A 94,906-nucleotide genomic window follows, 5' to 3' on the forward strand; every position below is an offset into this window, starting at 1 on the left:
AACTGAACTGGTTACTCGACGGTTTTGACCTCTGGCGCAATCGCCCGCATCAGGTTTTGACGCCGCGATTCGTCGCCTGATTCGGTATAATCCGCGGCATGATTTCCATGCCCGAAGACCTTCCTGATGACCCGGTACTGCTCAAGCAGATGCTTGCGCAGTTGTTGATGGAGCGCACGGTCGATAAGGGTCAAATAGTTGATCTCCAAGAGCAGATCAAGCTACTGCGCGACCGCCTGTTTAGTCGCAAATCCGAGCAGACCGTTGAGCCCAACACGCCGCAACTCGCGTTGTTCAATGAGGCGGAAAGCGTGTCGATACCTCAGCTCGATGAAGACGAGGAAGTGGTTGCCCCGAGCCCGCGTCGCGGCAAACGCAAACCGCTGTCCGCTGACCTGCCGCGCATTGAAGTCATCCACGAACTGCCCGAACACGAGCTGACCTGTGCCTGCGGTTGCCGCAAACACGTGATCGGTGACGAAACCAGCGAGCAGCTGGATATCGTTCCGATGCAGATTCGCGTGATCAAACACATCCGTAAAGTTTACGGCTGCCGTGGTTGCGAAACCGCTCCGGTCATCGCTGACAAACCCGCTCAGTTGATCGAAAAGAGCATGGCCAGCCCGAGCGTCCTGGCGATGCTGCTGACGACCAAGTATGTCGATGGTTTACCGCTGCACCGTTTCGAAACAGTGCTGAGCCGACACGGTATCGAGATTCCGCGTCAGACCTTGGCGCGTTGGGTGATTCAGTGCGGCGAGCACCTGCAACCGCTGCTGAATCTGATGCGCGACCGGTTGCTGGAAAGCCCGGTCATCCATTGCGATGAAACGCACGTTCAGGTCCTTAAAGAACCGGATCGAGACCCGACCAGTCAATCCTGGATGTGGGTGCAAGCCAGTGGGCCACCGGATCGAAAAGTCGTGCTGTTCGACTACACCTCCAGCCGTGCGCAGGAAGTGCCGCTGCGCTTGTTGGAAAATTATCGCGGCTATGTGATGACGGACGATTACGCCGGCTATAACGCCTTGGCGTTACAGCCGGGTGTCGAACGATTGGCGTGCATGGCGCATGCGTGGCGCAAGTTCGTCGATGCTCAAAAAGTGCAGCCCAAGGGCAAGACAGGGCGTGCCGATATCGCGCTGACAATGATCAACAAGCTGTACGGCATCGAGCGTGAACTGAAGGACGTCAGTGACGAGCAGCGATTTATGGGCCGGCAGGAACAGAGCCTGCCGATCCTGGCGCAGTTGCAAAGCTGGTGGCACAAAACCCAGTCACAGGTGACGCCGCAAAGCGTGCTGGGCAAAGCTGTTAACTATCTGGCCAGCAATTGGAGCCGGCTGGAGCGTTACGTTGAGGCTGGCTTTTTACCTATCGATAACAACCCTGCGGAGCGCGCGATTAAACCGTTTGTTATCGGGCGCAAGGCCTGGTTGTTCAGCGACACGCCCAAGGGCGCCACCGCCAGCGCGCAGATCTACAGCCTGGTCGAGACCGCTAAGATTAACGGGCAGGAGCCCTATACGTGGCTGCGCCACGTACTAGAGCGGCTGCCGCATGCGCAGTCGGTGGCAGATTATGAAGCGCTGTTGCCGTGGAACTGCTCACCGGAAATGCCACACTAACCGTTAACCCCACCTTGCGGTAGGTGGGATTCATGGATCGCTTACGGCGCAGTCGCTGACTGCCGCCTGGTAGTTCAGGGTTAGCCATTGAGCTGCCGGAGCTGGTACCGAACTTGTTCTGCGTCGTAGGTAAAGTCCTCGCGCTCGAAGAATGTCTCTCGCCTGGGTTCGAGGTTCGGTTTGGCGGCACGTACGCGGTAATGGACGCTTCCTCACACGCTTGGAACTGCTGGCCATTCGAGTAGCCCATATCGGCTGTCACGGTCAGCGCTTCCTGCCCTAGTTCAGCCTTGGCGGCTTTCGCCTTTCAAGCTGCTAGCGGTCATCACCCTCTTGCGTCACCCTGCCAGGTGACGCCTTTCTGGGAGGCGATCAAGCAGGCCCCGCAAGAGGTGTTATCTCCGTCACGGGCAGGTGACTTGCCATTGGCCTTCATGCCGTTGCCTGTTGCTTGAATGGTGACAAGACCGTGTATCGGACATTCCAGGGTGTCACCGTGCCCGGCCACGGGAGTGCCGTTCACCGTAAAGCCGGTGGTTGCGGTTTGTACCGTGCCGCCATGGCTGCTGGTGTCGCCAAGAACGATAAATGGCTTGGTCATTTCGGCTCCTGTCGCTGAGTGTCAGGAGCAGGGCTGGAGCCGAGTTCGGATGGCGCTGGGGCTGCCTTTGGCTTGCGCGCAGGCCGTGGCTTTTGCGCTGGGGGGTCCACCTGTGGCAATGGCGGCCAGTCGGCGGCAGTGGAGAGCGGGGGAATAGGTTTTCCGGGCAGGCCTGCTTCGCGGATGATGCGCGGCCAGCGCGGTTCCCAGCACAGCAGCAGTGATATCCAATGCCCCACGGCATGCAGGGCTAGAGCAGGAGAGGCCAGCGCAACCCAGAAAGCGACCTGCCAACGGAGCCCGGCGCGCCAAAGTGGCCGGAAAAAGCTCAAGGAGGCCATGACTGACTGCCAGGGCCATGGCACCTTGCCGAGCAACTTCTTTGGTGCGGGCACTGACTGTGGGCCTTGCTCCATGTAGCGGCGGATGAATTCCCACAGGTTGACGATATCGCTGGTGCCGTCTGCGGTTTTGCCGACGAACATCAGGTGAAGATGGGGTAGGCCAGTGATGGCGGGGTCCCAGAGCAGAACGAGCTGGCGGCCGGCGTTGGTGGATTCGGCTTGCCCTACGACTGAGTCGTGGGTGACCTGCTCCCAGTCCAGGACGGTGATGCCGCCAGCGAACTTGGGGCGGTGCAGGTAGACCTGGCGGGTGACTCGGTTGAACCGGATCAGTAGTCGGCGCTGGACGAAGTTTTCAAGGTTGATGAAGATTCGTACATATCTTAGGGTTACGTAGTAACAGGTGGCGGCTAGAGAAGCTACGATTAGCCCTGCTACGTAATCATCGGTGGTGGCGGGTTTGTTTGACCAGAAGTACTTGCCTGTAAGCCACGATTCATTGAATAAAATAGTAGTGTTAGTGACTAAGTATAAGAAATATGTCGTCATTAGCGTGATGTAAGTGATAATGCCTCGTCGTGACTGCGAGCCTCCAGCGATGATGTCGATGTAGGTCTCATTGAACTCATGCAGTGAGCCGTCGGCGCAAGGGTAGTCACTAGCTCGGTCATGAATTCCAGGTAGGCTTTCCTCGTGCTTGTGTTTTCCTGCTCTGTGGGCGGATAGGTGCTTGTTGAGTTTTTTCTGCCAGTCTTGGCTTTCAAGTTTTGAGGTTTGTGTATGCCAAAGCATCCATTCAAGTAAATACATTTATATTTCCGTCTGTAGTGCCGCATAGAGGCGGCTCATTTCGGTTTCTTGATCTTTAAATGGTTTGAGTAAATCGCCAGTATTCCATTTTTTGAGACTGCTGTGCCAGCACCACTCCTCCATTTCACTGGGTGCTAGAAAGATTGTGGCGAGGCTAAGGCCCACTGTAATTATCGTGCCTATGCCAATTAATCGAAGAAGTACTGGTATGAGTCTGGAGCTTGCAAAGCTTTCTATCGCAAGCACGAAGCCAGATTGGCTGTTTGCACCAACGAGAAACCTTAGTAGTGGCCCGGAATAAGAAATTGATACTAGGGTGGTAAGTCCAGATATTCCTGTTGATACAATAAATCTTGAAAAATAAGCGAGGCCAAGAGTTTTGTTTTTATTTTGAGAGTACTTCACGCTTTCCTCTAAATCGAGTACCGCAAGCATGACCCCTCCCACAGTCGCCAACGACCCACTCACAAGCCGCAACCCCCCCAACGCAATAGCCGCCCCCCGCCCAACGACCCCGCTTGGCGCATACCGTGCCACTACTGACTGAATACTGATCGCCGCCAGTTCGACCCCAGCTGCACTGGTGATCAACAAGGCGGCTGTGTATTCCAGTCTCTCTTTTTCGCCGTCGTCCTTCTTGGAGGCCTTGATCGCGAGCACGACCCCTTCAATCATGGCCATGATGACGCCGCCACGGATCTGGTAGAACTGTCCGCCGCCGCCGTTCTGGAACTCGGCTACCAGTGAGTTGCGCACCCGACCAATATGCGAGTTCACCTGCCCGGCCACGCGGTTGCGGTTGGCTGTTTGCCCTGTCGCCGCCAGGTCTCTCATTCTTAGCGTGGTCGCGGCCCTTCCGAGGTTGGCATGGATGAAACCGAGCATGGGGCCCAATAGATGGCGGTCCACGGCATTGCCGGGCAGTAGCTTGAAGAGATATTGGTGAAAGGATGAGAACAGCGAGAGTGCAAACCTGAGCCGTCGAGGGTCGAACCAGCGGTAAGTGCCTGCCACGGCCGCAGCCTCGACGGCAGCATCGGCCTTGGCGAAAAGATCAGCGACCTTCTCGAACCAACTGCTTGTGGTGTCGAGAACGTTGACCAGGTTCTCTGCCGTCAATCCTTGCGCGCTCGGTGCCTTGGCAAACGCGATGCGGGCCTGTTCCTCGAGCTCGGTTTGGTTGCAGGTCATGGCACGCCACACCAGGTTTCGTTTGGCAATGCCAGTGTCTGTCCACCATGAAGAAAGTTGGGCCGCCCCGCTGCTGCAGCCATTCATGCCGATCACGCACAGCGCGATCTGGGCTGCGAATGCCTGCCCCCAGACTGGCTGCTTGCGGTCATAGAGGTCGAGCGCGTGCTCGAGTAGATCGTTGTCCAGCCAGGCGAGGTGATCCTCCTCGCGCCTGTCCATTTCTTCCTGTGCCTTGCGATCCAGTGCGGAAAAATCGGACTGGATCTTTGTTTTGGCCTTCCAGTCGAGCAAGTCTTCATATTTTTTGAAGGCCTGTGTTTTTTCCGATTCGGCCTGAGTGCGCACGCGTTCGGGATCGTAGCGCGCCTCGTGCTCCTCCATGTTCTCGAAACCGATGCCGAACCGTGCAGTGTTTCGCCTGTGCCCATACCTGGCAGACTCAAGCCTTGCAGCTGCCTTGTCGACGGCCTTCTCGACGTAACCGGCCTGCATGGCGGCTTTCACATCATCCAGCGCCTGCGCAACCACATACTTGCGCTCATTGGTCAGGCCCTGCGCATCGAGTGTTTTCAACCAAGGCAGATTCATTTCGATGGCGTCGTTGCGCCACGCGTTGAGCTCTTGCACGATACCTATGGGGTCGTGGAGCACCAGGGCGACACCCCCGCCGCCCATCAGGCTATCCAGGGCATTCTGGTAACTGGAGCCTATGAACTTGGGCGACTCCCCAGGTGACAGCGCACTGCGAAAAGGCGGAAAGGCTTGCCTCTCCAGCAGAGCCTTGGCGACAGGGTTACGAGTGGCCAGGAACTCCGCCACGGTGCTGTCGACATTCGAGGGGGTGATGGCGTCGTCGAAAAGCCCGCAGCTGTTGGCGAGCGTGCGCAGGTCGAATTTCTGCAAGCGGTCGCGGTAGCGCTTGAGGTCCCGATAGCGGTCAACCATGGCGGGGCTGAGCGGGTCCGGGGTGAACAGCAATCGGGCTTCATCCACGTCTTCCGGGTCGCCGATCTTCAGCGTCCATCCTGCCAGTGCGCGCAGGTTCTCTATCGGCACGCCTGGGTCATAGGGCCAGATGGGCTGCAGCAAGCCGGTGTCGTGGGCTCGGTAGGCGGATTCGCAGACGTAAGGTTTACCACTGCGCTTGAGGAACACATAGACAAAGCCTTCGCGGATGCTGCGTACGGCGTAGTGGCTATGGGCGAGCCTGGGCGTGAGTTTCTTGCCCAGATGAGGAGGTAGGGCGGGCGCCAGTTGCTCGACGATGGCCCGGTCGGTGCCAGACACCACGCCGTAGCGCAACGGCAGGATGGTGAGGGTACGCTGGCAGTCGACGCCAGGGCCGGGGGTGTTCTGGGTGCGAGTAAGGTTGGCGGTGTCGCGGCTTATGTCGAGCCATTCGGACAACGTTTTAATGCTAGTGGACATGACATTTCCCTTATCGTGATCGCTGCGCTGGTTGTTCCTGAAGTGCCAGATACAGCTCTCCTAAACGTCCTGCGCCGGACATGGCGCCTCGCATCGCGTGTTGCCAGTTGCGGTCCGCTTCAAGTGCCGATGGTTTTCGGGCTAGTGCGATGAAGACGTAATCGTGAAGGTCATCGTGCTGCGTCAGACCAGCATTGCGAGCTGTGCTAAGAAGCGCTTCGATTCTCGCCAGGCGAACACCTGGGCATCGGGTGTCGAATAGCGATGGCGAATGCTTTTGTATGGCCTGAAGCATCCGATGAGGCAGAGGATCAGCAATCAAGGCGTGCCAGAGCAGGTCGTCAATCAGCAACGTGGATGGCGCGGGGGCATTGCTCATCGCTTTGCCGGCTATGCGCCCCCAACGTTCTGTTTTGGCGTCCGCCCGAGGTACCCACCAAGAGGCAATGGGCGCCATGAATGCCTCCCGCCAGACCCTATTGGCGTGTTGGTACAGGGTTGGTAGTACGAAGGGATCGAAGTAGCGCAGAAGGAAGTCCTCTCCTTTCGGTCTGTGTGCCACGGTCGCCTGGGCAAGGTGTGTGGCGAGCTGTTCGCCCGGGACAGCACTGACAATCCAACCGATTGGCAAGTAGTCTTGGTCTGCACCGAAGGCTTCCAGTAAGGCCCGATGGCCGGCTGTGGTGGCTTCGTGAGCGGCTACAAGCAAAGCACTGTAGGGAAAGAGCGCTTCCCAGAGTGGGTCTTGTAGTAGGGAGTAGGTCCTCTGTTTAAAGCGCCTCTTTATGCGCTCTCGCTGACTTTCGTCGAGTGCTGCTTGGTCGCAGACTGCGAGGAGATAACGAGGAGCGCGACCTGCATTCAACTCGTTCATCAGGGACTGTTCGAGGTTCTTCATGCCTTCACCAATGCCTGATGTTCCGCTGCGGCTTTGAGCCAGCAACTGACGCAGACAGGGTCGCCGGTATAGGGGGATCCACCCACTGTAACCGCGAGTCCGCCTTGGTCATTCTTCAGGTCGATGGACCCCGCTACCAGATTGACAGCGGCACCGTTGAACTGGAGGCCGCCAGCATCCAGCGTTAGCGTCCCACCCGGGGTATTCCAGCTCATTGATTCAGCGTGGATCTCGTAATGTTTCGTGTGAAGCCGGATAGCTTCACCGGCTTGTACCTGGTGATACGCCTGGACGTTGAGCGTTGAATAGCCGCCGATCTCGATAGTGTGGTTGGCCGCGATCTTGTCGACTCGGGTGTTGCCTATCTCTTCGATGCGGTCTTGGGTGATGGAGATCTGATGGGTGCGTTTAACGACCAGTGTTTTGTCCCGCGCAATTGTGGAGAGGAGATCCTGGCCTACATCCAGGCGGTCGTCGCGGACGATGGTTTCATGTCGGTTGTGGCCTACCTCAAGTACTTCGTCATGCGAAACTTTCTCGCTGCGGTCGTTGCCGACGAAGGTGGTCTCGTTGTGCTTCACAACGTTGTTCTGGTCTTTTTCGGCATGAATGAACACCTCCTGGCGCCCCAGCTCATCCTCGAACCGCAACTCATTGAAACCGTCCCCCTTGTGGGTCTGGCTCTTGATGGTCATGCGCGTCTTGTGCTCGGGCAGGTCGTAGGGCGGCAGCTGGTTACCGCAGTAGGTGCGCCCGGTGATCATCGGCTGGTCGGGGTCGGCATTGACGTACTGGATGATCACGTCCTGGCCGATGCGCGGGATGGCCATCGCCCCCCAGCTGCCGCCGGCCCAGCCCTGGGCGACCCGCACCCAGCAGGAGCTGAACTCGTTGTCGCGGCTTTCCCGGTCCCACGGGAAGCTGACCTTGACCCGGCCCCATGGGTCGCAATAGATCTCTTCGTTTTCCGGGCCGACGACGGTTGCCATGTGCGGGCCGTCGATGCGTGGCTTGGGCGGGGAGGCGGGGCGCCATTCGGCCATGCCGGGCACCAGCAGCGCCTCCTGCGTGTAGTGGGTGCCTTGGTCGGCACCGGCGGCTTCTTCCTGCAGGCTGGTGAACTGGCTGCCGGTGTGGGTCACCGTGGCTACCCGCCAGTGAGTGTTGAGGTCGTCGCGGGGGTGCTCGGCCAGGGTGAAGCTCAGGCCGGGTTGCAGGCGCACGTCGTCGCCCTGTACCTCGGCGATGCGGGCGTCGTGGCGCAGGGCGGTGAGGCGGTTTTCCGTGAAGGGCTTGCCGACGATGTCGCGCTTGTAGCGGCCGGGGTAGTCGAAGCGTTCGTACTCGGTGGACTGGTGATCCACGTCGTAGGCGACGGCGGCGTGCTCCTGGCGGTACGCGGGGTTGGTGAAGGTGTAGTCGCGCTGCACCTGGCGGGCGGTGCGCACCTGCTCGCTGTAGCGAAACCGACGCAGGCACGGCCTGGGTTGGTCGCCGCCGCCGTTGGGGTGGTACAGCACGGTGTTGGGAGGCGTTGCCTGCTCATCCTCGAAGAAGCCTTCGTCCTCATCCTCGTGCTTGATGTCGCCGCGGCTCAGCAGCCCAAGCGACAGTAGCCGATCGGTGATGAGCAGCTTGTGCTGCTTGGCGCTGTGCTCGAAGCGATAGACGAAGCCTTCCTCGGCGGCGAGGCGGGCGATGAAGTCGAGGTCGGTCTCGCCGGCCTGGACGCAGAATTCGCGGACCTGGTGGTCGAAGCTGGTGCCCAGCTCGAACTGGGCGATGCCCTGGCGCTTGAGCATGAGTTCGAGGATCTGCGGCACGGTCTTGTGCTGGAAGATGCGCCAGTTCGAGCGCAAGGCGGCGCGGGCCAGTTGTGGTTCGACCAGGGCGCGGTAGCGGGTGCGGTGAAAGCCGCTGTCGCCCTGGCTGAAGGTGCTGATCAGGCCGTGGACGTAGCGCACCGGGCGTTGGCCGTGCCAGATCGTGAATAGGGCGGGCTGGTCGAGCAGCTTGCCGAAGTCGACGTCGTGCTCGTAGCTGATCAGTTCCAGGTTCAAAGCGAAGGGGGTGCTGATGGCTTCCTCGAGGGTGAACGACACCACTTCGAATTCGGCTTTGCCGACCAGGGGTTTGAAGCTGTAACGCAGGTCAGATTGGCTAGGCATGAGAAATCCTTGTCTGCCGTCTGATGGGATTGAAATGCCCGGGCAGGGCTAGCCTGCCCAGGCACTGCCGTTGTATCAGGCAATCGGCTTGCGCCAGTCGTCCGAGCCTTCGGTCCCCGCAGTGGTGTGGGTCCAGGTGATCTTGCGGTACGACATCGATACCTCGATCAACTGAGTGAAGTTCTCGTTCTCCTTGTCTTGGGCATGCGGCAGGACGGTGTTGATATCGACGATGGTCGCGTCCTCCAGCTTGGTGGTGAAGAAGTGCTCCTGCTTGCCTTCCACCGAGGTGCGGTACCAGTTGACTTCCACGGTCGGCAACATTTCACCGCTCGCCAGGGCCTGGTACATCAGTGGCGTGGCCTTGTTCAGCGAGCTGGTAAAAATGAAGGGTTTGTGGACCCGTTGGCCGGATGGCTGACCGCTCTGGGGGTCGGTGGGCACGGTCACCTGGTGCTTGATTTCCTGCACCAGGATCTCGTCTTCGTGGCCTTCGACAAACACGTTGCCGACCGAATCGGAGGTGAATGCGCCAGCGGTGATGTTGCCTTGGGTCTGGCCTTCGATCTTGATGTAAGCGGGTGTTGGCATTGCAGATTCTCCTGCGTCCATGTGGATAAAACATGCTCACCGTGGGGTGGCATGGCCATCGGGAACGATGGGCTTTCTAACGAGGCTTGCGCCTCGCTAATTCGTTGGGTTCGTTTGGAGGCGTGTGCTGGCTACTGCAGCAATACGCCGTTGAGCGAGCGCAGCACTTCGCTGGTAATCAGGTGCAGCCGATGGCTGTAAACGGCGTAGGTCACCGCCATTAGCGCCGTGCAGATCGCCAGAGGGCTCCACCACGGCCATTGCCGGTTCATGCGGTAGTTGCTGGGCGCTACATGGGTGAGTGGCTCGCAAGCCCGTTCTGGTATAGGGCCGCGCAGCTCTCGGATGACCCTATAGAGTTTGTCGATAAGCGACTGGAGAGCTTCGTCACCCCTGGGAGCGACGCCGTACTTGCCTTTCAGGCCAAGGCACAGGCACAGGTACATGAACTCCAATACATCCTTGTAGCGCTGTGGCTCCTGTAGCATTCGCGAGAGCACAGTGAAGAACTTCTCGCCCCCCCAGGTTTCGTGATGGAAGACACTGAGCAGAGGTTCTTGGCTCCAGCGGGAACTCTTGCCCCAGGGGCGGCTCATCACCGCCTCGTCCACGTGCAGGCAGAGGGCATACGAGTAGGCCAGTAGATGCGCGGGCTCGTAGGTGTGTTGGCGCAGTTCCTCCAGGATGGTGCTGACTTGGTTACGTACCTGCGTGTACACCTCTTCGATGTTGGGCAACTGATCCAGCGTTCGCAGGCGTATCACCAAGCCGAACAACGGCATGGCGGCATCCACCATCGGGTTGCTGTAGCCTCCGCGCAGTCGGAATTCCGGGTCGGCGTTGTAACCTAAAGCCCCTGCCTCGGTTTGCGAGTTCCTGGTAGTGACTTCGCTGAAAGCATCGTTTTTGCTTGCTAGGGCAAGCGAAGTCATTACGTCCATCTGGTCTGTCCCAGATGTAGCCCCTTTAGAGGTTGTCATTTCACTCACTCCTGATCGCCCAGAACTGCAACTCCAGACCTGGGAAGTCACCTGCGATATGGAAGCCGAACCCATTGCTGCCCTTCATGGCAGCCCAGGCTGCGTTTCGTTGGTCCAGTTCGAAGTAGCTGAAGCCCGCATGGAAGGGCAGCTCACGCGGCGCCACCGGCAAGGGCAGCAAAGGAATGCCAGGTAGTTGCAGCGGGACGAGGTCATCGAGCGCTGCCAGCGAAGTGACCTTGGCTTTCTGCAGGAACTGGTGGCGCAGGGTCTCCGGTGGCAGGTTGGCACGCACGGCCAGAATGAATGCCGCCTCGTCGATCAAACGACGGTCGTCCAACGTTGCTGTCATCACGCCGTACTGCAGCGATTCGAGGGGCAGGGATAGGGCACGTGGTTGCAGTACCGTGCTCAGGGCTCGGCGCAGCGTGTCCTCCAGCGGCTTGAACGAGGTCCACAACGCCGTGTGGTGATACGCGGGGTACTCTTGCGGAAGCCGGCTTTCATCCGTGAACGTCACCAGCTCGCCGCAAGCCTGGCTCATGGCAAGGTAGAGCTGTTCGGGGTGTGCGTGTGGCTGGCGGGCCAGATGCTGGAAGCAAGGCCACCAGCGATTCATGGCTTGCAGCAGGTTGAAGTCGCGGATATCGGCGACCCCGGACTGGGCTGATGAGCCGATACGTGCAGCCAGGTTGCGTGCGCGTTCGCGCAGTGTGTTGGTGATCTCATCGAGAAAGCGCTTGAGTGCTGGCACCGCTTGTACGCTCACACTGGTGGGGTAGAACCCCTCGTCCAGTCGCAGCGCGCCGTCGGGGCGTCGTTCCAGGATCCGGGCCAATGCGAGGTGTGTATAGGCGCTGCTGTCCTGCTCCTCACGGCGGAGCTGAAGATTAGGTAACGCCAGGTCGATCTGCACCAAGTCACCGTCGGCGGTGTGGGTGTCCTTGATTTCCAACGCTTGCGCGACGTAACGGAAGTTGGCGGCGTTGTCTGGCCAGCTCACCTCTCGGCCGCCGTCTGTGCGCAGTGGCAGGCAGAGGTAGATTTCGCTGTTCTTCGATACGTCACCACTGACTTCCAGGGGCGGGGGAGGCGGCAGGTCGCCTGGAATGTCGAACACCGTGCCGTCCGGCATGATGCCGCGTGCCCGCGTGATGGCGATCTTGCCGAGGCTCAAGTATTCGTCGTTCAGTTGCAATTCGCTGAAGCCGAAGAAGGCAGCATTAAGGCTGCTCAGGCGTTGGTGGAATGCCGCTTCACTGGCCCTTGCTGCCTGCTGGAAGTGCTGGGGTTTGACGAACAGGCCTTCGGGCCAAAGAACGGGGTTACGCGAGCTCATAGGCGCTCCAAGACTGAAAAAGGGACGGAAGGACAGTGCAAGGGAAGTGCATCAGTTCTCCTCCTTGAGCAGGATCTGCGCGTCATTGACCAGCACGGAAAGCACGATCTGGCGGCCCCGCGGCGCGATGCGAAGCACCTGCTGCCAAGTGGCGTTCTCTTGGCTGCTGTAGTCGGCAATCACCGCGATGAAACGGGTGTCCGCGTGTAGGGGTTCGAAAGGCACGAACTTGAATTGGCCGGGGGACAACAGGTAGTCGTCGTCGCGGATGTAGGTGCTGCGCAGGGCTTTCGCCGGGTTCTGGTCCAGTAGCTGATAGGCGCTGTTGCGCAGCAACGAATCGTCACGCAGTTGCAGGATCTTGATGGCGATGGGCGTGGCGATAGGCTCTGCCGCTACGGGTGCAGGGCCTGGCAGGTCCAGAACCACGGTCGGGTCTTCGTAGCTACCCAGTGTGCTTTCCTCCAGGGTGGAGCGCCCCAAAGCTTCGTCCTCATCGTCCAGCACCACCGCGGGAGGGGCTGGAAACTGCTCCTGCAAGTACGCCAGCAAACCTCCGACCTTTTCGGTCAGCGCGTAGGGGTCGTCGGCGCTGAGGCTCACTGCGTACGGGCTGGGCTCCAGTACATGCTCCTTCTCAACCGGCATATCAAGGCTGTTGGGATTGCCGTTGAGGGTGGCGCTGGCGTTCATGCTGAAAGCCACCTCGGTGGGTTGGTCCTTCAAGGCGCCGACGGGTACGGAGGGGTCCATGATCACCTGGCCCATCTTGCCCAGGAACGTGCAGCCAGGCGTTCCAATAAGCGCCGACAGTAAAGGCAGGGCGAGTAACGTGTGGCGCTTCATGACAGCTCTCCCATGAGGAGATGCTGTAGGGCGTTTTCCTCTTCAGGCTTGGTAGGGAGGCGCCTGTTGAGCGCGGCCAGCGGGTCATGACCTATCCCAGGTGCGAATGCTTCACAGATGTCCGTGGCAGCAGGTGTGTGAGGTGTGTCCATGAAGCTGGGCGCAGCACTCGCCAGCAGCGCGTCGAGCGCCCGCTGATGAGGTGTGAGCAGTGAGTCCAGCGAGTGCTCGCCCGTCCGATCCTGCTGGAAATGAACCTGCAAACGATAAGCACCGACACGCAGTTCATCACCTTCCTGAAGCCGTACCGGGGCATTCTCCCCAAGGGTCTGCGAGCTGTGATTGAGGTAGGTCTGGTTGCAGCGGTCGATGGCGCAGAAACTGCCTTCCATCCAACGTATTTCGCAGTGAACCGGTTGAATGCGCCGATCGCGGTCGAACATCAGCCAATTGGCACCGTGGCTGCCGATGGTGCCGCCATTGCGGTCGAATTGATGCCGCGTGAGGACACCGTGCTGGAGCTCTTCGAGGTTGACGATGTTCAAGGTCAAGGTGTTCATGCGCGCCCCCGGATACGTACGACTGGGCTGCCCAGGCCATGCTTGTCGTCGATGAAACTGGTCCAGCCCAGGTGAGCACCTTGGCTTCGATGAAGGCAGAAGGGAGAAAGGGCGTTCTGCTTCAGGCGCAGCTCCAGGTCGTAGGCCAGGGCATCACGCAAAAGGAAATCGATCAATGCACGCAAGCGGCTGAAATTGATGCCACTGGGAAGCAAGTCACGTAGCTGCGTCTGATCCAGGTCGCCGAGCAGGATGGTGAACTTGCTGCTGCGGGTTCGCGTGCGATCGCCGACCACGAATGTGCTGCCGAGGCAGCCGTTGACCTTGCCCAGGCGCATGGTCTGTTCGGCGTCCGTGGGTACCGAGCGTGTCTCGAACTCCCGGATCTGCACCTGCTTCAAGTCGAAGCAATGAGCGATGATTCCGGCCACCGTACCTGGCGCGCGGCTGCGGCTGGCAATAACGCCGGCGAAACTGAGCAGGCGACTCCACGGCAATGCGGTGTTGCCGCGCAGCTGCCTGTTGTTCAGGCCGATCAGTGCGAACACGTACTGCGAGAACTGGTCGCCAGCACCGGCCTGGAAACGGACGTAGTAGCGGTACTTGCGCCAGATGCGGTGCAGCAGACCGAGCAGGTAGTGGTTGAAAAAGTCGAAGAATGCGGGGCGGGCCCCCAGGCCCTGGGCGTGCTCGTACGCGAGCTGCTCCAGATAATAGGTCGGCAGCGGCGAGTCGGTTCCGTGCAGGCCCAGGAACGTGGTGCAGACGCGGTAGCGAAGTGGCTCGTCGGCGCTGGCCAATGTCGTGAGGCGTTCCGCCTTCAGCACGTCCGAGGAAGGAAAACTCAGCCGCGGATCGCTGGCAAGGCGTACACGCTGGCGTGTAGCTGCGTCCGGCCAACGGGGCTCCAAGTCGTCACCATGCAGGGCGTGCAACCTTTCCAGCAACTGGAAGAAGTTGTGCAGGTGCGCCTCTGCAAGCAGCGTGTCGGCTAGATCAGCGGTTGTCTGCCGGTCAGCAGTGGCCATGTGTAGTGCTCGTTGTTGGTGGTGTTTATCACTTCCAATCGATGGAAGGAATTGATACTGGCGTACAGGGCGAAGAACTGCGAAAGCACGCAGCCGAACAGGTAGAGGTCGCCCTCGCAGAGGAAGGCGTCCTGGTCGAGTTTCAATTGCGTGCGCAGGCCGCGGATGGGCAGCCCCTTGATCAACCAGTCCAGCGGTTCGGTGTGTGCGTCGCTGATCCCGTTCAGGCGTTTGCGTGTGGCGCGCGCTTGCTGAATGTCATGCAAGGCGGCGAAATCGTAGGCCCCGAGCACTGCCCTTAGCGGTTCAGCGGACAATAGCGACAGATAGTTGAGCGATAGGTTGGAGATCAGCGACCACTGCAATTGGCCGTCCAGCACTGGTCGATAGGCGCGGGTAGGGCGGCAGATGTTGCGGTAGGTGGCCAGCGGCGGGGTGACCTCGGTGATCACGCTGATGTCGCCGATACCCAGGGCTTGCGGTAGATCCCGATTGGTGCAGGTCAGATCGATTGAGGCGGTTTCCAGCGTACCGATATAGGCGCTTTCATCGGCACGGACGAAGCCTATGCGGTGAATGACACCATCGCCACGCAGGGACTCTTCGACCTTGCAGCGGTAGTACAGCGCCGTACGGCCTTGGACGTGTTCGATCTCATGGGCGAACGACTCGAAGGCGCGGAAGGTTCGTAGTTGCTCCCCAGGGCTGCCGTCTGACGTCGTGCGTGTGCTGATTACCTGGTCGACGCTGAATATTTCGTAGGCGTGTGGTTTGCGACCGCTGGGGAGCAAGGTGACCAAGCCGGCATGGCCGGACAGGTCGATGGGCTCGGCACCGTGCTTGAACAGGTTGACTGCGGGCGTGCAGAACAGACTGAAGTCGTTTTTCCCGACGCGTATGGAATCGGGCAGTTGGCGGCTGAAGTGGAACTCGATGTGGACGTTGTGGCTCTCTCGGTCCGGCCAGAGCCTGTCCAAGCCCATCAGGTTGAAGAAGTGGAAGCGTTGAGGAAAGACAAAGTACTCCTGTAGGATCCGGTAACCATCGAAGACGTTTTGCGGATAGGGCAGCAAGGCTTCGTCGGCGCTGAAGCCGGGAAACGCAATGCTGCTCGCCGGCAACCGGCGCACTTCGCCATCGATGACCACGCTGATATGCTTTAGGTACTGCGATAGCCAGAGGTAGAGCGTTTGAGCGCAGCGGTCCTCGCCGCTCAGGTGAAACTCCAGGCTCTCGCAGCCCAGAGAATTCAATGGACGCTGAACCAATGATGCGAGGGTCATGCACACGGTCGAGCTATCGAGTGTCTGGGTCGCAGTCACGTCGTCGATTGCGAAGGGGTGCAGCTTTACAGCGGTACAGGTGCGGTATTCGCAGGCGATACCCTCTACCGGTTTGGAAAACAGGCGCGAACCCTTGGGCACGGTGTGTGTCTGGCTAAGCGACTGCTTCAGCGGCGAGAACTGAATGATCGTGGTGCTGGGCAGAGGTCGAAGGTAGTTGGGCCAGAGCAGCTGCAGCATGGCGTGCGTCAGCTCTGGCAGGTCATCTTCGAGCTTGAGCCGTAGCTTGGCGGTGAGGAAGGCAAAACCTTCCAACAACCGCTCTACATCGGGGTCGCTGCTGTCCTTGCCGAGAAACTGCGCAAGTTGCGGATTGTCCTGTGCGAAATCACTACCTAACTCACGCAGGTAGCGAAGCTCTTCGCTGAAACGGTCCTTCAACGACATGGTTATCTCACTCGGGTATAGCGATTGTGGCCATTGACCAGCAGCTCGATCTCGAGCTGTTCGGTGTGGTTCTCGACCTGCACCTGGCAATCCAGGAGGAAGTGCAGCTCCAGCGGAGCGTTGGCATCCGGCACGGCCTTCAACGTGCACACCTGTATTCGTGGCTCGAACCGTTGAATGGTGCGGCGGATGTCGGCGCTGACTTGCTGGAGCAAGTCGCCGCTGCTCAGGTCGTGCCCGTTGAAGTCGCGCAGGCCCAGGTCAGGGCTGCTCTGCGAGCAACCCTGGCGCGTGTTGAGCAACGTTTCGAGGTGGCGTTTGATCACCTCGAAACGTTGCCCTGCCGCAGCATGACGAGAGCGCTCGCGCTGCGTTGTCAGGGGGGCTGTCAGGCGGTCGAAAAGGCTGCTCATTTAGTGTCGAGCCGACCTACCAGGGAGATCTCGAAGTTGGCACCCATGTACTTGAAGTGCGGGCGCACGGCGAGCGAGACCTGGTACCAGCCCGGATCACCGGCCACATCGGAGACCTCCACGGTCGCTGCACGTAATGGCCGACGACTGCGGACATCGGCCGAGGGGTTCTCTTGGTCGGCGACGTACTGCTTGATCCACTTATTGAGTTCGGACTCCAGGTCACGCCGCTCCTTCCAAGTGCCGATCTGCTCGCGCTGTAGCACTTTGATGTAGTGCGCCAGGCGGTTGACGATGAACAGGTAGGGCAGTTGGGTGCCGAGCTTGTAGTTGGTCTGCGCTTGCTGTCCTTCGGGTGTCTTGGGGAAGTTTTTCGGCTTCTGCACCGAGTTGGCGGAAAAGAAAGCGGCGTTGTCGCTGTCCTTGCGCATTGTGAGGGCGATGAAGCCTTCCTCGGCCAACTCGAACTCCTTGCGGTCGGAGATCAGCACCTCGGTCGGAATCTTGGCCTGCAGTTGCCCCAGCGATTCATACAGGTGCACCGGCAGGTCTTCGACGGCGCCACCAGACTGCGGGCCGATGATGTTCGGGCACCAGCGGTAGCGGGCGAAACTGTCGTTGATGCAGCTGGCCAGCAGGAACGCCGAGTTGCCCCACAGGTAGTTCTGGTGCTGACCGTCGACGTTCTCGTCGTAGGTGAAGCTTTCGACGGGTTGCTCCTGATGGTGATAGGCGGACCGGAGCATGAAGCGTGGCCCGACCAGTGCGGTGTGACGGGCATCCTCACTGTCACGGAAGGCGCGCCACTTGGCATGACGTGGACCGGCGAAGATGTCCTTGATCTCCTTCAGATTCGGCAGTTCTTCGAAACTGCTCAGGTTGAAGAACTCGGGTGCCGGTGCCGTGATAAACGGCGCATGCGACATGGCACCCACCGATGCCATATAACTGAGGAGCTTGATGTCGGGCGAGGACGGGCCGAAGTTGTAATTGCCGACCATGGCCGCGACCGGCTCACCACCAAATTGGCCATAACCTGCGGTGTAGACATGCTTGTAAAGCCCGCTGCAGGTGATATCCGCAGCATTTTCGAAGTCGTCGAGCAAGTCCTCTTTGCTGACATGCAGGACTTCGAGCTTGATGTTTTCACGGAAGTCCGTGCGGTCCACCAGAAGTTTCAGGCCGCGCCAGGCCGACTCCAGTTGCTGGAAGTCAGGTTGATGGAGAATGGCGTCCATTTGTTTGCCGAGGATGCGATCCACTTCGGCAATCATTTGGTCGACCCGATGTTTGTTGATCAGTTGATCTGGGTCATTGCTCTTGAGGATCTCCGAAATAAAGGCTGCCACCCCTTGCTTGGCAACTTGATAGCCTTCCTGACTGGGCACCAACATCGTTTCGGCCATGATCTGGTCAAGCAATGTGGCGTTGCCCACGCTCTCTGTCGTGACGTCGGCTGTGAGGGTCGTAGTGTTGCGGGTGGGCATGGGGACGCTCCGTTGTCTTAGTCTTCTTTAGGTGCGTCAAGCACCAGGTCCAGTTCCTGTGCGAGCTGCTTGCGTGCTTGCACGTCGTTGAGCAGGTGCTGCAGTTGCTTGCGGAAGGCGGGAACATTGCCCAGGGGGCCTTTCAGGGCCACCAGCGCCTCGCGGAGTTCCAGCAACTTGTGCAGCTCCGGGACTTGCCGCGCAATCTGGTCGGGACCGAAGTCGTTGATCGATTTGAATTGAAGGCTGATCGCCAGCTCAGCATCTGGCTCGTTGCTGAGCATGGAGGGGACCGCCATGCTCAGCGCGACATCGGCGTCTTGCAGCACGCTATTGAAGCTGTGCTTGTCAACGCGCATGACCTGTCGGTCTTCAAGGACACGGGTGTCATCCAGCCCGAAATCCCCCATCACCAGCATTTTGTGGGGCAGCTCTATTTCTGCCTGCTCATCCCCCGTGGCGGGCACGTACTTGATATTGATGCGTTCTTTGGGCGCAACGGAGCTTGTGCTTTTTGACATTGATTTGTAACTCCCTGTCGTGCGTGGTTGCCAGGTCAAGAGATAGCTCATCTTGAGTTTTTATGTTGTAGGAAATTTCCTAAGTTATGGCTTTATAAGTACTAAAAGTGTTGTTTTGGGTGGTGTTTAATCTTTTAAAACATGCGCGGGTAAGTGCTGGTTGGTCGAGCTTGAAAGTGTAAGAAAATATTTATTTGTATATCGTTGTTTGTGTGTACTAGGCTCTTGCTCGATTTATTTGTTGACTTTCGAGTGATGGGTTTCGATGCGTTGCTGTCGTGGAGATGCATTCGCCATTCACGGTGTATGTATTAATGGAAAAGGTGGATTTCCGGTGATTACCCGCTGTGTATATGGCGCTGGATTGTCGTTGCTGTTGTATTCAGGGCAGGTGTTGGCGAACCCCGCTCGGGATTGCCCTCAGGTCGTGTCGAACCTGGAGCGCCTGGCCTGTTTCGATCAGGCTGCAGGGACACCGGTGCACGTCCCGAGGCAGGCGTGGTCCGCGCCCGAACAGGAGGCGCCTAGCCTGTTGAGCGTGATGGTCAACGAAGCGCGTCGAGCTCCTGACGATTTGACCTTTACGCTCAGTGAGCAGGGCAACAGTGATGCCCAGGGGCAGAAGCGACTGGTGATTTCTGCCCCTGCGATAGCGGCAACTGAGCCGCGCCCGTTCCTTGCCATCAGTTGCATCGAGAACATCTCCCGGTTGCAGTTGCTTATCGGCGAACCCATCGACGTGGGACGAGTGACGGTGCAACTGCGCACGGAGCTCCAGTCAACGGCCGCGCTACCCTGGCAGGTCATGGAGAACGGCCAGGTGCTCGATGCCGGCCGTGGCTTGCCGGCCATCGAGAAGATCAAGGCACTGATCGGCGCGCATCGTATCCATGTCGTGAGTGACGACCCTGTGGTCGATGGTTTGACCTTCGATGCCCAGGGCTTGGACCCGCTGATCGAACAGGCGCGTGCAGCATGCCGTTGGTAGAGCGGGTCTCGGCAGAAGCAGTCGCCCGGTTGCTCGCGCCCATCGATCCGAACGCCCCGGCGGGATTGTTCGATCTCGAGGATGAAACCTACCAGGCGATCGACCAGGAGATGGTCAAGCTCGGAGGTCTGCAAGAGGCTTCCATCGATTGGCTGTACATCGAAGAAGCCTCTCGGCAGTACCTCAGTCGACAGTGCAAACAGCTGCGTATCGTTGGGCACTTGAGTGTTGCCTGGCTACGTGGCGGCAGTTGGGAGCACTGGTGCTTCACGCTGGAGCTCTTGGCCGGGATGATTGAGCGCTATTGGGAGACGGCGCACCCCAAACCAGGCCCCAAAGGCTACCTTGGCAAACGCAAATGGGTCGATGTGATGTTCAAGCGCCTCAGCGATGCGTTACCCAGACTGGACCGCTTCAGTCATACCCCCACCATCGCAGCTGCTGCGCAGCATGCGCTCTCGTGTCTGCAGCAGCAGGTAGAGCCGGCGAGGTTGGACCCGGCGTTGGTGGCTGAGCTGCAACGCCTGCTGCTCAAGCACTCGAAAGAAGCCATGGGGGGGGCGCAGACACCAGCCTGCGAAGCGGCCGTGCCCAAAGTAACCGCAGCGCCATTGGCCGAAGCGTTTCTCTCCAGCAAACCGGTAATGTCCCTGGGTAATGAGCGTGAGACACGACGAGCCGTCCTGAGCATGGCCGAGTTCATTAACCAGCAGGACCTCTATGACCCGACCGGCTATCAACTGCGGCGTTTCGGTATGTGGGCACACATTCAGGCTGCACCCGTGGCCAAGCAGGGGTACCGCACGGAGTTGATGGCCGTTCCGCTGGATATTGCGACAGGGTACGAAGAGGCAATTGCCAGCACCGCCATTGACCCTGCCTTGTTGCTGCGAGTGGAAAAAAGCGTTACGGCCTCGCCCTACTGGATTCGCGGCAGCTTCCTCGCCGCGAACATTGCCACGCGTTTGGCGATGGGGGAGGTTGCCGAAGCGATCCGTGGCGCAACCGCTCGGTTCGTGCAGCGCTTGCCGTCATTGCAGCAACTGTGTTTCAGCGATGGCTCGTCGTTCCTCGACGAGCAGTGCCTAGTCTGGCTCAAAGGGGGCGGGGCGCAACCGGCACAAGAGGCGCACACCCATGAGTTTCGCAGCCTGCGTGAGGGGCTGGCCAGCCAGTTGGAAACCGATGGCATCGAGTCGGTGCTGTTGACCCTACAGGGGTTGCATGCAGATTACCGCTCACCCCGTGAACGCTGTCACTCCACGGTTATCGCCGCCGACCTGCTTGCCACCCGTGGGGTGTCCTGGCTTGCACAGGACCTCTGCGCCAGTGTCGCCCAGACCATGCGCAAGACAACGGCTGATATGTGGGAGCCCGAGACATTTCAGAGGCTTCGGCAGTACGGAGCCACCTCGGTACTGACTGATCAGAACAAAGACTAGGAGCCTTCATGAGCCAATTCCTGAAACTATTGAAGCGCTGGGGTTGGCCCCTGGCGACGCGTATTGGAGGGGCGCTGCCGCTATTGCTTGGACTGGGAGCGTTGTTGCTACTGGCCGCCATCTGGTGGTTGGGCCCGCACTGGACCTGGCGCGAACAGCAGCCACTGGAGAGTGTGGCGTCCCGCGGTGTCGCCAGTCTGGCGCTGGTCATGGTGCCGCTGCTGTGCTGGTTGTGGGTGCTGCGTGCGCGCTTCCAGCGGCTGCAGGCTGAGCGGCGACAGGAAATCGCTGCCGACGCTGACCCATGTTTGCCGCTCATTCAAGCCCAGGAAAACGCGTTGAATAGTGGGCTTTCGCGCTATCTCGACAATGCCGGAGGGCGCAGAGCGCTCTATCAATTGCCTTGGTATCTGGTGCTGGGGGAGGAGGGCGCAGGCAAGAGCAGCTTCATCAACCACTCGAACCAAAGCTTTTCATTGACCCGTATTGCCAACAGCCAGACACGGGCGCGCCAGGTTGACGAGGGTGCTTACCCTGTGGAGTGGTGGATCAGTAACGACGCCGTCATCATCGACCCGCCGGGAGGCCTCATAAGCCAGGATGCTTCGGGCATTGGCACCTCCGACCAAGTTGGTGTTGCAGAGCCCGATGTTCCAGCCGGTATCCAGGCGAGGCTGTGGAAGCACTTGCTGGGTTGGCTGGTACGCAATCGCAGTCGCCGGGCGCTCAATGGCCTGCTGCTGGTTGTCGATCTACCCGCCTTGGTACATGCCACGCCTGATCAACGCATCGCGCTCGCCCATGTCCTGCGGACTCGGTTGTATGAAGTGAGCAGTCAGCTCGGTTCGCGCTTGCCGCTCTACGTGGTAATGAGCAAATTCGACCTGCTGGACGGGTTCGACCAATTCTTCGCGCGCCTTTCGACGTCTGAGCGCGAGCAGATGTTGGGCTTCACGTTCAAACTGGAATCCGTCGATACCTTCGATGCTTGGTTGGACGAGTTTGCCAGCCACTATGACCAACTGACTCGCGTCTTGTACGAGCAGATGCTGGAAGGCTTGAGCCTACCGAACCAACCTCGAGCGCGTGAGCGCTTGATCGCCCTGCATGCACAGTTGACGGGGTTACGCCCATTACTGATGGGCTTCCTGCGTGAAGCCTTGGCGAGCGACCGCTTCACTACGCCTGCCTTGGTGCGGGGTGTGTACTGGTCCTCGGTGCTCCAGCAGGGCGAAATGAGCAACGCCTTCATCCGCGAGGCGGCACAGCCGTATAAAACGCAGTTGCCCTTGAGGGAAGGTAAGCCACAAGGCCAGAGCCTGGTCTATTTCGCACAGCAGGTGTTTCAACGGGTCATTTATCAAGAGGCGGGGTTGGCCGGTGACAATGTCAGGGTGGCCCGTCATAAGCGTCAGCTGTTGTGGGTCAGTTCGGGTGTCGGCGTGCTGGCGTTGGCGGTCGCAGTCGCCACCTGGCAGCGCTACTTCGACATCAACGAAGCCAAGGCAGCGAGTGTGTTGGCCAAAAGTCGGGAGTACCGCCATCACGAAGTGGATCAGCGACTAGACCCGACTGGACGGAATCTGTTGGGCCCGTTGGACCAGATCCGTGAGGCGGTTTCCGTGTTCGGCGATTACCGCGGCGCATGGCCTTTGTTGGCCGACTTCGGCCTCTATCAAGGCCGTGCGATTGGGCCAAGGGTTGATGAGGCGTACCTGAGCCTGTTGTCTCGCCGTTTCCTGCCTGCACTGGCCAGTGGCGTCGTCGACGTGATGATCGCCTCCCCCGCCGGCAGTGAGCAGCAAATGGCCGCGCTTCGGGTTTACCGCATGCTTGAAGATCGCAATAACCGTCGCCCTGAATGGGTCGAGGAATGGCTGGCTCAGCAGTGGCAGCAGACCTTTCCCGGACAGGGGCAACTGCAACGTGACCTGATGCGGCACCTCAAGTACGCCTTGGCTTATGCTGATACCGACCTAGCGCAATTCCGCCAGCAAGTCAGTGAGGTCCAGGACATACTGCGTAAGGTGCCGATGCCTCAGCGGGTGTACGCGCGCCTCAAGCAGCAGGCTGATGAGCAACTGCATGCGGGGTTGGACATCAGGAATCAGGTTGGTCCTGCGTTTGACGTGGTCTATCGATCAACTAGCGGAGCGACTCAAGGAAATGCAAGCATCCTGCTGGCTCCGTTGGTCACGGCGAAAGGTTTCAAGGAGTATTTCGAACCCCGTAGCCAGCACCTCGCCAACATGGCAATGATCGACCAGTGGGCGTTGGGCGAGCGTGACCATCTGGACTACTCGGACGCTGACCGTGGAGCGCTGACCGAACGCGTTCGCACACTGTACAGCGCGGACTACATCGACAGCTGGCGACGAGCCTTGAATGCGTTCGCCGTCACCGACTTTCAAGACCTGAACCACGCTGTCGCGATCCTGGAGCAGCTGACTGGGCCGGCAGCCCCCTTGCACCGGCTGTTGGAGACTGTGCGCGATAACACGTCCATTTACCCCGCCTCGGCCACAGAGCAGGAGCTGGAGGCTGCCGCGATTGTGAAAGGGGTTGCCGGTACGCCCGAGCAGCAGCAGGCCGTGGGCATCCGCCGTGCGTTCGCGGGCTTGAATGGCATGCTGGACGCAAAAGGCGAGAAACCTAGCTATTACGATGAAACGCTTGCTGCGATTACTGCCGTGCACGATTACGCCAAGGCAGTACAGGACAGCCCGGATCGCGGCAAGGCCGCCCTGCAGGTGGTGCTTCAACGCTTTTCGATGACCAGCCCCGATCCGATAAGCACCCTGCAACGAGTTGCCACCGGGCTACCCGAGCCGGTCCGGCAGCAGGTCAAGAAAGTTGCCGACCAGACCGCGCAAGTGCTCAATGTCGAAGCGCTACGCGAGTTGGAGCGGCGTTGGGATGTCGAGGTATATGGCTTCTTTCAGCAGCGGCTGGCCGGGCGATATCCCTTCGTCGTTCGGGCGCCAGACGCTTCCCTGGATGACTTCGAGGCATTCTTCGGGCCCAAGGGGCGATTGCAGCAGTTCCACGATCAGTACCTGAAGATTTTTCTGAAGGACAACCTGGATGCCTTGCAGTCGGACCAGCAAGGAGGATCCCTGATTCGGCGTGAGGTGATCGAGCAACTGGCCACCGCAGACCGTATCCGCGAAACCTTTTTCGACCAGCGCGGCAATCTCAGCGTGCAGTTCAGCATCGAGCCGTTGGGCCTCAGTGCGAATCAGCGCACCAGCCTGCTGGACCTCGACGGCCAGTTGCTTTCCTATACCCATGGCCCTCGTCAGATCACCGGTGTGGTCTGGCCGAATACCTTGGGTCAACAGGTGCGTAGCAACCTGACCTTGCTCAGGCTCAATGGCAACAGCAGCAGCCTGGAGTACCGAGGCCCTTGGTCGATGTTCCGCCTGCTTAGCCGCGGTGCGCTGAATGGTCGGACGGCTACGAGCGTGGACCTGAGCTTCATGACAGGCGATGGCGTGATGCGTTACCGGCTGAACTCCGAAAAAGCCTTCAACCCCATCACCCAGCAACCCTTCAAGGGCTTCCGGCTGCCCCGCACTCTGCTGCAGCAGCCGGCCCCCCGCACGATGCAGGCCCGGCTACCGCTGGAGCGAACCCTGTAACGCGCCCTGGAGGCTGGAAAAAGAGGCCTGATCAGGCTGTGTGAAAACACGCTGACAGCCTTGGACCAAACGCCCCGATTCGTTCGGGGCGTTTGTCTTTACGCCGGAAAAGGCTCTTCGGCCCATCAGTCGCACCATTTTCTTGGCCCTCAAGATACCGGCCGTCCGCTTCAGGCCCAGACCACGAACCACTCACCCCAACGGGTGATTCACCGATGCACATACCCATGGCACCATCCGCCTAGTGGAGTCCCAGGAATACAAACGTGCAATTCGATCAACGCTCATCAGCCCATTACTTCGAGGCAATGGCGAAAGTCACCGCCGCCTTGGGCGCGCAGGGGTTCGCCACGGCGCTGTTCGATGCGCTCGCGCTCGTTGGCCCGGTCAAGGCCAGCACGGTATACCTGTACCCCCGCGAGGGTTTGCCGTCGGCCTGGTCGCAGTGCGACGGGCCAGGCCCCTGGCTGCCGGAAGGCAATGTGCGGCGCTACCTGTCGGGTTTCTACCTGCTGGACCCGTTCTACGAGGTCTGCATCGAAAACGTCCATTCGGGATGCTATGCGCTGGCGGATGTGGCGCCCGATCATTTCAAGCTCAGCGAGTACTACCTGGCGTTCTACCGCCACTCCCACCTCGAGGACGAGATCAACTACATCCTTCAGTTGGACGAGAGCTTGAGCCTGGCAGTGTCGCTGGCGTTCACCGATGAACTCGACGAAGCGGCGAAGTCGCGCTTCAAGTCGATCGGCCCTTGGGTTCTGGCGGTGCTGGCCAAGCACTTCGACGGTTATCAGGGCCGCGGCGGACGGGTCGAGAAGGTCTGGGAGCAGCGTGTGCATGCGGCCCTTAGTAATTTCGGGTCTTCGTTGCTGACCGAGCGCGAATGTCGGATCGCCCAGCTCATCCTGCGCGGTCATTCGACCAAGTCCCTGGCCGAGCGCCTCAAAGTCTCGGAAGACACCATCAAGTCGCACCGCAAGCACGTCTACGCCAAGCTTGACATCGGCACGCAGTCCGAGCTGTTTTCCCTGTTCATCGATGCTTTGGCCAATGCCCACGGGGTGCTGGAGCGTGATCCGCTGGAAAGCTACATGGGCAAGCCTCGCTAAGCGAAAACGCCGACGATTCATCGTCGGCGTTTTCATTCAGGGCAACCACGGCGCTGATCAATCCGCCATCTGCAACTCCGGCAGCTTCACCCGGAATGCGCGGGTAAGCCCGATCAGGAATGCCACGCCCAACCCCATCCAGCACAGGCCGATGGTGAAGGACATGCTCGACAGGCTGGTCCACAGCCACAGGGTGCTGAGGAACCCCAACCCGGGAATCAGGCCATAGCGCAGGCAGTTTGCCGTGCCTCGCAGCTTCTGGTCGGCCAGGTAGTGCTTGACCACCGCCAGGTTGACCGCCGAGAAGGCGAACAGGGCGCCGAAGCTGATCATGTTGGCGACGGTGTCCAGGCTGATGAACAGCGCACTCAACGAGACGATACCGACCACCACGATCGCGAATGCCGGCACGCGCTTCTTCGTCACCAACTGGCCAAAGGCGCGGGGCAGGGCGCCGTCGCGCCCCATGGCGAACAGCACGCGCGACACACTGGCCTGGGACGCCATGGCCGAGGCGAAGCAGCCTGCCACGTAGGTGGCGGTGAAGGCGCTGGCCAGCAACTGGCCGCCCGCGCTGTTCATCACTTCCACTGGGGCCGAGTCCGGGTTGGTGAAGCTGCTCCAGTCCGGGTGGACCAGTTGTGCGAAGTAGGAGACCACGAGAAACAGCAGGCCGCCGGTCAGCGATACCGCCATGATCGCCCGGGGGATGCGACGGGTCGGATCGGCGGTTTCCTCGGCCAGGGTCGACACGGCGTCGAAGCCCACGAACGACAGGCACAGCACGGCGGCACCGGCCATGATCGCCGAGGCACTGAAACCCTCGTGGTAGAACGGCGCGGTCAGCGATACCGGCTGCGCCTGAGCGGACAGGCTGTTGATCGACAACGCCACGAACACCACGATGAATACCAGTTGGGCGACCACCAGGATACCGTTGACGCGGGTCACCGACTCGATGCCGATCAGGTTGAGGAAGGTCACCGCGCCGATGGCGCCGAGCACCCACACCCAGGCGTGAAGGGTCGGAAAGTATTCGGACATGTAGATGCCGATCAACAGGTAGCTGAGCAGCGGAAGGAAGATGTAGTCGAGCAGCAGCGTCCAGCCGGCCATGAACCCGGCATGCGCGCCGAATGCCTTGCGGGTGTAGGTGTAGACGGAGCCGGAATACGGGTGTGCCTGGACCATGCGGCCATAGCTGTAGGCGGTGAAAAGCATGGCCACGAGGGTCAGCAGGTAGGCGCTCGGCAGGTGGCCCCTGGTGGTCTGGGCGACCAGCCCATAGGCGGAGAAGACCGCCAGCGGCACCATGTAGGCCAGGCCGAAGAGCACCAGTGCGGTCATGCCCATGGATTTGCGAAAGCGGGCACTGGAAATCGAATGTGCAGGGGAATGCGCAGCGGTTGTCGTTGTTGTATGCATGGCTGACTCCTGGTGTGGGATGCAGGACACCGCGGTATGCGAGTGGGCTCGATACCGTTGAGGGGGAAGGGTGGTTGGGCTGGGTGTTGGGCCTGGGGCCCTCGTTCAAGCGCTGTGGGTGTCGCGAGGAGGGGGACGGGTGCGGCGTGGGGCGATCGAGCGTGCGTTCATGGCGTTGTTCTCTTTATTGACCTGGCACGAAAGGAAGGCCGTGTTTCGGGGCCTTGGGCGAATGCTCCCATAGCCGGCCAGGCTTCGAAATCACCCCTTGGGGTGAGCCGAATACAGCGTTCGGGATATCACCCCAACGGGGGATTTCGGCTGCGTCGGCACTGCGTCAAGCTCCATGGGCGTCCTACATCAACAAGGAAAAACCACCCATGAACGCGCCTTTCGTACCCCAACGCCAGACCCGTGACTACCAGGCCTCCGATGCCGCGCATCATATCCATGCCTTCCTCGACCAGAAGGCGCTCAACGCCGAAGGCCCGCGAGTGATGGTCGGTGGTGAGCGGCTGCATCTGTGGGACAGCGAAGGCAAGCGTTACCTGGACGGTATGTCTGGCCTGTGGTGCACCCAGCTCGGCTACGGGCGCAAGGACCTCACGGCCGCTGCCGCCGCACAGATGGACCAGCTGGCCTACTACAACCTGTTCTTCCACACCACCCACCCGGCCGTGATCGAGTTGTCCGAGCTGTTGTTCAGCCTGCTGCCGGGTCACTACAGCCATGCGATCTACACCAACTCCGGCTCCGAGGCCAACGAAGTGCTGATCCGCACGGTGCGTCGCTACTGGCAGGTGGTCGGCCAGCCGTCGAAGAAGATCATGATCGGCCGCTGGAACGGCTACCACGGCTCTACCCTGGCGGCCACGGCGCTGGGTGGGATGAAGTTCATGCACGAGATGGGCGGGCTGATTCCGGATGTGGCGCACATCGACGAGCCCTACTGGTATGCCGCAGGGGGCGAGCTGAGCCCGGCCGAGTTCGGTCGCCGCTGCGCGCTGCAACTGGAAGAAAAGATCCTCGAGCTCGGCGCCGAGAACGTGGCCGGCTTCATCGCCGAGCCCTTCCAGGGCGCGGGTGGGATGATCTTCCCGCCGGAAAGCTACTGGCCGGAGATCCAGCGCATCTGCCGTCAGTACGATGTGCTGCTGTGCGCCGACGAGGTGATTGGTGGGTTCGGTCGTACCGGCGAATGGTTCGCCCATGAATACTTCGGTTTCGAGCCTGACACCCTGTCGATCGCCAAGGGCCTGACCTCCGGCTACGTGCCCATGGGCGGCCTGGTGTTGAGCAAGCGCATCGCCGAAGCGCTGGTCGAGCGCGGCGGGGTGTTCGCCCATGGCCTGACCTACTCCGGGCACCCGGTGGCGGCGGCGGTGGCCATTGCCAACCTCAAGGCGTTGTGTGATGAAGGCATCGTGCGCCAGGTCAAGGAGGATACGGGGCCGTACCTGCAGCGGATCCTGCGTGAAGTGTTCGCCAATCACCCGTTGATCGGTCAGGTGCAAGGCGCAGGGCTGGTGGCGGCGCTGCAGTTCGCCGAGGACAAGGCCAGCCGCAAGCGCTACGCCAACGAGAACGATCTGGCCTGGCAGTGCCGGACCTTCGGTTTCGAGGAGGGGGTGATCATTCGCTCGACCCTGGGGCGGATGATCATGGCGCCGGCGCTAGTGGCCAATCACAGCGAGCTGGACGAACTGGTGGAAAAGACCCGCAAGGCGGTCGATCGCACCGCCAAGGCCCTCGGCAAGCTTTGAGGCCGTCTGCGGCAGCTTTCCCAAACGACGACCGTCCAACGGCATCCAGGAGCAGAACGTGCACGATTCAACCTACTGGCAGCGCAAAGCCGCCAACCTGACCCTTCCCAGCCAAGCCATGATCGGCGGCCGCTTCGTGGCCGCCGCGAGCGGTGCGACCTTCGATGCGATCAACCCTGCCACCAACCAGCTGTTGGCGCGGATCGCCGCCTGCGCCGACGAGGACGTCGACCGCGCCGTAGCCAGCGCCCGGGAGGCCTTCGAGCACGGCCCCTGGACACGGATGGCGCCGACGCAGCGCAAGCGCGTGCTGCTGCGCCTGGCGGAGCTGATGATGGCTCACCGCGAGGAGTTGGCGCTGCTCGAGTCGCTGAACATGGGCAAGCCGGTGATCGATGCCTACAACATCGATGTGCCGGGCGCCGCCCACGTCTTCGCCTGGTATGGCGAGGCGCTCGACAAGCTCTACGACCAGGTCGCGCCCACCGCGCCGAATGCCGTGGCGACCATCACCCGTGAGGCGATCGGCGTGGTCGCCGCGGTGGTGCCGTGGAACTTCCCGCTGGACATGGCCGCGTGGAAGCTGGCGCCGGCGCTGGCGGCGGGCAACAGCGTGGTGCTCAAGCCGGCCGAACAGTCACCGCTTTCGGCCTTGCGCCTGGCCGAGCTCGCGCTGGAGGCCGGGGTCCCGCCCGGCGTGTTCAACGTCGTGCCGGGCCTGGGCGAGACCGCCGGCAAGGCCCTGGGCCTGCACCCCGACGTCGATTGCCTGGTGTTCACCGGCTCCACCCAAGTGGGCAAGTACTTCATGCAGTATTCGGCGCAGTCGAACCTGAAGCAGGTGTGGCTCGAATGCGGCGGGAAAAGCCCGAACCTGGTGTTCGACGACTGCCAGGATCTGGACCTGGCGGCGGAGAAAGCCGCCTTCGGCATCTTCTACAACCAGGGTGAGTTCTGTTCGGCCAACTCGCGGCTCTACGTGCATCGCTCGATCCATGATGATTTCGTCGAGCGTCTGATCGGCAAGGCCCGCGACTGGCAGCCGGGCGACCCGTTGAACCCGGCAGCCCGCGCCGGCGCGATTGTCGACGCCCAGCAGACCGCCCGGATCATGGCGGCTATCCACCAGGCACATGAAGAAGGGGCGTCCCTGGTGACCGGTGGGCGTCAACTGTCGTTCAACGGTTCCAGCAACTTCATCGAACCGACGATCTTCACCAACGTCGAACCGCAGTCGTCGCTGTCGCGTGAGGAAGTCTTCGGCCCTGTGCTCGCCGTGACGGCGTTCGACAGCGAAGAGGAGGCGATCGGCTTGGCGAACGACAGCGTCTACGGGCTGGCAGCATCGATCTGGAGCGATGACCTGAACCGCGTGCATCGGGTCGCCAGGCGACTCAAGGTGGGGAGCGTCTCGGTCAATACCGTCGATGCGCTCGATGTCGTAGCGCCGTTCGGAGGCTACAAGCAATCGGGTTTCGGTCGCGACCTGTCGCTGCATTCATTCGACAAGTACACCCAGTTGAAGACCACCTGGATCCAGCTGCGCTGACCCGCGCATCGCCAGCCGCGGGCCGAAGCCTGCGGCAAGCGTTCCTGAGTACTGCGCCGTTCAGCGCTGCAACACCAGAATCCGCGACAACAACTCGTCGCGATCCACATAACATCCCTGAAAATGCCGCGCGCCACTGGCCGGGTCGAACGCATCGCGGGCATGCAGCACCCGGCGGTTGTCGAAGCACCAGAGTTGGCCAGCCTCCAAGCGCTGGGTAAAGCGGAACCGCGCTTCGCGGGTCATCTGGATGAAGCGCCGGTACGCCAGGTAATACGCCGGCATCACCGCCGCCTCCAGCTGGAACGGTGCGCGCAAGAAGTTGGCCAGGCGAATCTCCTGCACCTCGCCATGACTGTCCAACGCGATCACCGGCGCGCGGCAGCGGTAGTCGCTGTGGCGGTCCTTGTTGCGGAATTCCACCGGGGTCTCGCACAGCAGTCGGTAGGCCTCGGGGGCCTCGGTGCGCAGCGCCTCGGCGATGGCGAAACCGTCGACGAAGGTGCTGGCGCCACCGGTGGCGTCGTTGACCAGGCAGTGCAGGAACTGCAACCCCGGTTGCAGCTCGCGGGTCGGCAGGTCGGTGTGCAGCGGCAGGTTGAAGGCGGTGTAGGCGTTGCTGTCGGCATCGGCCTTGGAGCGCACGTCGAACAGCACGCCGAAGTTGCTCTCGCGGATGAACGAGATGCGCCGGGCCAGGGCGAGGAGGGTGCCGGGCTCGGTGGGCACGCCCTGCAACTGGGTCAGCCCGGTGTCGCGTACGGCTAGCAGCCAATGCAGCAGCGCCGCGTCGTCGTGCATCACGGCGGTGTGCTCGAACACCGGCAGTGCCAGGTCGGCGACCCAGCGGTGCTTGCGTGGCCGGCTGGCTTCGCGCTCGGCCAGGGTTTGCGCGTCGTAGGCATGGGCGCGCAGCCAGCCGGGATCGTAGGCGCTGGCGTGGCCGTCGTCCCAGAGCACCCGCAGGCGGCCGTCGTCACCGATGGACGCGGCTTGGGGCTGGGTGTCCTCGGGCACATCGGCGACCTGGAACACCTGCTCGCGGGTGACCGTGTACACGCATTCGTCGCACGGGCAGTTGTCGCGCAGCCACAGGCTGTGGAACGGGCTGACCCGGCCATCGGCCCAGGTGACCGTCACCCCGCCCGCAAAGCGCTCGGCGCCGGCCAAGGGGCTGATGACCGGGAACCGGCGGTAGTCGGCGATCGCATTCATTTCGGTGCAACTCCTCTGCGGTGGGTGGGCGCCGAGCCAGGGATGGCCGGCGCCAGGATGATGCGGATGGCGCGCACGGTACCGGCAACCACCAGTACCAGGCCCAGGCACTCGAACAGGCTGGGCGGGCGGCCGACGAAGGCCAGGCCCATCAGGGTGGCGAAGACCGATTCCAGGGCGATCAGTTGCCCTGACAGCACCATGGGCAGGTGGCGGGTGGCGATGTTCCAGGCGCCGGCGCCGATCAGCGAGGAGGTCACGCCGATCAGCAGTGCCCAGCCGTACAGGTGCATGGCGTCGGCGCTGAGCCAGGGGGCCTGGGGCCAGCGCAGCAGGCCCTGGGCGGCGACGATGGGCGCGATGAGTACGGTGCCCAGGCCCGCGCCGACCATCATCAGGCAGGTCCAGGCCTGGGTGGCGCGGGCGTCCAGGTGCGCGATGGCCTGCTGGTTGATCAGGCTGAAGGCCAGCCATGAGAGGATCGCCAGCCCCGCGCAGGCCACGCCCAGCGCGGCGTTGCTGGGCGGTGCAGGGCTGGCGAACACGTCGAGGTTGATCAGCCCGAGCCCCAGGCCGAGCAGGCTCACCGGCAGGCCCAGTTGCGCCCAGCGCACCCGTGGGTCGCGGGCATTGCCTAGCAGCGCCTGCAGCACCGGCACACAGCCGATGAAGGCGGCGATCAGCGTCGGCCCGCCGAAGATCACGCTGCCGGCGATGCTGGCGCTGTAGGCCAGGTAGCCGATCACCCCAAGGGCCATGCCGGTCAGCCATTGGCGTGGCGCCAGGCCACGCAGTTGCTCACGGCACAGCAGCAGGCCGAACACGCCGAGGGCGCCAGTGAACAGGTAGCGCACCAGTAGCAGGTCGAGGATGCCGTAGGCGCCGGTGACGTAGGGGGTGATGAAGTTGCTTGCCCAGAAGAACGTGGCGATCACGGCGAAGAGCACGCCGCGGCGGGCGTCTGATGGTGCGGTGGCCATGGCGTCTCCTGGAAGGGGCGGGCGATGGCGTTCATGCTGCGATGGCGCGGGCTGTGCTACAAATGATCTTTCAGCTCGAATGGTTAACTGAAGATTATGAATAGGCTTGGCAAGTCGCTCCCGCCGCTGGCGTCCCTGCTGCCGTTCGAGGCGACCGCCCGGCTGGGCAGTGTCTCGCGTGCGGCGCAGGAGCTCCACATCACGCAGGCCGCGGTGAGCCGGCAGATCCGCGCGCTCGAGAGCGACCTCGGCGTGACGCTCTTCGAACGGCGCAACCGGGGCGTCCACCTGACCGAGTCGGGGCGCAGCCTGGCCTTTACCCTGGGTAATGCGTTGGGTGAGCTGGCCAGTGAAGCCGACCGGCTGCGTGGGGTGGCGGGCGTCAACCAGGTCGTGCTGCTGTGCCAGATGTGCGAGGCCTTCCATTGGCTGATGCCGCGCTTGTCGAGTTTTCACCAGCAGCACCCGGAAATCGAACTCAAGGTCACCACGCTGATGCGCCCGTTGGCGGAGTTCGAGGGCTACTTCGACGTGGCGATGCAGAGCAGCAACCGTGACCGTGGCGCGCACCCTTTGCTGTTCAGTGCCTCGGACGAGGTCTTCCCGGTGTGCGGCCCACAGTATTTGGCGCGCCATGCCGGCGAGGCGCTGGCGCTCGACCGGCTGGCGCATCACACCTTGCTGCACCACCAGACCGTGCCGCAGTACGAGCTGGAGTGGGACACCTGGCTGGCCGCCCATGGGCTGGCGCTGCCCCAGGGTGGCAAGGCGCTGACCTTCGACAGCTATTCGCTGATGTTGCAGGCGGCGGTGGCGGGGCATGGCCTGGCCATGGGCTGGCGGCGCACCGCCGAGCCGATGCTGGCCCGTGGCGAGTTGGTGGCGCCGTTCGCGCAGTCGGTCACGTTGCAGGATGCGTTGTCGGTGTGCATGCGCCAGGGGCAAGGCAGGCGACGGGAAACCCAGGCGCTGGCGGCGTGGTTGAAGATCCAGCTGGCGTAAGAGCCCCGTTCATCTGGAACCAAACGTTTGGCACTCATGCTTTTTTAATATTTCTGGTTATAACCAGCGTTGGGTAGAGTACGCCTCACTTCTTCGTCACCCACGCTGGAACCGCCTGCCATGACCGGCCCCCAGGCACACCCGAGCCCACTCCTCACTTTCCCCCAGGGTGAAAAAGACCCCCTGTCGATCCGCGCCAAGGCCCTGGTCTTCTCCGACCCGCGCTCACGCCAGTTGCTGGACTACCTCGAGCGGGTCGGCCCCAGCGACGTACCGGTGCTGATCAACGGCGAAACCGGCACCGGCAAGGAGCTGGTGGCGCGGCATATCCATGCGCTGAGCGGCCGCCGTGGCGCCTTCGTCGCGGTGAACTGCGGGGCCATCAGCGAAACCCTTGCCGAGAGCGAGTTCTTCGGCCATGAGGCCGGCGCCTTCTCCGGTGCCACGGGACGGCGCGTTGGTTGGTTCGAGGAGGCCGATGGCGGCACCTTGTTCCTCGACGAGATCGGCGACCTGCCGCTGCCCCTGCAGGTCAAGCTGCTGCGCGTGCTGCAGGAGCAGGAGGTAGTGCGGGTCGGCTCGCGCAAACCGGTGAAGATCGACATCCGTTTGGTCACCGCCACCAACGTCGACCTGGAGCAGGCGGTGGAGGCGGGAAACTTTCGCCTCGACCTGTTCTACCGGATCAACGTCGCCCAGGTCGCGGTGTTGCCGCTGCGCGAGCGGCCGTTGGACATCCTGCCGCTGGTCGAGCACTTTCGCCGGGTGTACAGCGCCAAGCTGAAGATCGCCGAGCCGATGCTGTCGGAGTCGGCGGCCCAGGCGCTGCTCGACTACCCGTGGCCGGGCAATATCCGCGAATTGGAGAACGTCGTGCACCTGGCCCTGCTGGTGGCGGGCGACAAGCCGGTGCGCCCCGAGCACCTGAAGTTCTCCGCCGGGATCGGCGTGCCGCGCGGCAGCGCCGTGGCGCTGACCCGCTTGCCCCAGGAGGTGCTTCGCGAGCAGTTGCTGCGGCTGTTCGACGTGCCGGGGGAGTCCTTGCTGCATGACATCGAAGACTTGATCGTGCGCGAGGCGTTTGCCCATTGCGGGTTCAACCAGTTGCGCACGGCGGCGTTGCTGGGCATCACACGCAATGCCATGCGCACCTTGCTGGTCAACCATGGGTTGCTCAAGGGGCGAACCCAGGGTTGACCGCGCTGGCCTTTTCGCGGGGAAGCCCGCGAAAAGGTCTCCTCGGTTTCATAGCCTGCGCAACATCGGCACCAGCTCCGCCCCCAGGTGAATGGCCTCTTCCAGGTGCGGAAAACCGGAGAGGATGAAGCAGTCCACCCCCAGTTGGTGATACTCCTCGATCCGTTGCGCCACCTGCTGGTAGCTGCCCACCAGCGCTGTTCCTGCGCCACCGCGCACCAGGCCGACCCCTGCCCACAGGTTGGCCGACACCTCCAGTTCCCGCGCCCGTCGCCCACGCCCCTTGACCAGCCCGGTCTGGCGCGACTGGCCGACCGACTCGTATGCGGCCAGTTGCGATTGCGCGCGGTCGATGGCGTCCTTGGGGATCTCGTCGAGCAGCCGCTCCACATGCGACCAGGCGGCGTCATCGGTCGCTGCGGCGAAGATGTGCAGGCGCAGGCCGAAGCGCAGCGCGCGGCCCTTGGCGGCGGCCAGCGCGCGCATGCGCTGGATGCGTTCGGCGATCATCGCCGGGGGCTCGCACCACATCAGGTAGGTCTGCGCGTGCGCGGCACCGACCTGCTCGGCGGCGTCCGAGGCGCCACCGAAATAGATCGCCGGTGCTGGCGCCTGTGGCGCGATCGGGCCACCGCCACCGCTGCGGTAGTAGCGACCATGGTGCGGTTGGCCGCGCCCGCGCCACACCGCCTGGAACACCTCGAGGAACTCCGCGGTGCGCGCATAGCGCTCGTCGTGTTCGAGGAAGTCGCCCAACGAACGCTGCTCGAAACGGCTGGAACCGCTGACCACATGCAGGTCCAGGCGTCCGTCGCTGAGCAACTGCAAGGTGGCGGCGCGGTGGGCGCTGTAGGCCGGCAGCTCCAGCCCCGGCCGCAGGGTCAGCAGGAAGCGCAGGCGGCGCACCTCCTGGGCCAGCACGGCGGTGATCAGCCAAGGGTCTTCGAAACCGCTGGCGGTGGGCACCATGATGCCGTCGAACGCCGCCAGCTCGGCGGCGCGCACGATCTGGCGCAGGTAGTCGAGGGTCGGCGCGCGCTCGCCTTGCTGGAACAGCCCAACCTTGGGCAGGCCGCTGCTGGTCAGGTGATGGCCATCGCCGTTGGTGGGCAGGAACCAGTCGATCTCGATCGGCATGTCAGTGGCGCTCCTTGCGCAGGGGGCCCAACAGCGGCAGGACCTGTTCGGCGAAGCGCAGCACTTCGCCGACCGCCGGCTGGCCGTGGATGACCACATGGTCGATGCCCAGCCCGTGCAGTTCTTGCAGGCGAGTGGCGAGCTGCGTGGCCGTGCCGACCAGGTACAGCGGTTGGCCGGGCTGCAGTTGCAGCAGGTTGGGGTGCACTTCGAAGCGGCGCAGCGGGTGGCTGTCGCGTTGCAGGCGGGGCAGTGCGTCGTGGCTGGCCGGCGCGTTGGCCGGGGCGTCGCCCAGTTGCCGCTCGGCAGCCTCCCAGGCCTGCGCCTCGGTGTCGCCCAGGGCCAGGCCGAAAGCGCAGGCAAAGGTCGGCGCGGGGCCTGCATCGCGCACGCGCTGCATCGCCTCACGCAACCACGGCGGGGGCGCTGGGCGCAGCAGGCAGGCCTGGGCGTGGCTGGCGATCAGCAGCGGGCTTTGACTGTCGTCGAGGATGATCGGTGGGGCGGGCAGGGCGCGGCGGCCGAAGCCGGCGTTTTCCAGTTGGAAGTAGCGACCGCTGTAGGTGAACCCCTCGTCTGTGGGGCCCAGCAGGCGCCCGAGGATTTCCAGGTATTCGCCAATGCGTTCGCTGCGCTGGTCGCGGTTGAGCCAATCGCCGAAGGCGTGGCGCAGGCTGCTCTGCTCGCTGTCGGGCAGGTGCAGGCGCACGCGCTGGGCACTGATCGATTGCAGGCTCTGCACGGTGCTGGCCAGCGCGGCGGGGAGCATCACTTCCGGCGGCACGCTGACCGTCAGGTGCACGCGACGGGTGTGCGCGCACAGTGCCGCGGCCACCCCGAGGCTGTCGGCGCACTGCGCGCCGCCAGGCACCCACAGGCCGTCGAGCCCCGCGTATTCGACCGCCTGGGCCAGCTGTATCCACTGCCCTGGCCGGGCCGCCCAGGCGGGCGCGGCGGCAGGGCCGCAGAGTGGCAATTGCCAGCTGAACTCAAGCGCCATGCGGGGGCTCCGTGGGGGAGGGAAGGGCGGTCGGCTCCATCATCCCACTCTCGCTTGCGGCTGAGTAGCGCGCGCGTGCGCCGGGCGCCAGCCCAACCCCGGGGCGATGGTTTCGGCGATGACCCGCAGGCGCTGCAACACCTGGGCCTGGGTCGAGCTTTCGGCCTGCGTCACGACGATCAGGTAATCGGCATAGCCCAGCAGGGCAGGGTCGTGGCGCAGGCTGTGCAGCACCTCGTCGGGGTGGCCGTGGTGCACGTTCATCAGGCGCAGGTGCGCCTGCAGGTCGACGGCTTGGTCGATCAACCCTTCGCGTTGCAGGCGCGGGATGTGCCGCTCGATGTCCACCGCCAGCTCGGCCTGGGCGCTGGTCCGGTCCTGGGCGGGGAACACGGCGCGCACCACACCGATGCGCGGGGCTTGCTGCGGGTCGCGCCAGGCTTGCAGGTAGGCGTCGGCCAGGGGTTTTTGCACGGTCAGCGGGTCGTGGGTGGCGGTGCCCAGCAGCAGGCCGTTGCCGTGGCGGGCGGCGTAGGCGGCGCCTTCGACGCTGCCGTGGGAATGCCAGAGGCGCTGGCGCAGGCCTGGGGCCGGGGGCTGCAAGGTCAGCCCAGCGCTCAGGGGGGCGCCTTCGAGCAATTGTTGCAGGCGTTGCTGGTGCTGCTCGAACTGCGTTTGACGGTGCTGGGGGGCACGTCCAAAGGCACTGAAGTTGTCCAGGTTGGCGCCGCCGCTGCCCAGGCCCAGTTGCACCCGACCGCCGCTGAGGCTGTCGAGCACACTGGCGTCTTCGGCCAGGCGGATCGGGTCTTCGAAGGGCAGCACGATGACGCCGGTGCCCAGTTCGATATGCCGGGTGCGCTCGGCCACGGCGGCCAGTAGCACCAAGGGCGAGGGCAATTGGCCGAAGCCGCCGCTCAGGTGGTGCTGGGCGATCCAGCCGCCGTCGAAGCCCAAGGCTTCGGCGACCTCGAACTGCTCCAGCAGGTCACGGTAGGCCTGGCGCGGGTCGGTGCCGAAGGCGTGGCTGAGAAAGCCCAGTTTGAAAGGTTTGCTCATGCTCGGTGAGGTTCCGTTCTGGGGCGCCAGCCGAGGGCCGGGGCGATGTGTTCGCGGAGGGTTTCCAGGGCGCGGATGGCTTCGCGCAAGGGGGTGCTGGTGGTTTGCACTTGCACCACCAGGTGGTCGTGCGGACCCAGTTGGGGGCCGGCCCGCAGGCCGTCGATGATCTGCGCGGGCGAGCCGTGCAGCACGCCGAGGCGCTGGAGCACGCTGGGGAAGTCGCTGCCCAGCGATTCGTCGAGCACGCCGATGCCTTGCTGGCGGCGCACGTAGGCCTGGATATCCTGGCGCAGGTAGCGGTCGTCGCCGCCAGCGGGAAACACCCCTTGCACCCGTACCACCCGCGCCGGGGTTGGGTGGGTGTCGCTCCAGGTCTGGCGGTAGCGCTGCACCAGTTGCACAGCCGCTTCGGCAGGCAGCAGCGGGTTGGGCGCCATGATCAGGCCATTGCCGCGCGTGGCGACCTGTTCGACCCGCGAGGTGGCTTCCCACAGCCGCTGGTCGAGCCCGGTGGCCGCAGGCAGCAGGCGCCGCCCCTGGTCGTCCAGCGGCGCACCGGCCAGCGCCGTGTGCAGGTGTTGCAAGTGCGTCTCGTAGTGGGCGTGGCGTTGACCGTGCTCGGCCCCGAAGGCACTGAACGTATCCGGGTCGAAACCGGCGCCCAGGCCCAGTTGCAGGCGGCCATCGGCGAGCAGGTCGAGTACGCCGGCGTCTTCGGCCAGGCGCAGGGGCGGCTCCTGGGGCAGGACGATGATCCCGGTGCCCAGGCCGATGCGCCGGGTGCGTTGGGCGATGGCCGCGAGCAGCACCAGCGGCGAGGGCAGGCGCCCGTGCTCGCTGGCGAAGTGGTGCTGGGCCACCCAGCCGGTGTCGAAGCCCAACTCCTCGGCGACGCGAAACAGCGCCAGGGTGTCGCGGTACACCTGGGCATCGAAACGTGGCTGGTAGACCCGGGTGAGAAAGCCCAGGGAGAATCGCTCATTCATGGTGTGCCTCCTTGCGCGCGTGCCGCCAGGGCTTGCAGGTCAGGGTTCGGGCGAGTGGATTGGAGCAGGCCGTTGAACGGGCTGAGGGTCATGTAGCCCTTGGCCAGCCACACGGCTTCGTCGTCCTGTTCGTCGGCACGCGGTGGCGGGCTGCGGCGAAAGCCGATGCCGGGCTTGCCGGCCAGCGCGGGGTCGAGGCCGGCGAGGTCGTCGGTGTACAGCGCCTCGAAGCCGACGTAGCGGCCGATGCGGGTCAGGCGTGCGCCTTGGATGTCACCGGCGGGCAGGTTGACGTTGAGCCCCAGGCCCTGCGGTAGCAGCCTGGCGCCAGGGTGGCGGTGTTGCTCCAGCGCCTGCACCAGGCGCAGCACCCGCTGCGCCGTGCGCTGCGCGTCCTGGTCCTTGAGGTCGGTGCTCACCGCCAGTGCCGGCACGCCCGCGCGCAGGGCGGCGCTGGCGGCGTTGAACGTCCCCGAGGCGAGGTTGATGGCGCCCAGGTTGTTGCCGGGGTTGGGGCCGACGATCACCAGGTCCGGGTCGGGCATCACCTTGTTCAACCCCATCAACACGGCCATCACAGGGGTCGCGCTGATCTCGATGCTCACCGTCTGCCCGGCGCAGGCGGGGCTTTGGCACACGCCGGTCTCGTGGGTGGCGAGGTAGTAGCTGTCGGGGTAGGCCGGGTCGCTGTCGCGGCCGATGCTGACTTCCCGGCCATAGAAAAACGCGCCGCCGCGCGCGCTCTGCTCGCTCTGCGGGGCGGCGATGCGCACCTGGTGCCCAGCGGCCTTGAGGGTGGTGTAGAGCACGCGGATGTTGGGGTGCGTGTAGCCGTCGTCATTGCTCAAGAGGATGTTCAGGGCGAACGCCGGTGCGCAGGCGAGGGCGCTGCTGGCCAGCAGCAGGCAGGCCAGCGCCCTCATGGCCGTGCCTGCGTGAAGCGGTTGGCCGGGCGTGGCAGGCCCAGGTGCTCGCGCAGGGTGTGGCCGCTGTACTCATGGCGGAACAGCCCGCGTTGCTGCAGCAAGGGGACCACGTGGTCGACGAAGGTGTCGATGGCGCCGGGGTAGTATGGGAAGAACACGTTGAAGCCGTCGCAGGCCCGGGCCTGGAACCACTGCTCGAAGGTCTCGGCGATGTCTTCGGCCGTACCGATCACCGGGTTGCCGCCGGCCAGGCGCAGGTACAACTGGCGGATGCTCAGGTTGTCGCGGCGGGCCAGTTGCAGCACTTGGTCGCGGCGGCTGCCACGCTGGCCCGCCGGGGTGTCGGGCAGTGGGCCGTCGAGGTCGTGGCCGGAAAGGTCGATGTCCTCGCCCAGGGTGTCGGCCAGCAGGCGCAGGCCCAGCACCGGGTCGATCAGCGCCTGGAACTGCTCGAACAGGGCCTGGGCCTGCTCGCGGGTGTGGCCGATGAATGGGGTAATGCCTGGGAGAATCTTGATGTGCTCCGGGTCGCGCCCCAGCGCGGCGGCACGGCCCTTGATGTCCTGGTAGAACGCCTGGGCACTGGGCAGGTCATGCTGTGAGGCGAAGATCACCTCGGCGACCCGCGCCGCCAGCGCCCGTCCCGGTTCGGAGGCGCCGGCCTGCACCAGCACCGGGTGGCCCTGGGGTGGGCGCGCCACGTTCAGCGGGCCGCGCACCGTGAAGTGCGGGCCATGGTGGTCGAGGGTGTGCAGCTTGCCGGGGTCGAAGTACTGGCCGCTGGCTTTGTCGCGCACGAAGGCATCGTCGTCCCAGCTGTCCCACAGGCCCTTGACCACATCGTGGAATTCCTCGGCGCGCTGGTAGCGGTCGGCGTGGTCGATGTGCTGCGCGCGGCCGAAGTTCCAGGCTTCGTCGGCCACCACCGAGGTCACCAGATTCCAGGCCGCGCGGCCCTTGGACAGGTGGTCGAGGGAGGCGAACTTGCGGGCGATATGGTATGGCTCGTTGTAGCTGGTGGTGGCGGTGGCGATCAGGCCGATGCGCTCGGTGACCGCCGCCAGCGCGGCCATCAGGGTCAGGGGTTCGAAGTGCTCGGCACGGGCGGTGAGGCTCAGGGCATCGAGGTGGTGCCCCCAGAGGGCGACCACGTCGGCGACGAACAGGGCGTCGAACTTGCCGCGTTCGGCGCTCTGCGCGATGGCCTTGAAATGATCGAAATCGAGGCTGGCGTCCGCCTGGGCCAGCGGATGGCGCCAGGCGGCGACGTGGTGGCCACTGTTGGCCAGGAAGGCCCCCAGCTTGAGTTGGTCGGTGCGACGGGTCATGGACGGCCTCGCATGGGCTGGGCCGCCCCGCCAGTGGTTGGCGGGGCGGTGGGCGGGTCAGAAGGAGTAGGTCAGGCCGGTGTACCAGTAGCCGCCGGTGGTGCCGTACGGCGAGAAGTTGCCGTAGGGGAAGGCGCCGGAGGCGCTCGGCAGGTGGGTGCGCTCGGGGTAGACGTTGAACAGGTTGTTGGCCCCTGCCGTCAGGGTCAGGGCCGAGGTGACGTGGTAGTCCAGGTTCAGGTCGGTGATCCAGGTCGGCGAGAAGGTGCGGTCGAAGGCCTCCACCGTGCCGTACTGGGTGTACTCGCCGTAGCGGGTGAGGTTCAGCGCGACCTCGAACTTGTCGATGCTCCAGGTGGCGCCGAGCAGCAGCTTGGACTCCGGCAGGCCGTGCTTGAGGTTGCCCTGGCGCTGGCGGTCATAGCCACCGGTGGGGCCGAGGGCCTGCTGGGCCACGGGCGAGGCATGGATGTCGTCGATCTCGGTGGTGTTCCAGTTGAAGCCCAGGGTGTAGCGCACGCTGCCGTAGGCGCCCAGGGCCTGGCGGTAGTCGCCGACCAGGTCGACGCCACGGGTGGTGGTGTCCAGGGCGTTGGTGAAGTAGGTCACCGACTGGTTGGTCGGCAGCCCGGCGGCGGCGAGGATCGCGGCGATCTGCGGGGTGCCGCCGAGGTATCCGGTCTGGGCGATGCGGTCCTTGATCTTTATCTGGTAGGCATCGAGGGTGATGCTGGTGGCGTCGGTCGGTTGCAGGGTCAGACCCAGGCCGAAGTTGGTGGACTTTTCCGGCTTGAGGGTGCTTGCACCGAGGGCCTTGGCCACCGTCGAGTCCACGGCCACGTTGCGGTAGTCGAAGAGGTTGCCGTTGACGTTGGTCTGCGAGGTCGCGCTGTAGATCTGCTGGGCCAGCGACGGTGCGCGGAAACCGGTGCTGAAGCTGCCGCGCACGGCGAGGATCGGCGTGAGCTGGTAGCGGGTGGCGAGCTTGCCGTTGGTGGTGGTGCCGGAGCCGTCGTTGTAGTGCTCGTAGCGCCCGGCGAGGTCCACGTGCCAGTTGTCGGTGAGGTCCTGGCCGATCTCGCCGTAGCCGGCCAGGCTGGTGCGGCCTTTCTCGGCGGCGTCGGCGGGCGTGGTGCCGGCCCCGGAGATGGTGCCCGGCGGGATCGGGCTGCCGCTGGCGCCGGTGGTGAAGGGGCCGCTGGCATAGGACGCGTAGTCGCCCTTGCCGATCTTGTAGTTCTCGTAGCGCTGCTCCAGGCCCCAGGAAATCTGCGTGGGCTTGGCCAGGCCGAGGTCGAAGGCGCGGGTCAGGTCGAGGTTGTTGGTCCACTGGCTGAAGGTCTTCACGCCGGTGTCCACCGAGGTCGGCGAGTCGGGGCCGTAGCTGAGGTTGTAGGTGTGGCGCAGGGTCGCCTCGGCGTGGTCCTGGCCGTAGGTGCTGGACAGGTCGTAGTCCCAGCCGCCCACCGTGCCCTTGCCGCCGAAGGCCACCTGGAAGTCGTTCTCGATGAAGCGCAAGGTGTCTTCGATGCCCTCGGGGAACGGCGTGGCGATGCCGTCGAAGCTCGGCGGTTGGTGGAAGGCCAGCGGCTTCTCGGAATTGCGCCGGGTGTAGGTGGAGAACGAGTACAGGGTCAGCGCGTCGCTGACCGGCAACTCGGCGTTGTAGCCCAGGCTGAAGTTGCGCGCCTCGGGCAGGCCAGTGCCGTAGTAGGTGTGCTGCAGGCTGGTGTTGCCGGCGCTGTCGGTGTAGGGGGCGCTGTCCGACCGGTCGGAAACCTTCTGGTGCTTGACGTCCAGGCCCAGGTGGATGAACCCGTCGTTGGGCAGGGCCAGGCCAACGTTGCCGCTCTGGCGCCAGGTCTCGCCATCGCCGTTCTCGTAGTTCTGCCCGTAGCTGGTGGCCAGGCTGCCGCCGTGGTCGGTCTGCTTGAGGACGATGTTCACCACCCCGCCGATGGCGTCCGAGCCGTACTGCGCGGAGGCGCCGTCGCGCAGCACTTCGACGTGGTCGACCAAGGCGGTGGGGATCATGTCCAGGTCGACCGGCTGGGAGCCGGAGTTCAAGTAGGTGCCGTTGTTCAGCAGCGCGCTGTTGTGCCGGCGCTTGCCGTTGACCAAGACCAGCACCTGGTCGCCGTTCAAACCACGCAGGCTGATTGGGCGCACCACCGAGGTGGAGCCGAAGCCGGAGGAGGCGGGCTGGTTCAGCGAGGGCAGCACGCGGCTCAGGGCGCGGGTCAGGTCTGGCTGCCCGGTGGCCAGCAATTGCTTGGAGGAGATCACGTCGACGGGGGCCGGACTTTCGGCCAGGGTGCGGGCCTGGCCACGGTTGCCGACCACCACCACGGTGTCCAGCGGGTTGTCGCTCTTGGCCTCGGCAGCCAGCAGCGGGCTGCCGGCGCTGGCCGCCTCGCACAGGGCGAGGAACAGCAGGCTGTGGGCGAAGGCCTTGCGCGGTCGGCGCAGGTCGGTGAGAGGGGAAGAGATCATGATTCGAAACGCTCCAGTAGGGTCCCCGGTTCGCGCCCTGCTGGGTGGCCAACCTTGTCGGGTTAAGTAGTGAGTACGCGGCTTGTTAGGTTTCAAGCTCTGGTGCGGCTGCCTGGAGCAAGGGCTGTGCCATCTGTGAAAGTCTTTTGAAAACAGCGTGTTGCAAGTTTGTTGCGGGCCCGGCTGGTGTTTTTGAAGCAGCGTCCATCCAGCCTGCTGGTTTTTCCGCAGCCGGGCTGGGGCCGCGATCGCGTCGGGATGGGCGACAACGTTGCCGGGGCGGACGCGATCGCGGGCACGCCTGCGCCCAGAAGGTTCGACGCGTATCGATTGGCACAGGGCTTGCTCTACCCGGGGCACACCTTCGCGCGACAATCAGGACGCTTTTTCATGCCTCACCCCGGACCCCGCAACCTGCTCACCGACATCCCTGGGCTTTTGGTCGGTCATGCCACCGATGAACGTGTCGCCACCGGTGTCACGGTGATCCGCACCGAGCAACCGTGGACCGCCAGCGTCGACATCCGTGGCGGCGGCCCCGGCGGGCGAGAGTCGGCGGCATTGGAGCCGCAGAACATGGTCGGCCAATTGCACGCCTTGGTGTTCGCCGGCGGCTCGGTGTTCGGCCTGGGCGCGGCGGACGCGGTGGCGGCGGCGCTCTCCGCCGAAGGCGTTGGGTTGCACCTGAAAGCCGGAGCGCCGGCCATCCCTATCGTTCCTGCCGCCGTACTGCACGACCTGGCCAATGAGGGCGACAAGCGCTGGGGCCTGGCGCCGCCATATCGGCACCTGGGCTTCGAGGCGCTGGCCAACTGCGCCGGCGAGTTCGCCCTGGGCGCGGTGGGTGCCGGGCGCGGGGCCATGGCCGGAGTGCTGCAAGGTGGGCTGGGCTCGGCGTCGCTGGACCTCGGTGACGGCCTGGTGGTGGCCGCGCTGGTGGTGGCCAACCCGATCGGCTCGGTGTACATGCCCGATGGCCACACCTTCTGGGCCTGGCCTTGGGAGATCGGCGGCGAGGCGGGCGGCGCACGCCCTCAGGGCGAGCAGGATTGCAGCGATCCGATGCCGGCGTTGTCGCGGCTGGATTCGATGGGGCGTCTGCAGGCCGGGGCCAACACCACGCTGGTGGTGGTGGCGAGCAACGCGCGAATGAGCACCGCCGAGTGCAAGCGGGTGGCGATCATGGGCCAGGACGGTATTGCCATGGCGGTGCGCCCGGCGCACCTGCCGTTCGATGGCGACACGGTGTTCGCCCTGGCCGGCGGCGCGGTGGAGCTCAGTGAGGGCGCGCGGCGGCAGGTGGACATCGGGCGGATCGGCGCGGCGGCGGCCAGTTGCGTGGCCCGGGCGATTGCCCGTGGGGTGTTCGAGGCGCGGCGAGGGCGGTGAGGTGTGTGCAAGGCAATGATGGGAGGGGCCTGGGCCGGCCCAGGCGCCTTCAGCCCAGGATCTTGGCCACGCGCTCGCCGGCCTGGCGCGCTAGCGTCGGCAACCCCAGCGCCGCATACACCCGTTGCAAATGGCGATTGGTCGGCACGTCCCACGGGTCATAACGGCGCCGCAACTCCAGCACCTGCTGCGCGCCCACCCAATCGCCAGCGCGCAGGCGCGCATCCAGTTCGATCTGCGCGAACAGGTCGCGCTGCGCATGGCTGCCGCCGATCTCGTTCAGCCGCGGCATCGCCCCGCCGAACAATACGAGCGCACGCTCATGCTCGCCCCGTGCATGGTGCAGCAACGCCTCGGCCAGCGGCACGGTCACCTCGGCCCAGGTCGCCCGGCTGAACGTCGGTGCCTGGTGAGCTCGCTCACGCAATGCTGCGAGCAGCCGTTCGGCCTGCGGTGCGTCGGCGCGGGCCAGGCCGTACAGGTACTGCAGGCTGAGGAGTGGCTGCACCGTGTCGCCCTGGCGTTGGCGCAGGTACGGCAGCAGCGCTTGCCAGCGTGCGCCGACATCGACCCCGGCCAGCTCCAGCCGCGCCAGCAGCGACACCGCACCCACCTGGTCCTGGGAATATTCCGGCAGGATGCCCCACACATGCCGGTCGTAGATCGCCAGCACCTGCGCGTGGTCGCCGCGCCCCAGTTGGAACAGCGCCAGGTGCCACCAGTTGTGGGTGTACATGAACGAGTTGAGCCCATCCCAGTGGTGCGTCACACCCTCCAGGAACGCGATGCCTTCCTCGATGCGCCCCTGGGTCAGCATCACATGGGCCAGGGCGTGTTGTGCCCACGGCTCGTTCGCCTGCAACGCCAGGGCCTGGCGGGCGCTGGCCTCGGCCTCTTCCAGCAGGTGGCATTGCTCGTAGGCGAACGCCAGCATGGCGTGGGCCGGGGCGATGTCGGGCGCGGCCTCGACGGCCTTCAGGCCGATGCGCAGCAGCGCGGGCCAGTTGCCACGGTTGAACTCCACGTACTGGTTGAGCTTGGCGGCGAACAGGTCGCGTGGGTACTGCGCGAGCAAGGTCTCGCTGGCGCTCAGCACCTGGTCCAGGTCATCGTCGATCCAGGCTTGCAGCAGCGCCAGGTACAGCGTCGCGCGCGGGTGTGGCTGAGGCACCTGGGCGGCGCGCAGGCGGTAGCGCTCAGCCAGCCCAGGGCCCTCGGGCGACTCGCTGAACATCATCAGGATGCCCGCCAGGGCGTTGCTCAGCGCCGAGCCGGGGTGGCGGTCGGCGCTGGCCAGGATCGCCTCGGCGCGGGGGTGGTAGCCGAGAAAGCCCGAGACGAAATCGTCCAGGGCCTGGCGGGCGTCGAGGGTGTCGGTGTCGAGGGGGTTGCCCAGGTAGTCCAGTGACATGCGGTCGGTTCCGATGGTTCGTCGATCAAGCATGCAGGGCAAAGGTTGTGCCAGGCGCGTAGCGCGCGGATGGCGGGGAGTGGGGCAGTGCCGCTGTTGCTTTTTCCGCAGACGGGGGCGTGGGGTGTGGATTTTTCACCAGTGGGCGGAGGCCACGTTGCGGCCCCTCGCGGCGCAAGGGCGCTCCCACAGCGCCTGTCCCCCAGCGTACAAGCGTGGCCGTGCGTGGTCCCTGTGGGAGCGGCCTTGCGCCGCGAGGGGCGCAACGCGCCCCGTGGCATACGCCTTGCTATCCCCTCTGCATTCGTTGCCAAGGAGTTCCCATGCCCACCGCCAACCCACCCCGCCCGGGGACATTGCGCCACGCCCTCAAACGGCTGGGCCTGCTGGCCAGCGCCGCGCTGCTCGCCGCCGGCGCCCACGCCGCCCCGCGCGACGGCGGCGTGCTGAACCTGGTCGCCCAGCCCGAGCCGCCGTCGCTGATGCACGGGGTGGTCACCCACGTCTCCACCCAGTACGTCAGCGGCAAGATCCTCCAGGGCCTGCTGACCTTCGACACCACGCTCAAGCCGCAACCGGTGCTGGCGCGCGCCTGGAGTGTCTCGCCCGATGGCCTGGCCTACACCTTCGAGCTGCAACCCGATGTGCGCTGGCACGACGGCCAGCCGTTCAGCGCCGAGGACGTGCAGTTCAGCTTCCAGACCTTCTACCCCGAGGTCGACAAGCGCGTCGGCAGCGTGTTCAGCGAGTACGTGGCGTCGATCGACACCCCCACGCCGCTGCAAGTGACCTTCCACCTGAAGAAACCGTTCGCGCCGTTCCTCTCCCTGCTCGGCAGCGGCCTGCGCCCGGTGGTGCCCAAGCACCTCTACGCCGGCACCGACTTTCGCGCCAACCCCTACAACCTCAAGCCCGTCGGCACCGGCCCGTTCGTCTTCCAGGAATGGAAACGCGGCGCCTACATCAAGCTGGTGAAGAACCCGGACTACTGGAAAAAGGGCCTGCCGCACCTGGACGCCATCGTCTTCCACGTGATCCCCGACGCTGCCTCGCGCGCCGCGGCCTTCGAGCGCGGCGACGTGCAGGTGCTGCGCAGCGGCGACGCCGACTACGCCGACCTCAAGCGCCTCGGCGCGCTGCCTGGCGTGCAGGCCTCGGAGCAGGGCTGGGAGCTGTACTCGGGCCTGGCCTTCCTGCAGTTCAACACGCGCAAGCCGCCGCTGGACAACCCCAAGGTGCGCCAGGCGATCCTTTATGCGCTGAACCGTCCGTTCATCGTTGACAACATCTTCTTCGGCGCCGGCAAGGTCGCGCCCGGGCCATTCGCCTCCAGCTCGCCCTACCACGACCCGCAGTTGCCGCAGTATGGCTACGACCTGGCCAAGGCCAAGGCGCTGATCGCCGAGGCCGGGGTCGACCTCAGCACGCTGCGCCTGCGTCTGCGCAACGGCGAGAAGGGCGGGGCCTGGGAGCGCCTGGCCGAATACACCCGCCAGGCCCTGCAACCCCTGGGCATCAAGGTGCAGGTGGTGACCTCGGACGCGGCCACCTGGTTCCAGCGCGTCAGCGACTGGGACTTCGACATGACCTACAACTTCATCTTCCAGATCGGCGACCCGTACCTGGTCAACGCCTACCTGTACCGCTCCGACTACATCCTCAAGACCTCGCCGTTCGCCAACGTCGGTGGCTACAGCAACCCCGAGGTCGACCGTTTGTGGGACCAGGTCGCCGACACGGCCGAGGGCCCGCAGCGCACGCAGTTGTACAGCCAGTTGGAGCAGCGCCTGAACGATGACCTGCCGGTGGCGCCAATCTTCGAGATGCGCTACCCGACGCTGTTCCACGGCCAAGTGCAGAACCTGCTGCAGACCGCCACCAGCCTCAACGAAGACTACGAGCGCGTCTACCTCGACGCCCCGGCGCCATGAGCACGCTGCGGTTCCTCGTCGCGCGCCTGGGCCGGGCGTTGCTGATGATCGTCGGCGTGCTGGTGCTGAGCTTCCTGCTGGTGCGCCTGGCGCCCGGCGACCCGGCGCTGCTGATGGCCGGCGAGGCCGGGGTAGACGATGCCCAGTACATCGCCAGCCTGCGCCACGACATGGGCCTGGACCAGCCCCTGGCGCGCCAGCTGTGGCTGTACCTGGGCCAGGTCGCGCACCTGGACCTGGGCTACTCCTACCGCAACCAGGCCCCGGTGTGGGACCTGCTCGCCGAGCGCCTGCCGGCGACCCTGGGCCTGATGGGTACGGCCTTCGTGCTGTCGTCGCTGCTGGGCGTGGCCTTGGGCGTGCTCGCCGCACTCAGCCGCGAACGCCGGGGATGGCTCGACGGCCTGATCAGCCACGGCGCGCTGCTGCTCTATGCCACGCCGCCGTTCTGGCTGGCGTTGCTGCTGATCGTGCTGTTCTCGGTGACCCTCGACTGGCTGCCAGCGTTCGGCATGCAGACGGTCGCCGCCGACCTGCACGGCGGCGCTTGGCTGGCCGACCGGGCTCGCCACCTGGTTTTGCCATGCCTGTCGCTGAGCTTCCTGTTCCTGGCCCTGTACGTGCACCTGACCCGCGCCGCGACCCTCGAGGTACTGCGCCAGGAGCACGTGTACACCGCCCGCGCCAAGGGCCTGCGCCCTGGGCGCATCCTGTTCGCCCACGTGTTGCGCAATGCGCTGCTGCCGGTGGTGACCTTCGCTGGCCTGCAACTGGGCCAACTGGCCAGTGGCGCGTTGCTGGTGGAGGTGGTGTACGCCTGGCCGGGCATCGGCCGGTTGATGTACGAGGCCCTGGCCCAGCGCGACTACAGCGTGTTGCTGGGCGGCTTCTTGCTGATCTCGATACTGGTGGTCGGCTTCAACCTGTTGACCGACCTGGCTTGCCGCGCCCTCGATCCACGGATCGGCGCCGCGGAGCCGACACGATGAGGAGTCACACCGTGTGGCAACGTTTTATCGAGCAACGCCTGGCCGTGCTCGGCGCGGCATTCCTGCTGCTGCTCGGCGCCCTGGCGCTGGCGGCGCCGTGGCTCAGCCCGGCCTCGCCGTGGGAAATGAACGCCACGCCCATGCTGGCGCCCTTGCATGAGGCGGCGCACTGGCTGGGCAGCGACCTGTTGGGCCGCGACCTGGCCAGTGGGCTGCTGTACGGCGCGCGGGTGTCGCTGGCGGTGGGCCTGCTGGCCAGCCTGGCGACCCTGCTGGTGGGGCTGCTGGTCGGTGCCGTGGCCGGCTATTTCGGCGGCTGGGCCGATGCCGTGCTGATGCGCGTGGCCGAGTTCTTCCAAGTCATTCCGCAACTGGTGCTGGCGGTGATCCTGGTGGCGGTGCTGGAGCCGTCGCTGGGCACCATCGTCCTGGCCATCGCCCTGGTGGCCTGGCCCGGCGTGGCGCGCCTGGTGCGCAGCGAGTTCCTCAGCCTGCGCCAGCGCGAGTTCGTGCAGGCGGCGCGGGTGCTGGGGCAGTCGCCGTTGGCGATCGTCTGCCGGCAGATCCTGCCCAACGCCCTCGCGCCGCTGCTGGTGACCCTGAGTTTCGTGATGGCCACGGCGATCCTCACCGAGGCGGCGCTGGCTTTTCTCGGCCTCGGCGACCCGGAGGCGATGAGCTGGGGCTACATGATCAATGCCTCGCGCAACGTGCTGCGCGAGGCGTGGTGGATGAGCCTGCTGCCGGGGTTGGCGATCCTGTTCAGTGTGCTGGCAGTGAACCGCGTCGGTGAGGGCCTGCGGGTGGCCCTGGAGCCGGTGCGCCGGCAAGGAGAACAACCATGAGCGAGGCCCTGCTCGATATCCAGCACCTGAGCATCGCGCTGCCGGCGGGCGGTGAGCGCCACCATGCGCTGCACGACCTGTCGTTGCAGGTGCGTGCCGGTGAGTGCCTGTGCGTGGTCGGCGAGTCCGGCTCGGGCAAGTCGATGCTGGCCAAGGCCCTGCTGCGCCTGTTGCCGCACCCTTTGCGGGTGAGCGACGGGCAGGTGCGCTGGCGCGGTCGGGACCTTGCCACATTCGATGAAAGCGCCCTGCGCGCCTTGCGCGGGCATGACATCAGCATGGTCTTCCAAGAGCCGATGAGCGCGCTCAACCCGCTGCTCAGCGTTGGTCGACAGATCGACGAAACCCTTGCAGCCCATGGTGTGGCGAACGCTGCCCAGCGCCGTGCGCGCGTGCTCGAACTCTTGGGCTACGTCGGCCTGCCCGACCCCGAACGCCTGCGTCATGCCTACCCGTTCGAGCTGTCCGGTGGCCAGCGCCAGCGCGTGGTGATCGCCATGGCCCTGGCGTTCGCCCCGGCGCTGTTGATCGCCGACGAGCCGACCTCGGCGCTGGACGTCAGCACCCAACGGCAGATCCTCGACCTGCTGCGGCGCATCCAGCGTGAGCAGGGCATGGCGATGCTGTTCATTACCCACGACTTCGCCGTGGTCGAGGCCATCGCCGACCGTGTGCTGGTGCTGGAAAAGGGCCAGGTGGTGGAGCAGGGCACCGCGGCCCAGGTGCTGGGTGAGCCGCGTGCGGCCTATACCCGGCGGCTGCTCGACGCGGTCAGCGCCAGGCCGGCGCAGCCGCGCCCGGTGTTGCAGGGTGGCGCGCCGGTGTTGCAGGCGCGGCAGTTGGAAAAACACTTCAGCCGGCGCATCGGCTGGTGGGGGCGGCGCACCACCCGCGCGCTGGCCGGTGTCGACCTGCACCTGGGCGAAGGCGAGACCCTGGGCATCGTTGGCGAATCCGGCTCGGGCAAGTCGACCCTGGGCCGCTGCCTGGTGCGCCTGCTGCGCAGCGACGCTGGCAGCGTGCACTGGCACGAGCACGACGTCACGCAACTGGCCGAGTCGCGCCTGCGCCCGTTGCGAGGTGGTGTGCAGATGATCTTCCAGGACCCGTTCGCCTCGCTCAACCCGCGCCAAACCATCGTCACGCAGTTGATGGCCGGCCCGTTGGCCCAGGGTCGCAGCGCGCGGCAGGCGGCGGACAAAGCGCGCGAGGCGCTGGCGCTGGTCGGCCTGCCGGAGAGCGCCCTGCAGCGCTACCCCCACGAGTTTTCCGGTGGCCAGCGCCAACGTATCGGCATCGCCCGCGCCCTGGCGGTGGAGCCGAAGGTGCTGATCGCCGACGAATGCGTGTCGGCCCTCGATGCGTTGATCCAGGTGCAGGTGCTCGAGCTGCTCGAAAGCCTGCAGCGGCGCTTGAAACTGAGTATCGTGTTCATCACCCATGACCTGCGCGTGGCCGCGCGGTTGTGCGACCGCATCGCGGTGATGCAGGCGGGGCAAGTGGTGGAGCAGGGCGCCACGGCGACGCTGCTGGCCCGACCGCGCCACGCCTACACGCGCACCTTGCTGCAAGGCTTCGACATTCAGGCGCGTACGCTGGAGGTCACGCCATGAGCGTGCCCCGGCGTGGATGCCAAGCCAACAACCCTAGCCCGCGCCTGCGCTTCGCTGGAGGCTGTCGGCGGCCCGATTCATTCGTTCATCAGGAGGCCCTGGGTGCCAATGGCTGATAGCAAGCGTTTCTCCGACCTGCCGCAGGTACGCGGCGAGCGGCTCGAGGTGCGCCCTGGGCGGCACCTGAGCGTGGCCTTCCAGCCGGGTGACCAGCGGGCCGACACCGTGGTGTTCCTCGGCCACGGCAGTGGCGGCAACAAGGACCAATGGCGTGAACTGTGGCGCCGCCTTGGCGAGCAGGGCTACAGCCGCGTGGCCTGGGACCTGCTCGGCCACGGCGACAGCGACAAGCCCCACGGCACCGAGCACTACGCCTGGACGGCGCTGGTGGCTGATCAGCTGGCGTTGCTGGAGCGCTACGCCGGGCCACGCAACCTGGTGGTGGCCCATTCCTATGGCACGGGCCTGACCATGAGCACGCTGCTGGAGCAGCCCCGGCGTTTGCCGCAGGTGCGCATCGATGGCGCCTTGCTGCTGGGCAGCCTGTTGCACCGGCCGCAGCGGGGTGGCGGGTTATTGAAGTTGCCGGCCTGGGTGCTGCAGATCATACGGCCGCTGCTGGCCCGCGATTTTCGCGACCGCGCCTGGCACCCGGTGGCGGACCGGGCGCTGGTGGCCTACGAGGAAGGGGTCGCCCGGCGCAATCGTCTGGATGTGTTCAAGTCGCTGATGAACAACGCGGGCTGGCCTGAAGCGCAGGCGCTGGCCGGGTTGACCTTGCCGATCGAGGTGGTGTCGGGGGACCGCGATGGCTTGACCCCGGCCACGGCGGGGGAGGCATTGGCGCGGCAGCTGCCGGGTGGGGCGTTCGAGGTGCTCGGGCAGTGTGGGCACCAGTTGATGCTGGAGCGGCCAGGGGAGGTGTGGCGGGCGTTCGAGCGGTTGGTGGGGCGGGTGGGGTGATGCAGCGTCCGTGCCGGCCTTATCGCGGGGCAAGCTCGCTCGGAGAGAGGGGTGAGTGGTAAATAAAAATCGAATAACCATAAAATTTAATATTCCTTTTTGCGCTTAATCCTTTCAGGCACAGTGCGATCCTCCCCCGCGCCCCCAGGTTGGACATGGACTTCAGACCATCCCCCACCCAGCAGCTCCTCGGCCAGTTGTTCGCCCAGAACTACGCCTGGCTCTGCGCTCGCCTGCGCAGCCGCCTGCACTGCCCGCACAGCGCCGAGGACATCGCCGCCGAAGCCTTCGTGCGCATCCTCGGCTTGCCGCAGCCGGAAACCATCCGCGAACCCCGCGCGCTGCTTACCACCATCGCCCAGCGCCTGTTGCAGGAAAGCTGGCGTCGCCGCGACCTCGAACGCGCCTACGTGCGTTGGATGAGCGAGCTGCCCGCGCCTTCGCAGCCCTCGCCCGAGGAGCTGCACCTTGTGGTCGACAGCCTGCTGCACCTGGACCGTGTGCTCGACCGCCTGCCAGGGCAGGGCAAGGCGGCGTTCATCCACAGCCAACTGGGCGGCCTGACCTACGCCGCGATCGCCGAGCGCCTGGGCATTTCGGTCAGCCGCGTGCAGCAGTACATGACCGAGGCGTTCCGCCTGTGTTACCTGGCGTTGGACGCATGAGCGAGCAGGCGCTGGTGGAGGCGGCGGCGCAGTGGATGGCGCGGTTGCATTCGGGGCAGGTCAGCGAGGCCGAGGCCAAGGCGTTCCAGCAGTGGCACGACAGCCATCCACGGCATGCCCAGGTGTTCCAGCGCATGAGCCACGGCCTGGGGCAAGCCAAACGCCCGGGGTTGCAGGGGTTGTCCGATACCCAGGTGATCGATGCGTTGCGCGCGCCGCACAGCCGGCGCGCATTCCTCAAAGGCAGCCTCGGGGCGTTGGCCGCCGTCGGCATCGTCGGGGTGGGGTTGAAGGTGATCGATGCTCAGGTTTGGGCACCGGGCGACCTGCTGACCCTCACCGGGCAGCGGCGGACGTTCGAACTGGAGGGCGGCAACCGCCTGACCCTCAATGCGCAGACCCGGGTGAGCCCGGGGCGGCAGGCGTTGTACTTGCACCAGGGCGCGGTGCAACTGGAGTGTGTCGGCGCGCCGGTGGTCCTGGCGACGTCGCAGGCCCAGGTCGAAACCGGGCAGGGCGGGCGTCTGCTGCTGGAGCGGCGGGGCGAGGGCGAGGCCAGGCTCACGGTGCTGGCCAGCCAGGCCCGGTTGCGCGGCGAAGCGGGTGATGGGGTGCTGGTCAAGGCTGGGCAGCAGGCGTGGATAAAACCGCCCCAGGCGCCAAGCGTGGGGCGCGCCGACCCGGCGGCCACGGCCTGGCTCAGCGGCCTGTTGCAGGCCCATGAGCGACCGCTGGGGGAGGTGCTGGAGGCGCTGCGGGCTTATCACCACGGGGTGCTCAGGGTGTCGCCAGCGGCGGCGCGGTTACGGGTCAGCGGCGTGTTCACGCTGGATGACAGCGCGCGGGCGTTGCGCCTGATTGCCGCGACGTTGCCGGTCAGGGTGGTCAGTTACGGTGGGGTGTGGGTGAGCATCGAGGCAGTGTGAATCCATGCCGGCCTCAAGGCTGTCGCCCACCAGGTAATAAGCTCAGCACCAATCGATCCAAGGCTTTTCTGCAGTTTTCCCGCGCTGGTTGCTCATTAACGCAAACCCCATCGCGGAACGTCCCCACATGATCCCTAGCACCTTCCGATACACCTGCCTGGCCCTTGCCATCGCCTGCTCAGCGGCCCAGGCCGCCGAACCCCAGCTCGACTACGCCATCCCCGCCGGCGACCTGGCCCAGACCCTGCTGGAAATCTCCCGCCACAGCGGCGTGCCGATCGCCTTCGACCCGCAGCGTGTCAGTGGCCAGCGCGCCCCGGCCCTGCAAGGCCGCTACAGCAGCGACCAGGCGCTGGAGCAGGTGCTGCGCGGCAGCGGCCTGGACTACCGGCACGACGCCGACGGCGTGGTGATCGCCGCGCAACCCGCACACGCCGTGGCCGTGCCCAAGGCCACCCCCAGTCCCCAGGACGTGCGCCTCGAACAGGTGATCGTCACCGGCACGCGCGCCCAGGAGCGCACCGCCAGTGCCTCGCTGTCGCCCATCGACATCATCTCCGCCGACAGCCTCAACGCGACCGGCTCCGAGGAGCTGGGCGCGGTGCTGGCGCGCTTGATCCCGTCGATCAGCTTCCCGCGCCCGAGCCTGGTGGACGGCGCCGAGCTGGCCCGCCCGGCGCAGTTGCGTGGGCTGTCACCCGACCAGGTGCTGGTGCTGGTCAACGGCAAGCGCCGCCACAGCGGGGCCTTCGTCAACCTCGGCGGTGCCGCCGGGCGCGGCTCGGCGCCGGTGGACCTGAACGCTATCCCGATCTCGGCCATCGACCATATCGAGGTGCTGCGCGACGGCGCCTCGGCGCGCTACGGCTCCGACGCCATCGCCGGGGTGATCAACGTGATCCTCAAGCACGACGCCAGCGGCGGCTCGCTGAGCACCCGCTACGGTCAGTACAACAAGGGCGATGGCATCCAGCGTCTAGCCTCGGCCAACACCGGCCTGGCCATCGGCAGCAGCGGCTGGCTCAACCTCTCGGCCGAGGCCAGCGACAACGACTACACCAACCGCGCAGGCGACGACTTGCGCCCCGGCAGCGTCGGCTCCACCACCTACGGCCAGCAAGTGTTCCGCCAGGGCGAGCCGGCCAACGACAACCTCAAGCTGTTCCTCAACAGCCAGCTCGACCTGAGCGAGCAGGCCCAGCTCTATGCCTTCGGTGGTTACCGCAAGACCCACGGCCAGACCGCTGCCTTCTACCGCGCCAGCAACAACTCAGGCAACGTCCCGTCGATCTACCCCAACGGCTACCTGCCGTTGATCAACGGCACCCTGGAGGATTCCTCGCTCACCACTGGGCTGCGCGGCGAGTTGGCGGGCGACTGGCGCTACGACCTTTCCGCCAGCTATGGCCGCAACGACTATGGCTTGTCCACCCGCACCCTCAACCGCGCCTTGTTCGACGACACCGGCAGCACCCCGCTGAGCTTCGACAACGGCCGCCTGACCAGCGAACAGAAGCAACTGGCCTTCGACCTGGCCCGCGACTTCGACCTGGGCTGGCTGCCGTACCCGCTGTCGGTGGCGGTGGGGGCCGAGTACCTGCACCAAGGCTACGAGGTCAACGCGGGCGAACCGGGCTCGTACTACAAGAGCGGCAGCCAAGGCTACGCGGGTTTTCGCGAGGCCGACGCCGGCCAGTGGAGCCGGCATAACTGGGCGCAGTACATCGACCTGGAGACCAACCTGACCGACCAGTTCGGTGTGTCTGCCGCCGCCCGCCACGAGGACTACAGCGACTTCGGTTCCAACGTCAGCGGCGCGCTCTCGGCACGCTACGACTTCACCCCGGCGGTGGCCCTGCGCGGCAGTATCTCCAGTGGCTTCCGTGCGCCGTCGCTGGCCCAGCAGCACTTCGCCTCGACCTCTTCGCAACTGGTCGACGGGGTGATCCAGGAGGCCGGTATCTTCCCGGTCGATGCGCCGGTCTCGCGCCTGCTCGGTGCCGAGGACCTCAAGCCGGAGAAGTCGCGCAACTACAGCCTGGGCCTGGTGCTGCGCCCGAGCGATGACTGGCAGATCAGCGCCGACGTCTACCGCATCGACATCCGCGACCGCATCACCCTGTCGTCCAACCTGCGCCTGAACCGCACCGCCATCGACTACCTGCGCGGCCAGGGCGTGGGCGACATCAACTACACCAGCGCGCGCTACTTCACCAATGGCGCCGACACCCGCACCACCGGCCTCGACCTGGTCGCCAGCTACCACCATCGCTTCGACAACGGCGTGCGCTGGACCAGCACCACCGGCTACAACTACAACCACACCAAGGTCACCGACACCCAGGCGGACCCGGCCATCCTCGCCCAGTTGGGCCTGGCCACCACCTCGCTGCTGGAGCGCCGCGAGCGCCTGGGCCTGCTCGGCGACACCACGCCGGAGCACAAGCTGACCCTGGGCAACGACTTCAACCTGGGCAACTGGACCCTGCGCAGCAACCTGGTGCGCTATGGCAGCTACACCAGCTACCAGAACGACACCAGCTTCCCCGACCAGACCTTCGCCGCGCAGTGGGTGCTGGACCTGGCGCTGGACTACAGCCACGACAACTGGCTGTTCACCGTGGGCAGCGACAACGTCACCAACCAGGTGCCGGCCAAGCTGGACTTCGCCAACAGTTCGGGGGGCAACCTCAAGTACTCGACGTTCTCGCCGTATGGGTACAGCGGGGCGTTCTACTACGCGAAGCTGACGTACGCCTGGTAGGTTTTGCAGGGTCTTTGCCGGCCCCATCGCGGGGCAAGCCCGCTTCTACAAGTACACTGCTGTTCCTGGGAACGCGGGTGAGCCTGTGGGCGCGGGCTTGCCCCGCGACAGGGCTGGAAAATCTCACCCTCATTTAGATCAAATATGCATTTAGGTTATTAGCTTGTAACCAGGCCGCATATCCATGGCGCCCATACTGCCATTCCCTGATCGATACCCTCCGCGATAGCAGCAATTACGCCACCATCGCCCGAAAACCCTCGGCCATCCCCTCATTCCCGCACGCCCCAGCAGCCGCCGACGCTGCTGTTCCGCCATCTTGCCCGCCTGCGGCGCGGGCCTAGAATCGCCCCCATCCGTTCCACACCCTATCGTCGGATTCGAAAGAGGATTTCCCCATGATGAACGCAATGCAGATGCCGATGAACGCCACCCTGCCGATGATGCCCATGATGGGCATGCCGATGATGATGGCCACCATGACCTGCACGATGGTCGAGGACGGCATGCTCTGCACCCTGAAGCCTGCAACCGGCATGGACATGGCGATGTTCCGCAACAACGCCGAAATGATGCAGATGATGATGAACTGCGGCATGCCGGTGATGATGCAGTGCGCCAACCTGTCGATGATGGGCATGTCCCAGGCCGCGATGGCCATGAACATGCAGATGATGGGCATGCCGATGATGATGGGCGGCATGGCCATGCCGATGATGAAGTGCATGATGGAATGCACCCTCATGGCCGATGGCATGGCCTGCAAGATGATGCCGATGGCGGGCATGAGCATGGAGATGATGAATCACTGCTGCATGCTGATGGCGAAGATGATGAACGACTGCAGCATGCCGATGATGATGAGCTGCAATGGCATGCCGATGATGTGCTGCACCTGCTGAACGCAGGTGGTCAGTCGCGGCGTTCCGGGTGGGTGACCACCAGGTAGGCCACCGCCTCGCTGTCTACCGGGTTGCGGTAGCGGTGGGGCTGGTCGGCGTAGAACACGATCGAGTCACCGGTGGCGAGCAGGAAGCGTTCCTCGTTCACACTGATCTCCAGCGCGCCCTGGGCGACCACCAGGTTCTCCTGCACGCCCGGGCCGTGCCCCTCGGAAAACTCCTCCCCCAGCGGGCTGATGCGCAACTCGTAGAATTCGGTCTGGCGCGCCGTGTCGTAGGGGTACAGCGCGCGGCTGACGAAGGCCCCGCTGGCACTCACCAGGCGTTTGCTCGCGCGCGCTGGCATCAGCGTCACGCCCTCGCACTCACGGTGTTCGAGGAACGCCGCCACCGATACCCGAAGGCCCTTGGCGATCTTGCACAGCACCTTGATCGACGGCACGCTGCGGCCAGACTCGATCTGCGCAAGCATCGCCCGGCTGACCCCGCAGACTCGCGCCAGGCCGTCCAGCGACAACAAGCGTTTGCTGCGCAGACGTTGCAGGTTCTGCGCGACACGGTGGCCGATGAGGTCGTCGTCGTTCGTTTCGGCGTGGGCGATGACCTCCAGCGTGGGGTCGCTGGACGTACTCAGGAAGCGGCCGGGGGTGTACATGACGTCACGCCTGGCGGGGCGGTTTGGCTACCTGCGAGGCTTCGCGCCATGGGTGGGCGGCGAACCCTGCCTGTTGCGCGTACAACGCCCACATCAAACGGCCCAGGTGCTGCGCTTGTTTACGTTTGCGGTACAGGGTGAGGTCGGTGACATTGAGAGCGGAGGGCATGGGGGAATCCTTGTCTTGCGCGGTAGGCATGGGGTGAGACTACGGGGAGTTTTTTAGAACAAGAAATAATGAATTTTTATTTGGTAATGCGTTTTTTGCATTAAACAGCCTGAACGCGCCGCCAGCACCGCCATCAGCATCTCAGCCCCAACAGCAAACTCACGCGGGCGAGGAAGAACAGGATGGCGATCGTGGTCAGTGCCCCGGCCACCTGCAAGGCTGCGTAAGCGTCCTTGCCGGCGCCGTGCTCGCCGATCACCAGGGCCGCCGAGGTGGCCAGGGTAACGCCGACGATCAGGTTCACCCCACCGCCAGGGTGATGATCTTCTTCAGCGGCGCCTGGGCGCGAATATGCCCCACGGCGATGCCCAGCGAACGCACCATGCCACCGTGCTGCCAGGAACACCCCGGCACTGGCCAGCACCACCCAGTGCCAGGAGTCTCGCTGTTTTTCAGTGGTACGCAGGCCGTTGCCTGTGTTGGGGGTGAAGAACGAGCGCCGCGCGGGCGGCGCTCGATCTTGATATCACCCTAGGACTCACGACGCGTGTACCGGGGGCGTGGGCACAGCGACGTTCATCACTTGCCCTGTTTCCAGGTGCCAGGCAACGACAGATCGCCCGAGGCCACGTCCCACACGCTGGTCACGCACAGCAGCGGGTTGTGCAGGTCGGCGTTGACCTGCAAGGCGGCGGTCACGCCGTCGTAGTTGAAGTGCTTCGGGAAGCCCACGGCTGCCAGCGGCACGCGGATCCGCGCGGCGTCGTGGTTGACGCTCAGGTCATAGCCGGGCGAGTCGATGTAGATCGGCGCACCCGGCCAGGTGGCCGGCAGCTTGGGCTTGGCACCCTCGGGGATGTCGCGCACCTTCAGGCCCGCCGGGCCGCAACTGGCGTCCTTGGTCAGCACCACCCAGTGCGAATGCCACAGGCCACCGTCGTTGGCCTTGTCGCCGTCGCGGTTTTCATCGAGCTGCGGGGTGTCGTCGAAATCCGGGTGCGAGGTCAGCGCCAGGGCGAGGATGCCCGAGCCGGGCTCGAAGCCGACCGAGCCGCTGTCCAGGCTGGTGGGCCACACGTAGCTGTACACCTCGGCGCCGGCGAAGCTGCCTTTGGCGGTCGGTACGCGGCTGCCGGCCTTGCCATCGACCAACTGTTCGAACACCAGTTGCTCGCCTTCCGTGAAGACGCGGGTGTGGACCAGGTCGAAGGCCGCTTCGACCTTGGCGTTCGGGTCACTGTGGATGCCATCCGGGCCATGGGCCCAGGCGGAGCCGGCGAGCAGCGCGGCGAAGGTGAAGGCGAGGGGGGCGTAGTTCATGATCGGTCTCCTGGGGTTATATTGGTGTCGATTCGATACTTGTGTGTAGGCTACGCCTGGATCGGCCTTTGTCAATATTGTTTTTAGTCGATACTATATTTCGACAGGAGTGATACATGACCGACACGACCCTCTTCGACTTGCTCGAACGCCTTTCCAGCCTCACTCGCGCCTGGTTCCGCCAGCACCCGCTGCTGGCCGAGCTGCAGCCGATCCAACTCAGCGCGCTGATGTACCTGGCGCGCTGCAACCACTACTCCAACACGCCGCTGGGGGTGACCGACTATCTGGGGCTGACCAAGGGCACCGTGTCGCAGTCGCTCAAGGCGCTGGAGGCCAAGGGGCTGGTGGTCAAGACCCAGGACGCCCACGACCGGCGCAGCGTGCACCTGCAACTGACCGACAGTGCCCGTGCCCTGCTCGACGCGGTGCTGCCGCCGGACTTCCTCGCCACTGGCCAGGCGCGCATGGGTGAGCGCGGCGCGCAGTTGCAGGCGTTGCTCGGCGACCTGCTTGGCGAGGTGCAGCGCGGCACCGATGTGCCGGGCTTCGGCCTGTGCGCCAGCTGTCGTTTCCACCAGCGCGTCGACGGCCTGCCGTTCTGCGGCCTGACCCGGCAAGCGCTGGCCCCGCCCGACGCGGCGCTGATCTGCCGCGAACACCAGCCGCCGGAACCCGCCTGACGCTGCCATCCGTCCTGTAGGCCAGCGCTGGCCGCAGGCGCATCTAGACTCAAGGCGCGCTCGTCCGATCCCGGGGCGCCTTGCCGAGGACGCACCATGGGCCGGCTGGTCTGCGCGGATTTCGACGAATTCCAGGAAGCCCTCTACGGCGTGCAGGGGCACTACGTGTTGCGTTCGCGCCAGCAGCGCGATTGGCGCCTGCGCGTGGTCGAGTTGGGCGAGGTGGCGCTGATGTTCGGCCGTGAGGGCGCGGGCACGGTGTACAGCGGCGTCGGCCTGCCGGGTTTCTACAACGTCTTCCTGCCCTTGAGCCGGCATGCCTGCACGGTGCTCGGCGGCCAAGCCATGACCCCGCGGCTGGTCGGCTGGATGGTGCCCGAGGCGATGTTCCATATCGACGCCAGCCAGCCGGCCAGCTGGATGACCGTGGCGATGTCCTGCGAGCAGGTGCTGGGTTGGGCGCAGCGCCATGAGGACGAATTCGACCTGGGGTTGCTGGCGGGCAACCTGCTGTGCCCGGCGCGCCAGGACCTGGCGCCGCTGATCGATCTGGCCTTGCGCCTGCTGCGCATCGACCACTGCGCACCGCAGGAACTGCACACGCCCGCCGGCGAGCGCGCTGCCAGCAGGGATCTGCTCGACCAGGTGTTCCACAGCCTGCTGCCCTTGGCCCCGGCTCGCGGCGCCAGCCTCGGCCAGCACCACCAACGGATCTTGCGCCGGGCCCTGGAGTTGGTGCGTGCGACGGCCGACACGCCGCTGCACCTGGCCGATCTGTGCCAGGCGTGCAATACCTCCGAGCGCACCTTGCGCAACCTGTTCACCCGCCACCTGGGCATGAGCCCGCACCGCTACCTGATGCTGCACCGCCTGCATGCCATTCGCGCGGCGATTCTGCGTGCGGGGCTGGGCGAGACCATCACCGACATCTGCGCACGCTTCGGCGTGTGGGACTTCGGGCGCTTCGCCGGCGTGTACCGGCGGCACTTCGGCGAGCTGCCCTCGCAGTCGCTGCGCAGCCGACGAGCGACGCCACCGGCAGACGGGTTTGCCGATTTTACGTAGCCGGTCGTCGCCCGCGGTTGCCAGCATCTGGCCGATGCCTTGGCCTGACGCCGGGGCGCCCCGAACCTGGCAGAGGACACCTGCATGAGCAAGACAGCCCTGATCGTGGTGGACATCCAGAACGACTACTTCCCTGGCGGCCTGTGGACCCTGAGCAAGGTCGAGGCGGCTGCGGCCAAGGCCGCCGAGGTGATCGCCGCGTTCCGTGAGCGCGGTGACCTGGTGGTGCATATCCGCCACGAGTTCTCCAGCCCCGACGCGCCGTTCTTTCGCCCGGGCAGCGAGGGTGCGCGCCTGCATCCGAGCGTGATCAACCAGGGGGAAGAGCCGGTGGTGCTCAAGCACTACATCAACTCGTTCCGCGACACCGGGCTCAAGGAAGTGCTCGACAGCCATGGCATCGATGAGGTCGTGGTGGTGGGCAACATGAGCCACATGTGCGTGGATGGCATCACCCGCGCCGCCGTGGATTTCGGCTACCCGACCACGGTGCTGCACGACGCCTGCGCAACCCTGGACCTGGAGTTCGAGGGCGTGCGGGTACCGGCCGAGCAGGTGCATGCCGCGTTCATGGCGGCGCTGCGCTTTGGTTATGCGCCGGTGATCTCCACCGCCGAGTACCTGCGCCAAGCCCGTCGCTGAACCACGACAAAGGTGCCGATCATGATCGAGACCCTGTATTCGCGCAGCGATAGCGGCCTGCTGCTGGTCGACCCATACAACGACTTTCTCAGCGAGGGCGGCAAGCTCAACGGCCTGGCCAAGGCCGTGGCCGATCGGGTCGGCACCGTGGCCAACCTCACGGCGGTGCTTGCGGCGGTGCGGCGGGCAGGCATCCAGGTGTTCTATGTGCCGCACCATCGTGCCCGGCCAGGTGATTTCAGCGGCTGGAAGCATCCGAGCCCTTATCAGCTGGGGGCCAGCCGCGCCCAGGTGTTCGCCGAGGGCAGTTGGGGTGGGGAATGGCACCCTGCGTTCGTGCCGCAGGCGAGTGACGTGCTGGTGCACGAGCATTGGGGCGGCAGTGGTTTCGCCAATACCGACCTGGATCTGCAGCTCAAGCAGCATGGGGTGGTGAAGGTGATTCTGGTGGGCATGTTGGCCAATACGTGCTTGGAGTCTACTGGGCGCTTTGCCGCCGAGCTTGGCTATCACGTCACCTTGGTGCGCGATGCCACGGCGGCGTTCAGTGAGGAGGCGATGCATGCCGCGCATCAGATCAATGGGCCGACCTATGCCCACGCTATCGTCGATACGGCTGAATTGCTGGGGGCCTTGGTGATGCTCTAGCGCCACCCCGAAGGAGTGGATCATCACGCTGTTTCAAAGCCAAAGATCAAAAGCCTGTCAGATCAGCAGGCCGACCGCGTGAATATCCAGTCAGGGCGGTGGCGCCAATGCCCCTTTTCGCCCTTACGGCGACTTACTTTTTCTCGTGGGGAAAGTAAGCAGAACCGTGGCTCCTGCATCCGGCCCCGCTGAGGCACGTGTGAGGGCGGCAGCGGGGTCGCGTACAAGAACCTGTCCGATTGAGTAGAATCCGCAGGCCCTTTCGCCGCCGAGCCCGTCATGCCAAGCCCTGTTCTGCAACTGTTCCCCACCACTGTCGAACACGCCGAGGTGATTCGTAACCTCTACCAGTTCTACGCCTACGAATCCTCCGATTGGGAACAGGAAGACGTCGAGGCGGACGGCCGCTTCTACCTGCACGACGCCCATATGGACCGCTATTGGCAAAGCCCGGGCTGGAGCGCCAGCCTGGTGCTGCTCGACGGCTTGATCGCCGGCTTCGTGCTGGTCGAGCGCAGCGAGCTGCCAGGCCTCGATGCCCTGGAGCTGGCCGACCTGTTCATCCTCAAGCGCTACCGCCGCCAGGGCATCGGCCGGGCGGTGGCACAGCAACTGCTGTGCAGCGGGGAGGACGCCTGGTTGCTGCGCTGCTACCGCCAGGATGCCCCCGCCGTAGCGTTCTGCACCGCCGTCACCATGGGGCTGGCGCGCCCTGTGCGCCCGCTGGCGCTGCCCGACGAGCCACAGTTGCTGAATTTCCTGGTCACGCCGGCCAACCACTGAAACGTTTTTGCGGTCGATGCAAGAGAATTTTTGTGAGCCGCTTCACAAAAACGCGAAACTCAACGGCATAATGCCAGCACTCGATTGGTCCCGCAGGTTCAGGTAAACCCCATGTCGCTAGTGACAAGCCCCGACATCATGTACCGGCTGTTGATCCAGAGTGTGGCCGACTACGCCATCTACCTGCTCACGCCCGAGGGCGTGGTCGCCAACTGGAACCCCGGCGCCGAACGGGCCAAGGGCTACAGCGCGGGGGAGATCGTCGGCCAGCACTATTCGCTGTTCTACAGCGACGCCGAGCGCGAAGCCGGGGTACCGGCGCAGAACCTCGAACAGGCGCGCCACACCGGCCGTTTCGAGGAGCAGGGCTGGCGCCTGCGCAAGGACGGCTCGGCGTTCCGCGCCCATGTGGTGATCGACGCGGTACACGACGACAATGGCCACCTGGTGGGCTTCGCCAAGGTCACCCGCGACATTTCCGAACGCCACCACTACGAGCAGGAACTCCTCCAAGCCAAGGAGCTGGCCGAGCAGTACAGCCAGGAGATGAGCACGCTGTCGCGCTTCCTCGACTCGGTGATCGCCAATATCCCGGCCAGCGTCATCGTCCAGGACCTCGCCACCCAGCGTATCCTCCTGGCCAACCAGCAAGCCGAGCGGCTGTTCGGCGGGCATGGCGCGAGCATGATTGGCACGCTGCCCGGCGAATGCCTGGTGCGCGCCAGCGCCGAGTTCCTCGAGCAGCAGCTGGCCCGTGGCGCCCGCACCAGCAAAGGCTACATGGACGAAACCCGTGTCGACACCGCCATCGGCCCACGCACCCTGCGCAGCCGCGCACTGCTCAGCCAGAACCGCGATGGCCAGGCCGACTACGTGCTGTTCATCGCCGAGGACGCCACCGAAGAGCTGGCCGCCCACGCGCAGATCCACCACATGGCGCACCACGACGCGCTCACCGGCCTGCCCAACCGCACCCTGTTCCACGAACGCCTCAAGCAGGCGCTGGGCCGGGGCGAGGAGGGCGACAAGCTGACCGCCACCCTGTGCCTGGACCTGGACAACTTCAAGAACATCAACGACTCGCTCGGCCACGCCTTCGGCGACAAGCTGCTGCGTGCCCTGGGCAAGCGCCTGCGCCGCGAGCTGCGCGAGCACGACACCCTGGCGCGCCTGGGCGGCGACGAGTTCGCCGTGGTGCTGGCCGGGCTGGACAGCCGCGAGTCGGCCTGCAACACCGCGCGCCGGCTGATCGACGCGATCTGCCCCCCGTTCCACATCGAAGGCCACCAGTTCAGCGTGGGGGTGAGCATCGGCATCGCCTTCGCCCCTGAAGACCACGAGCAGGCCGAGCAATTGCTGGGCTATGCCGACATGGCGCTGTACGAGGCCAAGCGCAACGGGCGCAACCGCTACGAATGCTTCGACGTCGAGCTGGACGTCGCCGCGCGCCAGCGCCGTCTGGTCGAGACCGACCTGCGCACCGCCCTGCACCTGGGCCAGTTGCAGCTGCACTACCAGCCGGTGGTGGACCAGCAGAGCAACCTGATCACCGGCTACGAAGCGCTGCTGCGTTGGGAGCACCCGACCCGCGGCATGGTCATGCCGATGGACTTCATCCCCATTGCCGAAGAGACCGGGCTGATCCATGAGCTGGGCGCACGCGCGCTGAACCTGGCGTGCCAGGAAGCCGCCAGCTGGGGCAGCGAGCAGACCGTGTCGGTGAACCTCTCGGCGGTGCAGTTCAAGAACGCCGGGCTGGTGCACACCGTGGCCCTGGCCCTGTCCGACTCGGGCCTGGCGCCGCAGCGGCTGGAGCTGGAAATCACCGAGTCGGTGCTGCTGGGCAACAGCGAAGAGAACGTGCGCACCCTGCGCGCGCTGAAGGACCTGGGCGTGTCGATCTCCCTGGACGACTTCGGCACGGGCTATTCGTCGCTGGGCTACCTGCGCTCGTTCCCCTTCGACCGGATCAAGATCGACAAGTCGTTCGTCCACGACATGTGCGAAAGCCGCGAGGCGATGTCGATCATCCGCGCCATCACCGAGCTGTCCAACAGCCTGATGATCAAGACCACCGCCGAGGGGGTGGAGTCGGCCGAGCAGATGCAGCGCCTGGCGGCCGAAGGGTGCTCGCACTTCCAGGGCTACCTCTATGGTCGCCCGGCGCCGGCGAGTGAGCGGTTGAAGGAAGTGGTGGCGGTGGAGCTGTAGGAGGGGGCTTGCCCCGCGATGAGGGCACCACGGTTTTTCAACCCGCCCGAACTCTTCTAGAATCCGTCTAACCCGCCGATTCGAGACCTCCATGACCACCAGCACCCCGTTGTCCGGCGTCAACCAGCCACTGCGGGGCATCGTCCTGGTGGTGATGGCCACCTTCCTGTTCGCCAGCCACGACGCCCTGTCGAAATTCCTCGGCGGCCTGTACCCGGTGATCATGGTGGTGTGGGCGCGCTACGTGGTGCACACGCTGCTGATGGCCGGCATCTTCCTGCCCCAGGCCGGGCTGCGCGTGCTGCGCACCCGTCGCCCCTTGCTGCAGACCTTGCGTGCCCTGAGCCTGCTCAGCACCAGCCTGCTGTTCACCGCCGGCCTGCAATACCTGCCGCTGGCCGAAGCCACCGCGGTCAACTTCCTCGCCCCGGTGCTGGTCACCGCGCTGTCGGCGCCGTTGCTCAAGGAGCGGGTGACCGCCGGGCAGTGGGCCGCGGTGGTGATGGGCTTCATCGGCGTGCTGGTGGTGGTGCACCCGGGCGGGGCGATGTTCACCCCGGCCATCCTGTTCCCCTTCGGCTCGGCCCTGGGCTTCTGCTTCTACCAGTTGTTGACGCGCCTGGTCGCCGCCCACGACAGCCCGACCACCAGCAACTTCTACGCCGGCCTGTGCAACACCCTGGCGATGAGTGCGCTGGTGCCATTCTTCTGGCAGACCCCGCGCTGGGAGCATGCCCTGCCGATGGTCGCCCTGGGGGCTTGCGGCATGACCGCGCACCTGCTGCTGACCAAGGCCTTCCGCCACGCCGCACCCGCCTTGCTGGCGCCGTTCAGCTACTGCCAGATCGTCTTCGCCGGGTTGCTGGGCCTGCTGATCTTCGGCCATGCGCCGGACAGCACCAGCCTGCTGGGCATCGCCATCATCTGCCTGAGCGGCCTGGGCGCGGCGTGGATGCAGCGGCGCGGGTAGGCGTGCGGGTCAGCCGTGGACAGGCGTCGTGAGCGAGGCGGAACTTGACGCTGTTCAGGGCGGCTGTCGACCGCGTCGAGGGTTGCCCGCGATGACAGTCTCGCTCTATCACCCCTGAACACTCCTTCTATTAGACCTGCGCTGAAGCTCGACTAGTCTTGCCTGTGGCCTCGCGAAAAGCGCGCGCGGGTGGCGTGCCCGGATTTGCCGCCCCCGCCGCCGGCGCTGCCCCGAGCCCCTGTCGGCAAAGACCGACACGCCCTGATGACGAGACGGCCCGCGCCCACCGGCCCGGCCGAGCACAACTGGCATAGACCGGAAATCTGGATAACCGACCCAAAAGGTACCCGCAGATGTCGAACGAATCGAAATGCCCGTTCCATCAAACCGCAGGTGGCGGCACCACCAACCGTGACTGGTGGCCTGACCAGCTCAACCTTCGCATCCTCCACCAGCATTCGAGCAAGTCGGACCCGATGGACCCTGGCTTCGACTATGCCAAGGCGTTCAAGAGCCTCGACTTCCAGGCGCTGAAAAAAGACCTCACCGCGCTGATGACCGACTCCCAGGACTGGTGGCCCGCCGACTTCGGCCACTACGGCCCGCTGTTCATCCGCATGGCCTGGCACAGCGCCGGCACCTATCGCATCGGCGATGGCCGCGGTGGCGCCGGCTCCGGCCAGCAGCGCTTCGCCCCGCTCAACAGTTGGCCGGACAACGTCAGCCTGGACAAGGCCCGGCGCTTGCTGTGGCCGATCAAGCAGAAATACGGCAACAAGATCTCTTGGGCCGACCTGATCGTGCTCACCGGTAACGTCGCCCTGGAATCCATGGGCTTCAAGACCTTCGGCTTCTCTGGCGGGCGGGCCGACGTGTGGGAACCGGACGAGGACGTGTACTGGGGCTCGGAAAAGGTCTGGCTGGGCGGTGACACCCGCTACGGCAAGGCCCAGCCGCCGGGCAAGGGCGACCTGGTCGCCGAGCCTGCCAAGCGGCCTGAGGAAGAGGGCCGTGAACTGGCCGGTGAGCGCAACCTGGAAAACCCATTGGCCGCCGTGCAGATGGGCCTGATCTACGTCAACCCGGAAGGCCCGGAGGGCAACCCCGACCCGGTGGCTTCGGGCAAGGACATCCGCGAGACCTTTGGCCGCATGGCCATGAACGACGAGGAAACCGTGGCGCTGATCGCCGGTGGCCACGCCTTCGGCAAGACCCACGGTGCCGGCCCCGCCGACAACGTCGGCGCCGAGCCGGAAGCCGCGGGCCTTGAGCTGCAAGGCTTTGGCTGGGCCAGCAAGTACGGCAGCGGCAAGGGCGGCGACACCATCACCAGCGGCCTGGAAGTGACCTGGACGTCTACGCCGACCCGGTGGAGCAACGAGTACCTGAACAACCTGTTCAACTTCGAGTGGGAGTTGACCAAGAGCCCCGCCGGCGCCCACCAGTGGCAGCCCAAGGATGGCAAGGGCGCGAATACCGTGCCCGATGCCCATGACCCGGCCAAGCGCCACTCGCCGAAGATGCTCACCTCCGACCTGGCGCTGCGTTTCGACCCGATCTACGAACCGATCGCCCGGCGCTTCAAGGACAACCCGGACCAGCTCGCCGACGCCTTCGCCCGCGCCTGGTACAAGTTGATCCACCGCGACATGGGCCCGCTGGCGCGCTACCTGGGCCCGGAAATGCCGCAGGAGGAACTGCTCTGGCAAGACCCGCTGCCGAAAGTCGACCACCCGCTGGTGAACGAGCAGGACATCGCGGCGCTCAAGACCAAGGTGCTGGCCTCGGGCCTGAGCGTCGGCGAGCTGGTGTCCACCGCCTGGGCCGCGGCTTCGACCTTCCGCGGTTCGGACAAGCGCGGCGGGGCCAACGGCGGGCGTCTACGCCTGGAGCCGCAGAAGTCGTGGGCGGCCAACCAGCCTGAACAACTGGGCAAGGTGTTGGCGGCGCTGGAGAAGATCCAGGGCGAGTTCAACAGCGGCGGCAAGAAGATCTCCCTGGCCGACCTGATCGTGCTGGCCGGTTCCGCTGCCGTCGAGAAGGCGGCCAAGGATGCCGGGCACAGCGTCAGCGTGGCGTTCCGCCCTGGCCGTGTGGATGCTTCGCAGGCGCAGACCGATGTCGAGTCGTTCGCCGTGCTCGAGCCGCTGGCCGATGGCTTGCGTAACTTCAGCAAGGCGCGCTACAGCGTCAAGGCCGAGAAGCTGCTGTTGGACAAGGCCCAGTTGCTGACCTTGAGCGCCCCGGAGCTGACCGTGCTGGTCGGCGGCCTGCGAGTGCTCGGGGCCAACCACGGTGGCAGCAAGCTGGGCGTGTTCACCGACAACCCCGGCACCTTGAGCAACGACTTCTTCCGCAACCTGCTGGACATGAGCGTGGAGTGGAAGCCGACCTCGGCCGACAACGAAACCTTCGAAGGCCGCGACCGCAAGACCGGCCAGGTGAAGTGGAGCGGCAGCCGGGTCGACCTGGTGTTTGGCTCGCATGCCCAGTTGCGGGCGTTGAGCGAGGTGTACGGCAGCAGCGATGCCAAGGAGAAGTTCGTCAAGGACTTCGTCGCCGCCTGGGTGAAGGTCATGGAGTTGGATAGGTTCGACCTGCAATAGGGTTGCCCCCTCGCGAGGCAAGCCCGCTCCCACAGGTCCCCGGCCTCCCTCGGGGACCGCGGTACCTGTGGGAGCGGGCTTGCCCCGATGAGGCCAGCACGATGCCTCAGGCCGCCGCCTCCTTGCCTGTTACAACCACGGGCTTCGCCGGCTTCAACCGCGTCACCCCCAGCAGCACCAGCACCAACCCCGCCACCTGGTACCCCGACACCGCCTCGCTGAGAATCGCCCACGACGCCAGCATGGTCAGCACCGGCCCCAGGTTGCCCACCGCCGCGGTATGGGTCGGCCCCAGCCGCTGGATCGCCAGCGCCACCCAGTAGATGGGCAGCACCGTGGAGAACAGCGCCATCAACCCGGCATTCGCCCACACCGCCACCGGCAATTGCCCCAGTTGGCTGAAGTCCGCCACCCACAGGTAATGCGCCAGCACCATCAGCGACGACGCCGTGCCGCACAACCCGGCCATGCGCATCCCGCCCATGCGCTTGAGCATCACTCCGCTACCGGCGTAGTACAGGGCATAAGTGACCGCGCTGGCGAACACCCACAACGAGCCGACCAGCACCTGCTGGCCGGCCCCTGCGTTGCCCAGGTCATGCACGAAGGCGATGCCCAGCCCCAGGTAGCACAGCCCCATGGCCAGCAGCGTGCGTGGCGTGGGGCGCTCGCGCAGGGCGATGGCCTGGAACACCAGCACCAGGGTCGGGTAGGTGAACAGGATCAGGCGCTCAAGGCCGGCGCTGATGTACTGCAGGCCGTAGAAGTCGAACAGGCTCGACAGGTAGTAACCCAGCAACCCGAGCATCGCCACCCGCAGCCCGTCGCCCAGGGTCAGCGGTGTGCTCGCCTGGCGCCGACTGGCCCACACCAGCCAGGCGAACAGCGGCAGCGCCAGGCTCATGCGCAGTGCGAGCAGGGTGATTGCGTCCACCGGTCCGGCGGCATAGGCCAGCTTGACGAAGATGGCCTTGAAGCTGAAACCGAGGGCGGCGAGCACGGCATAGAGGCTGCCGTTCTGGCACTGGCGATGAAGGGAGGCGCGCAGGCGGTTCATGGATAGTCCGTAACAGAGTATGACGAAGGCTTATTCTGAGCAGAAGGCCGCTGCGCTAGAATCGCTTTTTCTTGAATATGGCTTTCGTTTTTGGAGAAACCCTCATGCACTTCGACCTGGCCGACTTGCGCCTGCTCATGGCGATCGCCAGCACCGGCAGCCTGAGCAAGGCGGCGGCCACCATGCCGGTGGTGGTGTCGGCGGCCAGCACCCGCCTGCGCCAGTTCGAGGCGCGCGCCGGGGTGACGCTGTTCGTGCGGCGCGCCGATGGTATGCACCTGACCCCGGCCGGGCGCTTGGTGCTGGAAGCCGCGCGTGGCGTGCTGGGCGAGGCGCAGAAACTGGATGACACGCTCAAGGAACTGGCCGGGCAGCGCCGTATCGACCTGCGCCTTGCCGGCTCCACGGTGACCAACAGCACGCTGCTGCCCACGGTGCTGGGGCCATTCCTGGCGGACTACCCGGAGGTCGACCTGCAACTGGTCGAGCACCGCAGCATCGACGTGTTGCGCGCGGTGCTGGCGGGTGACTGCGAGATCGGTGTGTTCGACGGTCACCTGGTCGACGACGGCTTGGTGTCGTTGCCGTTTCGCAATGAGCGCCTGGTGTTGCTGGTGCCGGCCGAGCACCCCCTGGCCGGGCGCGCACAGGTGCGCCTGGCCGACGCCCTGGGCCATGCCTTCGTCGGCCTGGCGGCTGAGCGTGCGATGCAGCGCTTCGTCGAGGAGCTGGCGATGAACCTGGGCATGCCTCTGAAAGTGCGCGTGCGTGCGCCGAGCTTCGAGGCTATCGCTCAGCTGGTCGCGCAGCGCGCTGGCATCGCCATGTTGCCGGAGGTTGCCGCGGTGCGCGCCGAGCAGGAGCTGGCGGTGCGCCGGGTGCACCTGGAGGAGGGCTGGGCGACGCTGGAGCTGCGCCTTTGTTTTCGCAGTTGGGAGGGGTTGAGTTCCCATGGGCGGCAGTTGGTGAGTTTTCTGTCCGGGGCCTGAAGGGGGCTTTGCTGGCCCCGCGAGAGGGCCTGTGCAACCCGACAGAACGCCCGCCATTGGCCGCCGCGCCCCCTGCGAAAACCCCGGCGAACGCTTACAATCAGCCACCTTTCCCCGCAATGCAGGCCTTTTGCCCTATGGCACTCGATCCACCCACGATGCTGACCCTCTCGGTCGCCCTGGCGGCCGCCGCCGCGCTGTACCTGGCGATCGAGTGGCGCAGCATCCGCGAACCCTCTCTGCTGTTCTGGAGCGCGGGTTTCGCCACCATCACCGTGGGCTCGACCCTCGCCCTGTTGCGCATGAACGGCCTGTTGCTGGTGGGCATCTGGTTCGCCAACGGCTTGTTGGTCGTGGCGCATTTCTGTTTCCTGCTGGGGGTGGCGCGATTCACCGAGGTTCGCCTATCGCGCGCCTGGTACCTGGTGTTCGCCGCCTGGGCCGGGTTGTTGCTGCTGCCGGAGGGGCCGCAGTGGTCGAAGGTCATGCTGGTGGCCAACTCGCTGGCGGTGGCTGTGTTGTCGCTGCGCGCGAGCTTCCTGCTGCGGCCCCACGGCCGCTCGTTGAGCGTTGGCGCGGTGCAGTTGCGCTACGTGCTGTTGGCCCATGGTGTGTTCTACCTGGCCAAGATGATCCCGGCGTTGGTGCCGGGCACGCTGATCGACCTGGCGGCCTTTCGAGGCGAAATCATCCAGGTCTCGCTGGTCGAAGGCACCATGGCGATCATGCTGATCGCCCTGTCGATGACCGGCACCGAACGCTACCGGCGCGAGGAGCGCATCGCCCGCCTGGCCTCCCACGACCCGCTGACCGCCCTGTACAACCGCCGCGCCCTGGAGCTGCGTGCCGGGCACCTGCTCAAGGGCATCTCGCCCGCGAGGCCGGGGGCGGTGCTGTTGATCGACATCGACAACTTCAAGTCGGTCAACGACCTGCACGGGCACACGGCGGGCGACCGCCTGCTGGTGGCGCTCAGCGACATGATCCGCGCGGCGCTGCCCGAGGGCGCGCTGGCGGCGCGGCTGGGCGGGGACGAGTTCGTCATCCTGCTGGGCGAGGCGTCCAGCGAGCGGGTGGTGACGCTGGGCGGTGGCCTGCGCGAGCAGTTCCAGCACTTCGCCGCGCAGACCTTCGCCACGCCCCAGGCGGTGACCCTGAGTATCGGTGCCGGGCTGTTCGACCAGCCACCGGCGAGCCTGGCGGCGTTGATCGAGCAGGGCGACGTGGCGTTGTACGAGTCCAAGCGCGGGGGACGCGACAGCATCCGCCTGGTGGATCGGGTGACCCCGAACCTCTAGGGGCGGCCTCTTGACGGTGGCTGCTCTATGCCGGCCTCAACCTTCCCCTGGTTGCGTCGCCAGCCCCGCGCGCCGCTGCGGGTACAACCACACCGCCAGCGCCCCCAGGGCCACCGTCAGCCCCGCCAGCAGCAGGATCACCCCACGTACCCCCAGCGGCGCCGCCAGCGCCGCCACCAGCATGCCTGCCAACGGCTGCGACAGGTTGTTGAGCAAGGTGATCACCCCCACCGTCTTGCCGAAGTCCGCCGGCGGAATCACCTGCTGGCGCACGTTGCGCATGTACACGTTGAACATCTTGTCGAAGCCGACGATCAGCAGGAACCCCACCACATACCCCGCTAGTCCGGGGCTCCAGGCGCTGGCGAAGGCGCCGCTGGCGATCATCAGGTAGCCGACCACGCCCATCAGCCCCAGCGGCAGGCTCACCCGGGCGAGGAAGAACAGGATGGCGATGGTGGTCAGCGCCCCCGCCACCTGCAAGGCTGCGTAGGCGTCCTTGTCGGCACCGTGCTCACCGATCACCAGCGCCGCCGAGGTCGCCAGGGTGACGCCGACGATCAGGTTCACCCCCACCGCCAGGGTGATGATCTTCTTCAGCGGCGCCTGCGCGCGGATGTGCCCCATGGCGATGCCCAGCGAACGCGCCAGGCCGGCGTGCTGCGCCGGCACCCGCACCTCGATGGCGCTCCAGCGCTGCCAGGCGATCATCGCCAGGTCTGCCAGCAGGAACACCCCGGCGCTGGCCAGCACCACCCAGTGCCAGGCCCAGGCTTCCAGCAGCAGCGCCGCCAGCACCGGGCCGAGCACCAGGCCGCTCTGGTCGGCGATCTGCGAGTAGGACAGGGTACGGGTGTAGCTGTACTGGGCGAAGATGTTCGGCATCAGCACTTCGCGGGCCATGATGCCCTGGGTGGTCAGCACCCCGCACAGGGCTGACAGCGCCACCAGCCAGGCGATGCTGTCGAACACCAGGTGCAGGCCCACCGCCGCCAGGCACACCAGCGCCCGCCAGGCCTGGCTGATGTGCAACAGGCGCACTGGCGACAGGCGGTCGCACAGCGCGCCGCATACCGGGAAGGCGAGGAACCGCGGCAGCGACTCGACGAAGAACGCCAGGCCCGCCCAGGCCGCGCTGCCGGTGCTCTGGAACACGATCAACGGCACGATGAACAGCAGCACCTGGTCGCCTAGCCGCGACAGGAACAGCGAGAGGAAGAAGGCCAGGTAGTCCTTGCGCATGAGAGGTATCCGTTACCGTGGGTCCAGGGAACGGCCGGCCTTCAGTAGGCCGAGCCGTGTGGGTCGTTGAGGTTGTGTCGCTCATCGCCGCGCAGCGGCGGGTTGAACACGCTGACCAGCACCAGGTCCTGGTCCCTGCCACCACGCAGGTAGTGGCGGTCGTGGTCGTTGAGCACGTACACATCGCCGGGGCGGATCGGGTAGACGTTGCCGTGCATGTCCTCGACCTCGCCCTCGCCGCTGATGCAGTAGCACGCTTCGAGGTGGTTGCGATAGTGCAGCAGCGACTCGCTGCCGGCGCGTACCACGGTATGGCACACGGTGAAACCCATGGCGTCCTGGGCGGTGATCAGGCGATGGCTGGTGCCGGCGCCCCATTCGACGAAGTGCGGGGTGTTTTCGACTTCGGATTTGCTGCGAACGAACATGTGAAGTGCTCCGGTGAAGAGGGTGTCTGGTCAGGTCGGTTGTTGCCGGTGGCTGTCGGCGCAGGCCTGCAAGGCCATGGCCCAGGCCACGTCGCGGTGCAGGGCCATGGCCTGGACATCGCGCCAGTGGCGTTGCAGCGCATCGCCCATCGACAGCGACGAGGCGCCTTGCTGGCGCACCAGGCGCTGCACCACGCCGACGCAGCGTTGCGCCAGGTAGCTGCGGTCGCGGCGCAGGGCCAGTTGCTGCGCGGCGTCCAGAGGCTCGCCCGCCACGCCGGCGTCGTGCAGCCGCGCCAGCAGCGCCTGGTACAGCAGGCGCGCGCAGGCCAGTTCGGCCGCGGCGTGGGCGGTCTGCTCGAGGCCGTGAGCATCCAGCGCCCGGCCCTGGCGGGTGAAGCCGTCGAGGTGGCGCGCGTAGGCACCCTCGGCGCAGCCCAATAGCGGACCGATGATCGAGGTGGTCAGGTAGGGCACCAGCGGCACATGGTCGAGGTAGCCCGAGGCGCCGCGCTGCGGGCGCTGGCCGAACAGCACCGGCAGCGCCATGACCTGTTCGTGAGGCACGCACAGGCCGCGCACCCGCACGTCGTGCGAGCCGGTGGCGGCCATGCCGCACGGCGCCCAGTTGCCGAGCACCTCCAGCGCCGCGACCGGCACCGGCAGCAGCCAGCGAGTGGCCGGGTCGGCGTCGGGGTGGCCGGCGCACGGGGCGTTGAGCAGCAGCCAGGTGGCGTCCTGGATGCCTGAGCTGAAGCGCCAGCGGCCCTCCACTTGGATGCCCGCGGGGGTCCACGTGAAGCGGCTGCTGTCGCTGGCCGAGGCCGAGGCGAACAGCTGCTGCGCGCCACTGGCGTACAGGGTCTGGCGCAGGGCCGGCGGCAGGCGTCCGACGATCGATGCGTGGCCGCCGACCAAGGCGATCATCCAGGCGCTGGACGGGCAGGCGCGGGCGGCGATGCGTGAGATTTCCAGCAGCGTCGGCCAGCGGCTGTCGCCGGGCAGCGGGCTGCGCGGCGACACCAGGTCGAGCCAGCCCTCCTGCCACAGTGCGGCGAAGCCTTCGGCGCCCAGGCGCGCGCGCTGCTCGCTGGCGGCGGCGTCCTCGGCCCAGCGGGGCAGGTTGGCCAGCGCCCGCTGGCACAGGCCTGGCGCGGCGGCAGCGTGGTAGGTGGCGGCTTCAAGCATGGGCATGCGCGCCGCCGAGCTGCTCGGGCGCCTCGAAGCAGAACCCGTCGGGCTGGACCACCGGCCCCAGCGCGGCGACGAAGGCGTCGAGGCGCTCACGGTCGTCCGAGGCGACGAACTCATAGAAGTTGCTGCTGTTCCACAGCAGGCGCACATGGCGGAACTGCCCGTGCAAAGCCTCGAGCAGGGCCGCGCGGGTGACCTGGCCGTTGTGCATCTGTTCGAGCATCTGCTGGCGTTTCCAGGCGATCTCCTGCGCGCTGAAATAGCGGGTCTTGAAGCCTTCGTCCTTGACCCGCTCGCGGCGCAGGTATTCCTGCGGGTCGTCGTGGTTGAGCTTTTCCAAAAACAGCGCCAGGCCGCCCGGCTTGAGGAAGCGCTTGAGGTGCGCCACGTGCTGCTGGCGGGCCTGGCTGTAGAACTGAAACGCGGCCATCTCGTAGATGAAGTCGAAACCGGCGGCGCCGGGCTCGGGTTCCAGGGTCAGGAACGAGTGCGGGTAGAAGCGCGACAGTTGCGGGTCGGCGTGGCGTTCGAACGGCGCCTGGTTGGCTGGGTTGGGCGAGGTGGTCAGGCTGTGCACGCGGCCCTCGCTGTGCCCGGCCAGGGCGCGGCCATGGCTGCCGTCGAAGGCGTCGACCTCTAGCAGCCGGCAAGCGCCGGGTGCCTGGCGGGCGAGCTCGGCCAGGGCCACGCCGACCCGGCACAGCTCCTCGAGGATATACGGCACACTGGCCAGGAAGTGGGTGAACAACGGCCCGGCGCCGGCGATCAGGCGGTCGTGGTAGTCGAGCAGGCGCGGGTCGCGCAGTTGCTCACGCAAATGGCTGGCCACCGATTGCGACGGCACCTGGCTGGCGCCAGTTGCCAGGCTGTGGAAGTGCGCGGCCAGCTTGAGCATGGCGCTGTGTTGCAGGTCGTGGGCCAGTGGGTTGGCCGGGGTAAGGCTGGGCATGACGGTGCTCCTGCGGGTCAGATCAATCCCTTGCTGGTGAATTTGCCCGAGTCGGTCTTCGGCAGCGCCGCCAGGAACACGCACTCGGTGGGCACCATGTGCCAGTCCAGGTGTGCCTGACAGTGCGCGAGCAGGGCGTGCTCGGTGGTGTCGGCGTGGGCGGGGTCAAGGACCACGCAGGCCCTTGGCACGTGCCCGGCGGACTCGTCGGGCACCGGCACCACGCGTACCTCGGCGACGGCCGGATGGGCGGCCAGGCATTGCTCGATTTCCCTTGGGTTGACGTTCCAGATATTGCGCGCGAACACGTCGTCCCTGCGGGCGACGTAGTACAGGTAGCCCTGTTCGTCGATGCGGAACAGGTCGCCGGTGCGGTACAGCCGCGCATGGCCGAAGGCGTCTTCGACGAACGCCTCGGCGTTGGCCTGGGGTTGTTGCCAGTAGCCGAGCATCAGGTAGTCGCTGGTCACCAGCAACTCGCCGACCTGGCCGGGCCGTTCCACGGGGCGCAAGTGTTCGTCGACCAGGTACACGCTGACCCCTGGCAGTGGCTTGCCCACCGAGGTCGGGTGCGTGTCGATGTCTTCCGGCGGCAGGTAGCTGACCCGCTTGCACTCGGTGAGGCCGTAGTTGGAGAACAGCCGCACCCGCGGCAGCGCCTGGCGGATGCGCTGGATATGCCGCACATGCAGCGCTTGCCCGCTGCTGGACAGGTAGCGCAGGCTCGGCACCCGCGCCTGCCAGTGCGGGTCGGTGGCGGCGAGCAGGAAGAACACCGGCGGGAACACGTGCATGCCGCTGACCCGTTCGCGCTCGACCACCCGCAGCACGTCCTCGGCGCCGTTCGGGGCGCGCCGTTCGATGACGCTGGTGGCGCCGACGTACAGCGGCATCAGGGTGTTGTACACGCCGTAGTCCGAGGCCAGGGTCGAGTAGCTGAGGACGCGGTCCTCGGGGGTGATCTCCAGGTAGCGGGTGACGCTGGCGCAGGCGGCCAGCATGATCCGGTGGTTCACCAGCACGCCCTTGGGCGCGAAGGTCGAGCCGGAGGTGTAGAAGATCGAGGTCGGTCGTTCGAGGTCGGCGGGCAGCGTGGGTGGGGCTGTCGGCGGCTGGGCGGCGAGGGCGCTGGCCAGTTCGACCACTCCGGGCGGGCAGTCGGCCAGGGGCTCGGTGACGATCACCTGGGTCAGCCCGGCCTGCTCGATCAATGCGGGCAGGTCGTCGGTGCGGTCGGTGATCAGCACCCGAGCGCCGGACTGGCGCAACTGGTGGACCAGCTTGGCGCGGCTCAGCGTGTGGTGGGTGGCGGCGCTGATCGCACCGCAGTGCAGGGTCGCCAGGTAGGCGGCGAGCAGGGGCACGGACATCGGCGCATACAACCCGATGCGCTCGCCGGGCTTGACCCCCAGCCGGGCCAGCAGGGCGGCAGTGGCCTCGACGCTGCGTTGCAGGGCTTGATAGCAGGTGGCATGGCCATCCAGCACGATGGCGTCCTTGTGCGGGTGGCGCTCGGCGTTGCGGGCGATGACCTGGTGCAACTGGGGCATGGCGAAGTTCCTTTTTGCCGTGGGCGGTCAGGCGTGGCGTTTGCGCGCACAGACCGAAACATAGGTGCCTTGCCAGGTATAAGGCGCAATGGGAAGTTGTTCGGCGTCGCTCAGCGGCCAATGTTGCCGGTCGAACAAATGTCGCACCTGAATAATCTCGAAACCGCTCAGCCAGCGGTCGAAAAAGGCTTCGGCTTGTTGGATGCCGAGGCCGGCTTCCTTGTCCCAGACGAACGGCTCGCCGCTGGCCTGGAAGTGCCGGGAGAGGTCGGCGAGCAGGTCGACGAACAAATGACCGCCGGGTGTGAGCGCCTGCAGCAACTTGGGCATTACCTGTTCCAGTTCGGCGGGGGGGAAGAAGTGCAGCACTTCGGAACAGACCACCACGTCATAGGCGCCGGTTGCGGGCGTGTAGTTCAGGATGTCGGCCTGCTGGAAGTCGAAGCGGCCGGCGACCACGCGGCTGTCGATCATGTCCACGCCGGTGACGGCGAAGCCTTTGTCGGCCAGGGCCAGGAGGTTGCGGCCATCGCCGCAGCCAAGCTCCAGCGCCTGGCCCGGGCCGTTGCCGAGGGTGGCCAGGAACTGGCGGAATTCGGGGCGCAGCTCACCAAACAGCACGCCATTGGCGCAGGCGCTGTATTCGCGTTCGTACCAGTGTTTGAGTACGGAACTGTCGACGATTTTCATAAGGGTATCCCGGGGCGAAAGTGGGCCAGATAGGCGCAGAGAGACGGCCTAGTTGGAACTATCGAGGGCGGGATAAATAAGACGGGTAATGGGAAGTGCGGGCGTGGCGAGGCATGGGAAAGTTCCCTTTATTTGTTATTGTCGTCCTTGGCGTTATCAGGCGCTGGGGGCGCCTGTAACGTGGCGGTCAGTTTTGATTTGTCGGGGGGAACTGTCAAGGCGGGTGTGTATTGGGTTTTCAAGTATTTCGTCACGGGGTGGTGACAGTGGTGTGGAAGTTTGTCAGCTGTAGGGTTTTGTTTATATAAGTTGGGATGTTTGTTGTGGGGAGCGCATTGCGGGGCACGCCCGCTTCTGCAGGTACCCCACCGTCCTCACGGGCTGCGCCGTACTTGTGAGCGGGCTTGCCCCGCGAATCTAAAGTTGCGGTCGGGCGGCCTGGGGCGCGAGGGCCTGCATCACCACCTCGGCCAGTTCGGCCAGGCGCGGGTCGCCATCGCCCTGCAGCAGCAGGAACTGCGCCGACGGCAGCGCCGGTAGCCGTGCGTCGCGCAGTATCGCCATGTCACCCTCGGCCAGGGCCGCCGCGTTCAGGCAGGCCACGCCCAGCCCTGCGGCCACTGCCGCCTGCAAACCGGCCACGCCGGACGCCACGTGGTTCACCACATGGGGAATGCCCTGCGCTTCCAGTTGACCCAGCGCCAGGCGGTGCAGTGCGCAGGTCTCCGGCAACAGGGCCAGCGGGATGGGTTGCCCTGGCGCGAGCCGCCGCGCACCCGGCGCTGCCACCCAGTGCAGCGCCTCGCTGCGGATCACCCTGGCCTGGCGCGCTGCCAGCGGCTGGGTGCGCAGGATGATCGCCAAATCCAGCGCACCCTGGCGATGCGCGGCCTCGATCTCGTCGCTGCGCCCCACCAGGGTGCGTAGGCGCAGGCGAGGGTAGTCAAGGCCCAGGCGTGCCAGCAGGCGGGTCAGCTCGGCAGTGCGGAAGTAGTCGGTGATGCCCAGGTGGACCTCGCCCTCCAAGGGCACCGCATGCAGGTCACGCCAGGCGGCATCTGACAACGCCAGGATCTGCCGGCCATGCTCCAGCAGCCGCTCGCCGGCCGGCGTCGGCCGTACCCCGGCCTTGCTACGCACCAGCAGCGCCTGCCCGGCGCGTTCTTCGAGCTTGCGCAACTGCTCGCTCAGCGATGACTGCGACAGGTTGCGCAGGCGCGTGGCCGCCGACAGGCTGCCGGCGTCCACCGCTGCCACTAGGGTACGCAGCTGTTCCAAGTCGAATCCGCGCATGTTCAGCCATCCGTAATGACGATGGATAACATCATATCTTCCCGCTTTTACGATTCAAGGCCGCGTCGCACACTGGCCTCACCCCACTGAACCGGAGCATCACCATGCCGCATATCGTCCTGCAACTGTCAGGCCCGCGCGACACCGACCTGGGTCGCCAGGCCGTCGCACGGATCAACCAATTGACCGCCGACGTGCTCGGCAAGCCTGGCCCGATCATGGCCACCACCGTGCACTACATCGCCGACGAGGATTGGTACATCGGCGGCACGCCGCTCGCCGAGTTGGGCGGGCGCGCGTATTACCTGGAGATCAGTATCACCGACGAGACCAACACCAAGGCCGAGAAAGCACGCTTCCTGCGTGAGGCGCACCAGGCCCTGGCGCAGTTGCTGCCGGGGTTGCACGAGGCGTCGTACATCCACCTGATCGATGCGCGGGCGGCGGCGTATGGGTACGGCGGGCGCACGCAGGAGTGGCGGCACCAGCAAGCGGGTGTGTGAAGCGGGCTTGCCCCGCGATGGGGCCACACCTATGCTCGCTGACCATGGACCGCACCGCGCCACCAGGACTTGCCATGGACACCTTCCTGCGCCGCTACACCGAACTGCCGTTCCTCATCGACTATCTGCAAACCCGCGAACTGGTGCTGCTCGACCCGGCGACCTGGGACGACCGCAACGATGCCTACTACATCGAGCAGTACGCCCGCCTCAAGGGCTACCAGCGCACCTACGCGCTGTGCCTGGCCGAGGCCTCGGAGACCTACCATCACTGGCGGGTGTTCTCCCACGGCAGCAGCGGTGTGTGCGTCGAGTTCCATCAGGAGCGGCTGCTGGCGGCGGTCTTGAAGGTCGAGGGCCTGCGGGCCGAGAAGGTCAGGTACGGCAAAATGGCCGACCTGAGTGCCCGTGCTCCGCAGCAGGACGAGTTGCCGTTCATCAAGCGCCATGCCTTCGGCGACGAAAAGGAGTTTCGGCTGTTCCATTGCTCGGTTGAGGCGGGCCCGCCGGTCATGCGCGTGTCGGTCCCACTGAACTGCATCAGCCGCATCACCTTGAGTCCGTGGCTTCCCGCCAGCGTTGCCGACCACGTCAAGACGACCTTGAAGGCGATACCTGGCTGCAGCAAATTGCGCATCTATCGCTCCACCTTGGTGGAAAACCAGCGGTGGAAAAAGTTTGCCGGGCCTGCGCCGGCATAGACGCAAGCGGTCGCTTCAAATCCGCTTGGCCATCTCGGCCGTCGCCGCCCAGCCCAGCCCGGCGTAAACCGGTCTTCCTGCCTCGGTGGCGTGCAACACGGCAAACCCCAGGCCGCGCCGGGCGAACTCGGCCTCGGCCAGCTTCATCAGCGCCGAGGCCAGGCCCTGGCGACGATGGCTGGGCTCGACGTAAACGTTCAGCACGTAGCCCCGCGCATCCTGGGTCGGGTGCGCCGGGTGCGGTGGCCAGTCGAGGCTCATCAGACCGATCGCCGCGACGGCCTGGCTACCGTCCATCAGGGCGAAACCGTAGTAGCGGCCATCCTCCAGGCGCGGGCGCAGCCAGGGCGCGAAGTGTGCGGTCATCAGGTGCAGCTGCGCCGCGTCGCCGCCGGCTTCCAGGAACATCGCCTGGCGGTGGCGGCAGATCATGGCGTGGTCGGCTGGCGTCAGCGTGCGGGGTGTGAGGTCGTTCATTGGCGGTACCTGGGCGGTGGGCTTCATACTAGGCGCCGATGCCCTCCCGCGACAGATACAGATGCCTGGAAAAGCCACCCTACAGGCCGGTTGCCGTGGCGCGGGTTTACAGGTGATGATCGCCAGCGAAGCGAACCTTGCCTGTGGAGGCCACCATGCCCTTGACCGTGCTCCTGCGTTGCCATGACCTGGAAGAGACCCGCACCTGCTACCGCGACCTGGGGTTCTCGGTCTCCGACTCGGTCCAGGGCACCGTCACTGCGCGGTTGCAGGACTGCAACCTGGTGTTCACCCAGGAAGACCTGTGGCCGCAGCCGGTAGGCTGCAGTGGCACCTTCTACCTGGTGCTCGCCGACGTCGACGCCTACCACGCGACGGTCAAGGACCACGCTGACATCGCCTGGCCATTGCAGGACATGCCCTACGGCTCGCGCGAATTCGGCCTGCGTGACTGCAACGGCTACTTGCTGGCCTTCGCCCAGCATCACTGACGCCCGTTCGGCGGCCGGCGCCGTCCCCGCACGGCTCGGTAACTAGACTGCCCAGGTGTTCCCCCGAACCTGTGGAGCAGTGCGATGACCAGCAAGAACACCATCTGCCTGTGGTTCAACGGCGACGCGCAGGAGGCCGCCGAGTTCTATGCGCGGACCTTCCCCGACAGCGCGGTGACCGCTGTGCACCTGGCGCCGGGCGACTACCCCTCGGGCAAGGCGGGCGATGTCATCACCGTGGCGTTCCGGGTGATGGGCATTCCCTGCCTGGGCTTGAACGGCGGCCCGATCTTCAAGCACAGCGAGGCCTTCTCGTTCCAGGTGGCGACCGACGACCAGGCTGAGACGGACCGTTTGTGGAACGCGATCGTCGACAACGGTGGCGAGGCCAGCGTGTGTGGTTGGTGTCGGGACAAGTGGGGCCTGTCGTGGCAGATCACCCCGCGGGTGCTGACCGAGGCCATCGCCAACCCCGACCGCGCGGCGGCCAAGCGGGCATTCGAGGCGATGATGCAGATGGGCAAGATCGATGTCGCGGCGATCGAGGCGGCGCTGCGCGGGTGATGGCGCAGCGGCCCAGACACACCAAAGACAGTCGCTCAGCGCACCGGCTCGATCACCCGGGTGATCGGGTGCACCTGATCCTCCACATGCCACTTCACCCATAACCGCCGCCGCGGCTCATCCTTGCCATCCGGTTCCAGCGACAGCCAGTTGCGCCGCGCCACCAGGCAGCGCCCGTCATAGCCGATGGCCTGCATCTCGGCGGTGAGGTCGGTGTCGATCTTCTCGGTGGTGCTGGTGATCGTCTCCAGCGTGCGCACCATCAACGCTGCCAGCGGCGGATGGACGATGCCGGTGGAGATCAACTGGTGGATGCTCTCGGCGCCCCGGTTGCCGTACTTCGGGCTGGTGCTGCGGATCACGCTGGCCGCCGCCAGGTGCACATCGCCCGACACCAGGGTGACCTTGCAGTTCTTCGCCTCGGCGAAGTCCAACAGGCCATAGAGCAGCTGCTTGCGTTCGTTGCGGTGGGGCTGGTGGCGCCAGTGGTCGCGGAAGTCGTCTTCCGGGCCGATCTCGCCCGGTATCCACTCCACCAGGGTTTCCAGCAAGGCCAGGTTGACGAACGCCACCGGGATGCTGGACACGCACAGCAGGTGCGCATGGGCATCCTTGCCCAGGTTGGCCAGCCACTGCTGGAGATGTCGGTGGGTGGTTTGCGACATCACCTGGGTCGGGCTCTTGAGGTTGCCGTTGCGTGTGGTGATATCGGGGCGGCGCTCCGAGCGCAGGTCCGGCACCAGGAGCGCCAGCTTGCCCAGGTTGGCGAAGCCGAAGGTGAAACCGTCCGGGGTCAGGGCGCCGGGGCGGCGTTCGTCCGCCCGCAGCTGTTGCTGGAAGATGCGGAAGTAGGCGGTGGCGATGCGCAGCAGGTTCTGGTGCACGGGCGACTCGTGCAGCGCCTGCGGGTAGGAGCCCCAGCCATCGATGATGTCGTGGTCGTCCCACATCATCAGCGTCGGCACGTGGCTGAGCATGTGCAAGATCTCCGGCCGGGCCCAGTACTCCTGGTAGACCGAGGCGAAAAACGCATCGGCCTGCTGGTCCATGGCCGGGCTCCAGGCGTTCTTGTGGCGGTTCCACGAGAACTGCTTGCTCCACTCGTGCAACGGGCCTGGGCCTTCGAGCAGGGCATCGCTGTAGACCTGGTCGCCACCCATCACCAGCAGGTGGTAGGCCGCCTGCTGGTGGGCCTTGGCCATGTGCGCCCAACGCTCGCCATAGCGTGCGCCAAGCTGGCCGATGTGCTTGTAGCTGGAAACGCCGGAGCAGGAGGCATAGGCAATGCGTGGCGACTGCCCCTTTTCCGGCACCTGGAAGCTGCCGGCGCCATCGCCCAGGCGGTAGTCGATGATTTGTCGGGCGCGGGTCTGGGCGATGCGCATGTCCAGGCGCCAGACCTTCTGGGTGGGCGCGTTGAGTGGAATGCTGGCGATTTCCACCAGCGTGGCCTGCACGCCAGCAGGTACCTGATGGGGTGGGGCAGGCAGGGCCAGCGGCTGCACCCAGAGCGCCGAAACCCAGTAGAGGCCTTCTTCGATGCCGCGAAAACTCAGGACCGGGCCGAACGTCGTGCTCATGGGGCGTTTCCATACGAAAGAGGGGTTCCAATGAAGGTAGCCCGTTTCCTCGAAAACGCCCTGTGCCGATCAGAAGCTGTACTTGGCCGTGAGCATCAGGTTGCGTGGGTTGCCATAGGTGTCGGTGGAGCCCCAGGTCACGTCCGAGCCGATTGCCGAGTAGTAGCGGCGATCGAAGATATTGTTGGCGTTCAATTGCAGGTCCAGGTGGCGATTGACCTGGTAGCCGGCCATCAGGTCGGTGACGGCGTAGGCGCCCTGGTCCAGGCGGTAGCGGCCGCCATCGGCGAGGTCGATGTCGTTGTACAGGCGGCTCTGCCAGTACACGTTGCCGCCGACCCGCAGCTTCTCCAGTGGGCCTTTGAAGCGGTAGACGGTCGAGAGCTTGAACAGCCGCTCCGGGGTGTCGCTCTCGAACGGTTTGTGCTCCTTGGCCGGGTTGGCGTCGTCCTTGAGCACCCGCGCGCGGGTGTAGGTGAAGCCGGCACCGACCTGCCATTGCGGGGTCAGCGCGCCTTGCAGCTCGAGGTCGATCCCCTGGCTGCGCACCAGGCCCGACGCCTCGTAGCACGCTAGCTGCGGGCAGCCGAGCTGGGTCGCGGCGAGGGTCGCGCGGTTCTCCTGGTCGACCTGGAACACCGCCAGGCTCGCGTTGAGCGCGCCGTCGAAGTATTCACCCTTCAGGCCCACTTCGTAGTTCTTGCCTTCGATCGGCTTGAGCACGCTGCCGGAGAAGTCCTTGGAGTCCTGCGGGTTGAAGATGTCGCTGTAGCTGGCGTACACCGAGTGGTGGGCGTCCAGCTCGTAGATCAGCCCGGCATAGCGGGTGACGTTGCGGGTGACCTTGTAGTCGCCTTCGCCATCGCGGTTGTCGTAGTCGTACCAGTCCAGGCGCCCGCCGAGGATCAGCTTGAGCGGGTCGGCCAAGCTCAGGCGAGTGGTCATGTACACACCGTCCTGGGTGGTGACTTCGCGACCCTTGCCGGTGTGCGCGAAGTCGGGTTTGCCGGCGTTGAGCGGCCAGCTGGTGTCATAGGGCGCGTAGTTGCGCGTGGTCATGTCGAAGATGCGCTTGCTGGTGCCGACCACCAGTTCATGGGTGCGGCCGAACGCTTGGAAGGGGCCGCTGGCGAAGGCGTCGAAGCCGGTCTGGTTCTCTTCTTGGCGCGACTGGTAGACGGTGCGCTCCAGGCTACCGGTGTAGCGCGACTGGTAGGAGCCGGAAAATAGCCCGTCCTGCTCGGCGTGGGAGGCGGTCAGTTGCAGCTTCCAATCGTTGGCCAGTTGATGGCGGACTTCGGCGAACAGGGTGTTGATCTCCTGGTCCTTGTCTTCCCAGTCGGTGCCGGGGTTGGTCGAGCGCGGCAGGTCCAGGTGGTGGCCGTCGGTGCCGATCGGCAGGCCGCCCCAGAAGAAGTTGTTGCGGTCTTTCTGGTGCGAGAAGCCCAAGGTCAGCGTGGTGTCTTCGGAGAGGTCGGCTTCGCTGATGGCATAGAAGAGGCCGTGCTGTTCGTCGACGTCGTCGCGGAAGCTGTTGGCATCGTTGTAGGACGCCACCACCCGGCCGCGCAGGGTGCCGCTGTCGTTCAGCGGGCTGGAGGCGTCGAGCTCGCCACGGTAGTTGTCCCAGCTGCCGGCGGCACCGGTGAGGGTGACCTTTTGCTCGGCCAGCGGGCGCTTGCGCACGAAGTTGATCGCCGCCGACGGGTTGCCGCTGCCGGTGACCAGGCCGGTGGCGCCGCGGATCACCTCGACTCGATCGAACATGGCCAGGTTCGGCTGGGCACCGACGGTCCAGCCTTGGTAGAGGCTGGGGATACCGTCGTACATCAGGTTGTCGATGTCGAAGCCGCGGGCCTTGTAGGTCTGCCGGCCCGGGCCGCTGGACTGGCTGAGGAACAGCCCAGGGGTGGCCTTGACCACGTCGTTGACGCTGGTCATGGCCTGGTCGTCCATGCGCTGGCGGGTGATCACGGTCACTGCCTGTGGGGTTTCGCGCATGCTCAGCGGCAGTTTGGTGGCGGTGGCCATGGCGCCGGTGGTGTAGGAGCCAGACCCCTCGGTGGTGCTGCCCAGGCCCAGTTGCGTGTCGTTGATCTGCGTGGCGCCCAGTTCCAGGGTGGCGGGCGTCTCGGCGATGGCGGGGGCGGCGATGGCGGTGCAGATGGCGAGGGCGAGGAGGTTGCGGGCAAGCGGGGTGTGCGGCGACATGGGGGACGGGTTCCTGAACATTGCCAATCGATGATGCAATTGATTACGAGAATGATTAGCAATAAGTGTGTCAGGTTTTGTCGCGCTGAAAAAGGCAGGCGGGACAGAAAGTTAATGAAATTTTCACAAGTGCAGGGTGGGCTTGAGGGCCCTACTGCGGGACGAGCCCGCTCCAACAGTAGGGCCCTTCAAGACACCCTCAAACCGTCAGCAACCAGCGCTCCACCGCCTGGTACAACGGCGCAACCGCCCCACTGATCCCCGACATGCGCAGGAAATCATGGGTCAACCCTTCCTCCACCTGTAGCGTCACCGCCGTGCCGCTGGCCTTGAGCCGCTCGGCATAGGCGATGCCTTCGTCATGCAGTGGGTCGTACTCGGCCAGGCTCAGGTAGGTCGGCGCCAGCGCCGGCAGCGGCTCGGCCAGCAGTGGCGAGGCCCGCCAGTCGTTGCGCTGCGCAGCCGTGCAGTAGTGGTCGTAGAACCATTCCAGGGTGGCTGTTTCCAGCAGGTAGCCCTCGTCGTAGCGTGTGTGCGAGCCGCGCTGCTGGCTCAGGTCGGTGACCGGGTAGAACAGCAACTGCGCCAGCGGCTTGAACGCCAGCTCGCTCGGCGCCCGCGCGGCACTGATCGCCAGCACCGTGGCCAGGCTCGCGCCCACGCTGTCGCCGGCGAGGATGATGCGTTTGGGGTCCAACCCCAGGCCGTGGGCCTGCTCTGCCAGCCAGTTGGCGGCGTCCAGCACATCGTTCACCGCCGTGGGGAAGCGCGCCTCCGGCGCCAACCGGTAGGCCGGGGCGAACACCGCGTGGCGGCCGCTGGCGGCCAGGCGCCGGCAGATGCTGTCGTGCGAATCCAGGCTGCCGACCACGTAGCCGCCGCCGTGCAGGTAGAGAATCACCGGCAGCGGCTCGCCGTCGGCCTTCGCCCCGCCATACAGGCGCGCGTCCAGAGCATGACCGTCACGCGCCGGTACCCGCAGGGTGCGCACGTGCAGCGTGTCGGGCGGGCTCGGGTCGAGCACCGCCGAGGTCTTCTCGAATTCCTGGCGGGCCTGGGCCACGCTCAGTGCGTGCATTGGCTGGCTCTTGCCGGTCAGGCGGCCCAGTTCGGCCAGTTCCAGGAAAGCTTCCAGATCGGGGTCCAGGGGCATTGCAGTTCCTTGTTCGTCAGCAAGTGAAGCCGCCCGGCAAGGTGCCTGGGCGGCTTGAAGGTTCAGGAAACCAGTGCCTCGGCACGGGCGAGTTCGCGGCACAGCGCATGCAGGAAGGCCGGGTGCTTGAGCAGGTCGTAGTGGCCGGCGTCGAGCGGTTCGTGACGGGCCACGTTGCCCAGCTCCTGGTCCATGTGCTCGTTGCCGCGCGCCCACCAGCTGTGGCGGTTGTCGTCGCCCGGCGGCAGGCTGCGCAGGTGCACCGACAGCGCCTTCAGGCGCATGGCCACGAGGAAGGTATGGGCCAGCTCGTCGCTGCTGATCGCGGCGAACGCCGAGGCGCCGTCGAGGTCGGTGCGGGCCTGCTCGATCAGGCGCTCGACCACGGCCTGCTCGCTGCCCTCGGCCAGCGTCAGCAGCGGCAGGCGTTGCCCCTCGATGCCCAGCACCACCGCCAGGAAGCCGTGCAGGTCTTCGCTCCAGTCCGCCGTCAGCGGCAGCGCCGCCTGGCTCGGGGTGAAGGCGTCGACCAGGGCGACGAACGCCAGCGCCTGGCCCTGGCGCTCCAGTTCCTGGGCCACCAGGGCCGCCAGCGGCGCGCCGAGCGACCAGCCGAGCAGGTGGTACGGGCCTTCGGGCTGCTTCTGGCGGATGTACTGGGCGTAGTCGATGGCCATGCTGGCCAGCGATTCGTCCTGCCACTGGCGGTCCAGCAGCATGCGGCATTGCAGGCCGTAGACGCTGCGCTGGCCGTCCAGGCGACGGGCCAGCGGCTCGTAGTCGAACACCGTGCCGAAGCCCGCGTGCAGGCAGAACAGCGGCCGGGTCTCGGTGACCGGGGTGTTGAGCAGCAGCAGCGGGTCGAGGCTGGCCGGCTGCTCGTCGTAATCCGAAAGCTCGGCGATGGTCGGCTTGCCGATCATGTCGCGCAGCTTCAGGCTCAGGCCCAGCTCGGGCTGGGCGCGCACCTTCGAAAGCACCTTGAGGATGCGCAGCGAGTCGCCGCCCAGCTCGAAAAAGTTGTCGGTCACGCCCACTTGCTCGACCTCCAGCACCTCCTGCCAGATCGCCGCCAGCGCCCGCTCCAGGGCATTGCGTGGGGCGACGAAGGCGCGGCCCTTGAACTGCGGGTCGGGCAGGGCGTTGCGGTCGACCTTGCCGTTGGGGTTGAGCGGCAGCGCGTCGAGCACCACCACCTGGGCCGGCACCATGTAGTCGGGCAGCTCCTCCAACAGGGCCGCGCGCAGGCGCTCGCCGAGGCTGCTGTCGGCTTCGGCCACCACGTAGCCGACCAGTTGCTTGCCGCCGCCATGCTCACGGGCCACCACCACGGCGTCCTGCACCTGGGGCAGGTCGCGCAGGCGCGCCTCGATCTCGCCCAGCTCGATACGGAAGCCGCGGATCTTCACCTGGTTGTCCAGCCGGCCCAGGTAGTCGAAGGTGCCGTCTTCGCGCTGGCGCACCAGGTCGCCGGTGCGGTACAGGCGGCCGCCATCGCGGCTGAACGGGTCGGCGACGAAGCGTTCGGCGCTCAGGCCCGGGCGCTGGTGGTAACCGCGCGCCACGCCCTGGCCGCCGAGGTACAGCTCGCCGGCCACACCAGGCGGCAGCGGGTTGAGGGCGTCGTCGAGCACGTACAGGGTGCGCTCGCCGACGCGGCTGCCGATCGGCGCGTACACCGCGCCGCACTCGCCGTCGGCCGCGACCTTCCACAGCAAGGGGGTGACTACGGTTTCGGTGGGGCCGTAGCCGTTGGTCAGCCATTGCGGGCGCAGCGCCTGCTTGACCAGTTCGAAGTTGGCCTCGGCCACCGCGTCGCCGCCGAAGCAGTAGATCGACACCGGTGGTGGCGCCTGCTCCTGGGTCTGGGCGAACTCGGCCAACTGTTGCAGGTAGGCCGGCGGGAAGCAGGCCACGCTGATACCGTGCTGGTGCAGGGCGTGCCAGGTTTCTTCCGGGGTCCACAGGCGGTTGTCGCGCAGCACCAGCTGGCCGCCGCAGGAAAGGGTGGTCAGCCAGCGCTCCTGGGCGCCGTCGAAGGCGAACGACATGAACAGCAGCTCGCGGGTGTCGCGGGTCATGCCATAGCGCTCGGCGATGGCCGCGCAGTGCATGCGGATCGGCGCGTTGGCCACCGCCACGCCCTTGGGCTTGCCGGTGGAGCCGGAGGTGTAGATCAGGTACGCCAGGTTGTCGCCCAACGCCCGTGCGGGCGGGCAGGTCGCTGGCAGGCCATCGAGCGCCAGCTCGTCGAGCAGCACCTGCGGCGCGGCGCCCGGCCAGTCGAAGCGCTCGCGCAGGCTGGCCTGGCTGAGCATCAGGGCCATGCCGGAGTCCTCGACGATCCACTTCAGGCGCTCCTGCGGGTAGTCGATGTCCAGCGGCACGTAGGCGGCGCCGGCCTTCATCACCGCGTAGAACGCCACGATCACGTCCACCGAGCGCTCCAGGGCCACGCCCACGCGCATCTCTGGGGCCACGCCCTGGGCGATCAGGTGGTGGGCCAGGCGGTTGGCGCGGCTCTCCAGCTCGGCCCAGGTCAACTGGCGGTCGGCGCAGGTCACGGCAATGGCCTGCGGGCGCGCCTCGGCCTGCTGGCGCAGTTGCTCGACCAGCAGCGGTTCACGGCCGCTGGCCGGGGTCATGTGGTTGTCGCGCGCCAGGCGCTGTTGCTGGGCATCGCTGAGCAGCGGCAGGTTGCCCAGGCGTGCGTCGGGCTGCTCGAGCATGGCCTGCAACAGGCGCTCGAAGCTGGCGCGCAGCTGCGCCACGGCGGCCTCGCTGAAGCGGTTTCTCAGGTACAGGAACTCGATGCTCAGGGTCGAGCCGAGGTTCACCGCCAGGTCCATGGCGAAGTTGGTGACGTCGCGGCCCTGCACCTCGCCGAAGCGCAGCGCGTCGTCGTGGGCTTCGCGCAGGCGCTCGTCCACCGGGTAGTTCTCGAACACGATGATGCTGTCGAACATCGCCTGGCCACCCAGGCCCGCCCAGCGCTGGATATCCGCCAGCGAGGCGTGCTCGTGGTCGCGGATGTCCAGGTTGTAGGCCTGCAATTGCAACAGCCACTGTTGTAGCGACGCGTCCGGTTGCGGACGCTGGATCACCGGCAGGGTGTTGATGAACAGCCCGAGCATGTCGTTGGCCCCCGGCAGGCTGGCCGGGCGACCGGCGACGGTGGCGCCGAAGCACACGCTGGCCTGGCCGGTGTAGCGCTGCAACAGCAACAGCCAGGTGGCCTGGATCAGCGTGTTGGGGGTGACCCGCAGCGCTTGGGCCTGCTCGCGCAGGCGTGCGGTGCGCGCCGCGTCCCAGTCCAGGTACAGCGCGGCGTGGCCGTCGAGGCCGGCGTCCGGGCGCGGGCCGAGGGTGCTGGCCAGGTGCGTAGGGCTGTCGAAGTCGCCGAGCTGGTTGCGCCAGAACTGCTCCAGGGCCTCCTGCGGCTGGCGCGCCAGCCACTGGATGTAGTCGCGGTAACGCCCGCCGCTGGCTGGCGCCGGGTGGCCGTGGTAGGCCTGCAGCACCTCGCCCAGCAGGCGCGAATTGCTCCAGCCGTCGACCAGGATGTGGTGGCCGGACCACAGCAGGTGCGCGCGCTCATCGCTCAGGCGCACCAGGGTCAGGCGCATCAGCGGGGCGCGCAGCAGGTCGAAGCCCTGGGTGTAGTCCTGGGCGGCGAGTTGCGCGAGGTCTTCGGTGCTCACCGCACGGTCGCGCCAGTCCAGCACGCTCACCGGCATCTGCGCCTGGCGCTGGACGATCTGCAACGGCTCGACCAGTTGGCTGTCGCTCCAGAAGCCGGTGCGCAGGATCTCGTGGCGGGCGATCACGCTGTCCCAGGCGGCGCGGAAGCGCGCGATGTCCAGGCCTTCGACATCCACCGCCATCTGGTTGATGTACAGGCCCGCCTCGCCGGCTTCCAGGGTGTGGAACAGCATGCCTTGCTGCATGGGCGACAGTGGGTAGAGGTCTTCGACCTGCTCGGCGGGCAGCGGCAGCGCTTGCAACTGCGCCGGGGCCAGGCGCGCCAGGGGGAAGTCCGACGGGGTGAAGCCACGGTTGCGCGGGTCGCAGCAGTGGGCGATGAGCGCTTGCAGCTCACGCTGGTAGTCGTCGGCCAGGGCCTGCACGGTGGCGGTATCGAACATGGCGTCGCTGAACAGCCAGCTCAGGCTCAGTTCGCCGTCGTAGACCTGGCCGTTGAGGGTCAGCCAGTTGCCCAGGCGCGCCGCGCGGCTCTGTTCCTCGCCGCTGCCTTCGGCGGCGGGGCTGAACAGGGCGCCTTCATCGGCGCTGAAGCTGGTGTCGAACTGGCCCAGGTAGTTGAAGGTGATGCGCGGCTCGGGCAGGCCGTCGAGGCCCTGGCCCAATTCGCGCAGCACGCTGTAGCCGACGCCCTTGGCGGGCACGGCGCGCAGTTGCTCCTTGATGCCACGCAGGCTGGCGCCGAGGTCGGCGTGGGGGCTCAAGCGCACTGGGAACAGGCTGGTGAACCAGCCGACGGTGCGGGTCAGGTCGCAGTCGTCGAACAGTGCCTCGCGGCCATGGCCTTCGAGCTGCACGGCCACCTCCGGCTGGCCGGTCCAGCGCGCGACGGCGCGGGCCAGGGCGGTCAGCAGCAGGTCGTTGATCTGCGTGCGGTAGGCCTGCGGCGCCTCCTGCAGCAGGCGCTTGGTGCTGGCGCGGTCCAGGCGCACTTGCAGGGCCTGGGCATGCTGGTTTTGCAGGCTGCCGTGCGGGCGCTCGGCGGGCAGGTCGGTGACCAGGCCGTCGAGCTGGGCTTGCCAGTAGGGCAACGCCTCCCGCATCGCCGTGCTGGCGGCGTGTTGCGCCAGGCGCTCGGCCCAGGCCTTCACCGAGGTGGTGCGCGCCGGCAGGCGCGGGGGCTGGCCGTTCGTGGCCTGGGTGTAGGCGGCTTGCAGGTCGTCGAAGAGGATGCGCCAGGACACGCCGTCGACCGCCAGGTGGTGGATCACCAGCAGCAGGCGCTGGCTGTGGTCTTCCAGGGTGACCAGCACGGCGCGCAGCAGCGGGCCCTGGGCGAGGTCGAGGCTGCGCTGGGTCTGGTTGGCCAGGTCGCGCAGGGTGGCGAAGGTGGCCTGGCGTTGCTCCAGCACGGGGGCGGTGGGCGCGTCGAGGAAGCGCGCGGTCCAGGCGCCGGCCTGCTCGCTGAACACCAGGCGCAGGGCATCGTGGTGCTGCACCAGGGCTTGCAGGGCCTGGGCCAGGGCTTCGACGTCCAGCGGGCGGTTGGGCTTGAGCAGCACCGACTGGTTCCAGTGGTGGCGGTCCTCGCCGATTTCGGCGAAGAAGCGCCGCTGGATCGGCAGCAAAGGCGTCTCGCCGCGGGCGGGGGCCTGGTCGAGCAGCGGGGCGCTGTCGTCGAGGCGGGCGATGTGGGCCAGGTCGCGCACGGTCTGGTGCTGGAACAGGTCCTTCGGGGTGAAGCGGATGCCGGCCTGGCGGGCGCGGCTGACCACCTGGATCGAGATGATCGAGTCGCCGCCCAGCTCGAAGAAGTTGTCGTTCAGGCCCACGCGGTCGAGCTTGAGCACGTCTTGCCAGATGGCGGCGATGCGTTGCTCCAGTGCGCTGCGCGGGGCGACGTAGGCCTTCTGCGCGTGGCTGGCGTCGGGCTTGGGCAGCGCCTTGCGCTCCAGCTTGCCGTTGGGGCTCAGCGGCATGCGCTCGATGAACAGCAACTGGGCCGGGACCATGTAGTCCGGCAGGGCTTGGCGCAGCGGTTCGCGGAGGGCTTCGCGCAGGGTTTCTTGCGATTCAGGCTGCCATTCGCTCGGCACCACGTAACCCACCAGGGCGCCATCGATGGCCAGCACCACGGCTTCACGCACCGCGTCCTGCTCCATCAAACGGGCTTCGATTTCGCCCAGCTCGATCCGCAGGCCACGAATCTTCACCTGGTGGTCGATACGGCCCCGGTACTCGATCACGCCGTCGGCGCGCTGGCTGGCCAGGTCGCCGGTGCGGTACAGGCGCTGGCCGCTGCCGAACGGGCTGGTGACGAAGCGCTCGGCGGTCAGCGCCGGGCGGCGATGGTAGCCACGGGCGAGGCCTTCGCCGCCCAGGTACAGCTCACCGACCACGCCCGCCGGAACGGGTTGCAGCTCAGCGTCGAGCACGTAGGTTTGCAGGTTGGCGATCGGTTGGCCGATCGGCACGGCATCGCGGCCTTCGTCGCGGCAGGTCCAGTGGGTGACGTCGATGGCGGCTTCGGTTGGGCCGTAGAGGTTGTACAAGCCCGCGTTCGGCAAGCGAGCCAGGACCTGGTCCTGGGCATCCACCGGCAGCGCTTCACCGCTGCACACGATGCGGCGCAGGCTGGTGCAGGAGGCGACCTGCTCATCGAGCAGGAACATCTGCAGCATCGACGGCACGAAGTGCAGCGTGCTGACCTGGTGCTCGTTGATCAGCTCGACCAGACGGCGTGGGTCGCGGTGGTCGCCAGGACCGGCGACGGCCAGGCGGGCGCCGGTCATCAGCGGCCAGAAGAACTCCCAGACCGAGACGTCGAAGCTGAACGGGGTCTTTTGCAGCACGGTGTCGCCAAGGCCCAGGC

General features: G+C 65.5%; 75 protein-coding genes and 2 pseudogenes. 33 read left to right on the plus strand and 44 right to left on the minus strand.

What is annotated here, in order from left to right; genetic code table 11:
- Nucleotides 1-98: 98 nt before the first annotated feature.
- On the plus strand, nucleotides 99-1,628 hold the full coding sequence (gene tnpC / locus P0Y43_RS00695) for an IS66 family transposase (RefSeq protein WP_275635372.1): 1,530 nt from the start codon (nucleotides 99-101) through the stop codon (nucleotides 1,626-1,628).
- A 45-nt stretch (nucleotides 1,629-1,673) separates the two neighbouring features.
- Here tnpC and P0Y43_RS00700 read toward each other — a convergent pair.
- From P0Y43_RS00700 to tssB, 16 genes and pseudogenes are all read right to left on the minus strand, one after another.
- Nucleotides 1,674-1,932 (minus strand): annotated as a pseudogene (locus P0Y43_RS00700) (IS5/IS1182 family transposase); the annotation flags it as partial.
- Nucleotides 1,933-1,953: 21 nt separating this feature from the next.
- Nucleotides 1,954-2,229, minus strand: a complete 276-nt coding sequence (locus P0Y43_RS00705; RefSeq protein ID WP_275635373.1) for a PAAR domain-containing protein — start codon at nucleotides 2,227-2,229, stop codon at nucleotides 1,954-1,956.
- Nucleotides 2,226-3,383, minus strand: coding sequence for a DUF6708 domain-containing protein (locus P0Y43_RS00710; RefSeq protein ID WP_275635374.1), 1,158 nt, complete (start codon nucleotides 3,381-3,383; stop codon nucleotides 2,226-2,228). The genes P0Y43_RS00705 and P0Y43_RS00710 overlap by 4 nt, the downstream gene beginning before the upstream one ends.
- Nucleotides 3,384-6,005 carry a T6SS effector BTH_I2691 family protein gene (locus tag P0Y43_RS00715; RefSeq protein ID WP_275635375.1) on the minus strand — a complete coding sequence of 874 codons (2,622 nt, stop codon included), beginning with the start codon at nucleotides 6,003-6,005 and terminating at the stop codon, nucleotides 3,384-3,386.
- A gap of 10 nt (nucleotides 6,006-6,015) precedes the next feature.
- Nucleotides 6,016-6,903 (minus strand): DUF4123 domain-containing protein, encoded by an 888-nt coding sequence (locus P0Y43_RS00720; RefSeq protein ID WP_275635376.1) that lies wholly within the window; start codon nucleotides 6,901-6,903, stop codon nucleotides 6,016-6,018.
- Entirely contained in the window at nucleotides 6,900-9,071 is a 2,172-nt protein-coding gene (locus P0Y43_RS00725) for a type VI secretion system Vgr family protein (protein ID WP_275635377.1), read from the minus strand. Before P0Y43_RS00725 ends, P0Y43_RS00720 begins: the two co-directional genes overlap by 4 nt.
- A 75-nt stretch (nucleotides 9,072-9,146) precedes the next feature.
- Nucleotides 9,147-9,662 carry an Hcp family type VI secretion system effector gene (locus P0Y43_RS00730; RefSeq protein ID WP_275635378.1) on the minus strand — a complete coding sequence of 172 codons (516 nt, stop codon included), beginning with the start codon at nucleotides 9,660-9,662 and terminating at the stop codon, nucleotides 9,147-9,149.
- 131 nt (nucleotides 9,663-9,793) lie between these two features.
- A complete protein-coding gene (gene icmH, locus P0Y43_RS00735; protein WP_430540208.1) occupies nucleotides 9,794-10,642 on the minus strand; it encodes a type IVB secretion system protein IcmH/DotU in 849 nt (282 codons plus the stop codon).
- A 1-nt stretch (nucleotide 10,643) separates the two neighbouring features.
- Entirely contained in the window at nucleotides 10,644-11,981 is a 1,338-nt protein-coding gene (gene tssK, locus P0Y43_RS00740; protein ID WP_275635379.1) for a type VI secretion system baseplate subunit TssK, read from the minus strand.
- Nucleotides 11,982-12,032: 51 nt separating this feature from the next.
- A complete protein-coding gene (gene tssJ, locus P0Y43_RS00745; RefSeq protein WP_275635380.1) occupies nucleotides 12,033-12,827 on the minus strand; it encodes a type VI secretion system lipoprotein TssJ in 795 nt (264 codons plus the stop codon).
- The gene (locus P0Y43_RS00750; protein ID WP_275635381.1) at nucleotides 12,824-13,387 is read right to left on the minus strand and encodes an FHA domain-containing protein; all 564 of its coding nucleotides are present in this window, start codon (nucleotides 13,385-13,387) and stop codon (nucleotides 12,824-12,826) included. Before P0Y43_RS00750 ends, tssJ begins: the two co-directional genes overlap by 4 nt.
- On the minus strand, nucleotides 13,384-14,415 hold the full coding sequence (gene tssG, locus P0Y43_RS00755; RefSeq protein WP_275635382.1) for a type VI secretion system baseplate subunit TssG: 1,032 nt from the start codon (nucleotides 14,413-14,415) through the stop codon (nucleotides 13,384-13,386). Before tssG ends, P0Y43_RS00750 begins: the two co-directional genes overlap by 4 nt.
- A complete protein-coding gene (tssF, locus tag P0Y43_RS00760) occupies nucleotides 14,379-16,145 on the minus strand; it encodes a type VI secretion system baseplate subunit TssF (protein WP_275635383.1) in 1,767 nt (588 codons plus the stop codon). The genes tssG and tssF overlap by 37 nt, the downstream gene beginning before the upstream one ends.
- Nucleotides 16,146-16,147: 2 nt before the next feature.
- Nucleotides 16,148-16,558 carry a type VI secretion system baseplate subunit TssE gene (gene tssE, locus P0Y43_RS00765; protein WP_275635384.1) on the minus strand — a complete coding sequence of 137 codons (411 nt, stop codon included), beginning with the start codon at nucleotides 16,556-16,558 and terminating at the stop codon, nucleotides 16,148-16,150.
- Nucleotides 16,555-18,045, minus strand: coding sequence for a type VI secretion system contractile sheath large subunit (tssC, locus tag P0Y43_RS00770; RefSeq protein ID WP_275635385.1), 1,491 nt, complete (start codon nucleotides 18,043-18,045; stop codon nucleotides 16,555-16,557). The genes tssE and tssC overlap by 4 nt, the downstream gene beginning before the upstream one ends.
- 17 nt (nucleotides 18,046-18,062) lie before the next feature.
- A complete protein-coding gene (tssB, locus tag P0Y43_RS00775; protein ID WP_275635386.1) occupies nucleotides 18,063-18,566 on the minus strand; it encodes a type VI secretion system contractile sheath small subunit in 504 nt (167 codons plus the stop codon).
- A gap of 364 nt (nucleotides 18,567-18,930) precedes the next feature.
- On the opposite strand from tssB, the gene vasI reads away from it, so the two are divergent.
- The 4 genes from vasI (at nucleotide 18,931) to P0Y43_RS00795 (ending at nucleotide 25,749) form a co-directional block, all read left to right on the plus strand.
- On the plus strand, nucleotides 18,931-19,554 hold the full coding sequence (gene vasI / locus P0Y43_RS00780) for a type VI secretion system-associated protein VasI (RefSeq protein ID WP_275635387.1): 624 nt from the start codon (nucleotides 18,931-18,933) through the stop codon (nucleotides 19,552-19,554).
- A complete protein-coding gene (tssA, locus tag P0Y43_RS00785; RefSeq protein WP_275635388.1) occupies nucleotides 19,542-20,996 on the plus strand; it encodes a type VI secretion system protein TssA in 1,455 nt (484 codons plus the stop codon). The genes vasI and tssA overlap by 13 nt, the downstream gene beginning before the upstream one ends.
- 8 nt (nucleotides 20,997-21,004) lie before the next feature.
- The gene (gene tssM, locus P0Y43_RS00790; protein WP_275635389.1) at nucleotides 21,005-24,637 is read left to right on the plus strand and encodes a type VI secretion system membrane subunit TssM; all 3,633 of its coding nucleotides are present in this window, start codon (nucleotides 21,005-21,007) and stop codon (nucleotides 24,635-24,637) included.
- Nucleotides 24,638-24,945: 308 nt separating this feature from the next.
- Nucleotides 24,946-25,749, plus strand: a complete 804-nt coding sequence (locus P0Y43_RS00795) for a helix-turn-helix domain-containing protein (protein ID WP_275635444.1) — start codon at nucleotides 24,946-24,948, stop codon at nucleotides 25,747-25,749.
- A 57-nt stretch (nucleotides 25,750-25,806) separates the two neighbouring features.
- On the opposite strand, the gene P0Y43_RS00800 is transcribed toward P0Y43_RS00795, so the two are convergent.
- Nucleotides 25,807-27,174 carry an APC family permease gene (locus P0Y43_RS00800; RefSeq protein ID WP_275635390.1) on the minus strand — a complete coding sequence of 456 codons (1,368 nt, stop codon included), beginning with the start codon at nucleotides 27,172-27,174 and terminating at the stop codon, nucleotides 25,807-25,809.
- Nucleotides 27,175-27,554: 380 nt separating this feature from the next.
- Here P0Y43_RS00800 and P0Y43_RS00805 point away from each other — a divergent pair, with 380 nt between their 5' ends.
- Both P0Y43_RS00805 and P0Y43_RS00810 read left to right on the plus strand, forming a co-directional pair.
- Nucleotides 27,555-28,937 (plus strand): aspartate aminotransferase family protein, encoded by a 1,383-nt coding sequence (locus tag P0Y43_RS00805; RefSeq protein WP_275635391.1) that lies wholly within the window; start codon nucleotides 27,555-27,557, stop codon nucleotides 28,935-28,937.
- Nucleotides 28,938-29,055: 118 nt separating this feature from the next.
- Entirely contained in the window at nucleotides 29,056-30,486 is a 1,431-nt protein-coding gene (locus P0Y43_RS00810) for an aldehyde dehydrogenase (protein ID WP_430540210.1), read from the plus strand.
- Between the two features lie 60 nt (nucleotides 30,487-30,546).
- Here P0Y43_RS00810 and P0Y43_RS00815 read toward each other — a convergent pair whose 3' ends face one another.
- Nucleotides 30,547-31,701, minus strand: a complete 1,155-nt coding sequence (locus tag P0Y43_RS00815; protein WP_275635393.1) for a gamma-butyrobetaine dioxygenase — start codon at nucleotides 31,699-31,701, stop codon at nucleotides 30,547-30,549.
- Nucleotides 31,698-32,681 (minus strand): DMT family transporter, encoded by a 984-nt coding sequence (locus P0Y43_RS00820; RefSeq protein ID WP_275635394.1) that lies wholly within the window; start codon nucleotides 32,679-32,681, stop codon nucleotides 31,698-31,700. The genes P0Y43_RS00815 and P0Y43_RS00820 overlap by 4 nt, the downstream gene beginning before the upstream one ends.
- A 96-nt stretch (nucleotides 32,682-32,777) precedes the next feature.
- Here P0Y43_RS00820 and P0Y43_RS00825 point away from each other — a divergent pair, with 96 nt between their 5' ends.
- A complete protein-coding gene (locus tag P0Y43_RS00825; RefSeq protein WP_275635395.1) occupies nucleotides 32,778-33,683 on the plus strand; it encodes a LysR substrate-binding domain-containing protein in 906 nt (301 codons plus the stop codon).
- Between the two features lie 120 nt (nucleotides 33,684-33,803).
- Nucleotides 33,804-34,880: a sigma-54 interaction domain-containing protein gene (locus tag P0Y43_RS00830; protein WP_275635396.1), complete on the plus strand. Its 1,077-nt coding sequence runs from the start codon at nucleotides 33,804-33,806 to the stop codon at nucleotides 34,878-34,880.
- 48 nt (nucleotides 34,881-34,928) lie between these two features.
- On the opposite strand, the gene P0Y43_RS00835 is transcribed toward P0Y43_RS00830, so the two are convergent.
- The 7 genes from P0Y43_RS00835 to P0Y43_RS00865 are packed head-to-tail and all read right to left on the minus strand — an operon-like array spanning nucleotide 34,929 to nucleotide 43,812.
- On the minus strand, nucleotides 34,929-36,017 hold the full coding sequence (locus tag P0Y43_RS00835) for an LLM class flavin-dependent oxidoreductase (RefSeq protein WP_275635397.1): 1,089 nt from the start codon (nucleotides 36,015-36,017) through the stop codon (nucleotides 34,929-34,931).
- A 1-nt stretch (nucleotide 36,018) separates the two neighbouring features.
- On the minus strand, nucleotides 36,019-37,017 hold the full coding sequence (locus P0Y43_RS00840) for an LLM class flavin-dependent oxidoreductase (RefSeq protein WP_275635398.1): 999 nt from the start codon (nucleotides 37,015-37,017) through the stop codon (nucleotides 36,019-36,021).
- 39 nt (nucleotides 37,018-37,056) lie between these two features.
- On the minus strand, nucleotides 37,057-38,076 hold the full coding sequence (locus tag P0Y43_RS00845) for an LLM class flavin-dependent oxidoreductase (RefSeq protein WP_275635399.1): 1,020 nt from the start codon (nucleotides 38,074-38,076) through the stop codon (nucleotides 37,057-37,059).
- Complete coding sequence (locus P0Y43_RS00850; RefSeq protein ID WP_275635400.1) at nucleotides 38,073-39,065, minus strand: LLM class flavin-dependent oxidoreductase; 993 nt, start codon at nucleotides 39,063-39,065, stop codon at nucleotides 38,073-38,075. The genes P0Y43_RS00845 and P0Y43_RS00850 overlap by 4 nt, the downstream gene beginning before the upstream one ends.
- Nucleotides 39,062-39,988 (minus strand): 5'/3'-nucleotidase SurE, encoded by a 927-nt coding sequence (locus P0Y43_RS00855; RefSeq protein ID WP_275635401.1) that lies wholly within the window; start codon nucleotides 39,986-39,988, stop codon nucleotides 39,062-39,064. Before P0Y43_RS00855 ends, P0Y43_RS00850 begins: the two co-directional genes overlap by 4 nt.
- Nucleotides 39,985-41,319, minus strand: coding sequence for an LLM class flavin-dependent oxidoreductase (locus P0Y43_RS00860; RefSeq protein ID WP_275635402.1), 1,335 nt, complete (start codon nucleotides 41,317-41,319; stop codon nucleotides 39,985-39,987). The genes P0Y43_RS00855 and P0Y43_RS00860 overlap by 4 nt, the downstream gene beginning before the upstream one ends.
- Nucleotides 41,320-41,376: 57 nt before the next feature.
- Nucleotides 41,377-43,812, minus strand: a complete 2,436-nt coding sequence (locus P0Y43_RS00865) for a TonB-dependent receptor plug domain-containing protein (protein ID WP_275635403.1) — start codon at nucleotides 43,810-43,812, stop codon at nucleotides 41,377-41,379.
- A 390-nt stretch (nucleotides 43,813-44,202) separates the two neighbouring features.
- On the opposite strand from P0Y43_RS00865, the gene P0Y43_RS00870 reads away from it, so the two are divergent.
- Nucleotides 44,203-45,201 carry a P1 family peptidase gene (locus P0Y43_RS00870; protein WP_275635404.1) on the plus strand — a complete coding sequence of 333 codons (999 nt, stop codon included), beginning with the start codon at nucleotides 44,203-44,205 and terminating at the stop codon, nucleotides 45,199-45,201.
- 49 nt (nucleotides 45,202-45,250) lie between these two features.
- Here P0Y43_RS00870 and P0Y43_RS00875 read toward each other — a convergent pair whose 3' ends face one another.
- Nucleotides 45,251-46,612 (minus strand): tetratricopeptide repeat protein, encoded by a 1,362-nt coding sequence (locus P0Y43_RS00875; protein ID WP_275635405.1) that lies wholly within the window; start codon nucleotides 46,610-46,612, stop codon nucleotides 45,251-45,253.
- A gap of 323 nt (nucleotides 46,613-46,935) precedes the next feature.
- Between P0Y43_RS00875 and P0Y43_RS00880 the strand changes: the two genes are divergently transcribed.
- The 9 genes from P0Y43_RS00880 (at nucleotide 46,936) to P0Y43_RS00925 (ending at nucleotide 58,210) form a co-directional block, all read left to right on the plus strand.
- Nucleotides 46,936-48,543, plus strand: coding sequence for an ABC transporter substrate-binding protein (locus P0Y43_RS00880; protein WP_275635406.1), 1,608 nt, complete (start codon nucleotides 46,936-46,938; stop codon nucleotides 48,541-48,543).
- Nucleotides 48,540-49,532 carry an ABC transporter permease gene (locus P0Y43_RS00885; RefSeq protein ID WP_275635407.1) on the plus strand — a complete coding sequence of 331 codons (993 nt, stop codon included), beginning with the start codon at nucleotides 48,540-48,542 and terminating at the stop codon, nucleotides 49,530-49,532. Before P0Y43_RS00880 ends, P0Y43_RS00885 begins: the two co-directional genes overlap by 4 nt.
- A gap of 11 nt (nucleotides 49,533-49,543) precedes the next feature.
- On the plus strand, nucleotides 49,544-50,377 hold the full coding sequence (locus tag P0Y43_RS00890; RefSeq protein WP_275635408.1) for an ABC transporter permease: 834 nt from the start codon (nucleotides 49,544-49,546) through the stop codon (nucleotides 50,375-50,377).
- Complete coding sequence (locus tag P0Y43_RS00895; protein WP_275635409.1) at nucleotides 50,374-51,990, plus strand: dipeptide ABC transporter ATP-binding protein; 1,617 nt, start codon at nucleotides 50,374-50,376, stop codon at nucleotides 51,988-51,990. Before P0Y43_RS00890 ends, P0Y43_RS00895 begins: the two co-directional genes overlap by 4 nt.
- A gap of 108 nt (nucleotides 51,991-52,098) precedes the next feature.
- A complete protein-coding gene (locus tag P0Y43_RS00900) occupies nucleotides 52,099-52,953 on the plus strand; it encodes an alpha/beta fold hydrolase (protein ID WP_275635410.1) in 855 nt (284 codons plus the stop codon).
- A 155-nt stretch (nucleotides 52,954-53,108) separates the two neighbouring features.
- Nucleotides 53,109-53,618, plus strand: a complete 510-nt coding sequence (locus tag P0Y43_RS00905; RefSeq protein WP_275635411.1) for a sigma-70 family RNA polymerase sigma factor — start codon at nucleotides 53,109-53,111, stop codon at nucleotides 53,616-53,618.
- Entirely contained in the window at nucleotides 53,615-54,544 is a 930-nt protein-coding gene (locus P0Y43_RS00910) for a DUF4880 domain-containing protein (RefSeq protein WP_275635412.1), read from the plus strand. Before P0Y43_RS00905 ends, P0Y43_RS00910 begins: the two co-directional genes overlap by 4 nt.
- Before the next feature lie 127 nt (nucleotides 54,545-54,671).
- Complete coding sequence (locus P0Y43_RS00920) at nucleotides 54,672-57,308, plus strand: TonB-dependent receptor (protein ID WP_345774551.1); 2,637 nt, start codon at nucleotides 54,672-54,674, stop codon at nucleotides 57,306-57,308.
- A gap of 398 nt (nucleotides 57,309-57,706) precedes the next feature.
- Entirely contained in the window at nucleotides 57,707-58,210 is a 504-nt protein-coding gene (locus P0Y43_RS00925; RefSeq protein ID WP_275635413.1) for a hypothetical protein, read from the plus strand.
- A 10-nt stretch (nucleotides 58,211-58,220) separates the two neighbouring features.
- On the opposite strand, the gene P0Y43_RS00930 is transcribed toward P0Y43_RS00925, so the two are convergent.
- The 4 genes and pseudogenes from P0Y43_RS00930 to P0Y43_RS00945 form a co-directional block, all read right to left on the minus strand.
- A complete protein-coding gene (locus P0Y43_RS00930; protein WP_275635414.1) occupies nucleotides 58,221-58,865 on the minus strand; it encodes a helix-turn-helix domain-containing protein in 645 nt (214 codons plus the stop codon).
- 4 nt (nucleotides 58,866-58,869) lie between these two features.
- Complete coding sequence (locus P0Y43_RS00935; RefSeq protein ID WP_275635415.1) at nucleotides 58,870-59,034, minus strand: hypothetical protein; 165 nt, start codon at nucleotides 59,032-59,034, stop codon at nucleotides 58,870-58,872.
- Between the two features lie 148 nt (nucleotides 59,035-59,182).
- A pseudogene (locus P0Y43_RS00940) lies at nucleotides 59,183-59,473 on the minus strand (MFS transporter); the annotation flags it as partial.
- 140 nt (nucleotides 59,474-59,613) lie between these two features.
- Nucleotides 59,614-60,354, minus strand: a complete 741-nt coding sequence (locus P0Y43_RS00945; protein ID WP_275635416.1) for a hypothetical protein — start codon at nucleotides 60,352-60,354, stop codon at nucleotides 59,614-59,616.
- A 116-nt stretch (nucleotides 60,355-60,470) separates the two neighbouring features.
- Between P0Y43_RS00945 and P0Y43_RS00950 the strand changes: the two genes are divergently transcribed.
- The 8 genes from P0Y43_RS00950 to katG all read left to right on the plus strand — a co-directional run bounded on the left by P0Y43_RS00950 (nucleotide 60,471) and on the right by katG (nucleotide 69,962).
- Complete coding sequence (locus tag P0Y43_RS00950; RefSeq protein ID WP_275635417.1) at nucleotides 60,471-61,037, plus strand: MarR family winged helix-turn-helix transcriptional regulator; 567 nt, start codon at nucleotides 60,471-60,473, stop codon at nucleotides 61,035-61,037.
- A gap of 96 nt (nucleotides 61,038-61,133) precedes the next feature.
- On the plus strand, nucleotides 61,134-62,102 hold the full coding sequence (locus P0Y43_RS00955) for a helix-turn-helix transcriptional regulator (RefSeq protein WP_275635418.1): 969 nt from the start codon (nucleotides 61,134-61,136) through the stop codon (nucleotides 62,100-62,102).
- A gap of 84 nt (nucleotides 62,103-62,186) precedes the next feature.
- Nucleotides 62,187-62,744: a cysteine hydrolase family protein gene (locus P0Y43_RS00960; RefSeq protein WP_275635419.1), complete on the plus strand. Its 558-nt coding sequence runs from the start codon at nucleotides 62,187-62,189 to the stop codon at nucleotides 62,742-62,744.
- Nucleotides 62,745-62,765: 21 nt separating this feature from the next.
- Nucleotides 62,766-63,392 (plus strand): isochorismatase family cysteine hydrolase, encoded by a 627-nt coding sequence (locus tag P0Y43_RS00965; RefSeq protein WP_275635420.1) that lies wholly within the window; start codon nucleotides 62,766-62,768, stop codon nucleotides 63,390-63,392.
- Between the two features lie 279 nt (nucleotides 63,393-63,671).
- Entirely contained in the window at nucleotides 63,672-64,175 is a 504-nt protein-coding gene (locus tag P0Y43_RS00970; RefSeq protein WP_275635421.1) for a GNAT family N-acetyltransferase, read from the plus strand.
- Nucleotides 64,176-64,286: 111 nt separating this feature from the next.
- Nucleotides 64,287-66,386, plus strand: coding sequence for a putative bifunctional diguanylate cyclase/phosphodiesterase (locus P0Y43_RS00975; RefSeq protein ID WP_275635422.1), 2,100 nt, complete (start codon nucleotides 64,287-64,289; stop codon nucleotides 66,384-66,386).
- A 91-nt stretch (nucleotides 66,387-66,477) separates the two neighbouring features.
- Nucleotides 66,478-67,356, plus strand: coding sequence for a DMT family transporter (locus tag P0Y43_RS00980; RefSeq protein WP_275635423.1), 879 nt, complete (start codon nucleotides 66,478-66,480; stop codon nucleotides 67,354-67,356).
- A 353-nt stretch (nucleotides 67,357-67,709) separates the two neighbouring features.
- A complete protein-coding gene (gene katG, locus P0Y43_RS00985) occupies nucleotides 67,710-69,962 on the plus strand; it encodes a catalase/peroxidase HPI (protein WP_275635424.1) in 2,253 nt (750 codons plus the stop codon).
- A 106-nt stretch (nucleotides 69,963-70,068) separates the two neighbouring features.
- On the opposite strand, the gene P0Y43_RS00990 is transcribed toward katG, so the two are convergent.
- Nucleotides 70,069-71,019 carry a DMT family transporter gene (locus P0Y43_RS00990; RefSeq protein WP_275635425.1) on the minus strand — a complete coding sequence of 317 codons (951 nt, stop codon included), beginning with the start codon at nucleotides 71,017-71,019 and terminating at the stop codon, nucleotides 70,069-70,071.
- Between the two features lie 104 nt (nucleotides 71,020-71,123).
- On the opposite strand from P0Y43_RS00990, the gene P0Y43_RS00995 reads away from it, so the two are divergent.
- The gene (locus tag P0Y43_RS00995) at nucleotides 71,124-72,008 is read left to right on the plus strand and encodes a LysR family transcriptional regulator (protein ID WP_275635426.1); all 885 of its coding nucleotides are present in this window, start codon (nucleotides 71,124-71,126) and stop codon (nucleotides 72,006-72,008) included.
- 137 nt (nucleotides 72,009-72,145) lie between these two features.
- Nucleotides 72,146-73,306 carry a GGDEF domain-containing protein gene (locus P0Y43_RS01000; protein WP_275635427.1) on the plus strand — a complete coding sequence of 387 codons (1,161 nt, stop codon included), beginning with the start codon at nucleotides 72,146-72,148 and terminating at the stop codon, nucleotides 73,304-73,306.
- 36 nt (nucleotides 73,307-73,342) lie between these two features.
- Here the strand turns inward: P0Y43_RS01000 and P0Y43_RS01005 are convergent, their stop codons facing one another.
- From P0Y43_RS01005 to P0Y43_RS01035, 7 genes are all read right to left on the minus strand, one after another.
- Nucleotides 73,343-74,548 (minus strand): MFS transporter, encoded by a 1,206-nt coding sequence (locus tag P0Y43_RS01005; RefSeq protein ID WP_275635428.1) that lies wholly within the window; start codon nucleotides 74,546-74,548, stop codon nucleotides 73,343-73,345.
- Nucleotides 74,549-74,589: 41 nt separating this feature from the next.
- Entirely contained in the window at nucleotides 74,590-74,976 is a 387-nt protein-coding gene (locus tag P0Y43_RS01010) for an ectoine synthase (protein ID WP_275635429.1), read from the minus strand.
- A 30-nt stretch (nucleotides 74,977-75,006) separates the two neighbouring features.
- Nucleotides 75,007-76,170: a hypothetical protein gene (locus P0Y43_RS01015; protein ID WP_275635430.1), complete on the minus strand. Its 1,164-nt coding sequence runs from the start codon at nucleotides 76,168-76,170 to the stop codon at nucleotides 75,007-75,009.
- Nucleotides 76,157-77,119, minus strand: coding sequence for a class I SAM-dependent methyltransferase (locus P0Y43_RS01020; RefSeq protein ID WP_275635431.1), 963 nt, complete (start codon nucleotides 77,117-77,119; stop codon nucleotides 76,157-76,159). The genes P0Y43_RS01015 and P0Y43_RS01020 overlap by 14 nt, the downstream gene beginning before the upstream one ends.
- Before the next feature lie 17 nt (nucleotides 77,120-77,136).
- Nucleotides 77,137-78,669 (minus strand): class I adenylate-forming enzyme family protein, encoded by a 1,533-nt coding sequence (locus P0Y43_RS01025; protein ID WP_275635432.1) that lies wholly within the window; start codon nucleotides 78,667-78,669, stop codon nucleotides 77,137-77,139.
- 27 nt (nucleotides 78,670-78,696) lie between these two features.
- Nucleotides 78,697-79,359: a class I SAM-dependent methyltransferase gene (locus tag P0Y43_RS01030; protein ID WP_275635433.1), complete on the minus strand. Its 663-nt coding sequence runs from the start codon at nucleotides 79,357-79,359 to the stop codon at nucleotides 78,697-78,699.
- Nucleotides 79,360-79,776: 417 nt separating this feature from the next.
- Complete coding sequence (locus P0Y43_RS01035; RefSeq protein WP_275635434.1) at nucleotides 79,777-80,652, minus strand: LysR family transcriptional regulator; 876 nt, start codon at nucleotides 80,650-80,652, stop codon at nucleotides 79,777-79,779.
- Nucleotides 80,653-80,756: 104 nt separating this feature from the next.
- Between P0Y43_RS01035 and P0Y43_RS01040 the strand changes: the two genes are divergently transcribed.
- Both P0Y43_RS01040 and P0Y43_RS01045 read left to right on the plus strand, forming a co-directional pair.
- The gene (locus tag P0Y43_RS01040) at nucleotides 80,757-81,155 is read left to right on the plus strand and encodes a tautomerase family protein (protein ID WP_275635435.1); all 399 of its coding nucleotides are present in this window, start codon (nucleotides 80,757-80,759) and stop codon (nucleotides 81,153-81,155) included.
- A 74-nt stretch (nucleotides 81,156-81,229) separates the two neighbouring features.
- Nucleotides 81,230-81,856, plus strand: coding sequence for a hypothetical protein (locus tag P0Y43_RS01045; protein ID WP_275635436.1), 627 nt, complete (start codon nucleotides 81,230-81,232; stop codon nucleotides 81,854-81,856).
- Between the two features lie 15 nt (nucleotides 81,857-81,871).
- Here P0Y43_RS01045 and P0Y43_RS01050 read toward each other — a convergent pair whose 3' ends face one another.
- A complete protein-coding gene (locus P0Y43_RS01050; RefSeq protein WP_275635437.1) occupies nucleotides 81,872-82,333 on the minus strand; it encodes a GNAT family N-acetyltransferase in 462 nt (153 codons plus the stop codon).
- A gap of 155 nt (nucleotides 82,334-82,488) precedes the next feature.
- Here P0Y43_RS01050 and P0Y43_RS01055 point away from each other — a divergent pair, with 155 nt between their 5' ends.
- Nucleotides 82,489-82,824 (plus strand): VOC family protein, encoded by a 336-nt coding sequence (locus P0Y43_RS01055; protein WP_275635438.1) that lies wholly within the window; start codon nucleotides 82,489-82,491, stop codon nucleotides 82,822-82,824.
- A gap of 84 nt (nucleotides 82,825-82,908) precedes the next feature.
- Nucleotides 82,909-83,388: a VOC family protein gene (locus P0Y43_RS01060; RefSeq protein ID WP_275635439.1), complete on the plus strand. Its 480-nt coding sequence runs from the start codon at nucleotides 82,909-82,911 to the stop codon at nucleotides 83,386-83,388.
- A 35-nt stretch (nucleotides 83,389-83,423) separates the two neighbouring features.
- On the opposite strand, the gene P0Y43_RS01065 is transcribed toward P0Y43_RS01060, so the two are convergent.
- The 4 genes from P0Y43_RS01065 to P0Y43_RS01080 all read right to left on the minus strand — a co-directional run.
- Nucleotides 83,424-84,968, minus strand: coding sequence for an alkaline phosphatase D family protein (locus P0Y43_RS01065; protein WP_275635440.1), 1,545 nt, complete (start codon nucleotides 84,966-84,968; stop codon nucleotides 83,424-83,426).
- Between the two features lie 69 nt (nucleotides 84,969-85,037).
- On the minus strand, nucleotides 85,038-87,179 hold the full coding sequence (locus P0Y43_RS01070) for a TonB-dependent siderophore receptor (protein ID WP_275635441.1): 2,142 nt from the start codon (nucleotides 87,177-87,179) through the stop codon (nucleotides 85,038-85,040).
- A 199-nt stretch (nucleotides 87,180-87,378) separates the two neighbouring features.
- Complete coding sequence (locus P0Y43_RS01075; RefSeq protein ID WP_275635442.1) at nucleotides 87,379-88,332, minus strand: alpha/beta hydrolase; 954 nt, start codon at nucleotides 88,330-88,332, stop codon at nucleotides 87,379-87,381.
- A 62-nt stretch (nucleotides 88,333-88,394) separates the two neighbouring features.
- On the minus strand, nucleotides 88,395-94,906 hold a 6,512-nt coding region (locus tag P0Y43_RS01080; RefSeq protein WP_430540209.1), incomplete at its 5' end, for an amino acid adenylation domain-containing protein.

It is taken from the genome of Pseudomonas entomophila (assembly GCF_029193575.1).
Lineage (GTDB): Bacteria > Pseudomonadota > Gammaproteobacteria > Pseudomonadales > Pseudomonadaceae > Aquipseudomonas > Aquipseudomonas entomophila_G.

Excerpts from the sequence above, each read along its gene's own strand:
- P0Y43_RS01015 (WP_275635430.1), bottom strand. The coding sequence starts at position 76,170 with ATGCCCATGCTTGAAGCCGCCACCTACCACGCTGCCGCCGCGCCAGGC.
- P0Y43_RS00820 (WP_275635394.1), bottom strand. The coding sequence starts at position 32,681 with ATGGCCACCGCACCATCAGACGCCCGCCGCGGCGTGCTCTTCGCCGTG.
- katG (WP_275635424.1), top strand. The coding sequence starts at position 67,710 with ATGTCGAACGAATCGAAATGCCCGTTCCATCAAACCGCAGGTGGCGGC.
- P0Y43_RS00930 (WP_275635414.1), bottom strand. The coding sequence starts at position 58,865 with ATGTACACCCCCGGCCGCTTCCTGAGTACGTCCAGCGACCCCACGCTG.
- P0Y43_RS00870 (WP_275635404.1), top strand. The coding sequence starts at position 44,203 with ATGCCTCACCCCGGACCCCGCAACCTGCTCACCGACATCCCTGGGCTT.
- tssB (WP_275635386.1), bottom strand. The coding sequence starts at position 18,566 with ATGTCAAAAAGCACAAGCTCCGTTGCGCCCAAAGAACGCATCAATATC.
- P0Y43_RS00925 (WP_275635413.1), top strand. The coding sequence starts at position 57,707 with ATGATGAACGCAATGCAGATGCCGATGAACGCCACCCTGCCGATGATG.
- P0Y43_RS00880 (WP_275635406.1), top strand. The coding sequence starts at position 46,936 with ATGCCCACCGCCAACCCACCCCGCCCGGGGACATTGCGCCACGCCCTC.
- P0Y43_RS01005 (WP_275635428.1), bottom strand. The coding sequence starts at position 74,548 with ATGCGCAAGGACTACCTGGCCTTCTTCCTCTCGCTGTTCCTGTCGCGG.
- P0Y43_RS01075 (WP_275635442.1), bottom strand. The coding sequence starts at position 88,332 with ATGCCCCTGGACCCCGATCTGGAAGCTTTCCTGGAACTGGCCGAACTG.
- P0Y43_RS00900 (WP_275635410.1), top strand. The coding sequence starts at position 52,099 with ATGGCTGATAGCAAGCGTTTCTCCGACCTGCCGCAGGTACGCGGCGAG.
- P0Y43_RS01050 (WP_275635437.1), bottom strand. The coding sequence starts at position 82,333 with ATGAACGACCTCACACCCCGCACGCTGACGCCAGCCGACCACGCCATG.
- P0Y43_RS00840 (WP_275635398.1), bottom strand. The coding sequence starts at position 37,017 with ATGGCGCTTGAGTTCAGCTGGCAATTGCCACTCTGCGGCCCTGCCGCC.
- P0Y43_RS00920 (WP_345774551.1), top strand. The coding sequence starts at position 54,672 with ATGATCCCTAGCACCTTCCGATACACCTGCCTGGCCCTTGCCATCGCC.
- P0Y43_RS00910 (WP_275635412.1), top strand. The coding sequence starts at position 53,615 with ATGAGCGAGCAGGCGCTGGTGGAGGCGGCGGCGCAGTGGATGGCGCGG.
- P0Y43_RS00875 (WP_275635405.1), bottom strand. The coding sequence starts at position 46,612 with ATGTCACTGGACTACCTGGGCAACCCCCTCGACACCGACACCCTCGAC.
- tssK (WP_275635379.1), bottom strand. The coding sequence starts at position 11,981 with ATGAGCTCGCGTAACCCCGTTCTTTGGCCCGAAGGCCTGTTCGTCAAA.
- P0Y43_RS00830 (WP_275635396.1), top strand. The coding sequence starts at position 33,804 with ATGACCGGCCCCCAGGCACACCCGAGCCCACTCCTCACTTTCCCCCAG.
- tssM (WP_275635389.1), top strand. The coding sequence starts at position 21,005 with ATGAGCCAATTCCTGAAACTATTGAAGCGCTGGGGTTGGCCCCTGGCG.
- P0Y43_RS00725 (WP_275635377.1), bottom strand. The coding sequence starts at position 9,071 with ATGCCTAGCCAATCTGACCTGCGTTACAGCTTCAAACCCCTGGTCGGC.
- P0Y43_RS00825 (WP_275635395.1), top strand. The coding sequence starts at position 32,778 with ATGAATAGGCTTGGCAAGTCGCTCCCGCCGCTGGCGTCCCTGCTGCCG.
- P0Y43_RS01070 (WP_275635441.1), bottom strand. The coding sequence starts at position 87,179 with ATGTCGCCGCACACCCCGCTTGCCCGCAACCTCCTCGCCCTCGCCATC.
- tssG (WP_275635382.1), bottom strand. The coding sequence starts at position 14,415 with ATGGCCACTGCTGACCGGCAGACAACCGCTGATCTAGCCGACACGCTG.
- tssJ (WP_275635380.1), bottom strand. The coding sequence starts at position 12,827 with ATGAAGCGCCACACGTTACTCGCCCTGCCTTTACTGTCGGCGCTTATT.
- P0Y43_RS00860 (WP_275635402.1), bottom strand. The coding sequence starts at position 41,319 with ATGACCCGTCGCACCGACCAACTCAAGCTGGGGGCCTTCCTGGCCAAC.
- tnpC (WP_275635372.1), top strand. The coding sequence starts at position 99 with ATGATTTCCATGCCCGAAGACCTTCCTGATGACCCGGTACTGCTCAAG.
- P0Y43_RS00975 (WP_275635422.1), top strand. The coding sequence starts at position 64,287 with ATGTCGCTAGTGACAAGCCCCGACATCATGTACCGGCTGTTGATCCAG.
- P0Y43_RS01025 (WP_275635432.1), bottom strand. The coding sequence starts at position 78,669 with ATGCCCCAGTTGCACCAGGTCATCGCCCGCAACGCCGAGCGCCACCCG.
- P0Y43_RS00955 (WP_275635418.1), top strand. The coding sequence starts at position 61,134 with ATGGGCCGGCTGGTCTGCGCGGATTTCGACGAATTCCAGGAAGCCCTC.
- P0Y43_RS00750 (WP_275635381.1), bottom strand. The coding sequence starts at position 13,387 with ATGAACACCTTGACCTTGAACATCGTCAACCTCGAAGAGCTCCAGCAC.
- P0Y43_RS01030 (WP_275635433.1), bottom strand. The coding sequence starts at position 79,359 with ATGAAAATCGTCGACAGTTCCGTACTCAAACACTGGTACGAACGCGAA.
- P0Y43_RS00810 (WP_430540210.1), top strand. The coding sequence starts at position 29,056 with ATGATCGGCGGCCGCTTCGTGGCCGCCGCGAGCGGTGCGACCTTCGAT.
- P0Y43_RS00795 (WP_275635444.1), top strand. The coding sequence starts at position 24,946 with ATGGCGAAAGTCACCGCCGCCTTGGGCGCGCAGGGGTTCGCCACGGCG.
- P0Y43_RS00885 (WP_275635407.1), top strand. The coding sequence starts at position 48,540 with ATGAGCACGCTGCGGTTCCTCGTCGCGCGCCTGGGCCGGGCGTTGCTG.
- P0Y43_RS00845 (WP_275635399.1), bottom strand. The coding sequence starts at position 38,076 with ATGAGCAAACCTTTCAAACTGGGCTTTCTCAGCCACGCCTTCGGCACC.
- P0Y43_RS01065 (WP_275635440.1), bottom strand. The coding sequence starts at position 84,968 with ATGAGCACGACGTTCGGCCCGGTCCTGAGTTTTCGCGGCATCGAAGAA.
- P0Y43_RS00850 (WP_275635400.1), bottom strand. The coding sequence starts at position 39,065 with ATGAATGAGCGATTCTCCCTGGGCTTTCTCACCCGGGTCTACCAGCCA.
- P0Y43_RS00950 (WP_275635417.1), top strand. The coding sequence starts at position 60,471 with ATGACCGACACGACCCTCTTCGACTTGCTCGAACGCCTTTCCAGCCTC.
- P0Y43_RS00945 (WP_275635416.1), bottom strand. The coding sequence starts at position 60,354 with ATGAACTACGCCCCCCTCGCCTTCACCTTCGCCGCGCTGCTCGCCGGC.
- tssA (WP_275635388.1), top strand. The coding sequence starts at position 19,542 with ATGCCGTTGGTAGAGCGGGTCTCGGCAGAAGCAGTCGCCCGGTTGCTC.
- P0Y43_RS00855 (WP_275635401.1), bottom strand. The coding sequence starts at position 39,988 with ATGAGGGCGCTGGCCTGCCTGCTGCTGGCCAGCAGCGCCCTCGCCTGC.
- P0Y43_RS00980 (WP_275635423.1), top strand. The coding sequence starts at position 66,478 with ATGACCACCAGCACCCCGTTGTCCGGCGTCAACCAGCCACTGCGGGGC.
- P0Y43_RS01045 (WP_275635436.1), top strand. The coding sequence starts at position 81,230 with ATGGACACCTTCCTGCGCCGCTACACCGAACTGCCGTTCCTCATCGAC.
- P0Y43_RS01055 (WP_275635438.1), top strand. The coding sequence starts at position 82,489 with ATGCCCTTGACCGTGCTCCTGCGTTGCCATGACCTGGAAGAGACCCGC.
- tssF (WP_275635383.1), bottom strand. The coding sequence starts at position 16,145 with ATGTCGTTGAAGGACCGTTTCAGCGAAGAGCTTCGCTACCTGCGTGAG.
- P0Y43_RS00805 (WP_275635391.1), top strand. The coding sequence starts at position 27,555 with ATGAACGCGCCTTTCGTACCCCAACGCCAGACCCGTGACTACCAGGCC.
- P0Y43_RS00905 (WP_275635411.1), top strand. The coding sequence starts at position 53,109 with ATGGACTTCAGACCATCCCCCACCCAGCAGCTCCTCGGCCAGTTGTTC.
- P0Y43_RS00720 (WP_275635376.1), bottom strand. The coding sequence starts at position 6,903 with ATGAAGAACCTCGAACAGTCCCTGATGAACGAGTTGAATGCAGGTCGC.
- P0Y43_RS01010 (WP_275635429.1), bottom strand. The coding sequence starts at position 74,976 with ATGTTCGTTCGCAGCAAATCCGAAGTCGAAAACACCCCGCACTTCGTC.
- P0Y43_RS00990 (WP_275635425.1), bottom strand. The coding sequence starts at position 71,019 with ATGAACCGCCTGCGCGCCTCCCTTCATCGCCAGTGCCAGAACGGCAGC.
- P0Y43_RS00895 (WP_275635409.1), top strand. The coding sequence starts at position 50,374 with ATGAGCGAGGCCCTGCTCGATATCCAGCACCTGAGCATCGCGCTGCCG.
- P0Y43_RS01020 (WP_275635431.1), bottom strand. The coding sequence starts at position 77,119 with ATGCCCAGCCTTACCCCGGCCAACCCACTGGCCCACGACCTGCAACAC.
- P0Y43_RS00705 (WP_275635373.1), bottom strand. The coding sequence starts at position 2,229 with ATGACCAAGCCATTTATCGTTCTTGGCGACACCAGCAGCCATGGCGGC.
- P0Y43_RS00960 (WP_275635419.1), top strand. The coding sequence starts at position 62,187 with ATGAGCAAGACAGCCCTGATCGTGGTGGACATCCAGAACGACTACTTC.
- P0Y43_RS00935 (WP_275635415.1), bottom strand. The coding sequence starts at position 59,034 with ATGCCCTCCGCTCTCAATGTCACCGACCTCACCCTGTACCGCAAACGT.
- P0Y43_RS00965 (WP_275635420.1), top strand. The coding sequence starts at position 62,766 with ATGATCGAGACCCTGTATTCGCGCAGCGATAGCGGCCTGCTGCTGGTC.
- icmH (WP_430540208.1), bottom strand. The coding sequence starts at position 10,642 with ATGACAACCTCTAAAGGGGCTACATCTGGGACAGACCAGATGGACGTA.
- P0Y43_RS00710 (WP_275635374.1), bottom strand. The coding sequence starts at position 3,383 with ATGTATTTACTTGAATGGATGCTTTGGCATACACAAACCTCAAAACTT.
- P0Y43_RS00865 (WP_275635403.1), bottom strand. The coding sequence starts at position 43,812 with ATGATCTCTTCCCCTCTCACCGACCTGCGCCGACCGCGCAAGGCCTTC.
- P0Y43_RS00835 (WP_275635397.1), bottom strand. The coding sequence starts at position 36,017 with ATGCCGATCGAGATCGACTGGTTCCTGCCCACCAACGGCGATGGCCAT.
- P0Y43_RS01040 (WP_275635435.1), top strand. The coding sequence starts at position 80,757 with ATGCCGCATATCGTCCTGCAACTGTCAGGCCCGCGCGACACCGACCTG.
- P0Y43_RS01060 (WP_275635439.1), top strand. The coding sequence starts at position 82,909 with ATGACCAGCAAGAACACCATCTGCCTGTGGTTCAACGGCGACGCGCAG.
- P0Y43_RS00800 (WP_275635390.1), bottom strand. The coding sequence starts at position 27,174 with ATGCATACAACAACGACAACCGCTGCGCATTCCCCTGCACATTCGATT.
- P0Y43_RS00715 (WP_275635375.1), bottom strand. The coding sequence starts at position 6,005 with ATGTCCACTAGCATTAAAACGTTGTCCGAATGGCTCGACATAAGCCGC.
- tssE (WP_275635384.1), bottom strand. The coding sequence starts at position 16,558 with ATGAGCAGCCTTTTCGACCGCCTGACAGCCCCCCTGACAACGCAGCGC.
- P0Y43_RS00815 (WP_275635393.1), bottom strand. The coding sequence starts at position 31,701 with ATGAATGCGATCGCCGACTACCGCCGGTTCCCGGTCATCAGCCCCTTG.
- P0Y43_RS01000 (WP_275635427.1), top strand. The coding sequence starts at position 72,146 with ATGGCACTCGATCCACCCACGATGCTGACCCTCTCGGTCGCCCTGGCG.
- P0Y43_RS01035 (WP_275635434.1), bottom strand. The coding sequence starts at position 80,652 with ATGCGCGGATTCGACTTGGAACAGCTGCGTACCCTAGTGGCAGCGGTG.
- P0Y43_RS00730 (WP_275635378.1), bottom strand. The coding sequence starts at position 9,662 with ATGCCAACACCCGCTTACATCAAGATCGAAGGCCAGACCCAAGGCAAC.
- P0Y43_RS00995 (WP_275635426.1), top strand. The coding sequence starts at position 71,124 with ATGCACTTCGACCTGGCCGACTTGCGCCTGCTCATGGCGATCGCCAGC.
- tssC (WP_275635385.1), bottom strand. The coding sequence starts at position 18,045 with ATGCCCACCCGCAACACTACGACCCTCACAGCCGACGTCACGACAGAG.
- P0Y43_RS00970 (WP_275635421.1), top strand. The coding sequence starts at position 63,672 with ATGCCAAGCCCTGTTCTGCAACTGTTCCCCACCACTGTCGAACACGCC.